Origin of the sequence: Streptomyces sp. NPDC050548, assembly GCF_044457385.1 — a bacterium.
GTDB lineage: Bacteria > Actinomycetota > Actinomycetes > Streptomycetales > Streptomycetaceae > Streptomyces.
The window spans coordinates 186,810-299,240 of sequence record NZ_JBITGV010000003.1 but is presented as its reverse complement, the minus strand read 5'-3'; the positions used below and the strand labels follow the sequence as shown (position 1 = coordinate 299,240).

Genomic DNA, 112,431 nt, shown 5'->3' with positions numbered 1-112,431 from the left:
CCTGGTCGCCGAGCACGAAGTAGTTGACGGCGACGTGGTGACCCTCGTACTGGAAGCCCCAGGGCTTGGTGGTCGACGGGGTACCCATGAAGGTGAAGAAGTAGTGGCCCTCGGTCAGGGTCTTCTGGTTGCCGCCGTTGGAGTCGCCCAGGAACTGGTTGAGCTTCATGATGTTGCGGGTCTGGGTGAGACCGTCGGCGGAGAGCGCGACGCCGAGCAGCGCGAACCCGAGGTTGCGCTTCTTCTCGGTCAGGTCGCCCATGCGGACGCCCTTGCGGGCGTAGCCGTCGACGTTGCTCCAGGCCGTCCACTCGTCGGCGTCGATGTCGAACGTGCAGGACTTGCGCTCCTTCGCGGAGAGCCCGTCGAGGAACGCCTGCGCCGCCTTGACCAGTCCGTCCGTGGAGACGCCGGTCGAGTGGATGGTGAACAGGTCGTCGACGACCGTGCCGTCGGTGGTGACGCCCTTGACGTCCTTGTACTTGACCTGGGAAACCCCGGGCCCCATGCCACCGCCGCCCCCTCCCCCACCGGCTCCGGGCCCGCCCGAGGGCATACCGCTCGGGGCGCCGGACTGTGCGGCGGAGGACGAACTCGCCGTGTCCGACGAGTCGTTGGAGCATCCGGTCATGGTCGCCATGGCGGCGACGCCTCCGGCGAGCAGCGCCTTGTTCATGAACCAGCGGCGGCTGCGCTCGGATGCGGGGGTGTGGGGTCGGTGTCCATGCATGGGGATCAGAGTCCCCGCCGAACCTGAAGTGTTCTTGTCCGGAACCTGTGAGGAGAACGCTACTCGGTGGCGCCGGGCCCGATGGGGAGCGACGGCGTCCCCCGGCCGACCCGCTGGGCGAACATCATCATCCCGAGGCCGCCGAGAGCCGTCGCCGTGGTGACGGCTGTCAGCACCATTGCGACCGCCGGGTCGACAGGCACCAGCGCGACCACCGCGTGGTACAGGACGACGACGCCGAACAAGATGTATCCGGCACCCCACAGCCGAGGCCTGATCACCTTGCCGACCAACCAGGGAAGCACCCGCAGCGACGTGACGGCCGTGATGCCCACGGCGAGGCAGAAGAAGGCGGCGACGAAAAGCAGCACGTTCAGGGCTATGAGCACTGGCCAATTATCGCACCGGTGGGGCTACTTGGAAACGGGACAACCAGGGCGGCACGTCGACCTCCGCGCGGACGGTCTTCCCCAGCGGCGCCCGGTCCAGCACCTCCCAACGGTCGGCGAGCGTGTCCACGAGCACGAGCCCGCGCCCGGAATCGGCGAGCGCCTCGGGTTGTCGTACGGCCCCGGGTCCCGGCGGACGCGGTCCGCTGCGGGTGTCGGTGACCTCGATCCGGACACTCCCCGTGACGAGGGAGAGCCGCAGTTCGAAGTCCCGTCCCGGTACGCGTCCGTGGGTCACGGCGTTGGCGGCGAGTTCGGCGACGATCACGGCGACGGCGTCGGAGGCGTCGCTGCCGTGCGGGATGCCCCAGGCGTGCAGCTGGTTCAGGGCGAGGTGACGGGCGAGACGGGCACCGCGGGGAGTGGGGCTGAGGCGCTGACTGAACGTGTGTACGGTGACGGTTGGCTGGGTGGTCATGTGCCCAATGTGACGTTCGGGAAGGGCACTTCACCAGGCTCCGGGCCCGTACGCTGCGCGAGCGTACGGGGTCACCCGCTGGACAGTACGCGCTACGTTCCGTGACCATGTGCGCGGGAGGTGGGTGACCATGGTCGAGGGCAGCGGCGAGCCGGAGGCGTCCGACAGCCTGCGGACGTTCGGGGCGATGTTGCAGGCGTTGCGGGAGCATGCGGGGCTTAGTCGGGAGGAGTTCGGACGGCGGATTCAATACTCCAAACACACCGTGGAGTCGGTGGAGTTGGGGAGGCGAATGCCGGACACGTTGTTCGTGGAACGGTCGGAGCCGGTGTTGGGCGACACCGGGGCGGTACGGCGAGGTGCGGAACACCTTGAGCGGCGGCCGGGGTTGGCGTCCTGGTTCCGCAAGTGGGCGCACAAGGAGAAGACCGCAATCACGCTGTACACGTACGAATGCCGGATGATTCCGGGGTTGTTGCAGACCGAAGCGTACGGGCGACAGCTGTTCGCGGATGAACTGCCGCCGCTGGACGACAAGCAGGTCGAAGCCCAGTGGGTGGAAAGGGCGAAGCGGCAACGGCTGCTGCGAGAACGACCAAACACTGCGTTCAGCTTCATCCTCGAAGAGCAGCTGTTCTTACGGCAGACGGGCGGGGTGGCGGTCACTCGGGAGCTCATCGACCACATCCTTGAGGTCGCACGGCTGCGGAACGTCGAGATCCAGATCATGCCGCTGCTGCGCGAGTCACATGCCGGATTGCACGGTGCCGTCCAGTTGCTGGAAACCCCGGAGAACAAGTGGTTCGCCTACACCGAGGCTCCGGAGAGCGGGCAGTTGATCTCCGAAGCGAAAGTGGTCAGCGTGCTCCAACAGCGGTATGCCAGGATGCGTTCACAGGCTCTCACTCCCGAAGACTCCGTGAGCCTGTTGCAGCGGATACGAGGAGCGCTATGAGCAGCAGCGAACTCACCTGGTTCAAGTCGAGCTACAGCAGCAGCGGTTCCGGCGACTGCGTAGAAGTCGCCCTCTCCTGGCACAAGTCGAGCTACAGCAGCAGCGCTTCTGGCGACTGCGTAGAGATCGCCGCCTGCCCCTCCACCATCCACATCCGCGACTCCAAGAACAACCAGAACCCCCAGGGCCCCCAACTCGCCCTCGCCCCCGCCACCTGGACGGAATTCATCCGCACCGTCTGATCAAACGCCGCATATGATCTCCGCACCATGGTCCGGGGGGAGATCACATGCAGCACGTTTCCACGCCACTCGCCAGAACTCTCGGCGCGGCGGCCCTGTTGTCGGCGGCCGTCGCCTGGGGTGCGGCGGCGTTCCAGTACGACCCGCACCACGTGCGCCTGGACATCCTCGTGCCGTTGGCCCTCGCGGGGGCGTTCGTCGTGGGGTGGCTGGTTGCCTGCCGGGCCGCGCCGCTCGTGAAACAGCTGCCGACAACCGGTCCTCCTCCGGAGGCGATACCCGGCAAGTTGGGTACGGTACGGCGGGACTGGGGGCTCGTCGCCACGGCCTACCTCGTCGTCTGGGCACCCTTCGCCGCCGCCAACAGCGCCTACGGCGGCCGGGGTTCGACTCTCGGTGCGGTGTACTGCCTGCTCACCTCCATCGTCGCCGTCATAACGTCCCTGTGTCTTCTCTCCCTGCTGCAGAGCTACCTCGGCCCCATGCAGCGGATGCTCAAGGAGGACGCCGCCAAGGGTGGTGTGCACGCGGTCCGTGTCCGGTTCGGGACCCCGGTGCGGGAGACGTACCGGTATCCGACAGGGCAGGGCGTCGGCAAGATCGCCGCCAGGACCAACTACGGCGTCGAGCTGATCGGTGAGCAGCCGACCGTGCGGCTCCGGGCCATGCGGGCCGGTCACAGCAGCGCCGTCGGCGACAAGCACCTCGCCAACGCCGTGGCCCAACTCGGCGGCCACGGCGGGTGGTTGTGCTGGCCCACCCGGTGGCGGGACATCGCCGGGACCAACAAGGAACGCCTGGTCCCCGCCGCGTTCGTCTCCGACTCAGGTCATGTGGTCTGGGGGCAGACCACGGAGGAGGACTACGCGCCCTTCCTGCGCGACGGTGCCGCGCCGCTGCGGGAGACGGAGCCCGCGCTCGCCGTCGCGCCGCTGCCCCGGCCCACCCGGTACCTCCCGGGCGTGCACGCCTCGCATCTGCGTATCGCGGCGGTCGGCGCCCTCTTCGCGCTGCCGTTTCTGCTCGATGTCGTCCCCGGCTGGGCCGCCCTGCTGCTCGGCGTGGTCTCGGGGGCACTGGGTCTCCTCGCGGGGATGACACTGGACTCGGTACGCATGGACCCGGAACCGTGGACCGTGCGCACGACCTCACACCCGTCGCTCCAGTGAGTACGCCGTCACCCCGGGAATCCTGACCGTCTGCCCACCCTCGCCACGGGCTGCGGCTGCTTGCGCAGGGGGCAGTCGGTGCCGACGCGAGCCGTCAACTCGGCGCGGAGGGCGGCCAGTTCGGCCATGCGAGCGTCGATGAGGCTGATCTTGTCGGCGAACAGGGCGGACAGGGCCGCCGCTTGGTCAGGGGCCTCGGTCAACTGCTCACCCTGCTCGGCGATTTCGGCCAGGGTGAAGCCGAGGGCCTGTGCCGTGCGGACGTATTCGAGCCAGGGCACGGCTTCGGGCGAGTAGTCGCGATACCCGTTCGCCAGCCGCTCGCTCGTCAGGATGCCCACCTGTTCGTAGAACCGGAGGGCATCCTTGCTCAGGCCCACCCGTGTCGCCAACTCCCCAATTCGCATGCCCTCATGATGGCTTGATGGCTTGATGGCTCGATGGCTCGATGGCTTGACCTTGGACCCCACTCCACTGTTTAGCGTCGGCGGCATGACGATCACCCCCTATCTCCGGGTCGTGCGGGCCAGTGCCTGGTACGACCTCGTCGTGACCGCCGGCTTCGCGACCCCGTGGACGTACGCGCTGGTGCACAACGCACTGTCGTCGCTGGGCGCGCTGCCCGAACTCGACCCGATACAGACCCTGTACGCGAATCTGATGGGGTCGGTGGTCGTGGTCTGGGCCGTATTGCGGCTCGTCCGGCCACTTGCTCTGCACGGTCTGCTCGACGGGGTGGCCCGTGTGCTGTTCACCGCCTGGCAGGGGTACGCCCTCGCGCAGGGCGCCCCGCGGTTCCTGTGGCTGTTCCTGGGGGTGGAGGCGTTGTTCGGCGTGCTCCAACTGGCGCCGTGGTGGCGGCGGGGAACGGAGTTGCGGGAGCCGCTGGTGCGATGATGCGGGCATGGCTCAGTCATCGCAGGACTCCTCGGTCACCAAGGACGGCATGACCGCGGCACAGGCCGTCGACCGCATCGAGGCCGCGGCGCCACCCCGCCCGCACGACCGCCGCCTGCACGCGCGCGGCGCCGTCTACGACGCGCGCTTCGTGCCCAGCGGACAGGTCTCCCGGTGGACGACCGCCGCCTGTCTCACCGCCGAGTCCGAGGCGGTCGTACGGTTCTCCAACGGGTCGGGCCGCTACGACGCCGACGACCGGGCGCGCGGCGTACGCGGGATGGCCGTGAAGTTCCTCGACGATGCGCACAAGGGCGTCATGGATCTGGTGGCGGCCACCTTCCGGGTCTTTCCGAGTCACAATCCCGAGGGGTTCATCGACCTCGTCGAGGCGCTGGGCAAGGCCGGTACGGAGGGCGGGCTCGCCGACCGGGCGAAGGGGAAGCTGGCGGCGGCCGGGAAGTTCGCCACCGTGCTGGCCCAACACCCGGAGAGCCGGGGGGCGTTGAAGTCCTTCGCGGGTCAGCAGGCGCCCGCCAGTTTCGCCACCGCCCGCTACGACGGGCTGCACGCCTTCGTGCTGGTGGACGAGGCGGGTGAGCGCAGGCCGTTCCGCTACCGTCTCGTGCCCCAACTCGGCGAAGTGGAACTGGACTCGGCGTACGGCGAGACGCTGCCCCCGGACTTCCTCATCGGCGACCTCGACTCCCGCCTCACGACCGGCCCCCTCTCCTTCACCCTGGTCTTCCAGCTAGCGGACCCGACCGACCCGACCCACGACCCCTCACAGGCCTGGCCCGAACACCGCCCGCTGATCCCGGCCGGGCAGTTGCACGTGACGGCCCGCTCGGCCCGCGAGGACCACTGGCAGCAGCAGGTCTTCGACCCCACCCGCCTCGCCCCCGGCGTGGAACTCTCCGACGACGAGATGGTGACCTTCCGCCGCCACGCCTACTCCGTCTCGGCCGACCGCCGCCTGGCTCCCTGACGTGGGGTGAAGCGGGGCCGCGGCATCATCCGGCCCTGCCCCGCTTCCGCTCCCTGCGCCGCGCCTCCCGCCGCTGCTTGCCCGGCAGGGCACCGGCCAGTTCGCCCACCGACGCGAGGTCGTGGCAGTCGCCGCCGTGATAACCCCGGCACCACCACACCACCCCCGGGCCCCAGCTCTCCCCGTACTCCCAGTCGGCCGTCGTCCCCTCGGGACGCGGATGCGTGCCGAGCTTGTGGAACGGGCACACCGGCCAGGCCTGCCAGAGCAGTTCGACCACGGTCTCCTGCGCCGCGTCCGCGACATGGACGAGAGGATCGGCGTCGGCATCCTCGGGTTCGGACAGACCGTTGCCCTGCGAGGTGCCGTCGGCCAGGGCGACGTAGACCTGCGTGCCAAGGTCCTCGTCCCCGCCCCAGACCATCAGGACCAGCGGCTCCCGGTCGGGGAAGATCGCCGCGAAGTCACGGTTGACGGCGACCAGTGCGGCGCTCAGGCGCGGGAACTCGCCGGGTTCGGCGCGGCGGGAGTCGAAGTCGTTCACCCTGCGATCCTCTCCCGAGCCATCGAGCCGGCAGGAGGCAGGTATCGGCAAAGACCATGTCCCCTGTCTTGCAAGGAACTTGACGAAGTATCACTTTACCAACCCCACAGCTGACCAACAGGATCCTTACCTAAGGTGCCGTGTCCATGACAGACACTTCAGGAGCAGGAACCAACCCGATCGGGCGCCGCACCGTACTGATCGCCACCGGCACCACGGCCGCCGTACTGGCCGTCGGCGCCGCCGCGCCCGAGGCCCCCACAACCGCCGCGACGGGCACAACTCCCGCCGCCGCGGCGGCAGTCTGCACCCTCACGAAGGAGATGACCGAAGGCCCCTACTACCTCGACGGCGCCCTGGTCCGCGCCAACGTGACCGAGGGCAAGGCCGGCATCCCGCTCAAGCTGGCCCTCACCGTCGTGAACGACAGCACCTGCGCCGTGATCCCCAACGCCCTCGTCGAGATCTGGCACTGCGACGCGCTCGGCGAGTACTCCGGCTACGTCGGCAACAACGGCCACAGCGAACCGGACGACGGCACCTTCCTGCGCGGCGGCGTCCTCACGAACTCCGCCGGACTCGCCAACATCACCACGATCTACCCGGGTTGGTACCGGGGCCGCTGCGTGCACATCCACGTCAAGGTGCACACCGGCGTCACCCTCACCTCGAACGGCTCGTTCACCGGCGGCAGCGAACTCCACACGGGCCAGCTGTTCATCGACGAGACGATCACCACCGCCGTCGCCAAGATCTCGCCGTACTCGACCAACACGGTCACCCGCACCACCCTCGCCCAGGACTCGATCTACGACGACGGAGGCGCGGCGTCCGGCCTCATGACCCTTACCGCGCTGGGGAGTTCGACCTCGTCCGGCTACACGGGCACCCTCACCCTCGGCGTCCAGCAGAGCTGAGCCCGAGGGCCCAAGAGCCCAAGAGCCCAAGAGCCCAAGGGGGGTGGCCCGCGGTGCGACACGGGCCACCCCCACCTCATCTCAGGAGGCCGGGCACTCCTTCCACGCCATGTGGTAGATCGTGCTGATGTCGCCGTCCGTCGAGTCCATGGTCATGAAGCTGACCGCGCTGGACGACGAGGTGCCGGCGGCGACCCGCAGCTCCGTGTTGATGTTGAAGTTGCGCTGAACTCCACAGGGTGCCCAGACCAGTTGGGCCCAGTCGGTGCTGTCGGTCGCCTGCCAGTTGTCGTCGTAGGGGCCGCTGAACGGGTGGTTCTTGGCCACGGTGCTCGACGAGCCCTGGAAGTAGTACGAGGCCTTCTGCGCGCCGCTCGCACCGCGCTGGAGCGAGGCGAAGCCGCGGTAGTCCACGCTCGCGATGGCGTAGGTGAAGCCCTGGGGGACGTGGACGACCAGGTTGAGCTGGCAGTTCTTGCGGAACGCCGTGGGGTCGGAGTTGCCGCCGACCTGGGCGAGATACGCGCTGTAGGTCACCGTGAAGGCGGTGTTGTCCTCGGAGACGGCGACCGCCGTCGTGCCCTGCGGGCAGCCCGAACCGTTCACGGTGGCGACGTTGATGACGATCTTGTCCGGCGGCGGGTCGTCGAAGACCGGCGACGACGAGTGCTGCGCGGTCGGCAGCGCGGTGGCGAGCAGTGCGGCGACCGCACCACTCAGGAGGAGCCCACCAGGCATGGTTTCTCCTTGGGTTGGGGGGTGGCTGTGCCCCAGGTCTTCGAAGAATCAATCTTTGAAGAACCAATGAAGTTCCTGTGAAGACCGACGGGGCGCTCGCATCGTAGGAAGCCGCACAGCGAACGGTCAGGGCGAACTCAGGCCATTCACAGTTGCGTCTTTCACACGTCCTCCACAGTGTGTGAACTCTGTGGAAATAAGCAGGCGTTGACCGATCCGTCCCCAGCCCCTTCACAGCCGCACATTAAGGAATCCTTCAGGTACGGCCGTAACTTCGCTGTCCACGAGGTCGGCACTAGGTGACCGGGAGGCGGTTGATCGGAGCGCACGGACCGGCCATCGCCGGTCACCCTGACGGGCTGCCGCCCTTCGGCGGACTCGGACTCGGTCCGCCCCCTCGCCTCGTCCCGGCGACGGGCACGGACCGAGTACGCCAGAGCGGCAGCCCGCACAGCACGATGGGCGACCCGCCGCTACGGGTTCTCCCACGCCGCCGGTTCCGCCGCCAGCGCCCGTACCGGCTCCGGCAGCGCGTCCGCCGCGATGTCCGCGAGCGTGACGCCCTCCAGGATCTTGCGGACGTTGGCCCGCAGCGCGATCCACAGCGGCAGCAGAGGTTCGGCGGAGCCCGTGTAGGCCAGGCCGGTGGGGCGCTCGCCGCGCACCGACACGATCGGGCCGTCCACCGCGCGGATGACGTCCGCGACGGTGATCGCGGTCGCGTCGCGCGCCAGCCGGTAGCCGCCGCCCCCGCCACGCCGGCTGTCGACGATCCCGGCGCGCCGGAGATCGCCGAGAATCCCCTCCAGAAACTTGTGCGGGATGCCCTGCGTGGTGGCGATGGTCTCGGCCTTCAGCGGGCCGTCGTCACCCCGTACGGCGAGCTCCAGTACCGCCCGTACCGCGTAATCCGCCCGTGCCGAGATCCTCATGCGTCCATTGTGGGCCGTTCTGGCGTACAGAATGACCCCGCACGACGGCCTCCCGGGATCACCACGGAAAATGGCTTCGCACGTGCCGCCGACGGTCCGGACCCGAAAGGAGCTTCCAGTGGAGCTGAGCAGGCGTACCTTCAGCACCCTCGCGGGTACGGCCGCGCTCGGACTCGCGCTGGGCGGTGGCAGCGCCGCTTCCCCGGACGCCTACGCCGCGCACGTCGTACCGACCGGCCCGCCCCCCGCCCCGCCGCGCGCGGACGGGCTGCCGCACACGATCGGCTACGACCGCTACTCCCTGCTCGTCGACGGCAGACGCCTGGTCCTGTGGTCGGGCGAGATGCACCCCTTCCGGCTGCCGAGCCCGTCCCTGTGGCGGGACGTCCTGCAGAAGATGCGCGCCTTCGGCTACAACGCGGTCAGCATCTACGTCTCGTGGAACTACCACTCCCCCGCCCAGGGCCGCTACGACTTCACGGGCGTCCGCGACCTCGACCTGTTCCTGCGCACGGCCGCCGAGACCGGCCTCTACGTCATCCTGCGCCCGGGCCCGTACATCAACGCGGAGATCGACGCGGGCGGCTTCCCCGGCTGGCTGACCGCCACCAAGGGCACCGCCAGGACGGCCGATCCGACGTATCTCGCGCACGTCGACGCGTGGCTGACCCAGGTCAACTCCATCGTCGCCAAGCACCTGTTCACCCAGGGCACGGGCACGGTGCTGCTCTACCAGATCGAGAACGAGTACGACGGCCAGGTGACCCACCCGGACGGCGCCGCCTACATGTCCCACCTGTACAAGAAGGTGCGCGCCGACGGCATCGACGTCCCCCTGTTCCACAACGACAAGGGCCGCAACGGCTATTGGACCCCCGGCTCCTTCGACACCGGCGGCGACACGGGCGGTTGGCTGTACGGCTTCGACGGCTATCCGACGCCGACCCAACCGCCGCCGGACTGGGGCCACTTCGGGATCGGCGGGGCGAAGGGCGGGGCGACCGCCAGCCCCAAGACCCCTGGTTTCGTACCGGAGTTCGGGGGCGGCTGGTTCGATCCGTGGGGCGGGTCCTGGTTCGAGGGGAAGGGGTACGCGGAGTCGCGCCGGACGCGTGACGCGGCGTACGAGCGGCGCTTCTACCTCACCAACCTCGCCAACGGACTCACCCTGCACAACGTCTACATGACCTTCGGCGGCACCTCGTGGGGCTGGCTGCCGGCGCCGGTCGTCTACACGTCGTACGACTACGGCGCCGCCTTCGACGAGGGCCGCAACCCGACCCCGAAACTCGTCCCGATGCACCAACTGGGCCATCTGCTGCGGACGGTGCCCGACTTCGCCAAGCTGGACCGGGCGGCGGACGTCACGGTGGCCGGCCTGAAGGCGTACCACCTCACCAACGCCGACACCGGATCCCACGTCTACGTCCTGCGCAACGACACGGCGGCGGAGGTGACTTCGACGCTGTCGACCGCCGACGACGACATCGAGGTCACCGTCCCGGCCCAGGACGCCCGCCTCCTCGTGACGCAACTCGCCCTGGGTGGGCGCAAGTTGAGGTATTCGACCGCCACCCCGATGATGGTCCTCACCGCCGGACGGCAGGACATCGCCGTGTTCGCCGGGAAGCGCGGCGAGATGGCGCACGCCGTGGTGGAGTGCCCGGAGGAGCCGGTGGTGACCCGGCTCGACGCGCAGGCCGCGTGGGTGTGGGACCGCGGCATCCTGCACGTCACCGTCCCGCTCGGCATCGGCGGCCTGACCCGGGTCCTCGTCCAGGGCGGCGGCGTCGACAACTCCCTCCTGCTGGTCTTCGCCGACGAGGCCGGCTCCGTACGCCTGTGGCCCTACGAGACCGGTTCGGGCACCGCGCTGGTCTACGGCCCGGCGCTGCTGCGCGAGGCCACCGTCAGTGGTACGACCGCCCACCTGACCGGCGACACCATCGCGGAGACCGGCCTGGAGGTGTGGGGGCCGCGCGGGATCACCGAGGTCACCTGGAACGGCAAGCCCGTGCCCGCGACCGTCACCAACGCGTTCAGCCTGCGCTCGAACCCTGACGCGCTGCTGCCGGGAGTGCCCGCGGTACCGCTCCCCGTGCTCGACGGCTGGCGGCGGAAGGTGGAGAACCAGGAGGCCGCGGTCGCCTTCGACGACTCCAAGTGGACTGTGGCGAACAGGACTTCGACCTTCAGCACGACGGCCGTCCCGTCCGGACAGCCCGTGCTCTTCGCGGACGACTACGGCTTCCACTACGGCGACGTCTGGTACCGGGGCCGCTTCACCACGGCCGCCGCCGACGCCCTGGAGTCGGTGACCCTCGCCTACAGCACCGGCACGCAGGGGCTGCTGATGGCCTGGCTCGACGGCGAACCGCTCGGCACCCACCGGATGCCGGTGCCGACCACCAGCAGCGTGCGGCAAGGGAGTTGGACCGCCAAGCCGACGCTCGCGGTCCCGGAGAAGCTCCGCACGACCGGTCCGCACGTCCTGTCCGTCCTGGTCCGGCGGATGCAGCACGACCAGGACGGCAAGGCCCTCGACACCCACAAGGTCGCCCGCGGCCTCACCGCCGTGACCTTCAAGGGCGCCTCCCCGAAGGTGAGTTGGCGCCTCCAGGGCGAGACGGCGCCCGACCCGGTGCGCGGCCCGCAGAACAACGGCGGCCTGTACGGCGAACGCGAGGGCTGGCATCTGCCGGACTTCCCGGACTCCGGCTGGGACCCCGTCACCCTCCCCCGCGCCGACAAACGGCAGGGCGTGGCCTGGTACCGGACCACCTTCAAACTCGCCGTGGACACCGGCATCGACGCCTCGATCGGCCTCGTCCTCGACGACGACCCGGCCCGCGCCTACCGCGTCCAGATCTTCCTGAACGGCTGGAACATGGGCCAGTACATCAACGACGTCGGCCCGCAGCACACCTTCGCCCTGCCGAACGGGATCCTCCGCACACGGGGCACCAACACCCTCGCGCTGGCGGTCCTGTCCGACGGCACCACACCGGCGGGCCCGAAGGACGTACGCCTGACCCTGCTGGGCAGCGCGGCCGGAGGAGTACCGGTGACCCCGGTGGCCTCCCCCGGCCGCTAGATTTTTTGAAAGCTACGCCAGCCGGATCACGTTCCAGGACAGCGGCTCCAGTACGGCGGTCAGGGTGCCGCCCTGGAGGGCGGTGCCCTCGACCCGGTGCGGGGCCACGCGCTCGGGGTCGTCGAGGGTGTTGCGGGCGTCCGGGTCGGCGTCCGCGAGGGCGCTGTGCTCGACCACCGACGTCAAGTCGAGCCCGTTCAGGCCGACTTGGAGCGGGAGCGACTCGGTGCGGCTGCGGTTCACGGCGAACACCGTGACCGAACCGTCCTCGCCGCGCACCGCCGTGGCGTGCAGCAGGTCGGCCTCGCCGTACTGCTTCGTCTCGTGGGTCGGGGAGTCGACGCGGACGTCCAGGACCTGGCCCCGGCCGTACTTCGAGGCCTGCGCGAACGGGAAGAACGTCGTCTGCCGCCAGGCCGGGCCGCCGGGCTCGGTCATGATCGGCGCGATCACGTTGACGAGCTGGGCGAGGCAGGCGACGGTGACGCGGTCCGCGTGCCGCAGCAGGGCGATCATGAGCGAGCCGAAGACGACGGCGTCCATGACGCTGTAGTTGTCCTCCAGCAGTCGCGGCGCCTCCGGCCAGTCGGCCGGGTCCGCGTTCTTCGTGTGCTCCTCCCAGTCCGCCGTGTACCAGACGTTCCACTCGTCGAAGGAGAGGTTGATCTTCTTCTTCGACTTCAGGCGGGCGCCCACGTGGTCGGCGGTGGCGACCACGTTCTCGATGAAGGACTCCATGTCGACGGCGGAGGCGATGAAGGAGTCGAGGTCACCGTCGAGCGGCTGGTAGTAGGCGTGCAGCGAGATGTAGTCGACCAGGTCGTACGTCTCCTGGAGGACCGTCGACTCCCAGGCGGCGAAGGTCGGCATCGCCTGGGAGGAGGAGCCGCACGCGACGAGTTCGACACCGGAGTCGATCTGGCGCATCGCGCGGGCCGTCTCGGCGGCGATCCTGCCGTACTCCTCGGCGGTCTTGTGGCCGGTCTGCCAGGGGCCGTCCATCTCGTTGCCGAGGCACCAGACCTTGATGCCGAAGGGCTCCTTGTCGCCGTCGGCGACGCGCTGCTCGGAGAGGGCGGTGCCGGAGGGGTGGTTGGCGTACTCCTGGAGTTGCAGGGCCTCGGCGACGCCCCGGGTGCCGAGGTTGATGGCCATCATCGGCTCCGCCTGGGGGCCGATCTTCTTGAGGAACGCGATGTACTCGGAGAGGCCGAAGCGGTTCGTCTCCGTGGAGCGCCAGGCGAGGTCGAGGCGGCGGGGGCGGGATTCGGCGGGGCCGACCGAGTCCTCCCAGCGGTAGCCGGAGACGAAGTTGCCGCCGGGGTAGCGGATGGCGGTCACGCCGAGTTCGCGGACCAGGTCGAGGACGTCCCGGCGGATGCCGTCCGCGTCCGCGGTGGGGTGGTCCGGTTCGAAGATGCCGGTGTAGACGCAGCGGCCGAGGTGTTCCACGAAGGAGCCGAAGAGGCGGGGGTTGACTTCGCCGACGGTGAAGGCGGGGTCGAGGGTGAAGCGGGCGGTGCGCGTGCTCATGGGGTCCTTTCGAAGGGGTGCCTACTTGAGAAGAAGCCAGCCGTCTCTTGTCCAGCTCAGGGTGTTGAGCCCCAGCTTCGGAATGCCTGAATCCTCTCCGTCGTAGTAGTGGTATGCCAAGACATACTGACTTTTGTCTTGGAAGACGGACTCTCCGCCCGGGCCGATGTAGCGGCCGTGGGTCGCGAGGAGCAGGTCGCCGCCGCCCGACAGCATCGGCTTGCCCGCGCTGTCCGCGTACGGGCCCGTGACCGACGTCGAGCGGCCGACGCGGATCTTGTAGGTCGAGTTCACGCCGGCGCAGCAGGCGTCGTAGGACGCGAAGAGGTAGTAGTACGCGCCGTGCTTCAGGACATACGCGCCCTCCACGGCGTACGGGGCGTCGGGGCGGGTGGCCAGTTGGGCGACCGGCTCGCCCGGGATCGCCTTGCCCGTGGCGGGGTCGAGCCGGACCATGCGGATGCCCGTCCAGTACGAGCCGAAGGCCATCCACAGTTTTCCGTCGGCCCGGACGATCGCCGGGTCGATGGCGTTCCACTCGTCCGTGGTCTCCGAGGTGAAGGCCTTGCCGTGGTCGGTCCAGGTGCCGGGGAGGCCGGTCGGGGAGGTGGCGACGCCGATCGCGGAGTGGTTGGTGCCCCAGGAGGAGACGGCGTAGTAGAGCCAGTATCGGCCCGCGCGGTAGGAGAGGTCGGGGGCCCAGGGGTCGCCGGTGGAGTTGTAGTCGTACCACCAACTCGGGGGCGTGGCGAAGGCGTTGCCCGCGTCGTCCCACTGGACGCGGTCCTTCGAGGTGCGGGCGCCGATGACGCCGCCGGTCGAATAGGCCACGTAGCCACCGGACTTGAGGCGGATGACCGTGGGGTCGTGGATGATCTGCTGACCGGTGACCGGCTGTGGGTCGGGGTAGGCGGTGTCGGCCTCGGCCGTGGCGGGGAGGAGTGCGATCACCGCGGCGGCGAGCAGGGTCGTCGGTCTCGGGTGCTTCAACTCGGTGCCTCCGTCGGTGAGTCGTCGGCCCGCCGCGCGTCCGCTTCTTTCACGCCGTAGTTGGCGAGCGGTTCCGGGCCCCGGGGATCCGGGAGACGGCCGGGCGCGCGGCCGGGGCCGGCCGCGGCCGGGTGGTGCCCGGGGTTCAGGTCGGCTGGTCCCATGTCCCTGCCCTTGCCGGTAGGAGTCCCATCCTGTTCGAAATACCGTATAACGCCCGTAACTTCGAACGGGACGGTAAATTCGAAGCGCGTCCACGTCAATGGGTTGAGCACAGTGCAACGTTCATTCACGGCGTCGATTTCCGGACACAGCGGTCGTTCCCGGTCCCACAACGGCCACCGGACGACATGACGACGGCAGTTGTGGACGCGTAACCTCGGACCGGCTGTGCGGCGGACGGCGAGACGAGGGAGCGTTCGACGTGGTGACGGTTTCCCGCTGCCGCGGCGACAGTGAGGTGGCTGAGTCGACGTATGTCCTGGCATATTGCAGCGGTGCGCACGAAGAAGGAGATGAGGCGGCTCGCCGGCGCCCTCATCGACCCCATGCGCGTCCCCGTCCCCGCCGATCCCGAGGCCCTGTTCGACGCGCTGGTCGACTCCGTCATCCGCTGGCGGGGACGTGAAGTCGTGGTGCGCCGCGAGGTGTTCCCGCCGCACACCGCCAGCGGACTGTGGCTGGAGGGCGACACCTACGACGTCATCGTCATCGACAAACGGGCCGCCGCCTGGCACCAGATCGTGATCTTCTGCCACGAGGTGTGGCACATGCACCGGCGCACCACCGAGCGCCCTCCCCAGCTGACCGCCGAACGCGGCCCCCGGCCCGTCGCCGCCCGCACCGACTTCAGCGTCGCCGACGAACAAGAGGCGGACCGGTTCGGCATGTTGATGAGCGGGCGGCTGCGCCCCTGGCTGGAGACCGCGGCCGGCGCCGACTCCCCGTTCGGCCCCGCCGAGCCCGACGACGGTACGCAGCAGGGCGTCGCCGGACGCATCGGCGCCGCCCTCAACTACCGCGGGACCAGAAAATGAGCGGCCTCATCAACTACCTCAGCTGCGGCCTGCTGTGGCTGGGCATGCTGGTCAAGGCCCCCGATCTCGTACGCCACTGGCGCGACCCCTATCTCCGGGTCATCTGCGTGCTGCTCGCCCTGGCCGGGGCCTGCTTCTTCCTCGGGGCGCCGCCCACCGTCGGCGCGATCAACCACCTCAGCGGCGTCCCCAACCTCGCCGCGCCGCTGACCTACGCGTCGATCACCGCGTACAGCGCGTCCTCCCAGGTCCTGATCGTCTACTGGCGGGGCGGACCGCACGTCCACCGCACCGCCCGCCGCTGGATCGTGACCTACACGATCGTCCTGGTCGGCATCGCCGTGATGTTCGCGCTCGGCCACACCCCCGTGGAGCGCCGCACCGACTTCGACACCTACTACGCGACGACACCGTTCACCGCCGAGATGATCGTGCTGTATCTCGCCGGGCACCTCGCCGCCGTCAGCGTCACCACGGTCTCGTCGCTGCGCTGGGCCCGGCAGGTGCACGGCTGGCTGCGCGCCGGCCTGGTCACGCTGGGCGTCGGCTCGCTGTGCGGCGCCGGGTACAGCCTGACCAAGTTCGCGGCGGTGACGGCCCGTTGGTTCGGACGGGACTGGACGAAGCTCGGTACGACCGTCTCGCCGGCCGCCGCCGGGCTTGGCGCGGTCCTGATCGTCGTCGGCGTGCTGATCCCGCTGGCCGGCCCCCGGCTGACCCAGCGCCGGCAGGCCCGGCGGACGTACGCCCGCCTCGAACCGCTCGAACACGAACTGGCCGAACTCCTCACCCGCCGTGCGCTACGGCTGCCCCGGCCGCGCTTCTCCTCCCCCGCGACCCGGCTGGTGTGGCGGCAGACCAGCATCCACAACGCGCTCGGCCACCTCGACGCGTTCTTCGACCGGGCCCTGTACGAGCGGACGCTGGAGACCGCGGCGCGCACGACCGGAGAGGCGGAGCGGGCCGAGGCGACCGCGTGGGCGGCGGTCGTCGCCGCGGCCGTGGCCGAGGAACGCGGCGGCGACCCGGACCGCCCACCCACCGACGCACCGGACCGGGCGCCCAGCACCGCCCTCCTCGTACCCATCGCCGACGCGCTGGCCCGGTCCCCGCTCGTCGCCGCCGCCCGGGTCCGCGCCGGTACGACGGAAGGGAGCACGCGGGCATGAGCCTCATGGTGTATCTCGCCGCCGCCGTCTTCCTGCTCTCCTGCACCGCCCTGCTGGCCCGGCCCTCGAACGCGCCGCGCGACTCGCTGACCGTGTCCACCTGCGCGGCGATCGTCCTCGGCTCCCTGGGCCTCATCTGCGCGGCGCCGACGACCCTGAGCGCGGTCAACAGCCTCACCGGCATCCCGAACTTCGGCGCCCCCCTCACCTACGGCATGATCTCCGCGTACAGCTGCTCCCTGCTGATCCTGCTGTTCCAGTGGCGCGGCGGCTCCCCCGCCCGCGTCCGCCGCATGATGCTGCGCGGCATGGCCGCCTACGGCGCGCTGATCGTCGCCATCGTCGTGCTGTTCGCGCTGGGCGACGCGAGCACCGAGCGGCTCACCGACCTCGACACGTACTACGCCAACACGCCCTACATGCGCGAGATGATCGTGCTCTACCTGCTCGGGCACAGCGCGGCCACCCTCGCCATGTGCGCCGTGTGCGTCTCCTGGGCCCGGGAGGTCACCGGTCTGCTGCGGACGGGGCTGCGGCTGATCCTCGTCGGCACCCTGCTGGACGTGGTCGGCTTCCAGCTCACCAAGTACACGGCGGTGGTGGCCCGTTGGACCGGTCACGACCTCGACTTCCTCTCCACCGCGGTGGCCCCGCCGATGGCCTCGCTGGCCGCCCTGACCTGCTCCGCGGGCTTCGCCCTGCCGAGGCTGCTGCCGACGTTACGCGCGCACCGGCGCGACCTGGGCGCGCTGCGCGGGCTGGGCCCGCTGTGGTCGGAGGTGCGGTTCGCGTCCCTCGCGCCGAAGCCGCCGAGCGCGCTCTGGCAGCTGCCCCGGATGCGGCTGCACTGGCGTGAAGTGTCCATCCACGACGGCCTGTTGGCGCTCGCCCCGTACTTCGACGACCGGGTCCGCGAACGCACCCGCGACGCCGCCCTGCACGAGGGCCGCTCCGCGCACGAGGCCCGGGTGGCGGCCGAGGCGGCGATGGTGGCCGACGCCGCCCGCCGCGCCGCCGCCCGCGAGGAGCCCTTCGGCACGCCGAGCACCTACCGCCTCTACGCCACCGAGGTCTCCGACACCTGCGGCCTTGTCGAGCTGGCCCGGGCACTCGCCCGGTCGCGGCTCGCCAAGGCCGTACCGGAGAGTACGGTGAAGGCCACCCCGCGCTGACCCATGGTTGCGCGAACACCCCTGTTTCCAGGCTGATTTGAGGAGCCCCATGCCGCGGAGAGCTGTCGTCGTCGGTGCCGGTCTGGCCGGCCTGCTGGCCGCCGCCGCCCTGTCCGTCCACACGGACGAGGTGATCGTCCTGGACCGGGACGAGCTGCCCGACGGACCGGAGCACCGCAAGGGCCTCCCGCAGGGGCGCCACGCCCATCTGCTGATGTCCGGCGGCCTGGCCGCGATCGACGACCTCGTGCCCGGCCCGAGCGTGCGCGACCAGCTGCTCGCCGCCGGCGCCCACGAGATCTCCCTCAACTCGGGCATGCTCGCCCTGACCTCCGAGGGCTGGCTGCGCCGCTGGAAACACGAGGGCCCCCGGATGCTCACCTGCACCCGCGCGCTGCTGGACTGGGTGGTGCGCTCGGCGGTCCTGGCCAACACGAAGACCGAGATCCGTACGGCCCGGGGCCTGGACCTCCTCGGCGACGCCCGGCGCGTGACCGGCGTACGTATCTCGACGGACGCCGGGATCACGGAACTCGACGCCGACTTCGTGGTCGAGGCCAGTGGCCGCGGCTCACGGATCGTGCGCTGGCTGGAAGCGCTCGGGGTGACCGGGATCGACGAGAAGACCGTCGACTCCGGCCTGGTCAACGCGACCCGGATCTACCGCCGCCCCGAGGGCGCCGAGCACTTCCCCCTGACGATCATCCAGGCGAACCCGTACGAGTCCCGGCCCGGCCGCGCCGGAATGGTCCTGCCCATCGAGGGCGACCGCTGGATGGTCAGCCTCGCCGGCACCCGCGGCGGCGAACCGCCCGCCGACCCGGACGGCTTCCTCCAGTACATCCGCGACCTGCCGCACCCCATCCTCGGCAGCCTCGTCTCCGGCGCCGAACCCCTGACGGACATCCACACCAGCCACAGCAGCAAAAACGTCCGCCGCCACCTGGAGAAGGTCCAGGACTGGCCCGACGGCCTGGTCGTCCTCGGCGACGCCCTCGCCACCTTCAACCCGGCCTACGGACAAGGCATGTCGGTGGCCGCGCTCGGCGCACAGATACTCTCCCGCGAACTGGACCACGAGGGCTTCACCGCCCCCGGCCTGGCCGCCAAGGTCCAGCGCGGAGTCGCCGCCCCCGTGGAGGGCGCCTGGTCGATGGCGGTGGGCCAGGACATCTGGTACCCCGGGACGAAGGGCCCCGAGCCGACCAGGGCGGACCGCCTGATCACCGGCTACTCCCGCCGTCTCCTGAAGTCGGCGACGGGTTCGTACAAGGCGGCGGCAGCACTGGCAGCGGTCACAAGCATGGAGGCGGACGCATCCACGCTGATGCGCCCCGGCACCCTGCTGGCGGCCCTCAACGGCCCACTCCTGCCACCGCTTTCGGGCCCACCGATGACTCCGTCGGAACGAAGGACACTGGCCGACCTGGCGGGCCTTTAGCCTTCGCTTCCCCGGTCCCGGTCCGCCGCCAGGAGGGCGTTCTCGATGAGGACAGCGGCAATGGCGGCGGCCGAAACGCGGACCGCCTGATCACCCGCTCATCCCGCGGCAGTGACGAGCATGGAGCTGGCCGCCCTCAACGGCCCACTCCTGCCGCCGCTTCCCAGCCCGCCGATGACCCGGTCGGGACGAAAGACGCTGGCCGACCTGGCGGGCTCCTAGCCTTCGCTCACCCGGTCCCGGTCCTTCGCGGGGAGGGCCCTGTCGATGAGGACGGCGGCGATCGCGGCGGCGGTGGGGAAGGACTCGGCGTTGAGGACCCGGGTGCGGGCCGAGGCGCCGTCGAGGAGCAACGCCAGCTGTTCGCCGAGCTGTTCGGGGTCGGCGGCGCCGCCCTCGCGGGCCGTCGCCGCGAGCCGCGCGGCGAGGGCGAGCTTGTAGTCGCGGGCGTACTGGGACGCGGGGTGCCGGGGGTCGTGGATCTCGACGGCCGCCTCGATGTACGGGCACAGGGGCGTGAGCTCGTCCGAGCCGGACGCGGGCAACTCGAAGGCGGCGAGGAGCCGTTCGCGGGGCGTGAGGTCGGTGCGGTCGAACACTCCGGCCATGACGTCGGGGTCGAATCGGCGCAGGTACTCGGCGACCAGGTCGTCCTTGCCGGCGAAGTGCTGGTAGGCCGTGCGCTTCGAGACCTGGGCCTCCGCGCAGAGCTGGTCCATGCCGGTGCGGTTGATGCCCTGAGTGCGGAACAGCCGCTGTGACGCGCCGAGGATGCGCTCACGCGCGCCCCTCCCGCGACGCACGCCCTGGGGGCCCTTCTCCAACTTCGTCATGCCTTCATCATAGCCGCGTTCGGTACCGATCGGTGTACTTAGCTTGCGCTCCCGATCGATCGCACCTACGTTAAGTACACAACTCGGTGTACTAAGGAGGGATCGTGGGAAAGCTCGACGGCAAGGTAGCGGTGATCACGGGCGGGTCGACCGGCATGGCGCTGGCCAGCGCGAAGCTGTTCGCAGAGGAAGGGGCCCATGTCTTCATCACGGGCCGACGGCAGGAAGCGCTGGACGACGCCGTCAAGGTGATCGGCCGGAACGTGACCGCCGTACAGGGTGACGCGGCCGACCTGGACGACCTGGACCGCCTGTACGAGACGGTCAGGCGGGAGAAGGGCTCGATCGACGTGCTGTGGGCGAGTGCCGGCACGGGCGAGCAGGGCAAGCTCGGCGAGATCACCGAGGAGCAGTTCGACCGCGCGTTCTCGCTGAACGCGCGCGGCACGCTGTTCACGGTGCAGAAGGCGCTGCCGCTGTTCAACGACGGCGGCTCGATCTTCATGACCGGGTCGAACGCCTCGCTCAAGGGCTTCCCGGGATGGAGCGTGTACGCGGGGAGCAAGGCCGTGCAGCAGGCCTGGGCCCGGGTGTGGCTGAACGAGCTGAGGGACCGGCGGATCCGGGTGAACGTACTGACCCCCGGTCAGGTCGCCACGGCCAAGCAGGCAGAGCTGTTCGACGAGGAGACGAAGCGGCAGTTCGAGTCCCTTATCCCGCGGGGCGCGATGGGCAGCCCCGAGGAGATCGCGACGGTCGCGCTGTTCCTCGCCTCGGACGACTCAAGTTATGTGAACGGGCTGGAACTGACCACCGACGGCGGCACCACGGTGATCTGAACCGACACACCGGACGACCACAGGAAGAGAGCACATCCCATGGGCAGCATCAGCATCATCGGCACCGGGAACATGGCCCGCACCATCGGCGCGCTGGCAATGGCGGGCGGCAACACCGTCGAGGTCATGGGCCGCGATCACGCCAAGTCCACCGCCCTGGCCAAGACACTCGGCGGCGACACCACGACGGGAGAGTGGGGCGCCGTCCCGGCCGGGGACATCGTCATCATGGCCCTGTTGGCCGACGGTGTCGTTCCGGCCGTCGCCCACTACGGAGACGCCCTCGCGGGCAAGGTCGTCGTCGACATCAGCAACACTTTCAATGCCGCGCTCGACGGTCTGACCCACCGCGAGGCCACCTCGATCGCGCAGGAAGCCGCCAAGGTGGCCCCGCCCGGTGCCAGTGTGGTGAAGGGGTTCAACACCGTCTTCCGCCACGTCCTGGAGAACGGCCGCCCCGACATCTTCATCGCCGGCGACGACGCGCGGGCCAAGGCGGCCGTGGAGGAGTTCATCAAGAGCCTCGGGATGCGCCCGATGGACACCGGCGGCCTGAAGATGGCGCACTGGCTGGAAGGAGCGGGACTGCTCACCATGGGTCTCGCCCGCAACGGGGTCGGGGGCTGGGACTTCTCCCTCGGCGTCACGGAACTTCCCGCCTGAGCCGACGGTGGCATGCACGCGGCGCCCGCCGGCGGGCGGTCGTCAGCGCCCCCAACTCTCAGCCCGCGAAGGCAGGTTGAGCCAACCCCTTCCCCGCCCCCGGCACCACCAACAGCGAACCGGCGACAGGATGCGGGGAGTTGAGCCCCACTCGCGCCGTGGTGACATACAGGTCGGTCAAGTCCGCGCCGCCGAACGCGCACGCGGTGATCAGCGGAACAGGCAGCCGGACCTCACGGTCCAACTCCCCGTCCGGCGCATACCGTCGCACCGCACCCCCGTCCCACAACGCCACCCACACACACCCGTCCGCATCGACGGTCAGCCCGTCCGGGAACCCGGCACCGTCCTCGATCTCGGCGAACCGCCGCCGCTTCGAAACCCGCCCGTCCGCGTACTCGAACACATCGATCCGCCGCGTGGGCGAGTCGATGTAGTACATGAGCCGCCCGTCCGGACTCCACCCCGTGCCGTTGCTGACGGCCACGTCGTCGAGGACCAGCTGGACCGACCCGTCCCCGGTGATCCGGGACAACGTGCCGCCGCACGCGGCCTCGTCGTAGCGCATGGTGCCCACCCACAGCGCCCCGTCCGGGGCCACGGCCGCGTCGTTGGCGCGCCGCCCGGGGACCGGGTCCCGGTGCAGCCACCGGAACGAACCGGCGGGGTCGACGAGCCCGACCCCGTCCCGGAGATTGAGGACCAGCCCCCCGCCGACCCGGGGCTTCGCCGCGCCGACGTGCTGTTCGGTCACCCTGACCGTGCGCGCGCCGGTCGCGGGGTCGTACGTGTGGACCCTGGAGCCGAGGATGTCGATCCAGATCAGCCGCCCGGCCGCCGCGTCCCACGTCGGCCCCTCGCCGAGGGTGGCCTCGGCCCGTACCGCCACTTCGTACGTCATGCCACGCTCCGGTGTCCGAGTCGCTCCGACAGTTCGGCCGCACCCTTCACGGCGAGCTGCTCCAGCTCGTCCCGCCGCTCGTCGCTCCAGCGGATCATGGGCACGGAGATGGAGAGCGCGGCGACGACCTGCCCGGTGCGGTCCCGGACCGGTGCGGCCACGCAGGACACGTCCGGATTCGACTCGCGGCTCTCGACCGCGACCCCGCGCTGCCGGATCTCGGCGAGGGCCGCGCGCAGGGCGTCCGGCTCGACGATGCTGTTGGGCGTCATCGCGACCAGCGACGCGCCCGCGGGGATGCGGGCGGTCAGCTCCGGCTCGGGGAGGGAGGCCAGCAGCATCTTGCCCACGGAGGTGCAGTGGGCGGGCAGCCGGCGGCCGGCCGCCGACACCATGCGCACCGCGTGCGTGGAGTCGACCTTGGCGATGTAGATGACATCGGTGCCTTCGAGGATGGCCACATGCACGGTCTCGTCGCAGGTCTCGGCGACGGATCGGGCGACCTGCTGGCCCTCGGCGGCGAGGTCGAGCTGCTCGGCGTACCGGCTCCCGAGCTGGTACGGACGGACTCCGAGCCGGTAGCGTCCGGGTTGTCCGGGCACGGGCACGATGTAGGACCGGGCGGAGAGAGTGGTGACGAGTTCGTGCACGGTGGTGCGCGGCAGTTGCAGCTTGCGCACGATGTCGGGGGCGGAGAGCGTGCCGTCCCCGTCGAGGAAGAGCTCAAGGATGTCGAGAGCCCGGGTCACGGCAGGTACGAGGCGTCCCACAGCCGGCCCCCTTCTTAGAGTCGTAACGACTGGCGTGTTCGAAATTTCAACTGACGATCGGGATAACGAACACAGGCTAGCCATAGAGGGTTGCACGGGCAATGGTCGCGTGATCGCCTGATTACCGCCGGGCCCGCGGATCGCCCAGCGCACCCCTCAACCGCTGGGCCCGCAGGACGAGTTCCAGCTCGAAGCGCCGGTCGGGATCGTCGATCTCGCCGCCCCACAGTTCGCGGATCTGCCGCAGCCGGTAGCGCACGGTCTGCGGGTGCACACCGAGCCGCGCGGCCACCTCCGGCGCCCCGCCCCGCGTCTCCAGCCAGGCCAGCAGGGTCTCCGCGAGCCGCCGCCCGTGCGTCGGCCCGCAGTGCGCGAGCGGCGCGAGACACCGCAGCGCGAGATCGTCGATCAGCTCCTCGGGCTGCAGCAGGACCAGCGCCTCGGTGTGCTCGGTGCAGTACAGAACACCCCCGGCCGGCAACAGCCCCCGCTCCATCAGCCCTACGGCGGCCTCGGCCCAGCGCGCCGACTTCACCGCGTCGGCCAGCGGCACCGGGGGCCCGATCGCGCCGGCCCAGCCGGTCAGCGCGCGGTGCAGCAGCTCGGGGCGGCCGGCCGCGTCCGGTTCCGGGACGACCATGCGGGGCTGCTCGTACTCCATGTCGAGCAGGACCTCCTGGCCCACGGCGGGAGCGACCGCCTCGCGGGCCGGGCGCAGCAGCACGCCGACGGAGACCTTGTCGGGCAGCGGCCAGCCGATGCGGGCGGCGCGTTCGGAGAGGGCCTCGGCCGGGTCGCCGCGGTGGTGCTCGGCGAGGAGGAGTTCCATCAGCCGCCGCTGGAGGCGCAGCCGCTCCCCCGCCTGTCTCGCGGCGGCCTCCGCGTAGCCGCGCACGGACTGGTCGACGAGCCCGTCCAGATACTCGTAGCCCGCGTCGACGAGTTCGTACATCGCGGGCGGCGGGATCTCGACGCGCTGGCCGATCTCGGCGAAGCGCCGCCAGGCGAGCCGTACGCCCATGCGGTAGATCGCCTGGAGCGAGTCGAGGCTGCGGCCGTGCAGGCCCTCGCCGCGCCCGAACTCCTGGAAGACGCCCGGCGGTACGGTCGGCCGGCCCTCGGCGGTCTCCAGGTGCTGGACGAAGACCTCGATGGCGCGGCGGATGCCGATCAGCGCCATGGGTTCGCCCGACTCGTCGAGAACCAGGGGCAGTTGGGGGTGCTCTCGGCGGATCTCGCGCAGGATCTCCTCGGCGAGCGCGGGCGCCTCGGCCATGGCGATCGCGGCGAACTCGCGCACCTGGTGGCGCGGCACGTCGAGCCACGCCGAGCGTGCCGTCACGGTCGCCGGTCGAGCGGCCATGGGGTCAACTCCCTTGACCCGCTTGCTCGTAGGTGATCAGGGGCGTGTTCGGCTGGTCGGGCCTGGCATCGAGCAGCGCGACGATGCCGAGGGCGGCGCCGACGGCGAGGGCGGCGGCAAGCGCCATGGTGAGTACGGCGGCGAGCAGTCTGGACATCGCAGGGTCGGCCTCTCTGTCCTGAGGTTCTGTCCCGGGGTGCTGTCCCGAGGTCGTCCGCCCCTGCCCGTCGGCCCAGTGTCGGCAGACATTGACACTCCGTCAAGGGGCGCCTACGGTTCCCGGCCCAAGGGCCGGCCCGAACTCCTCACCACCTTCCACTGGAGTGTCCGGATGCGCCGTAAAGCCTCTCCACTTTCCTTGATTCTCCTGGGACTTGGCACGTTTCTGCTGGTCCTGGCGCCGCTGCTGGCGTGGTACGTCGAACCGCGGGCCGCCGTGACGCCGATCGACATCGACACGACCGCCGTCTACCGGGGCACCGGAAGCTACTTCGACACCAGCGAGTTGCGGACCGTCGACGACAAGCGGATCACCGTCACCCAGCAGGTGCGCGGCGATGTCGCGGACAGCGAGAAGAGCGGCGACGCGGTGTGGGACGTCACCACGACCGTCGACACCGACAAGTCCCTGCCGGCCGCCGATCCGCACGACGCGCTGGAGTTCTTCCCCAACCGCTGGGTCACGGACCGTAAGACGAACAAGCCGGTGCACTGCTGCCACGAGAACCCGTACTTCGAGGGCGACGCCTATCTGAAGTTCCCGTTCGACGTGCGGAAACAGCCGTACCAGTGGTGGGACAACTCCCTTGGCGGCACGGTCACTCTGCGTTACGCGGGGACCAAGAAGGTGCAGGGCTACTCGGGTTACGTCTTCAAGGGCACGGTCCCGCCCACGAAGATCGGCACCCGGCTGGTCCCGGGCAGCCTGGTCGATCAACCCAACTCCCCCCAGATCCTGGCCGAGGAGTGGTACTCCAACCACGGCATCGAGCTGGTCGTCGACCAGCGCACCGGCCGGGTGATCTACGCCCAGACCGGCCCCCGCCGCACCCTGCGCGCCCCCGGCCACGCCTACGACTCGCTGCTCCTCCTGGACGCCGACAAGCTCGCGTTCACCACGGCCACACAGCAGGAACAGGTGAAACTCGCGAAGAAGGAGAGCGGTCAACTGCGCCTGGTGGGACAGTCGTTACCGATCGGTGCCGCTGTGGCCGGATTCGTCCTGGCCGTGATCGGTGGCGTTTTGGTGCTACGAGGGCGTCGGCGCCCCGAATCACCCGCTTCACCCGAGTATCCGCCCACGATGTGACGTGACGTCAGTTCTGATAACCCCGGAAATTGTCACGCGGGTGAGTAGCCGTCAGGAACGCCGAAGCGAAAACTGTCCACCCATCCGAGCACAGCCCACCCACAGAACTCCCGCACCGCGCCCGCCTTTTGCCCGCCCTTGCCAGCCCTTGTCCCCCTGTGTTCCCGCAGAGTTCCGCACCCCGAGACGAGTTGGAGCACCCATGCCCCAGCACGTGCCCCACCACCCGCTGCGTACCGCGTCTCCGCCGGCCGCGCAGCACTCCCCGGCGCCGGTGCCGCAACCGCGCCGCATCGTGTTCCTCGCCCACCGGGACCTCGACAACCCCTCGGCGGGCGGCTCCGAACTCCTCGTGGACAGACTCGCCGACGGCCTGACCCGGCTCGGCCACCAGGTGACCCTGCTGTGCGGTGGCCCCGCTGCCTACCGCGACTACCGCGTCGTGTCGGCGGGCGGCACCTACGGCCACTTCCTGCGCGCCCGTGCGGCGTTCACCCGGTCGATCGGTGACTGCGATCTGCTGGTCGAGGTGTGCAACGGCATGCCCTACTTCGCTCCCGTCTGGCATCACGGGCCCACCATCCGCCTGGTCAACCACGTCCACACGGACGTGTGGAGGATGCGGTTCGACGGCCCGATGGCCCCGGCGGCGCGGATCGGCCGACGGCTCGAACAGTGGGCGCTGACCGGGGCGCAGCATCGCGGCCTGCTGGTCGCGGTCTCTCCCTCCACCGCACACGCGCTGCGCGGCATCGGGATCGAGCGGGACCGGATCCGGGTCGTCCACAACGGAGTCGAGGAACCCGGCCCTTGTGCCGAGCGCTCGCCGGAGCCGTTGTTCGTGGCGGTGGGGCGGCTGGTCGAGTACAAGCGGATCGATCTGCTGCTACGGCTTTGGGAACGGGTGCGGCCGGTCACCGGTGGGCGGTTGTTGATCGTCGGCGACGGGCCCGAGCGGGAGCGGCTGGAGCAACTCGCGGGGCCTGGTGTGGAGTTCACGGGCCATGTCTCGGAGGCGCGGAAGCATGAACTCCTTTGTGCTGCCTGGCTGTTGCTGCATCCCTCCGCGCTGGAGGGGTGGGGGCTGGTGGTGACGGAGGCGGCCGCCCGGGAGACGCCGGCGATCGCGTTCGACGTGCCTGGGCTTCGGGACTCCGTCGTGGATGGGGAGACGGGGGTACTGGCGCGGGGGGAGTCGTCCTTCGCGGCCGCCTGGTGCACGCTCGCGCTGTCCGCGCACCGCCGAGAGGTCATGGGCAAGGCGGCTTGTGATCTTGCGGCTCGTTATCGCTGGGATCGGACGGTGAGACAGTTTCGGGCTGTTGCCGCTGAGGCGGTGAGGGGCTGGGGGTCGTGACGCGGGTGCGGGTGCGTCGTGGCTGGGCGCGCAGTTCCCCGCGCCCCTCAAGGGGCGCGACACCGCGCCGGAGATTCAAGGACCCCTCCTTCCGTCGTTCCCTGGCTCTCTTTCGCGCCTTTCTGCATGAGCAGGATGAACCGGAGTTCTGCTACTCGCTCCTCGCCCTCGACGCCGCCGATCAAGTCGAGGCCTACGACGGCCCCGTCGCCGGTCGTACCGTCGTCGATGTCGGGGGCGGCAGTGGTTACTTCACCGAGGAGTTCCGGCGGCGCGGCGCCCACGCCTACCTCTTCGAGCCCGACGTACGGGAGTTGGGGGAGAAGCCGCCGGACGGGACGGTCATCGCGGACGGGTATCTGCTGCCCCTGTCCGACGGGGTCGCCGATGTGACCTTCTCGTCCAACGTCCTTGAGCACGTGGCCGATCCGCAGACGTTTCTCAGTGAGCTGACGCGGGTGACCCGGCCCGGTGGGCTGATCTATGTGTCGTTCACCAACTGGCTGTCCCCGTGGGGCGGTCACGAGTGGGCGCCCTGGCACTACCTCGGGGCCGAACGGGCCCGCGCCCGCTACCGGCGCCGTACCGGAAAGCCCGCCAAGCACACCCTCGGCGAGAACCTGTTCGCCGTGCACATCGGTGCCACCCTGCGGCAGGTCCGCGCCCGCGACGACGTGACAGTCGTCGCGGCGCGCTCCCGCTACTGGCCCTTCCTCGACCGAGCCGTCGTCAAGGCGCCCGGGATAAGGGAGTTGGCCACCTGGAACCTCCTCCTCATCCTCCGGCGGTGTCCACGATGACGGCGACCACGGTCCAGACACCGCCCCCGGCGGCCGACCCCACCACCACGACTCTGGCGGGGCCCCCGGAGGGCCCGAGGTCGTGGCGCCGGCTGCTGGGGTTCTGGGCCGTGGTGTTCGTGCTGTTCCTGGCCGTGCACCCGGGTCGGCAGACCTTCGACACCAAGCTCGGTGTCACCGTCGACCCGGGCCAATTCCTTTCCGACCTGGGGCAGTTGTGGCACGACCGGGGGTCCTTCGGCGGTATCCAGGACCAGTACGCGGGCTACCTCTGGCCGATGCTGCCGTTCTACTGGCTGGCCCACGCCGTGCACCTGCCGGTGTGGCTGGCGGAGCGCCTTTGGCTGTCACTGGTCGTCTCGGTCGCCTTCTGGGGCGCACTGCGGCTGGCCGAACGGCTGCGGGTCGGCAGCCCCGCGTCCCGGCTGCTCGCCGCCATCACCTACGCGCTGTGGCCGGTGTTCACGATCGTCGTCGGCTCGACCTCGGCCGCCGCGCTCCCCGGCGCCTTCCTCCCCTGGGTCCTGCTGCCGCTGACGAACGCGCGCTACACGGCCCGTGTGGCCGCCCTGCGCTCGGCGCTGATCGTCCCGTTCATGGGCGGGGTCAACGCGGCGGCGACCCTCGCGTCCCTGTTCCCGGTGGGCCTGTATCTGCTCTCCCGCCCGGCCGGACCACGGCGGCGCAAGCTGATCGCCTGGTGGGTGCCGGGGGTCATTTTGGCTACGGCCTGGTGGTGGATCCCGCTCCTCATGCTCGGTGTCTACGGCGAGAACTTCCTTCCCTACGTGGAGACTTCGCAGACCACGACGGACACCATGTCGGCGACGGAGGGTCTGCGCGGAGCCGGTGACTGGGTCGCCTATCTGCACCTCGGCGAGGCCTGGATACCGGCCGGCTGGACGGTCGCCTCCTCGGTGATCGTGATCGTCTGCTCGGCACTCGCGGCCGGGCTCGGTCTCGCCGGGCTGGCCCGCCGGGACATGCCGGAGCGGCGCTGGCTGGTGCTGATCGCGGTGTCGGTCGCGCTGATCCTGTTCGCCGGGTACGGCGGCTCGTTCGGGGCGCCCTTCCACGGGCTGGTCCAGGACTGGCTGAACGGCCCGCTCGTGCCCTTCCGCAACATCTACAAGTTCCAGGCGGGGCTCGCTCTCGCGCTCGTCCTCGGTCTGGCCCACCTGGTGGGTGTGGCGGCCGAGACACGCGGCGCCCGCCCGGTCCGGGGGCGCCGGCTCGCCCCGCTGATCGCGGTGGTCCTCGTCCTCCCCGGCCTTGCGTGGCCGTATCTCAACGGGTCGATCCTGAACCCGGGTTCGTTCCAGCAGCTCCCCAAGTACTGGCAGTCCACGGCCGATTGGCTGCACAAGTACTCCCCCGACTCCCGCGCCCTGGTCGTCCCGGCGACCGCGCACGGCATCTACACCTGGGGCTCCCCCATCGACGAGCCCCTCGACGTCCTCGCCAACTCCCGCTGGGCGGAACGGGATTACGTACCGATGGGCACCCCCGGCAACCGGCGCGCGATGGACGCGGTCGAGCAGGCGCTGGACTCCGGCGGCGAAGTCCCGGGCCTGGCCGCCTACTTGAGCCGGGCCGGCATCTACTACGTCGTCGTCCGCAACGACCTCGACCCCGACCAGATCGGCTATGTCCCGACGACCACCGTGAAACGCGCCCTGGAACAGTCCGGCTACCAGCGGGTGACCGGCCTGGGCCCCGTCATGACCGGCGGCCGGATAGCCAACGACACCCCGCTCCAGGTCGAGGGCCTCTATCCGCGCCAGCGGGCGGTGGAGATCTACGAGCCGACGAGCAAGGACGTGGTCCGGCCGGGCCAGGCGGGCCTGACGCCGGTGGCCGACACGGCGGTGGTCTCCGGCGGACCGGAGTCCCTGCTGCCCCTCGCGAGCGAACTCCGTGGCCGGGCGACGGTGTTGACGGGAGACAACCACCCGGGGCTGGGCTCCCCCACCCTCCAGATCCTCGGTGACGGACTGCGCCGCGCGGACACCCGGTTCGGCCTTGTCGACGCCAACACGTCGTACACGTACACCCCCGACGAACGCAACGCGCCGGACGCCGTCCAGGACGCGGGCAAGAAGCCGAAGCAGATCCTGCCGACCAAGGGCATCGCCCACCAGACGGTGGCCGAGCTGCGCGGCGCGCGCTCGGTGACGGCGTCCTCCAGCGGCAACTGGCTGTTCCAGCTGCCCCAGTTCGACCCGGTGAACGCCTTCGACGGCAACCCCGACACCGCGTGGGCGGAGGGCGCGGCGGGCTCGCCGAACGGGCAGTGGCTGCGCATCGGCTTCACCGGCGGGGCGTACGACATGCCGGGTTCGTTCAAGGTGGCCCCGCTCCCGCAGGAGAGCGTGCGGGCGGCGGCCACGGAGGTGAAGGTGGAGACGGCGAAGGGCTCGGTGACCAGCTACCTCCGGCCGAACGGCATGACGCAGACGGTCAAATCCCCCTCAGGCGCGACGAGTTGGATGAAGCTGACGATCGTCGACTCGGTGGCCCGCCGCACCGGACTCACCGGCGCGGGCTTCTCCGAGATCGCCCTGCCGCACGTCCAGGTCACCCGGCTCCTGAAACTCCCCACCGACGCGAACGGCTCCGACTCGGCCGCCGAGATCATCTCCCTGCACCGCACGGCCGACCCGACCGGACTCTCCCCGACAGGCACGGAAGCGGGCCTGCACCGCACGTTCTCGACGCCGACGGCGGGAACGTACGAGATGAAGGCGAGCGCGGTGGCCATCCCCGGCGAGGAGTTGGACAGACTCCTCTACGAGGTGGCCCCCGCCCAGCAGCACCGCATCACGGCCACGGCGGACTCCACGGCGGCGCTCGGGGCAGGCCTCTCGGCCCGCAACCTGACGGACGGCGACCTGACGACGGGCTGGGTGGCGGGCGACCGTCCGACCATCCATCTGTCCTGGACCGGTAAACAGGCAGTGGGCGAAATGGTGTTGGCCCCTGCGGGCGGTCTCTCGACCCGTGCGACCGAGGTCGACATCAGCTCGCCCGACGGCGCGACGATCGCCGGCGTCGACGAGAACGGCGTGATCCGCTTCGACCCGATCACCACGGACCGGCTCGACATCACGATCACGAAGACGGCCCCGCTCACGCTCCACAACCCGGTGGCCGACGAGAACCTCCAACTCCCCGTCGGCCTGTCCGAGGCGTACATCCCGGCCCTGGACCAGTACCGCACCCCCCAGCCCGACCCCACCCGCACCTTCACGCTGGCCTGCGGAAAAGGCCCGGTGGTGGCGGTCGACGGCGAGCTGTACCAGACGAGCGTGACGGGGGCGGTACGGGACCTGACCGAACGCCGGGCCGTGAACGTGACGCTCTGTCAGGAGAGCCGGGACGACCCGGCGTTGGAGCTGGCCTCGGGCTCGCACCGGGTCGAGGCGGGCGACGCGGGACCCCTCTCCCTGACGGACGTGACACTCACCCGGGGAACTGTCACACCGGCGACGGAGACCGGTCGGGACCTACGGGTCGTGGACTGGCTCGGCGACCGCCGCGAGGTGACGGTCGGCTCGGGCACGGCCTCCTACCTCACCACGTACGAGAACTACAACGACGGCTGGAAAGCCACCCTGAACGGCAAGGAGTTGTCCCCGGTCCGCCTCGACGGCTGGCAACAGGGCTGGCGCGTCCCCGCAGGCGCGGGCGGCACGATCAAGCTGTCCTACACCCCGGCGACAACGTACGAGGCGGGCCTCATCGGCAGCGGGGCGGCCGTGGCCGTCCTCCTGGCCCTGGTGATCTGGCGCCGCCGAGAGCCCAACCCCGACGAACTCCAACCGCCCCCGCCCTTGCCCGGGTTGTGGCTGGGCACGGTGGCACTGACGCTGGTGGGAGTGGTGATCGCGGGCTGGTTCGCGCTGCTGGTCCCGGCGTTGGCGTTGCTGGCATACCGCCGCCACTCGCTGCTGGTCCCGATCGCTTTCGTGGCCCTGGCGGGCGCGGGAATCATGGCGGCGACGGGCGCCGGCGACCCAGTGGGCGCGGGCGAGGGCGCGTTCAGCCGCGCGGCCCAACTCCTGGCGCTGATCGGGTTGTGCGCGGGGCTGGTGAGCGTACGGGAGTGGCGGGACCCGGAGACCCCGGACTCGACACTGGTCCTGCCGGCGTCACCGGCGCCGCTGCCGCAACGGGAGCGGGGGGCGAGCGCGATGGGCGAGCCGTCGGGAGGCGAAGGCAGGCCAAGTACCTGGGAGGAGCTGCACGCTGGCGAGGGCCCGGGGGCGATCGAGTCCGGCCCCACGATCTCGGCACGCGGCCCGGGCCACCAGGAGTCTCAGCCGACGTCACCACAAAGCGCCCCGAAAGGGGCGCGGGGCCGTGACATCAGCGGCTCCGCCGCGCGGGCGCGCCCAGCCCCCACGCACCCGCGCCAAAAGGACGACCCCCAATGACCACACTCGACCACCCCCGCTCCCCAACCCGCATCCCTTTCCCCACAGTCGACGAAATAGCCCGCCACTGCCACCAGTCCACCGAACCGGAAACCGTCCACATAGAGGTCCACCTCCCAGGCCCCGTAGACCCCGAACGGCTCCGCACCGCCTTCACCCAGGCCCTGCACCACCACCCCCGCATCCTCATGCGCGAGGCCCCGGGCCCCTGGTACCGCCGCCGCTACGAATGGGAGTTGACCGCCGACCCGGACGTGGAGGTGCTGACCTTCACGCCCGCCACCCCCGACGCCCTCAAACACGCCCGCACCCGCTCCCTCGACCACACCCCACCCCTGACCGCATCCCCACCCATCCGCCTGGAAGCCGTCGAACTCCCCCACGGCACCGCCCTCCTGCTCACCGTCAACCACACCGCCCTCGACGGCCCCGCCTGCCTCCGCATCCTCGCCACCGCAGCGGAGTTGTACGGCGGTCGCTCCAACGCCCCGACCGCCCCACCGACCCGCCCCCCGGACACCCCCGAACCCCCCACGGCCACCCCCTCCGTTTGGACCCCGCCCGCCCGTGTCGCCCCCGGCACCCCCGACCTCTCCCCCGGCGGCAACGGCCTCCTCCTCACCGAACTCTCCGTCCCGCACCGCCCCAAGGGCTCCCCGTACACCGTGAACGACCAACTCATGGTCACGACGGCCCTGATGATCGCCCACTGGAACCGCGAGCACGGCGCACACCCCCGGCCCCTGCGCATCACGATGCCCGTCGACGACCGCCCCCGGGGCACGGACATGCCCATCGGCAACGGCACCCGACTCGTCGAAGTCACCTTCGCCCCGCACGAGTTGACCACCGACCCCACCAAGATGGGCGAACTGCTCCACCGCACGGCGACCCGCACCCGCGCGCTCAAAGCCCTCCCACGCCCTCAACTGGGCCACGGCGCCGCCCTGTTGACGGCCCCCGTCGTCCCCGTCGCCTGGCGGGCCACCCTCACCCGGGGCCTGCGCAGAGCCGCCGCGCCCTGGACCTCGACCACCCTCCTGAGCAACATCGGCCGTATCCCGTACGCCCTGGACTTCGGCGACACCGCCGGCCGCGCGCACGCCGTGTGGTTCTCGGCCCCGGCCCGCATGCCCCGCGGCTTCACCGTGACCACCGCCTCCACCGCAGGAAAGCTGCACATCGCCCTGCGCTGGTCCCGCACCCTCCTCGGCCCCGGCGACGGCGCCCACCTCCGCGACCTGTTCGAGCGCTACCTGCACACGACGGAGGAGCACGAGGCATGACGACCACCGCCCCGCACCACCCCGGCCTCCGCGACTTCTACGAGAACCCCGCCGTCCCGGTCGCCTCCGGCCCCTCCCGTACCCTCCGCCAGGCCCGCGTCCTGGCCACCGCCCTCGGCCCGGCCGCGGAGCAGCCCCGCACGATCCTCGACATCGGCTGCGGCGACGGCACCGCCGCCGCAACCGCCGCACCCCTCCTCCCCGGCCACCGCGTCATCGGCGTCGACTGGTCCCAGGACGCCCTGTCCCGCGCCCGAACTCACCTGCCGTACACGGTCCGTGGGGAGCTCACCGCGCTGCCGCTACGGACGGCCGTCGCCGACGCCGTGCTGTTCAGCGAGGTGATCGAGCATCTCGTCGACCCGGACACGGCGCTCACCGAGATCCGCCGGGTACTGCGTCCAGGAGGCCATCTCATGCTGTCCACACCGAACTTGGCGGCCTGGTACAACCGCGCCCTGCTGCTCGCCGGCGTCCAGCCCGTGTTCTCGGAGGTGAGCCTGCGCGCGATCCACGGCCGCCCGGGCAAGGAGGTCGTAGGACATCTGCGGCTCTACACCCCGCGCGCGCTACGGGAGTTCGTGACGGCGGCCGGCTTCACGGTCGTAGGCCTCAAGGGCGCCCCCTTCCACGGCGTACCGCGGCCGTTGCGCCCCCTCGACCGACTGGCCTGTGCCAGACCGCAGTTGGCGTCGATCCTGCTGCTGCACGCGCGGAAGACGTAGGGGGCGCGGCCGTGTGGTGGGGAGTGGCCGCGGCCCTGTTGGCGAACGTGCTGTACAGCACCGGTTTCGTGCTGGAGAAACGGGCGCTCACGGCCCTGCCCGAGGTGACGGTCCGTCAACCGGCCAGGCTGCTGCGGCTGGTGCTGGGCAGCCCGCTGTGGATCGGCGGGTCCCTGGCCCTCGCCGCCGGGTTCGGCGCGCAGCTCGCCGTGTACCGGACGCTGCCGATCGCCGCCGCGCAGGGCATCTTCGTGTCCGGTCTGGTGCTGCTGGTGCTGCTGTCCGCGCGCCTGCTCGGCGAGCGGACCAGCGGCCGGGAACGGTACGCGCTCGGCGCGATCCTCGCCGCCCTGCTGATGGTCGTACTGTCGCTGAAGGAGGGCTCGGACCACGTCAGCCGTGCCGCGCCCTATCCGCTGATCCTGCTGGTGTGCGTGCCCTCGCTGGCGGCCGGCGTCTGGCTGTACCGGTCCACCGAGCGCCGCGCGGCCCACCGGCACCGGCTGCCCACCACGGGCGTCGAATACGGCGTGGCGGTGGGCCTGTTGTACGGGGTCAGCTCGCTCGCCATCAAGGGGGTGTCGAGCTTCCTGACCACAAGTGACCTGTCCGGGGCGGTGGTTGACCTGCTGCGGTCGCCGTATCCGTATCTCCTGCTCTGCACGGGCGCGTTCGGCCTGGTGATGTCCCAGGCGGCGCTGCAACGGTGCCGGGCCTCGCTGATCGTGCCGGTCAGCACGACGGTGACGAGCCTGTTCACGGCGGTGCTCGGCACCCTCGCGTTCGGCGAGGCGCTGCCGCACGATCCGCTGCGCCTGGCCCTGCGCATCGGAGGCACGACCCTGGCGGTCACCGTCCTGCTGACCATGCCGAAGCACGACAACGCGCCTCAACCACCGGTCGAGGCCAAGGAGTTGACTCCCCCATGAACCCGGACGACCCCCTGCTGAAGATCCTGGCCTGCCCGCTCGACAAGGGCCCACTGCACCTGCTCCCGACAGACGCCCTCTACAACCCGCGTCTGCGCCGCCGTTACCCCATCGTCGACGGCATCCCCCAGCTCCTCCCCTCGTCCGGAGAACAAGTGACGGACGACGAAGAGCACTTGGAACTCCTCAAGCGGATGACCCGATGACAACGACTCTCACCGCCCGCCTCGCGCCCTTCCTCCCCACCCGCCTGGTCGCCGCCACCGCCCGCGCCGTCTACCCCCGCTTCGAACCCGAACTGGCCCGCCTGGACGACCTGTTGCCGCCCGACTGCGGCACGGCGGTCGACGTCGGCGGCTGGTACGGCCCCTGGACGCACCGCCTGTGGAGACGCGCGCGCCAGGTCGTGACCGTCGAACCGGTCCCCCACCTGGCACGACTGCTCGCCGCTGCCGCCCCCGCGCACGCCCGGGTGATCACGGCCGCCGCCTCCGACCGCCCCGGCACCGCCCGCCTGTGGCTGCCGCCGGACGACGAGGGCGACCGGGGTGTGTCCTCGCTGGTCCGCCGGGACATCCACGCCCGTGCCGTGCACGTCCCCTGCGTCACGCTCGACGGCCTGGGCCTCAAGGACGTCGGCTTCATCAAGATCGACGTGGACGGCAACGAACTGGCCGTCCTCCACGGCGCGACCGGCCTCCTGACCCGCGACCGCCCCGCACTCTTCGTCGAACTGGAGTCACGCATCCAGCCGATCGCGCCGGTGGTGACGTACCTGTCCCTGCTGGGCTACGAGGGCTGGGTCCTGCCGGACACCACCTGGACAAGACTGTCGGCCTTCCCCCTGGAGGAACACCAGGCCCGGACCTCGTACGTCGTCTCGCAGGGCCTGCTGCGCCGAGTCCTGCCCTTCGCCCGCGGCCCCCGCTACGTCAACTCGGTCCTGTTCCTCCCCGACGGCCGCAGCCCTGGCGTCGATGTCGATGCCGATGTCAGTGCCGTGCGCGACGATGGATCGCATGCCCGACGCGAAACGCCCCGCGAGCCCCTTCGGCCCCCTCGACTTCCAACTCGTCCTGCTGCGCCGCATGGCGGACCACAACCCGGACCTGGTCGAGGACGCCCGTCATGAGCTGGGCGTCTCGATCGCCGACATGCGCGAGGCCAACAAGCGCTGGCAGGCGATGCTGCACGCCCCGAGAGGCCGGGCCGCCGCCTCGCGCTACCGCTCGATCCTCGGCACCCCGGAATCCACCGTGAACAGGAAGATCGGCGACCTGGAGTGCGAGGCCCGGCAGTGGCCGGTCCCCCTCTGGCCCGACCTCCGCTTCGAGGTGCTCACGGCCCCGAACGGCGCCGTATGGAACGAATGGCTGGTCCGCGCCCCCGGCGCCACACCCCCACCCCTCCACACCCTCGACGACCTGACCCCCTGGTCCTGCACGGTCGACGAGACGGCCCGCGCCTTCGCCCCCGCCCGCCCCCTGGAGGGCACGGCCCCCACCCGCTGGGGGCTCGCCTTCACCGCGCCGGACGGACAGGGCGTACGACATCGGTGCGCGGCCGAGTTCACCTGGGGGCTGCTCCAGAGAACGGCGATCAGCGACTAGTGGCAGCCGCGAGCACCGCCCCCACCACCACCCCCACCGACCCCGGATGCAGATCCAGAAAGAGATTCGGCTCGACCAGCTCCAGTTCCATCACACACGGCTGTCCATCAGGCCCGTCGACGAGATCCACCCGCGCGTACAGCAGCTCCGGCGCGTCCGGTACGGCGGCCAACGCCCGCTCCGCGACGGTGAGTTCGGCCTCCGTGGCGGTCCACGGTTCCAGGTCCGGGTGGGACACCTTGTCGTCGTCGTAGGCCGTGCCCCGCGACAGCACGGCACCCTTGCGGGAGGCGTGGACGTACCGCCCGCCGAAGAACAGCAGCGCCCGCTCCCCGCTGACGTCCACGTTCGTGAGGTACGGCTGCACCATCGCGGTGAAGCCCTCCGCGTGCATGCGCTCCAGTTGTCGTACGGCCGTCTCGTGCTCGTCGGGTGTGTAGCGGGCGGCGAAGCGGGCGCCCGCGCCGGAGGTCGGCTTGACGACGTACTCGTGGTCGTCGGGGAGGTCGACCGGGTCGCCGGCGGCGACATAGCGGGTCGGTACGACGGGTACGCCGGCCGCCGCGAGGGCGCCGAGGTAGCGCTTGTCGGTGTTCCAGCGCACGACCTGCGCCGGGTTGGCGAGCCGTGTCGCCTTGCCGACCCGCTCGGCCCAGGCCACGAACTCGGCCGCCCGCCAGCTGTAGTCCCAGGTCGAGCGGATGAGGACGAGGTCGTAGCCGGCCCAGTCGGTCTCCTCGTCGTCCCACGGCACGGCTACGGCCTCGGCCCCGGCCGCCCGCAGCGCCTCGACCAGTACCGGGAGGTCGCGGTCCTTGCTGGGTTCCGGTCCGGGGTCGTAGGTGGCGAGCGCGATTCGGGGCACGGGAGTCTCCAGCTTCGTACGGCGGTAGATCGTTTCGGCAGGGTAACCACAGCCCGCGCAACCGGGGCAACCGGATTGACCTTCCCCATTGGTGAAGCCCCAGCATCGGTGGCGGAACCGGAGAGACCCGGAGAGACAGGGGGCGTGCATGAGCATGCTGACGATCGGGGCCTTCGCGCGGGCGTGCAGGCTGTCGCCGAAGGCGCTGCGGCTGTACGACGAGCTGGAGCTGCTGCGGCCGGCGCGGGTGGATCCCGACACCGGATACCGCTACTACGCGGTCGAGCAGCTGGAGCGGGCCCGGCTGGTCGCGTGGCTGCGGCGGCTGGGCATGCCGCTGGCCTCGATCCGTGAGGTGTGCGCCCTCGAACCGGCCGCCGCCGCCCGTGAGATCCGTGCCTTCTGGGCCCGGGTCGAGGCGGAGACGGCGGTGCGGCGGGATCTCGCCGGGTTCCTCGTCGACCATCTCGCGGCCACAGCGGCCGTACCCGGAAAGGACACCACCATGCTCGAACTTCGTTACTCCGCCCACTCGGACCGCGGGCAGGTCCGCCCCTCCAATCAGGACACCGCCTACGCGGGCGCGCGGCTGCTCGCGGTCGCGGACGGCTTCGGCCCGGCGGGCGGGCCCGCGAGCAGCGCGGCCGTGGAGGCGCTGCGTTTCCTGGACACCGAGGAGGTGTCGGCCGGCAATGTGCTCAATCTGCTGGAGGAGGCGGTACGGGGCGCCACCGACGCGGTCCGTGACGCGGCCGATCCCGCCGAGAACGGCACGACCCTGACCGCGCTGCTGTGGACGGGCTCGAAGCTGGCGCTCGTGCACATCGGGGACTCGCGCGCGTATCTGCTGCGCGAGGGCGGGCTGTTCCGGATCACCCACGACCACTCGGTGGTCCAGTCGCTGATCGACGAGGGCCGGCTGACCGCCGAGGAGGCCGGGTCCCACCCGCAGCGCTCCCTGCTCCTGAAGGCCCTCACCATCGGCGACCCCGACCTGAAACTCCACGACGCCCGCCGCGGCGACCGCTATCTGCTGTGCTCGGACGGCCTGACCGGGGTCGTCCCCGAGCACCGGATCCGTGAACTCCTCACGGCGGGCCTGGACCCGGAGGAGACGGTACGGTCCCTGGTCGACGCGGCGAACGCGGCCGGGGGTCCGGACAACATCAGTTGTGTGGTGGCGGACGTGGTGTAGGAACGGGGGTGTCCCCGACGTCCGGGGACCCATGCCCCCGACGACCAAGGAGCGCGCCGCGTGTCCACCCTCTTTCCGGCCCTGACGAACCCGGGCGGGCAGCCCGCTCTCAGGTTCGGTGACCGGTCCCTGACGTACGCGGAGCTGGGCGCGGCGGCGGACGCGCTCGCGGTCCGGTGCACGGGCAGCGACCGGGTCGCCGTGTGGGCCACCAACTCACTGGAGACGGCGGTCGCCGTGGTGGCGGCACTGCGGGCCGGGGTGGCCGCGGTGCCGCTCAACCCGAAGTCGGGCGACAAGGAGCTGGGGCACATCCTGACGGACAGCGCGCCCGCTCTGGTACTGGCCGCGCCCGGCGACGAACTCCCTCCCGCGCTACGGCAGTTGGAGCGCGTCGATGTCGATGTGCGGGGTGTCGGGGGCGGGGGTCCGGCCGTCTCGCCGGACGACGAGGACCCCGCCCTCGTCGTCTACACCTCCGGCACCACCGGCCCGCCCAAGGGTGCCGTGCTCCCGCGCCGGGCGATCGCCACGACGCTGGACGCGCTCGCCGACGCCTGGCAGTGGACCGGCGAGGACATCCTCGTGCAGGGACTGCCGCTGTTCCATGTGCACGGTCTTGTGCTGGGGATCCTGGGCCCGCTGCGGCGCGGCGGCTCGGTGCGGCACCTGGGCAGGTTCAGCACGGAGGGCGTGGCGCGGGAGCTGAACGACGGCGCGACCATGCTGTTCGGCGTCCCGACGATGTACCACCGCATCGCGGAGACCCTCCCCGACGACCCCGGACTCGCCAAGTCCCTTGCCCGGGCACGGCTGTTGGTCTCCGGTTCGGCCGCGCTGCCGGTCCACGACCACGAGCGGATCGCGTCGGCGACCGGGCGCCGGGTGATCGAGCGCTACGGCATGACGGAGACCCTGATGAACACGAGTGTCCGGGCGGACGGCGAGCCGCGTGCCGGGACGGTGGGGGTCCCGCTGCCGGGCGTGGAGCTGCGGCTGGTCGAGGAGGACGGCACACCGCTTCCGGTGCCCGACGGCGAGAGCGTGGGCGAGATCCAGGTGCGCGGGCCGAACCTGTTCACGGAGTACCTCAACCGGCCCGACGCCACGGCCGCCGCGTTCACCGCCGACGGCTGGTTCCGCACCGGGGACATGGCGGTGCGCGACCCCGACGGCTATGTCCGGATCGTCGGCCGCAAGGCCACCGACCTGATCAAGAGCGGGGGTTACAAGATCGGCGCGGGCGAGATCGAGAACGCGCTGCTCGAACACCCGGGGGTGCGCGAGGCCGCCGTCACCGGTGAACCGGACCCCGACCTGGGCGAGCGGATCGTGGCCTGGATCGTGCCGGTGGACCCTCAATCCCCGCCGGAACTGGCCGAGTTGGCCGACCACGTGGCGAGCCGTCTGGCCCCGCACAAGCGCCCGCGTGTCGTCCACCACCTCGCCGCGCTCCCCCGCAACGACATGGGGAAGATCCTCAAGCGCGCCCTGGCCGATGGCTGACCGCCGGTCCGCCCGCGAGATCCTCGCCCTCGTGACGGACGACCGGACCTTCACCGAACTCACCCACCCCGTACGGGAGTCCGGGCCCGACGGCCCCCTCGCCTGGCAGGGCTACGACGCCTCGCGGGCCCGTGCCGCCGACCGCACCGGCGAGTCGGAGTCGGTGGTGTGCGGTACGGCGACGGTCGGGGGCACGCGGGCGGTGCTGATCGCCTTCGAGTTCGGTTTCCTGGGCGGTTCGCTGGGCGAGCGCACCGGGGACCGGCTGGAGTCGGCGTACACGTACGCCCGTGAACACCGGTTGCCGGTCGTGCCGTTGGTGGCCACCGGGGGCAGCCGGATGCAGGAGGGCATGATCGCTCTCACTCAACTCCAGCGCGTGGCACGGCAGTCGGTGCTCACCAGGGAGGCCGGGCTGGCGCAGATCGCGGTGCTGCGGGACCCGACCACGGGCGGCGGCTGGGCCACGCTGGGCGCGGGCGCCGACGTGGTCCTGGCGCTGCCCGGCGCCCAGGTCGGCTTCGCGGGCTCCCGGGTCCGCCCGCCGGACGCGGACCCCACGGCGTACACGGCCGAGGCCCAGGTGGCGGCGGGCGCGGCCGACGCGATCGTGGGACCGGAGGAACTGCGGGAGACCCTGGGGCGGTGGCTGCGGCTGCTGACCACGCCGTGGGCCGGGCAGGCACCGGTACCGGCGCCTCTGGGGTCCACCGGCCTCCCGGCCACCGGCTGGGAGGCCGTACGGCGGGCCCGTGCACCTCAACGCCCGCGTGCCGAGCGCTACTTGGACGACTACTTCACCCACCGGCTGGCGATCAGCGGGGACCGGTGCGGTGGTACCGACGCGGGCATGCTGTGCGGGTTCGGGGAGCGGGCGGGGCGGACGATCGCGTTCGCCGCGCAGGCCGGGACGGCGACGCGGCCTGCCGGGTATCGGACCGCGGCGCGGCTGCTCCGGCTCGCGGACCGGCTCGGGGTGCCGGTGCTGACGCTGGTGGACACCCCGGGCGCGGCGAACGACGCCGAGGCGGAGCGGCAGGGCGCGGGGGCGGCCATCGCGGACCTGTTCGGTGCGGTGGCGTCCGTGCGGGTCCCGGTCACCACGCTGCTGATCGGCGAGGGCGGTTCCGGGGGTGCGCTGGCGCTGGCCGCGCCGGGCAACACCTGGGCCACGCCGGACAGTTACTTCTCGGTGATCGCCCCGGAGCCGGCCACCGCGATCCTGAAGCGGGCGCCGGCGGAGACGGAGCGGACGGCGGACCAACTCCGGGTCCGTCCCGAGGACTTGGCGGAGCTGGGGGTGACCAGGACCGGGCCCGTGTGAGCGACGGGCAGTCATGAGAACACCCTCCGGCACTCTTTACGTGTTACTTACTTAGGACATAACAGACAAATAACCCATTCAGCGGCACCCCGCCCGGCCCACCACAAGACGCGCCGACCGCCCCGCCCCCGCACGATGCGAAAGAGGCCCGCCGCCCGGCGACGCCCCGGTCCGCTCTCGGGAGAACCTTCCATGACCGTCAGTCTGGAGCAGTTGCGACGCTGCCATTTCGCCGTCGACCTGGGAGCCGCCCGCACCCGTGTCTACGTCAAGGGCGCCGGGCTCGTCGTCGACCAGCCGTCCGCCGCCGCCGTGAACACGCGGACCGGCGCGCTGATCGCCGTAGGAGAGTTCGCGGAGAAGATGACGGGCCGTACGCCCGACTACATCCGGGTCGTCCGGCCGGTCTCCGGCGGCACGGTCGTCGACATCGAGATGGCGCAGCGCATGCTCCGGCACCTGATCGGCGACAAGGTCCGCCGCGCGCTGCGCCGCAAGCCCCGGCTGCGGGCCGCCGCCTGCACCCCGCACGACGCCGATCCGCTGGCGCAGCGGGCCGCGATCGAGACGCTGGTCGGGCTCGGGGCGCGCCGGGTGGAGCTGGTCGACACGCTGATCGCCGCCGCCGTGGGCTGCGGGCTCCCGGTGGAGCGGCCCGAGGCCACCATGATCATGGTGTGCGGGGCCGCCGCGACCCAGGTCGCCGTGCTCTCCCTCGGCTCGATCGTCACCGCCGAACGCATCCCGGTGGGCGGCGAGGCCGTCGACCACGCGATCGTCCAACACCTGCGCCACGAACACGAGTTGATGCTCCCGAGCCAGTCCGTACGACCGCTGCAGCTGGCCCTGTCCGGCAACGGCCTCACCCCGCACGGCCCGACCACCACCGAGATCCACGGGCGGGACGTGGCGAGCGGCCTCGCGCGTTCCGTACGGGTCGACACCGCGGCCGTACGGGACGCCATCGAGACCCCGCTGACCGCCGTGCTCGACGGGATCGGCCGGGTGCTGCGCAACTGCCCGCCCGACCTGGTGGCCGACCTCGCGGACCGCGGGATCATGATGGTCGGCGGCAGCGCGCTGCTCCCCGGCTTCGACCAGATGCTGCGCGCGGCGACCGGGATGCCGGTGCACATCGCCGAGCGGCCGGACGTGTGTGCCGTACAGGGCCTGGGCTACATGCTGGAGGGCAAGATCGAGCCGCTGGTCCTGGACCCGCTGGCGAGCACCTGAGCCCGGAACCGGCCGACCCCGGCACCGGCGTCCCCGACCTCTCCCGCCTCCTCGAAGCCGTCCTGAGCGTCGGTTCCGAGCTCGAACTGCGCACCACCCTTCAGCACATCGTGGACGGCGCGGCCGAGCTGACCGGCGCGCGGTACGCGGCGCTCGGCACGACGGACCCCGGGCAGGACGGCCTCACCGAGATCCGCACCGGCGGGGCACAGGCGCCGCCCGAGGGCGTGCTCAGCGTGCCGATCCACGTCCGCGACGAGGTCTTCGGCCACCTCCACCTGGCCGGCAAGCGGCCCGCCGCCCCCTTCACCGCCGAGGACGAACAGCTGCTGCACGTCCTCGCCGCGCAGGCCGGCATCGCCATCGGCAACGCCCGCCTGTACGAGACGGCCCGGCAGCGCGAGCGCTGGATCGAGGGCGCGGCGGCCGTCACCACCGCGCTGCTCACCGGGGAGCGGGCGGCCGACGCGCTGCTGACCGTCGCCGAGAGCGCCCGGGCCCTCGCCGACGCCGACGCGGGGGTGATCCTGCAGCCCACCGAGGCGGGCGGCATGGAGATCGTCACCGCCTCCACCTTCGAGGACCCGGGCGACATCGTCGGCACGACCATCGCGCCCGGCAGCCCCGTCCTGGTCCAACTCCTGGGCGGCGAACCGGTGTTCATCGACGACTCGGCGACCGACCCGCGCATGACGACGCATGTACGGCACCGGTTCGGCCCCAGCATGATGCTGCCGCTCCAGACCGAGGGCCGTCTCATCGGCACGCTCGCCCTCCCCCGCCGCCCGGGCGACCGCCCCTACACGGCCGTGGAACGGTCGCTGGCAACGCAGTTCGCGTCCCAGGCCGCCCTCGCGCTCGTCCTGGCCGACGCCCGGCACGGCCGGGAACGCCTCGCCGTCTACGAGGACCGCGACCGCATCGCCCGCGACCTGCACGACCTGGTAGTCCAACGGCTGTTCGCCACCGGCATGTTGCTGGAGTCCGCCCAGCGCAGGGGCGGACCGACCGATCCGGCCCACGGGGCCCTCGGCCGCGCCGTCGACGAACTCCAGTCGACGGTCCAGGAGGTGCGCACGGCGATCTTCGCCCTGCAGCAGCCGCCGGCGGAGGCACCGACCGGCCTGCGCGGCAAGGTACTTCGGGAGACGGCGGCCACCCTCGCGGTCCAGCCCTCGACCCGCTTCAAGGGCCCGGTGGACACCCTCGTCCCCGACGGGGTGGCGACCCGGCTCCTCGCCGCGCTGCGCCGCGCCCTGGCCACCGCGTCCCGTGACCCCGGCGCCGCCCGCCTGGAGATCACGGTCGACGTGACGACACCCCTGCCGGACGGCCGGGACGCCGTACGGCTGAGGGTGTACAACGGCGAAGGCACGACGGTGAGTTGGCGGTCGCCCCTGTGAGACGGGGCCGCTCGCGTCAGTAGGGCAGGATCCGCCCCGACGGCGTCCTGCGGTCGATGGTGTCGTCGCGGGGCGCGGCGGGCCGGCGAATCACGCGAACACGGATCTGTCGGTTCATGGCGCCCTCCCGAGGCTCATATCTCCTATGCCCCTCTCCTATGCCCCACACTCTTCCTCTCGACTCCCAAGAACATCGCCCTTGCGGAGGCACTTGGTCTGCCTCCCTGGAAGGAGTGACGAGGGGCCGGCTACTCCCGGAGGAGGAGACCGGCCCCTGAGGCGGGCGAGGGGTTCAGCTCAGGCCCAGGTCGGACAGCGCGGTCGTCCAGTCCGTGAGGATCGCGTTCCGGGCTTGAGAGAGCGTGACGGTGCCGGCACAGACGGCCTTCTTGAGCTTGTTCTCGACGGTGTCCTTGTTGGCGGCGGTCTTGGTGCCGTACTCCGGCTCGGGCCAGAGGTTGAGCGCACTCTTGGGGGAGCCGCCGAGTTCGAGGGGGACGAAGTGGTCCTCCTCGTAGTCCGAGGTGCTGGTGTCGGTGTAGCCGTACTCGACGATCTGCGTCTTCTTCAGCGCGGTGGTGTAGGAGCTGGACGGCCGGACGGTCGCGGTCCACCCGGAGACGCAGATGGTGGTGTCGATGGTGGACTGGGTGACGTCCGGGTTGAAAGCACCGGGCTGGCAACTGGGGTCGGGGAGCGGGAGGTAGGCCTGGCTGCAGCTCTGTGCGTGCGCGGTGCCCGCGGCGACCGTGAGGCCGGCGGCGGCGAGGGCGAGGGAGGAGAGGGCGGTGACCACGGAGCGGGATATTCGGGGCATGGGGGGGATCTCCCGTAGTGGTGCCCGGCAGGGATTCCGGGCGGTCGTGAGCATGACAGCACCGGGATCATCTATGCGGGTAGAGCCTTTGCCGGTCCCGAAGATCAATTTGTTGAATGTTTCAGTAAGTCGGGGCCGACGGAGGGCAACTCATGGCCCGCGCTTGGTTGTCGGCACCGCACACCGACCCGTTCGCAGGCCCCGCCTAACGTGGGGCCCATGACCACGTTGACGCTTCTGCACCCCGGCGCCATGGGCGCGAGAGTCGGCGGCCAGGCGGCCCTCGCGGGTGCCCGGGTGCTGTACGTCCCCGCCGGCCGCAGCTCCGCCAGTCTCCAACGGGCCCTGGACGCGGGCCTGGAGGCGGCCGGGTCCCTTCAATCCGCCCTGGCGGCAAGCGACTTCGTACTGTCGGTGTGCCCGCCGCACGCGGCGGAGGACGTGGCGCACGAGGTCCTCACGCACCCCTTCCGGGGCGTGTACGTCGAGGCCAACGCGATCAGCCCGGACCGTACGAGGCGGATCGCGGCGGCGTGCGCGGAGCGCGACGTGCCGATGCTCGACGGCTCGATCGTCGGGGGCCCGCCGGGGCCGGGCAGCGCCCCGCGCCTCTATCTGAGCGGCGACGGGAAGGAGGTGGCCGGGGTGGCGGCGGTGTTCGAGGGCACCCAGGTGCTGGCCCGTCCCCTCGACGCCGGGATCGGTGCCGCGTCGGCGCTGAAGATGTCGTACGCCTCGTACCAGAAGTCGGCCCGGGTGCTGGCCGCCGTCTCGCACGCGCTCGCCGCGAGCCACGGCGTGGCAGCCGAACTCGCCCTGGAGGCAGCCTCGTTGACGTCCAACATCCTCGCCGAGACCGATCAGCTGCCGAGCGTCGCCGCCCGGGCCTGGCGCTGGGCACCGGAGTTGGAGGAGATCGCGGCGACACTGCGCACGGCGGGACTGCCGCCGGAACTGGCGGAGGGCGCGGCGAGCGTGCTGCGCCGGTGGGACGGCGACAAGGACCGCGTCGACCTGCCGTTGGCGGAGGTGCTCGGTCACCTCCGCACGGAGAGGTGACTCAGGGGGCCGACACCGTGGGCCCGAAGGAGGCCGACGCCGCGGGCCCGGCACCGCGCAACTCCTGTACGGTGCCGCCGAGTCGGGCCCGGAACCCCTCCAGCAGCTCCGGCCGCGCACTGACCACCCAGCGGGTGCCGACGAGGTACTTGCCGCCGTAGACGGCCGCGGTGTCGAGCCAGGTCACCTTGAACCGCTCCTCCGGGAACGTGGTGATCCGGTACTCGCCCTGCTTCGTACGGCACTGCCCCTCACGCAGTTCCTCCGCCTCGACCCGGATCTCGGCGGTGCACCCGGTCAGCCCGGCGATCACCTCGACCTTCGCCGGAGCGACGACACCGGCCTCGGGAGCGGCGGTCACGGCGGCCACCCGCTTGCGCTCCTCCGCACCCTCGCCCTCACCGCCACCGCACGCCACGGCGAGCGGGAGCAGGGCGAGCGCGGCGCCACGACGGAGGCGGGCGGTGTGTCCTCGGGTGGGCTGTGGCATCTGTGTCTCGGGGGTCATGTCAGGGGGTACGGAGGTGTCGCGGCGGCTGTTCAAGCGGATGGAGTCCTCGGCGTACGGGTCACCCCATGCCGTAGAGCGTCTCCAGGTCGACCAGTTGGACACCGGGGTCCGACCGCGCGGACGCATGCGCCTTGTCGTTGAAGCCGGCGCCGCTGAGGCACAGGAGGCGGGTGCCGGTGGTGTCGTAGCGTCCCGCTTGGGTGATGAGATCGCGGATGTGCTGGAGACGCTCGATGTGGGCGATGCCCATGGTGTCGTTCCACTTGGCCTCGCCGATGGCCAGGAGCGGCGGCTTGGAGCCGTCGGCGATGCCGATGACCGCCACGTCCACTTCGTGTCCGACACGAGCCTTGGGATCGTGCACCACTCCGTGGCCGACCCGGGCGGGCAGACCGCCGATCAGTTCCGGGTCGGCGTGACGCAACGCCCAGTCGCGGCAGACCTGTTCGAAATGCGGGCCGAGGACGTTGCTGGTGAAACGGTGGCGGCTGGCCTGCCAGACCCGGGCCGCACTGCCGGGGCGCTCCAACTGGTCCCAGACCGGTCGCATGATGGCGTGGTAGAAGCCGATCAGCGGTTCGGCGATGCGGTAGGTCGGGCGGTTGTCGCGGAAGGCGTCGGCGTCCCGGTGCAGCAGGCCGGCGTCCTCAAGGACGTTGATGGGGTGCGCGATGTCAGTGGCCTTGCGTTCCAGGTATCCGGCCATACCCCCACGGGTCGCGTTCCCGTCGGCGACCGCGGCCAGCACGGACAGGTACAGGGCCGTGTCCCGCAGGTCGGGCTCTTCCGCGAGCAGATAGCGGGCCTCGCGGAACAAGGGGGTCTCCGGGTTGAGGACGGTCCGGACGACCCAGTCGTCGAAGTCCCCGGCCCCGTTCGGGGTGTCGCCGCGGGCGAATTCACGTCGATACGCGGGTGTACCGCCGACGATCGCGTTGACCTGCAGGGCCAGGCGCGGGTCCGTGATGTTCCAGAATTCGGCCGCGAGGCGGTGGTCGAGAGGGCGGACCACCAACTCCAGCCCCGCCCGGCCTCGTAGAGGAGCGTTGCCGGCCAGCAGTCTGCCCATGAAGGACAGCGCCGAGCCGCACAGCAGCAGCCGGGTGCGGGAGGCGCCACGCTGGTCGCGCAGAGTCCGCAGGGCTTCCTGAACGATCGAGGGAAGCTCCGGGTTCGCCTTGGCGAGGTACGGGAACTCGTCGATCACGACGGGCACGGGCCGTTCGGCGCCCAGCGCGAGGAGCGCGTCGACGGCCTCGGCCCAGTCGGCGAAGTGGTACGGGCTGCTGGGTCGCGCATGTGCGGTCAGCGCGGCGCTGATGCGCCGCAGGGACTCGGCATCGGCGGCCTCGGTCGCCCCGAAGTAGAACCCGCCCGCGGCCCGGCAGGCCGCGTCGAGCAGGAACGTCTTACCCTGCCGGCGCCGTCCGGAGACGATGCCGAGCGTCGCTCCGGGCGTTTCGTCCTCGATGAACCGGGTCAGCGCCGACCACTCGTGGTCACGGTCGAACATCTCGACGGGCTTGTCCACGCTCCTCCGATCCCCGGATATAGAACCACACAACTATAAACTGTACCCCTATATTCATAACGAGCCGTGTCGGCATGTCGGCCAATGCGCACAGGCCGGCCTCCGGGAAGGAACTCATGACGCACCGCACCTCGGACACCGCGCCGGACACCGCCGCCGCCTCCCTCCTGGAGACCGACCCGCCCCGGCACACCCGGCTCAGGTCCCTGGTGTCCTCGTTCTTCGCGGGCCGCAGGATCCCTTCGTTCGAACCGCTGATCGCGGCGGAGGTGGATGCCCTGCTCGACGGGCCACTCCCCCGCCCCCGGCCGCTCCGCGCGCCGAGGTGATCGCGGGCGGCGATCGAACAGCCGCCGTTCGTCCCGGCGAGCACCTGGAACCGCTTCTTCCTGCCCCTCGCGAACCAGCCGACGCGAACGGTCCACGATCCGGGGGCAGTTCTGGAAACGGCGGTACGGCACTGGGCCTCGCGCAAGCCGCGACTGGCTCCGGCTCGGCCGAATCCCTGGACTCTGCTCACGACGTGAGGCCACTCTCCGGGACCGTGTCGTCGGCCCCGAGTTCCAGATGGAGTTCGTAGCCGCCGTCGGTCGTCGGCCCTGAGGTGATGGTGCCGCCGAGGAGTGCGGCGCGCTGGCGCAGGCCGACGAGACCGTGGTGGGCTCCGGGGAGCGGGAGTGCGGGGCGGGTGGCGGCGGTGTTGGTGACGGTGGTGCGCAGGGTGCCGTCGCGGTGGTGGATGCGGACGGTCGCGGTGGCGCCGGGGGCGTGTTTGCGGACGTTGGTGAGTGCCTCCTGGACCGTGCGGTAGACGGCGCGTTGGAGCGTGGGCGGGAGTCCGTGGGGCAGATCGGTCTCCAGCCGGGTCTCGATGCCGCTGGCGTCGATCAGCTGGCGCAGATCGGCGAGGGACGGCTGGGGTGTGAGTTCGGTGGGGCGGCTGCCCGAGGCGCGCAGGACGCCGACCATGTGCCGCAGCTCCTCCAGGGTCTGCACGCTGAGCCGGCGGATCGTGGCCCCGGCCGCTCTCGCCTCGGCGTCCGGGCTGCCGACCTGGAGTGCGCCGGCGGTGACGGCGATGAGACTGACCTGGTGCGAGACCACATCGTGCATCTCGCGGGCGAGTTGGGCGCGCTCCTTCGCCAACACGGCCTGGGCGCTGAGGAGTTCCTCCTGCTCGCGGGCCGCCGTGATCTCGGCGAGCCGGAGCGTCAACTCGCGCCGGGCCTGCACGAGTTGGCCGAGGAAGACCGGGGCGGCGGCCGTGGCGAGGGTGTAGGTGAGGTGGACCAGGCTGTAGGTCTCGTCGAGTTCGTCGACATCGAGGGACGTCCACGGCCAGGGCATGAAGTCCACGGTGGCGAAGGCCAGCGCGCAGCCCGCGAGCAGTGCGCGGTGACGGCAGAGCGAGGAGAGGGTGTACAGCGCGGCCATCGTGGCGAACGCCGCGTCGCCGATCAGGGCGGAGGGCAGCGTGAGGGCGAAGGCAAGCAGCGGGCGGTGGCGGCGCAGCGTGAGAGCCAGGGCGGCGAGGAGGCCGTAGGCGGTGGCCGGGTGGTTGTCGCTGTCGAAGTTCACCCACAGGTCCAGCAGCGCGACACCGACCAGCAGCGCGTCCAGCAACAGGGCGGGCGGACGTGGGGAGTTCATCGGGCGGCTCCGTCCTCGGGCGGCTTGAGCAGCCCGGCCCGTTCGGCGATCAGCGCGGCCTGCACCCGGTTGTCGACCCGCAACTTCTCGAAGACGACGCTGACATGGCCTTTGACGGTGCCGTTGCTCAGATGGAGCCGTTCGCCGATGTCGGTGTTGGAGAGGCCCTCCGCCAGCAGCACGAGGACGGCACGTTCGCGCCCGCTCAGCAGGTCGACGAGCCGGACGGCGTAGGGCTCACGCCCGCCCTGGTCGAGGAAGCTGTCCACCACCGTGCGTATGACCTGCGACGACAGTACGGTTCCGCCCTCGGCCAACGTGCGGATCAGATACGGCAGTTGCTCGGGGTCGGTGTCCTTGAGGAGGAAACCGGCCGCGCCGGAACGCAACGCCGCCTCGACGTACTCGTCGGTGTCGAACGTCGTCAGCATGGCCACCACGGGAGGGTCGGGCAGCCGGCGCAGCTCGGCCAGGACGGTCAGTCCGTCCACATCGGGCATCCGGATGTCGAGCAGGACGACATCGGGACTCAACTCCCTTACGGCCTTGAGGGCTTGGCCACCGGGAACCGCCGCCACCGCTCCGATGTCGTCCGAGGCGTTGAGGATGTGGGTGAAGCCGGTGCGGACGAGAGCCTCGTCGTCGACCACCAGGACACGGATCATGGGCGGTGTGCTCCTCAACTGCCTGTCGTACGAGGGTCGTTCGAGGGGTGGCGGGTTCGGGTGGTCGGGTGTGCTTCGGCGGGAGTCGGTTCGAGGGGTAGCACGCCTAACGGCGGCCGTCCGCAGGGATCGGTTCCGCTCCGGCCGGTCGTCGGCTGGGACCGTCCGGTCGGCCGGTACGGTTCCGGCCGGTCGGCGGGCCGGGTCCGGAAGGCTGCCGGGTGTGCCGTTCCCCGCGGTCGGCGAATCCTGAGGGCATGACACACGACGCATCGCCGACCGCACCGGCAGCCGCGTTACCCGAGCGGCAGCCGGTCCCCTCCGACGCTCCAACGACCGGACGCCTGATCGGTGTCGACCTGGCGCGCGGACTCGCCGTGCTCGGCATGTACTCCGCGCACGTCGGCCCCGACGTCACGGTCGGCGGACCCGTCGGCTTCCTGCTGGAGACCGCCCGAGGCCGCTCCTCCGCCCTGTTCGCCGTACTCGCCGGGTTCTCGCTGATCATCATCACCGGCCGCCCCCACCCCCGGACCGGCCGCGCCGGACGCCAGGCGACGGCGCGGGTCGCGATCCGCGCCGTGGTCCTCCTCGCCCTGGGCTACGCGCTGACCGCCCTGGACACCGAGGTCGAAGTGATCCTCAGCTGCTACGGCCTCCTCTTCCTGACCGTCCTCCCGCTGCACCGGCTGCGCGCCGCCACCCTCGCGCTCATCGCCGCCGTAGGGGCACTGGCCCTGCCCCAACTCCTCTACGCCGTACGGAAGTCCATCGAGGAAGGCGGGTGGGCGGACGCCGTGATCCAGGCGGACCCACTGGCCCGGATCAGCGGCACGGACGGCGTCGTAGAGCTGCTGTTCACCGGCGACTACCCGGCCCTGACCTGGGCGCCGTTCCTGATCGCGGGCATGGCGGTGGCCCGGCTCGACCTCACCCGGCCCGGGATCAGGACCCGGCTCGCCCTGACCGGCGGTGCGCTCGCCGTCCTCGGCTACGGAGGTTCGTGGCTGGCCCTGCACCTCGTCCCGCACGCGCTCACCACCATCGCCTCGGCCACGGACGGCGGTTCGGCGTCGTCGGCCTGGTGGTCCGACACGGTCGGCGAACCCCGGAACGGCACCCCGCTCACCTGGCTCCTGGTCGCCGCACCGCACAGCCAGACGACCTTCTCGATCCTCGGCAACACGGGCGTGGCCCTCGCGGTGCTGGCCGTCTGCCTCACCGTCGCCGACCGGATGCCCCGCCTCACCCGGTCGCTGACACCCGTCTCCGCGGTCGGCACGATGGCCCTGACCGTCTACGTCCTGCACATCGTCGCCCTCTGGCTCCTCACCGATGTCCGGTACGTGGCCGTCGTCGAGGACGAGACGATGGCCGGGCTGCCGGTACTGCTCGCCTTCATCGCGGCCGCCCTGCTGCTGGCCACCGTGTGGACCCGCCGCTTCAGGCGCGGGCCCCTGGAGTACGCGCTGCACGCGGCGACGCGGCCCGCGCGCCACGTCAGGTAGCTTCCACAAGGTGCGGATGGTCAGCGGCCTTCCTCACCGAGTGTGGCCGTGGCTCGCCCATCCCCTTCGTGGAGAAGGCACCATCCGCCGACGCCGACGCGCCGCTCAGGACACCGGCCACCCGGCGAGCACCACGATCACTCCCAGTACGCCCGCTCCCAGGAGCGCGCTGACGACGCCCCGGCGGGCGGCCGGCAACCACAGCGCGGCCGCGGCCAGGACCCCGTACTGCCAGGCGTGTTGCAGCGCCAGGGCGAGGGGGATCGCGGATCCGGCGATGGCACCGACGACCGCCGGTCCGGCGCCGGTGAAGAACGCCTGCACCCGGTCGTCGGCCCGCAGCCGGTCGAACCGGGGCCCGCCGACGATCACGAACAGGAACGACGGCGCGAAGGCCACCGCCGCCGCCAGCAGCCCGCCGCCCACCCCCGCGGCGGCATATCCGACCACGGCGACGGTCTGCACGACCGGCCCCGGCGTGATCTGTCCCAGCGCGACGGCGTTGAGGAACTGTCCGTCCGTCATCCAGTGGTAGTGGCCGACCGCGTCCGCCTGCATCAGCGGGATGATCACGAACCCGCCGCCGTACGACAGCGCACCGACCTTGAGGGCGACCCACGCCAGCGCCAACAGGCCCCCGCCCGCCACCGGGGCGGCGGCCAGCAACGGCCAGGAGCCCGCCCGCCGTTGCCTACGTCCCGACGCGCGCGCCCGCACCGCCACCTCGACGAGGCCGGCGCCGATCAGCACCAGGACCAGCCACGGCCCGGTCAGGGCGGCTGCCACCCCGCCGGCCAGGCCGTATCCGATCCACCGGGCGCGTGCCGCCCGCGCCTTCCCGGCCCGCTTCCAGCTCGCCGGCACCAGACTGACGGCCGCCTGCACAGCCACCGCCGCGACCGCCGCCCCGGAACCCGCCGCGGCGCCCCGCACCCACAGGGGCGGGTGCCCGGCCAGGAAAAGCGCGGCCAGGGCCAGGATCAGTGCCAGGCCCGGCACGATGAAACACACCCCGCCGACCAGCGCCCCGGCCGGGCCACGCAGCCGCCACGCGGTGAAGATCGCCAGCTGGGTCGAGGCCGGGCCGGGCAGCAGATTGGTGGCCGCGACGCCGTCCTCGAACTCGGCGGCGGGGATCCAGCGTCGCCGCTCCACGCACAACTGGCGCAGCAGCGCGATATGCGTCGGCGGCCCGCCGAACCCGATACAGCCGATGCGACCCCACTCCCGGGCGATCGTCCCCAGCCCCACCCGGGCCGCTCCGCCCCGGTCCTCACCCGTCGCCACCTCCACGTCGCTTTCCTCTCCCGCACGCCCGACCCGCACCGCGGCGCGACCCTACCGGGCCCGGGTGACGCGAAGTCGACGCCACCGGAACGCACGGACCGATCCATGAACCGGCTTGACGGAGGATCAACGGCAGTTGGGATCGGACCGGGCCTCGGGCACCGCAATGCACACAAGCCTGAGCCGTTCTCCAGGAAGGTTCTCCGTCCACATGGACCATGTAACCGCTGGCCAGACAGGGTTCCATCTCAACGAGGCGGGCCCTCGCGGGATTCACCCTTGGCATGTTTCGGGATCACGAACGAGGGCTGCCCAAAAAATATGAGAGAGATTTGAGCAAGGAGTCCGACGAGAAAAACAATCAGCCCTGCGGACGAAATTCCCGATGCGACCGGGTTCGCCGCAGCCGAACTCCCCGCGGGCGGCAGCCAGGCGCCTCCGAGGAAAAGGATCATCAACCCGCTCAAGCACACGGCGTGGAGCACGGAACCAGATTCGAGCCTTTGGCGCGCTTTCGGTCCGAGAATTCGTGAAAAAACCGTCGGCGACGGCCGCACCGCAGGGTCGTGCCAGTACTTGACTGCTCGCACCCAGGAACGGGCGGAAAGAGCGGCGAAAGCGGCGGCACCCGCGAGAACAGCCCAGGACGTCACAGCTGGAACCATTTTCCGATACTTGATCCGAGATGATGCCATTCGTCACTTTGCCGGTGGCGAACCCAGCAGCCAGACCCACAACCGCTCCGACCACTCCCCGACGACTGTATCTTCCGAGCCGACGGTCAGGGCGGCGCACCCAACGGCGCACCCAACAGATTTCCCTTGCCGCCCACCCTGCATGCATTTGCACCCAGGTGCGCCGATACGCCCTGCTGCGGCTGTCGCCCCTCCGCCAGGCTCCCGGAAAGCCCCCGGGACGGCTGTGAAATCCAGCGGCCTTCGTAAGACTTGAGGCGGATTTGAGGTCGGCGGCAAAGCGAGTCGATCTCGCCGGTAAAGCGATCACCAAGCTTATTGACCTTTCAAGTTTCGCCCGGCTAGCTTCCAGTCACGCCGCGAACGACCAGATCAGCGCGGTGCAAGGCGGGGGGCGCGTCAACGGCGATCAGCCATGTCCCCGCCGGGTTTCACAGCCGCACTTCGTGGGGCTTCATTTGACCCGCCGAGCGACCCGCAAAAGCGGGGTACGCCGGTGAAATCGGGGAATCGGGGAATCGGGGAATCGGGGAATTTCCTTCATGACCAGAATATCTGGCAGACGTCTGTCTCTGGCCACCGCCTTGAGCGTCGTCGCCGCATCGGCGGTGATCGGCCTGGGACTGTCGTCGCCGGCCAATGCCGTCTGCACACAGAGCACCAGCGACGCATCGGGCTGCGGCAGCACCAGCAGCCCGTCCCCCAGCACTTCGCCCTCGCCGTCGGACACCGACGTCAAACCCACGGACTCCGCGGCGCCGCCCTCCAGCGGGCCGACGATCACCGCGGCGCCCAGCCCGAGCACCCTGGCCCCCGTGTCCGGCGCCGCCACGGTCAAGGGCGTCTTCACCCTGGGCAACAGCTCACCGCTGGCCGGCGCCACGGTGACCCTGACCCCGGTGGACGAGGCGCTGCCGGCGGACGGCAGCACCATCACGCCGACGACCGTGGGCACGGCGACCACAGCCTCGGACGGCAGCTGGTCGTTCACCCTGCCCTCGACCCTCCCCAGCAGCCTGCAGACCTACGCCGACGACAACGGAGGCGTGCTCTCCCTGGAAGCGTCCTTCTACGGTCAGGCCCCGGACGGCACTGTGCTGACCGGTACCGACTACGTGGACGCGGGTGTGGCCACCGGTTCCGCGACCACGGAGGGCTCGGCCGCGGCCCGTGCCGAGGCGTCGGACACCGTGGCGATCCACCCCGACACGGACGAGACGCAGGTGACGCCGGCGGACTCGACCCTGGCCGACACCGCCGACGCCCCCTCCGACACGGCCATGAACACCTGGCAGTCGGTGGACGGCACGTCGGCCGCCACCTTCGATCCGAACGTGGCCGACGGCGTGGACTACAGCGCCGTGACGCCGAAGATCGGCGTGCCGGTCTGCGTGCCGAGCAAGCACGTGATCAAGCAGCACGACTACTACACCTCCGTCGGCGAGGCGCACGCGTACTACGACACCACCGCCGCCTTCGAGTACAACAACACCCTGTCCAGCACCTGGGGCGTGGCAACCAGCGTCGACGGCGAGCACTGGTCCATCACCGGAAAGGTCTCGCGCAAGAGCAGCACCGGCCACGCCGTGGGCTTCGCGAACCAGGGTCCGTACTGGGCCAAGCGATTCCAGATCCCGGTCGAATACCAGGATGTCGACCATCAGGTCGCCTGCCCCAACCACAAGGTCACGCACTCGTACTCCATCCTCCCGGTCAAGTACGACATTCCTGCCGGAGGCGCGGTGTCGAGGTACGGCGGCGATGTGAGCGGCAAGGACGGAGCGAGCGCGTACCGGAACTCCAATCCGTCCTACCGTGCGGTCCTCGGCAAGAAGCAGTACGTGACGATCACCTCCGGAACGTCCATCACCATCGGCTACGCCGCCAAGGTGTTCGGAGTGACGATCAGCCTCGACACCGAGTACGGCAACGCGCACTTCCAGAAGATCACCGCGGGGTCGGGCAGCTCGGAGCACGACATCTGGGGCGCCAAGGGCAAGATTTCGGGGAACCCCGGTGTCATCTACTCGTTCTAGCGGCCGGGGCCGCGCCCGGGCGCTCGCCGTGACAGCGCTGTTGGCCCTCGCGACAGGTTGCGCGGGCTCCACGGGCGGCGGGGTCACGGCGGGGACGGCGCTGCGGGCGGAGGGGCCGGGAACATCCGGTTCCCTCGGCTTCTCGGACGTGAAGGTCGGCGACGTCTACCGGATGGCCTTCCCCCTCACGAGAAACACGTCCAAGCAAACCGTCTCCGTCACGGGGGTCAAGCTCCTCAACATCCCGGCGGGTATCAAGGTCCTTGGCTACGCGGTCTACTCGGTGAAGGACACACCCGGCTACCGGCTGGGCTACCAGGAGACCGCCCACCCCACCGCCGGCGACGTGGACCTCGACAAGTACCCGAACTACGCCGGGCACCCGTACACCATCAAGCCGGGGGCGCTCAGCGACAAGTACGCGGTGGTACGGCTCAAGGTCACCGCGAAGGTGAAAGCACCCATCTCGGGCTGCGAGGCGGACTACACCCAGGCCGGTCAGACCCATCACCAGACCCTGGCCTGCAAGTTCGGGCTCGACATGGCCTGAACGCTTCCTCCCGCGCAACCCACCGGTGACGCCCTGCCCCGACCGCCGGGGCAGGGCGTCACCGCGCCCACCGACGGCCTGTTCGACCACAGCCACCCTGAACACTCAAGGCAGGACCGACAGTGGAGAACGGTGTGCCCATGGTGTACAGCCGTCGCACCGCTGGGTCAGTTTGTACTGGGCACGTGTCGGCTCGCAGAGGTGGAACACCCCGGCGGCAATGCGCCCCTCCCAGGGCCGCAACGCGCCTGGGGTGCGAAACAGGTGCCACAGAGCCGAGCTGTCGACCGGATACGTGATCACTCGAAGGCCTCGCGTCGCGCACGCTTCTCCGCGCCACGTAGTCCCGAAGGGCCGCGTTGACGGTCTCCTTCTTCGTCGTGGCGCCCATGAGCCGCGTGGCTCGGCCAGCGCCTCGTCGTCGAGACGGAAATGCGCTGGATGTCGGGGCGTTCCCATGGGCCGCTTCCGGCCACGGGGCGAGACGGCCCAGGCCTGCTCGACGGCGACACGACCCTCAACTCGCCCGAACCTCCAGCCAAGTTGCTGGTCAGATCGATTCTGCTCGCGTAGCGAGTGGTGGGGCGGGTGGGACTCGAACCCACGGCCGACGGATTATGAGTCCGCTGCTCTAACCGGCTGAGCTACCGCCCCATTACGGCGCGTCGCGCACATTTGTGCGCGCCGTCTGCCGCAGCATAGCCGCTCATACGATCTCCTGCTTCGGATGGTCGACTTCGCACGACCATGAGGACTGCGGCCTGCGCCGGGCGGTTCCGGGGGACATGAAAAAGGACCCCAACGGGGTCCTCGTCCACTCGCCAAGCACCTGCTCTCCCGACTGGACTCGAACCAGTAACCTGCCGGTTAACAGCCGGCTGCTCTGCCAATTGAGCTACGGAAGATCGAAGCTCCCCCGACTGGACTCGAACCAGTAACCTGCCGGTTAACAGCCGGCTGCTCTGCCAATTGAGCTACAGGGGAATGCCTCGTTGCATCGATCGTACCTACCCGGGTATTCGCCAGGGGGCGTGCGCTCGCTGCGACACATACATTAGCGCAAGCAGGGGGGTGCTCCGCCAATCGGTTCCCCCGGCACCGATGCCGCGCCGGAGACCCGCGAGGGACGGACCCGCGAGGGACTACGCAAGGGAAGGGTGGCCGTCATGCGCTACAAGCTCACGTTCGTCGTCGGACTGGCTCTGGGTTACGTGCTGGGCACGCGGGCCGGACGCGAGCGCTACGAGCAGTTGAAGAAGTCGGCACGCCAGGTCGCGCAGAACCCGGCCGTCCGCAACACCGCCGAGTCGGCGGCGCAGCAGGGCCGCCAGTTCGCGGGCAAGGCGTACCACGCGGTCGGCGAGAAGGTGGGCGATCGGGTCCCCGACTCGGTCGCCCAGCGCGTACGGTCCCTGCGTGAGCGCAACGCGAACGGCACGGGCGAGGACGACTGGGGCACCAGCAACACCTAGGGAGCCCCGACCCGGCACGGCCACCTCCCGCCGTACGGCAGAATTTCTGCCATGGGGATAGTCGCCGGGTTGGACAGTTCGCCCGATTTCACTCGCATCGTTGTCTGTGACACGGACACGGGGTCCGTGCTCAGGCAGGGATACGCGCCGCATCCGGTCGAAACCGAGACCGAGGGCGGCGGGCGGCCCTCCGATGTCGATCCACAGGCCTGGCTGTTGTCGCTGGGCGAGGCGGCCGGTGGGGGGCTGCTCGAAGGTGTGCAGGCCATCGGTGTGTCCGCGCAGCAGAACGCGCTGGTGCCGCTGGACGCGCAGGGCAACACCGTGCGGCCCGCGATGGTCGGCGGTGACAAGCGGGCGCAGGTGGCCGCCGCCGATCTGATCGACGCGCTCGGCGGGCGCGAGGCGTGGGCGCAGGCGGTGGGCTGTGTCCCGCAGGCCGCGCAGCCGGTGACCAAGCTGCGCTGGCTGAACCGGACCGAGCCCGACAACGCCCGCCGTACGGCAGCCCTGTTGCAGGCCCACGACTGGCTGGTGTGGCAGCTCCTCGGGCGGCCGGTCAGACGGACCACCGATCGGGGTGGAGCCTCCGGGACCGGGTACTGGTCCGCGGCCGGCGGCGGTTACCGGCCCGACCTCGTCGAGCTGGCCCTCGGTCACCAGGCCATGCTGCCCGAGGTGATCGGCCCGTCCGACGCGGCCGGTACGACTCCGGAGGGACTGCTGATCTCCGCCGGGACCGGCGAGACCATGGCCGCGGCCTTCGGGCTCGGGATCGGGTTCGGGGACGCGGTCGTGTCGCTCGGGGCTTCCGGGTCCGTGATGGCCGTCCATCACGAGGCGCTCGTCGATCAGAGCGGGATGATCACCTCGCTGGCCGACGCGACCGGGATGCATCTGCCGGTCGTCACCACGCTCAACGCCGTACGGACCCTGCGCGGGGCCGCCGAGCTGCTGGGACTGCCCGATCTGGAGAGTCTGTCCGAGCTGGCGATGAAGTCGACGCCGGGTGCGCACGGGCTGGTGTTCCTGCCGTATCTGGAGGGCGAGCGGACGCCGAATCTGCCGCACACCGCCGGGACGCTGGCGGGGCTGCGGCGGGAGTCGATGAAGGCGGAGCATCTGGCGCGGGCCGCGTTCGAGGGCATGCTGTGCGGGCTCGCGGACGCGCTGGACGTGCTGCGCGGGCGTGGGGTCGCCGTACGGCGGCTCTTCCTGCTGGGTCCGGCCGCCGAACTGCCCGCCGTACAGGCCGCGGCGCCCGCGCTGTTCGGGACCCAGGTCGTCGTACCGCAGCCCGCGGACTACGCGGCGATCGGTGCCGCCCGGCAGGCCGCGTGGGCGCTCGGGGTCTCGCAGGGGACGCTGGACCCGCGGACCCCGCCGCCCTGGCAGGGTCCGGTCGCGCAGGTGCTGGAGCCGGGTGACGAGCTGGCCGTAGGGCAGGCGGTGCGCCAGCAGTACGTGTCCGTACGGGAACAGACCCATCCGGGCGCGTTCCGCTCGTAGGAGGTCGCGCGTTCCGCTCTTAAGGGTTCATAAGGGCGCATGTGGCACTGCTCTTGGCTTAATCAGTTGAGGTAACGCGGGTGGAGTGTCGGACGATGGGGGCGAGGGGCAGACCCGCCCACCCCCCACCCGCCGACTCCGAGAGACCCAGCGTGCTCATACGACTTCTGCGGACCTATCTCAGGCCCTACCGGAAACCCATCGCCCTGCTGGTGCTGCTGCAGTTCCTGCAGACCTGCGCCACCCTCTACCTGCCCACCCTGAACGCGCACATCATCGACAACGGTGTCGTGAAGGGTGACACCGGTTACATCCTGTCGTTCGGTGCGCTGATGATCGGGATCTCGCTGGTCCAGGTCGTCTGCAACACCGGTGCCGTCTACTTCGGCGCGCGCACCGCCTCGGCGGTCGGCCGGGACATCCGGGGCGCCATCTTCGACCGGGTGCAGTCGTTCTCGGCCCGTGAGGTCGGGGAGTTCGGCGCGCCCTCGCTGATCACCCGTACGACCAATGACGTGCAGCAGGTCCAGATGCTGGCCCTGATGACGTTCACCCTGCTCGTGTCGGCGCCGATCATGTGCGTCGGCGGGATCATCCTGGCGCTCGGTCTGGACGTGCCGCTGTCCGCGGTGCTGATCGCGGTGGTGCCGACGCTGACGATCTGCGTGACGATCATCGTGCGGCGGCTGCGCCCGCTGTTCCGGGCCATGCAGGTGCGCCTGGACGCGGTGAACCGGGTGCTGCGCGAGCAGATCACCGGCAACCGGGTGATCCGCGCGTTCGTCCGGGACGAGTACGAGAAGGACCGGTTCCGGAAGGCCAACGGCGATCTCACCGAGATGCAGTTGAAGACCGGCAACCTGCTCGCGCTGATGTTCCCGGTGGTCATGACGACGGTGAACCTGTCATCGATCGCCGTCGTGTGGTTCGGCGCCCATCGGATCGACAGCGGCGGGATGCAGATCGGCGATCTGACCGCGTTCCTCGCCTACCTCATGCAGATCGTGATGTCCGTGATGATGGCCACCTTCATGTTCATGATGGTGCCGCGCGCGGAGGTCTGTGCCGAGCGCATCGAGGAGGTCCTCGACACCGAGAGCAGTGTCGTGCCGCCGGTGGCTCCCGTCTTCGAGCTGCGCCGGCACGGGCATCTGGAGGTCCGCGGGGTCGGCTTCTGTTACCCGGGCGCCGAGGAACCCGTACTGAAGTCCATCGATCTGGTGGCCCGCCCGGGCGAGACGACGGCCGTGATCGGCTCGACCGGCAGCGGAAAGTCCACCCTTCTGAGTCTGGTCCCGCGCCTGGTTGACACGACCGACGGCGAGGTCCTCGTCGACGGAGTCGACGTGTCGACCATCGACCCGGTGCTGCTCGCCAAGACGGTCGGCCTGGTCCCGCAGAAGCCGTATCTGTTCGCGGGGACGGTGGCGACCAACCTTCGCTACGGCAACCCGGACGCGACGGACGAGGAGTTGTGGCACGCGCTGGAGGTGGCGCAGGCCAAGGGCTTCGTCGAGGGGCTGGAAAACGGGCTCGACTCCCCCATCGCACAGGGCGGTACGAATGTCTCCGGCGGTCAGCGGCAGCGGCTCGCGATCGCGCGAACGCTCGTACAACGCCCGGAGATCTACCTCTTCGACGACTCCTTCTCCGCCCTCGACTACGCGACCGACGCGGCGCTGCGGGCGGCCCTCGCGCACGAGACCGCCGAGGCGACCGTGGTGATCGTGGCGCAGCGGGTGGCGACCATCAGGGACGCCGACCGGATCGTCGTACTCGACGAGGGGCGGGTCGTGGGGACGGGCCGGCATCACGAACTGATGGCGGACAACGAGACGTACCGAGAGATCGTGCTCTCCCAGTTGACGGAAGCGGAGGCTGCCTGATGGCCGGGCCCATGGGGCGGATGATGGCCGGGACGGGCCCCGACGCCCGTTCGATGGACTTCAAGGTGTCCGGCAAGCGGCTGATCGGTCAGTTCAAGCCGGAGCGGCTGACCATCGGCATCCTGCTGGTGTGCGTGGTGATCAGCGTCGGGCTGAACGTGGTGGGACCGAAGATCCTCGGCAACGCCACCGACCTGGTCTTCGCGGGCATCATCGGGCGGCAGATGCCGGCCGGGACGACCAAGGCGCAGGCCCTCCAGGCGATGCGCGACCGCGGCCAGGGCTCGATCGCGGACATGCTGCAGAGCACGGACTTCACACCGGGCAAGGGCATCGACTTCACCTCGGTGGGGCATGTGCTGCTGCTCGCGCTGGGCACGTTCCTGGTGGCCGGGCTGCTGATGGCGGTGGCGACCCGGATGGTCAACCGGGCGGTCAACCGGACCATGTTCCGGCTGCGCGAGAGCGTGCAGACGAAGATGTCGCGGCTCCCGCTGTCGTACTTCGACAAGCGGCAGCGCGGTGAGGTGCTCTCGCGCGCGACCAACGACATCGACAACATCGGGCAGACCCTCCAGCAGTCGATGGGCCAGCTCATCAACTCGGTGCTCACCATCATCGGCGTCCTCGCGATGATGTTCTGGGTGTCCTGGCTGCTGGCGCTGGTCGCGCTGGTGACCGTGCCGCTGTCGTTCCTCGTCGCCACCCGCATCGGCAAGCGCTCGCAGCCGCACTTCGTGCAGCAGTGGCGCTCGACGGGCAAGCTCAACGCGCACGTCGAGGAGATGTACACCGGGCACAACCTGGTGAAGGTGTTCGGACGGCAGGACGAGTCGGCGAAGCTGTTCGCCGAGCAGAACGACGCGCTCTACGAGGCGGGCTTCAAGGCGCAGTTCAACAGCGGGATCATGCAGCCGCTGATGATGTTCGTGTCGAACCTCAACTACGTGCTGGTCGCGGTCGTGGGCGGCCTGCGGGTCGCGTCCGGCGCGCTCTCCATCGGCGACGTGCAGGCCTTCGTCCAGTACTCGCGCCAGTTCTCGATGCCGCTCACCCAGGTCGCGTCGATGGCGAACCTGGTCCAGTCCGGCGTCGCCTCGGCCGAGCGGATCTTCGAACTCCTCGACGCCGAGGAGCAGTCGGCCGACCCGATCCCGAGCGAACGCCCCGAAGAACTGCGCGGGTTGGTCGCCCTGGAGCACGTCTCCTTCCGCTACGACCCCGACAAGCCGCTCATCGAGGACCTCTCGCTGACGGTGGAACCGGGCCACACGGTCGCGATCGTCGGCCCGACCGGCGCCGGCAAGACCACCCTAGTCAACCTCCTCATGCGGTTCTACGAGGTCTCCGGCGGCCGGATCACCCTCGACGGCGTCGACATCGCGCGGATGTCCCGCGACGAACTCCGCGCCACCATCGGCATGGTGCTCCAGGACACCTGGCTGTTCGGCGGCTCGATCGCCGACAACATCGCGTACGGCGCGTCCCGGGAGGTCACCCGGGGCGAGATCGAGGAGGCGGCGCGGGCGGCGCACGCCGACCGGTTCGTCCGTACGCTGCCCGACGGCTACGACACGGTCATCGACGACGAGGGCACCGGCGTCAGCGCCGGTGAGAAACAGCTCATCACCATCGCGCGGGCGTTCCTGTCCGACCCGACGATCCTCGTCCTCGACGAGGCGACGTCGTCCGTCGACACGCGTACCGAGGTCCTGATCCAGAAGGCGATGGCCAAACTCGCCCATGGGCGTACGTCGTTCGTGATCGCGCACCGGCTCTCCACGATCCGGGACGCGGACACGATCCTCGTCATGGAGAACGGCGCGATCGTCGAACAGGGCGCGCACGCGGACCTGTTGGCGGCGGACGGGGCGTATGCGCGGCTGTACAAGGCGCAGTTCGCGCAGGCGGTGGCCGAAGTGGACTAGCGGTTCGTTGTTCGGCTGCGGGTCCGGTGGGGGCTGGTCGCGCAGTTCCCCGCGCCCCTAAAAAACGCCGCTCACTCAGTGTTTTTAGGGGCGCGGGGAACTGCGCGGCCCGCCCCCACCGGACCCGCACCCGGCATCAGTCCAGATAACCCCTGAGCTGATCCGCAAAAGCGTGATCCCGCAGCTTGTTCAGGGTCTTCGACTCGATCTGCCTGATCCGCTCCCGGGTCACCCCGAAGATCCGCCCGATCTCCTCCAACGTGCGCGGACGTCCATCCGCCAGCCCATACCTGAGCTGTACGACCTTCCGCTCCCGCTCGCCGAGCGTCGACAGCACCGCTTCCAAGTGCTGCCGCAGCAGCAAGAACGCGGCGGACTCCACCGGACTCGTCGCGTCGCCGTCCTCGATCAGGTCGCCGAGGGCGACGTCGTCCTCCTCCCCCACCGGCGCGTGCAACGACACCGGCTCCTGGGCCAGCCGCAGGACCTCGCTGACGCGCTCCGGCGCGAGGTCGAGGTGGTCGGCCACCTCCTCCGGCGTCGGCTCGTAGCCGCGCTCCTGGAGCATCCGGCGCTGGACGCGGACGACCCGGTTGATCAACTCGACGACGTGCACCGGGACGCGGATCGTGCGGGCCTGGTCGGCGAGGGCGCGGGACATGGCCTGGCGGATCCACCAGGTGGCGTAGGTGGAGAACTTGTAGCCGCGGGCGTAGTCGAACTTCTCGACTGCCCTGATCAGGCCGAGGTTTCCCTCCTGGACGAGGTCGAGCATGGTCAGCCCGCGGCCGACGTACCTCTTCGCCACCGACACGACGAGCCTCAGATTCGCCTCGATCAGGCGGCGCTTGGCCATCCGGCCCATGACGACCAACTTGTCCAGATCGAGGGCGAGTTGGCTGTCCAGGTCGGGCGCGCTGCCGAGCCGCTCCTCGGCGAACAGGCCGGCCTCGACGCGGCGGGCGAGTTCGACCTCCTCGGCCGCGGTGAGGAGGGGGATGCGGCCGATCTCGCGCAGGTACTGGCGGAACAGGTCCGAGGAGGGGGCGCCGGTGTCGGCGACCCGGCTCCGGGTCCGTTCGACGGGCTCGGGGGCCTCGGGGGCCTCGGCGGTCTCCACCGCTTCGGCCGTCGGTTCTTCGAGCTCGGGCGGGCTCTCCGAGTCCGCGTTCTCCGGGTGGTGCGCGGCACGGCTCTGCGGGGGGACGGTCGCGAGGACATCGGTCTCCGCGTCCGGTTCCGCGCCGTCCGTCGTGCTGGTCTCGGTCTGGTCGAGGGTCTGGGTCTGCACGGGGGCGACCTCCAGGATGATCGCTGCCAGGGGGTACGGCAGCGGTACTTCAGGGGCGGAGTGGGCGGCCTCGCCGCAATCCGTCCCGTACTCGATGAGCGGAACCGCGGGGGTGAAGGACCCGCCGGGGACGGATCGGCCGCGCTCCGAGGACTCAGGCACCGGAACCCAGTGTGGAGTACGACACATCGCCGCCACGAGGGGCGTGCGGTGACTTTTTGAGTCCGTTCCGTAACTACGCGCTCAGAGCGCTGTGGCGCCGTGCACCTGGAGTGCCTGGTCGTACTGCTGGAGAACCCACAACTCGTTCTGTACGGCGGCCAGTTCCGCCGAGTCGCCGTGGCTGCCGAGGCGGGTGAGCGCGCCCTGGATGTCGTGGATCCGGCGTACTACGGCTCTTCGGCGGACGGTGACGAGCTGCTCGCCCGCGTAGTTCTCGTCGACCGTGCGGCGCATGATCGCCTCCACGGCCAGCTCGGTGACCATCGCGCGGACCGCGTCGTCCGGTGCCGCCTCGCGGACCCGGACGAGATAGTCCTGGGCGTCCTGGAGGCCGTACTCGGCGCCGCCCGCCTCGATGATCGCCTCGCGTACGGCCGCGTAGGGCGCGGCGGTGAACTCGTCGACGCCGTACGCGTCGAAGGCCGGGGAGACCAACTCGGGGCGCTGGAGGGCGAGTTTGAGGAGTTCGCGTTCGGTGGCGAAGACCGGGTTGCGGAGGGTGAGGGCGGGGCCGCCGGTGGGGGTGCGCGGGGCGGTGTCGTACTGCTGCTGGGCGCCGCCCCCGGTCGGTGCCGGGCCCTTGCCGCCGCGGTCGCGGGCCCAACGGGCCAGCTGCGCAACCCTCTTGACCACGAACTGGGTGTCGAGGATGCCGAGCATGCCGGCGAGCTGGACGGCGACCTCGTGCTGGGCGCCGCTGTTCTTGATGCGGGCGACGATCGGGGCCGCCTCGTCCAGGGCGGAGGCGCGGCCGGCGGGGGTGTCGAGGTCGTAGCGGACGACGATCTGGCGGAGCGCGAACTCGAAGAGCGGGGTGCGGGGTTGGACCAGGTCGGCGACCGCCTCGTCGCCCTTGGCGAGGCGGAGTTCGCAGGGGTCCATGTTGTCGGGCGCGATGGCGATGTAGGTCTCGGCGGCGAACTTCTGGTCGTCCTCGAAGGCGCGCAGGGCCGCCTTCTGGCCGGCCGCGTCGCCGTCGAAGGTGAAGATCACGCGCGCCGAGCCGTTGTCCATCAGGAGCCTGCGGAGGATCTTGATGTGGTCGGTGCCGAAGGCCGTGCCGCAGGTCGCGATGGCGGTGGTGACTCCGGCGAGGTGGCAGGCCATGACGTCCGTGTAGCCCTCGACGACGACCGCGCGGGAGGACTTGGCGATGTCCTTCTTCGCGAGGTCGATGCCGTAGAGGACCTGGGACTTCTTGTAGATCGCGGTGTCGGGCGTGTTGAGGTACTTCGGGCCGTTGTCCGACTCGTAGAGCTTCCTCGCGCCGAAGCCGACGACCTCGCCGCCGATGTCGCGGATCGGCCACATCAGGCGGCCACGGAAGCGGTCGATGGGGCCGCGGCGGCCCTCCTGGGCGAGGCCGGAGAGGAGGATCTCCTTGTCGCTGAAGCCCTTGCCGCGGAGGTATTTGGTGAGGTGGTCCCAGCCCTGGGGGCTGTAGCCGACGGAGAAGTGCTCGGCGGCGGACTGGTCGAAGCCGCGCTCGGCGAGGAACTTGCGGCCGGTGTCCGCCTCGGGGCTGACGGCGAGCTGCTCGACGTAGAAGTCGGCGGCCACCTTGTGGGCCTCGACCAGGCGGATGCGCTCGCCGCGCTGGTGGGAGGGGTTGTAGCCGCCCTCCTCGTACCGCAGCGTGATGCCGGCCTGGGCGGCCAGGCGCTCGACCGACTCCGAGAAGGTGAGGTGGTCGACCTTCATCACGAACGTGATGGTGTCGCCGCCCTCCTGGCAGCCGAAGCAGTGGAAGAGACCCTTGCTCGGGCTGACCTGGAAGGACGGCGACTTCTCGTCGTGGAACGGGCAGAGACCCTTGAGGTTGCCGCCGCCCGCGTTCCGCAGCTGGAGGTACTCGGACACCACGGCGTCGATCGGGACCGCGTCCCGAACCGCCTTCACGTCCTCGTCGTTGATCCGTCCAGCCACGCGTGAATTCTACGGGGCCGGACTGACACCAGTGACGACGAGGACGTCTAGGACCCCAGGCTGTCCAGCGGAACGTGTGGGTCCGCGAGGGCCTCGGTGTTCACCTGTGCCCTGGAGCGGATGAGCTGCTGGATGGGCTCTGTGACGTCCCACACATTCACATTCATCCCGGCCAGCACGCGTCCCTCCTTCAGCCAGAAGGCGATGAACTCCCGCTTGCCCGCGTCTCCCCGGATCACCACTTCGTCGTAGGAGCCCGGGGGCGCCCAGCCGGAGTACTCCATACCCAAGTCGTACTGGTCGGAGAAGAAATAGGGCACGCGGTCGTAGGTGACGTCCTTGCCGAGCATCGCGCGGGCCGCCGCCGGGCCGCCGTTGAGGGCGTTGGCCCAGTGCTCCACCCGCAGCCGGGTGTCGAAGAGGGCGTGGTGGAAGGCGGCCACGTCACCGGCCGCGTAGATGTCGGGGTCGGAGGTGCGCAGCCGTTCGTCGACGGCGATGCCGCCGCCGTGCGCGCGGTCGGCCAGCTCCAGGCCCGCCGCCTCGGCGAGCGCGGTGCGGGGGGCCGCGCCGATGGCCGCGAGGACGTCGTGCGCGGGGTGCTCCTCGCCGTCGTCCGTGCGGGCCGCCAGGACCATGCCGTCCTGGCCGACGATCTCGGTGAGCCTGGCGCCGAAGTGGAAGCGGACGCCGTGCTCGGCGTGCAGGTCTGCGAAGAGCTGGCCGAGTTCGGGGCCGAGGACGCCGTGCAGCGGGGTCTGCGAGGGTTCTACGACGGTGACCTCGGCGCCGTACTCGCGGGCCGCCGCCGCGACCTCCAGGCCGATCCAGCCGCCGCCGGCGATCACCAGATGGCCGTTGTCCCGGCCAAGGGTGGCGAGGACGCCCTTGAGGCGCTCGGCGTGCGAGAGGCGGCGCAGGTGGTGGACGCCCGCGAGGTCCGTGCCCGGGATGTCGAGGCGGCGGGGCTCGGAGCCGGTGGCGATGAGCAACTTGTCGTAGTGGACAAGGGTTCCGTCGTCTCCGAAGCGGACCGTCTTCGCCGTACGGTCGACGGCGTCCACGGTCTGGCCGAGATGCAGCTCGATGTCGTTGCGCGCGTACCAGGCGGGTTCGTGGACGAAGACGCTGTCGCGCTCCTCTTTACCGAGGAGGTAGCCCTTGGACAGCGGCGGGCGCTCGTACGGGTGGTCGCGTTCGTCGCAGATCAGTATCACGCGGCCGGTGAAGCCCTCCGCTCGGAGCGCCTCGGCCGCCTTGGCGCCGGCCAGGCCTCCTCCGACGATGACGAATGTCTGATCCGCGTCGACCACTTGATGCCTCCTCGTAAAGGTGCCGCCATATGCGAGCGTCCCGCACGCAGCGTGATGCGGGAAGGGGGTGTGGCCCGATCAGGCCACGGAGGGTCACATTCGGGCTTGTTCCGCGTCACTGTGCCCCAGTGATGTGAGATGTGCGTGAAGAGACCGCGCCGACGCGTCGGTCAATGACGCGATCTGATCGACGATCACCCGCTTGCGGGCGCGGTCGTCGGGCGCCTCGTCGAACTGGGCGCGGAACTGCGGCTCCAGGCCGTCGGGGGCGCGGGCCGTGAGCACCTGCGCCAGTTCGGCGACCACGATCCGCTCGTCCGCGCGGATGCGCTCCTGCTCGGCGCGCTGCATGACGTACCGGTCGGCGACCGCCTTGAGGACCGCGCATTCCAGCCGTGCCTCGTGCGGTACGACGAGTTCGGCGTCGTAGCGGGTGAGGCGGCCGGTGCCGTACCTCGCGCGCGTGGCGGCCTCGGCGGCCAGGCAGAAGCGGCCGATGAGCTGGCTGGTGGCGTCCTTGAGGCGGGCCTGCGCGACCGCCGAGCCGTCGTAGCCGTGCGGCCACCACGGCTCGTTCTGGAGGCGGTCCAGCGCCTCGGCGAGTTCTTCGGGGGCCGTGTCCGCGGGGACGTAGCGGCCGACGGCCACCTTGAAGATCTCTTTGCGTTCTGGTTCCGCGTGCAGGCAGTTGGGGTCGATGTGGCCCGCGTGCAGGCCGTCCTCGACGTCGTGCACGGAGTACGCCACGTCGTCCGACCAGTCCATGACCTGGGCCTCGAAGCACGTGCGGGTGCCGGGGGCGCCCTTGCGGACCCAGTCGAAGACCGGTCTGTCGTCCTCGTAGACGCCGAACTTGGGGGACGCGGGGGTGGTGGGGTGCCCTCCTCGCGGCCAGGGGTACTTGGTGGCGGCGTCGAGGGTGGCCCGGGTGAGGTTGAGGCCCACGGAGCCTCCGGCGGTGAAGCGTTTGGGCTCGATGCGGGTGAGGAGTCTCAGGGACTGGGCGTTGCCCTCGAAACCGCCGCAGTCGTCCGCGAATTCGTTCAGTGCCTGTTCGCCGTTGTGACCGAAGGGCGGGTGACCGAGGTCGTGGGAGAGGCAGGCGGCTTCCACGAGGTCGGGGTCGCACCCCAGGGCTGCGCCCAGCTCTCGGCCCACCTGGGCGCATTCCAGGGAGTGGGTGAGGCGGGTGCGGGGGCTGGCGTCCCAGGCCTGGCTGCGGGTTCCCGGTGTGACCACCTGGGTTTTGCCGGCGAGCCTTCTGAGAGCGGCGGAGTGCAGTACGCGCGCGCGGTCACGCTGGAAGGCGGTGCGGCCGGGGCGTTTGTCGGGTTCGGGGGCCCAGCGTTCGGTTGCGTGCGCGTCGTAGGACATGTCTCGACAGTAAGCGGCGGTAGTGACAATTCGGGAGTTGCGGGGCGCCTATGCGTCTGCCGGGTGTGGATTCGTTTGCGGGTGCGGGTCGCGTGTGGCTGGGCGCGCAGTTCCCCGCGCCCCTAAGAACCACACCTCCCGTAGGGACTAAGCCGACGCCAATTCCGGGGCCGTAATTTCCGTCGTCGCCAGCGCCTGGTCGTAGCGGTGCAGGACCAAGCGGGCCATCGCGGGGTGCGCTCCCAGAGGGGCCGACGCGATCCACGGGGCCTGCTCCGCGCACTGAGTTGCGAAGCGGCCGGGAGCTGTGAAGCAGGATGCGACAGCCACCCGGTGTCGGCCCCTCGCCGCGAGGGCGCGGATCGCCGCTGCGACCGTGGGGGTCGCCGCCGAGGCGTATGCGGGGACGACGGGGACTCCCAGGCGGTCGGCGAGGAGTTGGGCCGTGTGGTTGGTGTCGAGCTTGGAGTCCGGGTCCCTGGAGCCCGCTGCGGCCAGGACCACCGCGCTGCCACGGCGGGACTGCTCGTCGGTCCTCGCGCGCCAACCCGCCTCGACCAGGCGGTCGTAGAGGGTCTCCACGAGGAGGGGGTGCGGGCCCAGAGGGGGTGCCACGCGCGCGCGTGCCTGTGTTTCCGCGGCCAGTTCGGGGATGTCGCGCTTGACGTGGTAGCCGCGGGCCAGGAGGAGCGGGACGAGGACGGCGTCCGTGGGGCCGAGTGCGGTGAGGGTGTCCGTCAGGCGGGGCTCGTTGAGTTCGATGTGGCCCAGGTGGACGGGGAGGCCGGGGCGCAGTTCGCGGACGCGTTCCATGAGGGCTCGTACGGTGCTCAGGGCGCGCGGGTCGCGGCTGCCGTGGGCGACCAGGACGAGCGCGGGCGGAGCGGGGCGGCGGCTGCCGTTCAGGGAGACGGCGCTGAGCTGGCTGGCGAGCTGACTGCTGATCCGGTTCATGAGATGCGCCGTACTGTCGAGGGGCGTGGACTCGTCGTGGGGATGATGCGACGCCGTCATGGAGTGATGGTGGCGGTGGGAGGTTGCCTCCCCGTTGCGCGGGAATGACGGGTCTTTTCCGGGGGTTCACGGTGGGGTGCCGGGGGTGTGTGAGGCGAGGTGACCTGCGGATTCGGCGTTCACAGTGAAGCCGGTCACACTGCCGGCGGCGAACCGGACGGGGTTACGGCGCGTCTGTGACTGTCGAAACCGAACGGTGAGGGGCCCCCGTTGATACGTCTGATGCGTCTGGTGCGTCGCCTGAGACTTCGCCGACCCCGGCTGCCGCGCACGCGTGCCGGGTGGCGGCAGCTTGTGCAGGGGGTGGCCCTCGGGTGTGTCCTCGCGCTGCTTCCGGCGACCTGGCTGTGGGTGTCGACGGCGGACCGGCTGCGGACCCTTCAGGACGCGCCGCGCACCGATGTGGCCGTGGTCTTCGGGGCCGGGCTGTGGGACGGCGAGCCGTCGCCGTATCTCGCGCACCGGCTGGACGCGGCGGCCACGCTGTACCGGGAGGGCCGGGTGAAGGTCGTCCTGGTGACCGGTGACAACAGCCGCAAGGACTACGACGAGCCGGACGCGATGCGCGTCTACCTGGCCAGGCACGGGGTGCCCCGCGCGCGCGTGGTGACCGATTACGCCGGTTTCGACACCTGGGACTCCTGTGTCCGCGCCAAGAAGATCTTCGGCGTCGACAAGGCCGTGCTCATCAGTCAGAACTTCCACATCCGGCGGGCGGTCGCGCTGTGCGAGGCGGCGGGGGTCGACTCGTACGGCGTCGGGGTCGACGAGGCGCACAACGCGACCTGGTACTACGGCGGCACCCGCGAGGTGTTCGCGGCGGGCAAGGCGGCGCTGGACGTGGCGATCCATCCCGATCCGCAGTTCCTCGGGCCGCAGGAGAAGGGGGTCGCGCGGGCGCTGGCCTCCGGCGGCAACTGAGCGCTGTTCAGCGGCAGTTGTACCAGTCGCCGCCCTCGATCAGTGTGCCGTGGGCGCGCAGGGCGGCGGTGACGGCGGGGGCCGCGAGGTACACCCAGGCGCGTACGGCCGTGCCGTCGGCGTCGCGGGTCACCGGGCGTTCGACGCGCTCGTAGAGGTTGCGCGGGTCGCCTGGGGCGTAGTCCTCAAGTCGGTCCAGGGCGAGGAGGAGCCGGGGGTAGGACGCGGGGCGCGCGGTGACGAGTTCGCCGACGACCACCGAGCCGGGTTCCTCGACGGCGTACGGGTAGCCGGGGCCTTCGTAGAGGACGGCGCCGTGCAGGCGCCCCGGCTCCTCCGACTCCGTGCGGCCGCGCAGGAAGAGGTCGTGGTTCGGCTCGCCGGGGCGGAGGGTGCCGTAGACGAAGAACGGGAGGGATGTCACTCGGCCTCCTGGGGTCCGGAAGTCTTTGCACGCGCTATGGACATGACATGTCATGACCCTTTAAATCTCATTCAACATCAACGCGGCCCCCACGCCCCCCACTTGCGTTCTTGAGGAGACCGATGAGTCGGACACGGCACGTTCATGGTTCCCGTCTCGCCACGGCCGGTATCGCGGCCGGCGCCGCGACCCTGCTGGCCGCCACCCTCTCCCCCACCGCCCAGGCCGTCGACCGGCCGACCCGGTCCGCCGCGATCGCGAACGCCGCGTCCGCGCTGCTGGCCCACGCCACGAGTCTGGGGCTGACCGCCTCGGAGGGCACGTCGGTCCGGGACGTGATCGTCGACCCGGACGGCACGCAGCACGTCCGCTACGACCGGACGTACCGTCAGCTCCCGGTGCTCGGTGGTGACTTCGTGGTGCATCTGGCTCCGAACGGGAGCTATCGGAGCGCCGACCGCGCGACCCGCGCCTCCATATCCCTGGCGTCCGTGACGCCGAAGGTGGCCGCTCCGAAGGCGGCGGACCTGGCCGTCAACGCGCTGCGGGCCGCGCATCTCGGCGAGGCGCTCAAAGGCGTGACCGCCAAGCCCCAGCTCATAGTCGACGCCCTCCACGGCACCCCGAAGCTCGCCTGGCGGACCAACGTCGTCGCCAAGGACTCGCTCGGCAACCCGGTCGCCCGCACGGTGCTGACCGACGCCCGCACCGGCGCCCGGATCGACGCCTGGGACAGCGTGGAGACGGCGACCGGCGACGGGCAGTCGCTGTACAGCGGGACGGTGCCGCTGGAGACCACGCTTTCGGGATCGACGTACCAGCTCAAGGACGCCTCGCGCGGCGGGACTTACACCGGTGACGCGGCGAACAAGACCGACCTGTGCATCCTCGGCATCTGCATCAGCCGGGCGCCGTCCACGGTGTTCACGGACACCGACAACCACTGGGGCACGGGGGCGACTTCGGACCGTTCGTCGGCCGCCGTGGACGCGCAGTACGGCACGAACGAGACCTGGGACTACTACAAGAACGTCCACAGCCGGAACGGCATCGCGGGCGACGGGAAGGGCTCGTACAACCGGGTCCACTACGGCAACAGCTACAACAACGCCTTCTGGGACGACAGTTGCTTCTGCATGACGTACGGCGACGGTGACGGGACGCAGCTCGGTCCGCTGGTGGCGCTGGATGTCGCCGGGCACGAGATGACGCACGGGGTCACCTCGAAGACGGCGGCGCTGACGTACTCGGGCGAGTCCGGCGGGCTCAACGAGGCGACCTCCGACATCATGGGCACGCTGGTGGAGTGGTACGCCAACAACGCCTCCGACCAGGGGGATTACCTCATCGGCGAGAAGATCGTGCGGTCCGGCTTCGGGCGGTCGGCGCTGCGGTACATGGACAAGCCGTCCAAGGACGGGAACTCCGCGGACTGCTGGAGTTCGACGGTCGGGAATCTGGACGTCCACTACTCGTCGGGCGTCGCGAACCACTTCGCGTATCTCCTCGCGGAGGGCAGCGGCGCGAAGACGATCAACGGGGTCGACTACAACTCCCCCACCTGCAACGGCTCTTCGGTCGGCGGCATCGGCCGGGACAAGCTGGGAGCCATCTGGTACCGGGCCCTGACGGTCTACATGACGTCCTCGACGAACTACGCCGGGGCCCGCACGGCGACGCTGAACGCGGCCAAGGACCTCTACGGGGTGGGGAGTTCGGAGTACAACGCGGTGGCCGCGGCCTGGAGCGCGGTCAACGTGGGGTGAGACCCGGGTCACATGCGTCCATGTCACAGAGGAACGGGCCGTCTCGTCTCGTGGGTGTAGCCACTGACGACGACGGCCCACGGAGGGCACCATGGACGCACGACTGAACTTCTTCGCCAGCCCGACCGCCGGCAAGGCCGCCAAGCAGTTCATGGCGGTCGGCAGGTCGCTCAAGAATTCCGAACTGCCCGCTCTCACGCAGGAATTGGTGGCACTGCGGGTCAGCCAGATCAACGGCTGCGCCGTGTGCATCGACATGCACACCAAAGAGGCCGTCGAGGCCGGCGAGACCTCGGTGCGGCTGAACCTGGTCGCGGCCTGGCGCGAGGCCACGGTCTTCACCGAGGCCGAACGGGCCGCGCTGGCACTGGCGGAGGAGGGGACCCGGGTCGCGGACGCGGCCGGCGGGGTGAGCGACGAGGTGTGGGCGCACGCGGCCAAGCACTACGACGAAGAGCAGCTCACCTCACTGGTCATCCTGGTCTCCTTCATGAACTCGGTGAACCGGCTGAACATCATCACGCGGCAGCCGTGCGCGGGCGACTACAAGCCCGGCATCTTCGGCTGAACCGCACCCGCACCCCACCCGCACCGGCCAGGACAAGGAGATCCCCGCGTGAGCGAAACCGACCGGAAGGCCCAGGAGTTCGAGGAGCTGCGACCGCTGCTGTTCTCGATCGCCTATCGGATCCTGGGCAGTGTGGGCGAGGCCGAGGACGCGGTGCAGGAGACCTGGCTGCGCTACGACGGCTCGGCGACCCGGCCCACCTCGACCAAGTCCTTCCTGTCGGCCACGGTCACGCGGATCTCCATCGACGTACTGCGTTCGGCACGGGTGCGGCGGGAGGAGTACGTCGGGCCGTGGTTCCCGGAGCCGCTGCTGAGCGACCCGTACCAGGACCCGGCGCGGTCGGTGGAGCTGGCCGACTCGGTGTCGATGGCGGCGCTTCTGCTGCTGGAGCAACTCAGCCCGCTGGAGCGGGCGGTGTTCGTGCTGCGGGAGGTGTTCGCCTTCGGCTTCGACGAGATCGCCACGACCGTGGGACGTTCGGAGTCGGCGTGCCGGCAACTGCTGGTGCGGGCCCGGCGCCACATGGCGGACAGGCGGCCCCGGTTCGCCGCGGACCGGCAGGAGCGGCAGGAGCTGGCGACCCGGTTCTTCGACGCGCTGAAGGACGGTGACGTGGGCGGGCTGCGTGAACTGCTCGCCGCCGACGTGCAGTTCGTCGGCGACGGCGGCGGCAAGGCCCCGCAGCTGGCCAGGGCCGTCATGGGCGCGGACAACGTGGCCCGGGTGCTCGGCACGGTCTTCCCCTGGCTGATCCGGATCGACGTGTCGTTCGAACCGCACGAGGTCAACGGCCAGCCCGGCGCGCTCTTCCGCGACCGCGATGGCAAGGTGCTCCACACCCTCGCCCTCGACGTGCTCGACGGCCAGATCCAGACCATCCGCGCGGTGATCAACCCCGACAAGCTCACCCACCTCGGCCCGGTCGCCGACGCCTGGGCCGTGGACCGCGAACTGAGGCACGCCAGGCGGCGGACGGCCGGACCGACGGTCTGACGGGCCGACGGGCCGACGGGCCGACGGGCCGACAGACCGGGCGGACCGGGCGGGTCTACAGCGCTACGCGGAGTACGGTCGCGACTCCCGTCCCTCCTTCAACACCCGTCCCCACCACACCAGTTGGTCGAGCATCGCCTTCGCCGCCGCGTCCGGGGCGGCGGGGTCCTTGAGGAGGCCGCGGTCGTCGAAGCTCGCACCCGCGTTGTGGAAGGAGACGGTGTCGCGGACCGTGACGGCGTGGAGTTCGGCGAAGACCTGGCGGAGGTGTTCCACCGCGCGCAGACCGCCCGCGAGGCCGCCGTAGGAGACGAGGGCGACGGGCTTGGCGCGCCACTCCGTGTAGTGCCAGTCGATGAGGTTCTTGAGGCCGGCCGGGAAGGAGTGGTTGTACTCGGGGGTGAGGACGACGAAGGCGTCGGCCGAGGCGAGTTTCGGGGTGATGGCGGACAGGGCGGTGGTCGCCTCCGGGGACGGGGCGAGGGTCGTGGGCAGGTGGGCGGTGTCGGCGACGTCGACGACCTGGAGGGTGAGGTCGGCGCGGTCGTCGACGTGGGTCAGGAGCCAGTCGGCGACGACCGGGCCGAAGCGGCCGTGGCGGTTGCTGCCGATGACGACGGTCAGGGTCAGAGGAGCGGTCTCGGTGTCCATGCCGAGCAGCCTGGTACCTCAACCTTTCTTGAGGTCAAGTCCCGGGCCTGACCGGCCGTCACCCGTTCACACGCTCGGCGTGCGCTCTTCGGGTACTCCTTCGGGACGGGGTCGTCGTACCCCTATGACCTGCTGAAACAGCGGCGGAACGGGCTGCCGCGACCGCTCCCTGACACCCATTCACCACACTTCTGACGCGCGCTCAGGAAGCGGGCTCGGCCCGGTGCCACTTACCTCGGAAGGGCAGCCCACCACAGCTCGGAGGAGCACCGATGCGTCGTACGGCCCGTCTGTTGACCGGTACCGCGCTCGCCGTCGCCGCCGCGGGTCTCGCGACCGCACCGGCGTACGGCGGCGAGACCGGCCGCCTGGAGGTGTTCCCGTCGAGCGCCGTACCGGGCGGCGACGTCACCGTGAACACGGCCGCGTGCGGCGACGGCGGTACGGCGGCCGGGGACGCCAGCGCGGTGGGCGCCGGCACGTTCACGCTGGCGCCGAGCACGCACGAGGGCGACGCGATCGGACAGTTCAAGGTGCCGCCGAGCGCGCAGCCGGGGACGTACGAGATCGTCGCGAAGTGCACCGACGGCCGGGAGGTCTCCGGCGATCTGATGGTGACGCTGGCCTCGACGCGGCAGCAGGTGCAGCCGCGCGGCAGTGTGAAGACGGGGGTCGGTGGCGCCCTTGGCCCCGACCCCGTGCAGACCGCGGCCGGTGTGGCGGCTCTCGCCGTCGCCGCCGCGGGCGGTACCTGGCTCCTGCATCGCCGGGCGAGAGGCGACGGGATCTGACGGACACCCTCCGCTGTCCGTCCGCCGGTACCGCAAGCCCCTCCCCCTCCGGGTCCGACGCCCCTCGTGACCCGGAGGGGGCGCGGGGCAGGCCCTGGTCACTGGAGAGGGGTGCGTGATGCGTCGTCGTAGATGTCGTCGTAGATGTCGTCGTGGATTCGGCAATACCGCGATAGGGGCCGTCACCTTGGGCGCCCTGTGCACGGGCGCGTGGCTGCTGACCAGTGGCGGGGAGTCGAACGCGCCGCCGCAGCCGTCCGCCGCCGAGGCCCGCCCCGACCCGGCCGGCGAACGCGCCGCGGCCCGAGCGCTGCCGCCGTCGCCGCCGGACCGCATCCGGATCCCGGCCATCCATGTGGACGCCCCGCTGATGGGCCTCAAGCTGACGGGCAACGGGAGCCTGGACGTGCCCCCGGCCGCGAAGAAGAACCTCGCCGGCTGGTACGAGTCCGGCACCACCCCCGGTGAGACCGGAACGTCGATCGTCGCGGGCCATGTCGACAACGCCGACGGGCCCGCCGTCTTCTACGACCTCGGCGCCCTGAAGAAGGGCAACACCATCGAACTGGACCGGCTGGACGGCACCGTCGCGCTGTTCACGGTCGACGCGGTCGAGGTGTACCAGGCCAGCCGCTTCCCCGACCAGAAGGTGTACGGGGCAGCGCGGCGGCCCGAGTTGCGGGTGATCACGTGCGGGGGCGGTTACTCGCGGTCGACGGGTTATCAGGGCAATGTCGTCGTGTTCGCGCATCTGACGGGCAGTCGCTAGCCGTCAAGTCCGGTTACGGGACGCCGAGTTCGAAGAGGGCGTAGCCCGCGTACGAGCCCGAGGCCAGGGCCGCCGTCCCCAGCAGCATGAACAGGTGGGCGAGGCTGAGGCGGCGCAGTGCGGCGGCGAGTGGGAGGAAGAGGGGGAAGAGCGGGAGCAGATAGCGGGAGACGTTGCTGAAGATCTGCTGGCTGCCCAGGACGAGCGCGACGGTGAGGACCGTGTAGACGATCAGGACGGCGGGCGGGCGCAGCCGGAGCAGGAGCGGGAGCAGGGCGAAGCCGAGCAGGACCACACAGGCGCTGATCAGGTCCGCGAAGGGCCAGGCGAAGAGGTAACTCGTCTTGCCGACCGGGATGGACGTGAGGACGTCGAGGGTCTGCTTGCCGTAGTCCCACTTGTGGGCCCAGGCACCGGACTGGAGCTTGAAGTAGCCGCCGTAGTCGCCCATTCGATGGCCCACCCAGCCGAGATAGGCGAGCAGGCCGAGTGGTGCCATGACCATCGCGGCCAGCGGGCGGACGATGCCGTCGCGGCGGTCGCGCAGTGCGAACAGGGCCGCTACGGCGACCGCGGCGATCAGTGCCGCCGCCGTGGGGCGGTTGAGGCCGGCGGCGCAGGTGAGGAGGCCGGCGGTGAGCCAGCGGCGGGTGAGGACGGCGTGGCAGGCCCAGGCGGCCAGCGCGACGAAGAGGGAGTCGGAGTAGACCGCCCACTCGACGCCGGATCCGGGCCATACGGCCCACAGCCCCGCCGCGGCCAACCCGGCCCGGCTGTCGAGGAGTTGTGCGGCGACGGCGTATATCCCGAGGGCGGCGGCGAAGGAGGCGAGCACGGAGACCAGGAGGCCGGCGCCGTAGGAACCGAGACCGGTGAGTTCGGAGGTCAGGCGGATCAGTGCGGGGTAGAGGGGGAAGAAGGCCGCCGAGTTCCCTTCGAGAGTGATCATGCCGGTGGCGCCGGGGATCCGGATCAGCTCGGGGTGGTAGCCGTGGACGGCGATCTGCTGGTACCACCAGCCGTCCCAGGTGGCCAGTACGTCCCAGGGGTGGGCGCCGCCGCCGAAGCGCGGGTTCTTGGTGCGGTAGTTCCCGGCGGAGTCCAGCAGCCACATGAAGGAGACGAAGCCGATGAGCTTCAGCGCGCCGTAGAAGGCGAGTACGGGGGTGTGGCGCTCGACGGTCCGGCGCAGTCGTTGCCACTGACCGTCCGTGGGGGCGGGCCGCTCCTCCGGCAGTCCCACGTTCCAGCCGCTTACCGGGGTGATGGTCTCGTTCACGCGCTGAACACCCACGCCCGGAGCAACAGGAACCGCAACACGGTCGCGGTCAGGTTGGCGGCGAGCAGCACGGCGAGATCGGTGGCGTGGCCGGCCGCGGGCGCCGCGTGGTGCAGCGCCGCGAGGGAGCCGCTGGTGAGCGCCAGACCGATCAGGAAGACCACGAGTCCCTTCCCGTGGTGGCGCAACGCGCCGCCGCGTCCGCGGTGCCCGAAGGTGAGGCGTCGGTTCGCCGCCGTGTTGGCGAGGGCACAGAGCAGGAGCGCGAACGCGTTGGCGACCTGGGCACCGAGCGCCGGGCTCAGTGCCGCATACAGCAGCAGGTGTCCGACGGTGCTCATCGCCCCGATGGCGGCGAAGCGGGCGAGTTGAGCGGCGGGACCGGCGGGCGGGCGGGTGAGTCGGGGGGTCTGTGCCGCCTGCGCGGCCTGCGCGGTCTGCGCGTGGGTGAGGCGGGCGGCTTGTCCGGCTTGCGTCTGCGTGGGGTGGGCGGGCGGTCTGGGCTGGGCGGGCGTGGGGTGGGCGGCTGGTTCGGGCTGGGCGGGCGCGGGATGGGTGGCTGGTTCGGGCTGGGCGTGCGCGGGATGGGTGGTTTGTCCCCCCTGCGTCCGCGCGAGCTGTACGCCCGCTCCCGCCTGCGCCCGCGTGGCCCTGGTGGTCGGTTCAGTCGGCGGGCCGGCGTCGGGGGCGTCCAGGTTCGGGGCGAGTCGCGGTGCGGCGGGTGACAGCGTGCCGCGGGCCAGTGTTCTGGCGATTCTGGCGATGCCGCGTAGGTCGGCCAGGGCCGTGGTGAGGATGTCGACCCGGCTGTCGGGGTCGTCGACCCAGTCGACCGGGACCTCGTGGATGCGGAGGCCCGCGCGCTCGGCTATCACCAGGAGTTCGGTGTCGAAGAACCATCCGGTGTCCTCGACCAGGGGCAGCAGCACCTCGGCGACATCGCGTCGTACGGCCTTGAATCCGCACTGCGCGTCGGAGAAGCCGACGGCGAGGGTGGAGCGGAGCAGGGCGTTGTAGCAGCGGGAGGTGACCTCGCGTTTGGGGCCGCGCACGACCCGGGAGGCGGGGGCGAGGCGGGTGCCGATGGCCAGGTCGGAGTGGCCGGAGATCAGCGGGGCGACCAGGGGCAGTAGCGCGGCCAGTTCGGTGGAGAGGTCGACGTCCACGTACGCGAGCACCGGCGCGGGTGACTGCGACCAGGCGGCGCGCAGTGCCCGGCCCCGGCCCTTCTCGGGCAGCCGTAGCCACTCCGTTCCGGGGAGTTCAGCGGCCAGGCCGGCGGCGATCCGCGGGGTGCGGTCCGTGCTGGCGTTGTCGGCGACGGTGATCCGGAACGGGTACGGGAACGCCTCGGAGAGGTGCGCGTGGAGGCGGCGTACGTTCGGCTCCAGGTCCGTCTCCTCGTTGAACACCGGGACGACGACGTCCAGGACGGGGCCGGGGTGATGGGTCGGTACCGGTGTGCGTCGCGGTAGCAGGTCGATCACGTCCGTCGGCCTGAGTGACTCGTCATTCGTCATGATTTGCCCTTTCTGTGCACTGATTTGGGGCATGCCGAAGGCACCAGTGGCGGGGGTGGGTTCAGGATCCGGAGCCGGGCGAGACGGTGAGCATCGTGGTGACGGACGACGGTGTGCTCCGGCTCAGGTTCTGCGCGGTCGCCGTCTCCGTAGGTGTGGAGGTGGTGGCGGGCGGTGTCGTAACTACCCCGTTCCCGCTGGTGGTTGCCGTGGCCGTGGCCGGACTTCCGGTCGTGGCGGGTGCCGTGGGAGTGTCCGAGGTCGTGCTGCCGGGGTCGGCCAAGGATGTCGTGGCGGACGAGGTGGGCGGAGTGGTCGGGGTCGCCCCGGGTGTCGGGGCCGAGCCGGTGGACGTCGGGCTCGTCGCGGGCCTCGGGTGGGGCTCGGCGGGCTGGACCTTCGTCGGACCGACGGGCAACAGGAGCAGCCCGATGCCGACGCAGGCGACGGCCAGGGCGGAGCCGACGGTCCTGCGCACCATCCTGGTCCGGCGACGGGCACGTACTCCTTCATGGAGACGTTCGCGGTGTCGCGGCGCGAAGGAGTCGGGCTCGTGCGCGTCGCGCATCATCCGCGCCAACTGCCGTTCGAACGGGTCCATTTGATCCATGGGGTCCTCCTTCACCGCGTCGGCTCGATGGCGTCGGTCAGGATCTGCCGCAGCCGCGCCACACCACGCGAGGCGTGGGAGCGCGCAGTGCCCACCGGGCATCCGAGCGCCTCCGCGACCTGGCCCTCGGGCAGGTCCTGGTAGTAGCGCAGCACCACGGCCGCACGCTGGTTCGGCGACAGCTGGGCGAGCGCGGCCTCCAGCCGGGACCGCTCCGCCACGTCGGCGGACACGTCCCCGGTCATCGCCCCCTCGGGCAGCCGCTCGACGGGGCGTTCACCCCACCAGCGCCGTCGGCCCGAGCGCGCCGCCGCACGGACCATCACCTTGCGGACGTATGCCTCCGGCGCGTCCTGGGAGACCTTCGGCCAGACGAACCAGAGCTTGACCAAGGACTCCTGCGCCAGATCCTCGGCCCGATGCCGGTCACCGCCGACGAGCAGACGCGCGAGATGGAGGAGTACCGACCAGCGGGCCGCCACGAACTCCTCGAACTCACCCGCCTGACCCTGCTCGATGCGCACTGTCTCTGCTCCCACTGGTTGCCTACACCGGGTAAAAGGCTGTGGGGCACCTGCTGCGATGCACTTGGGTGCCGTGATCTGGATCACGGCGTGCGCGGCAGCGGTCAGGCCGGACCGACCACCCGCACGAAGCCGCTGCCCTGCTTGAGTGCCGGGTGCGAGCCGAGCGTTCCGCCCGCGAGGTTGAACACCGCCATCAGTGCGGCGAGTTGCCACAGCACCGCGCCCTGCCAGGCGAACATCGCGAGGGCGCCCGCGATGGGGGTCCCCCCGGTCGAGCGAAGCCGAGAGTGGGGGGAACCGCAGTTGACGATCTTGGCGGTGGCCGAGGCGGTCACCAGGTCGAGGTGGAGCACGGCGGTGAGGGCGAGGACCAGGAACGTGCCGGTGCCGGGGCCGACGAGCCCGTCGTAGAAGCCGATACCCAGGCCGGCGAGGACGACGTTCACCGGTGCCTTGCGGGCGTACGTCACCGCGGCGCCGGAGGTGCCGACGATGGCCACGGCGTCGATCCAGCCGGCCGCGAGGGCGGTGAGGCACAGGACGGCGACCACGGTCAGCGATATAGCGATATATCGGGCATGCTCGCGACCCTATGGACGGGGTACGTGTGCCGCCCAACGACTTGAGGGGGTGCCGAGCTTCAGCGGCCGTTCTCCAGATACCGGAGTACGGCGAGCACCCGTCGGTTCCCCGTCTCCGACGGCGGCAGGTCGAGCTTCGTGAAGATGTTGGCGACATGCTTCTCGACCGCGCGCTCGGAGACGGTGAACGCGGTGGCGATCGCGTGGTTGGTGCGGCCCTCCGCCATCAGGGCGAGGACCTCGCGTTCGCGCGGGGTGAGGGCGTCGAGGGCGGTGGACCGGCGGGCGGCGCCGAAGAGTTGGGCGACGACCTCGGGGTCGAGCGCGGTGCCGCCGGCCGCGACGCGTTCCAGCGCGCCGACGAACTCGCCGATGTCGACGACCCGTTCCTTGAGGAGGTACCCGAACCCGGCCGGGTTGCCGAGGAGTTGGGCCGCGTGGGTCGTCTCGACGTACTGCGAGAACAGCAGGACGCCCATCGCGGGGTACTGCTCCCGCAGTCGTACGGCCGCCCGTACGCCCTCGTCGGTCTGGGTGGGCGGGAGGCGGATGTCGACGACGGCGACGTCCGGGGCGTGGGCCGCGACCGCGACCAGCAGGGCCTCCGCGTCGCCGACCGCCGCGGCCACCTCCACGTCCCGCAGCTGGAGCAGCTGGACCAGGCCGTCGCGCAGGAGGGCCGAGTCCTCGGCGATGACGACGCGCATGCCACTCCGTTCAGATGGGGGTCATGTGTGGGGCAGTTCGACCGTGACCACGGTAGGGCCTCCGCGCGGGCTGTCGCAGGTCAGTGTGCCGTCGACGGTACGGACCCGGGCGAGGAGGCCGGTGAGTCCGGAGCCCGCGCCGATCGCCGCGCCGCCCCGTCCGTCGTCGGTGACGCGCAGCCGCAGGACTCCGTCGCGGGCGGTGACGTCGACGGCGGCGGCCGTGGCCCGGGCGTGTTTCGTCGCGTTGGCGAGGAGCTCGGCGGCGCAGAAGTAGGCGATGGTCTCGACGGCCGGGGTGGGGCGGCTGCCGATGTCGGTGGTGAGGGTGACGGGGAGCGCGCTGTCGGCGGCGAGGGTGGTGAGCGCGGCGTGCAGGCCCTCGTCGAGTACGGGCGGATGGATGCCCTTGACCAGGTGGCGCAAGTCGGTGATGGCCTGGGTGGCGTTGCCCCGGGCGGTGTCGACGACGGCCAGAACGCGGTCGGGCGCGGCCTCGGTGGTGACCAGTTCGCGGATCATGGTGAGCTGCATGGCGAGGGAGACCAGCCGGGCCTGGGTGCCGTCGTGCAGATCGCGTTCGATACGGCGGAGGGTGGCGGCGGCGTCGTCGACGGCCCGGGCGCGGGTCTCCTCCAGGGTGCGGATCCGGCGGGTCGCGGCGTCGGGGCCGAGCAGCACGGTCAGCAGGGCGCGCTGCGGGCCGAGCGCGTACCGGAGGAGTACGGGCGCGAGGGCCAGCAACAGCAGTCCGGCCGCGAACGGGATCAACCACCGTGGCCAGGAGTCGAGTGGGAAGCCGAAGAACTCCAGTGACACATGGTGCGTGGAGCCGTCGGTGCCGCTGTGCACGGTGTTGTAGTTCCAGCGTTTGAGCAGCGGGTGCAGGGTGAGCAGGACGCCGTAGACGTATCCGATGACGACGGCGGCGTACGCGAAGACGGCGGTGAACGGGGTCAGCAGCGCGCACCCGACGGCCCGCCAGCCCGTCCGGTCCAGCAGGACGCCCCGCCGCCAGCCGAGGAGCCCGCTGCCACCGGGTGTGCCCGGCGGTTCGATCTCCAGCCCGAGCAGCCGCCGTGCGAGCCCCCGCTGCAGCGCGCCCAGCGCCAGCGCGCCCCGGACGGTGACGGCCAGCAGCCACAGCCCGAGCGTGGTCACCGACAGCGCCCCGCCGAACACCAGCCCGACAAGCGTGAGGAAGAAGCCGGCCAGGGCGAGCGGGAGGGCGATCACGCCGTAGAGGACGGCGGCCAGCGCGCGGCGGCCGAAGGTGGCGACGGCGAGCGTGCGGAGGCGGGAGCGGAGGCTCGGCATGGGATCAACCTAGGAGAGGAGCGACCTGGCGACACGGACCTGTACTGCGGTGAGGCCCCGCACCAGCCACGGCATCAGCAGCAGGAAGCCGATGCCACCCAGGATCGCGTGGAAGGCCCAGGCCCCGGCGAAGGTCGGGCCTCCCCAGGCACCGGCGTAGTCGCCGCCCGCGCGCAGGGGCCAGCCGAGGTTCATGGGGACGATCGCCCAGCCGTAGACCGTGATGAACAGGGAGAGGAGGTTGAGGGGGGAGGCGAGGAGCGCGTGCCGCAGGCCGCCGCGGCGTGTGGTGCCGGGAAGGTCCGTGTCCAGGAAGCGGCGGACCAGGCCCCGCTGCCAGCGGGCCGTGGGGGCGCCGAGCAGGGAGAGCGGGACGCACACCAGGCCCACGGGGAGCGCGAGTACCGCGTAGGCGGTGCGGCGCCAGGTCGCGGCGGTGAAGGGCTCGCGGGCGATCCGCCACATCCGCAGCGCCCCGGTGTCGTGGACCTGCACATCTCGAACGCTGCCCATGGTGCTTCCTCCCGGCCGTGAACTGCGGAAAACCGATGTCTCCAGCGTTCCGCCGCCGCCCGCCGTACACGATGGTGCCTGCACGGAAGTACGGGGTTCGGTTAACCGAACCGGCGCGGACCGGCCCGTCCTCACACCCCGCCCCCGGCGCGCGCCCGGAACCCTCACACCCCCCGCGCGCTCCCGCTGAGGGCAGCGTTCCTCACGGGAAACAGATGTGATGCGGTCGGGTAACACCGAAGTCGCAGGCTCCTGGACATGACCTCGAATCCGCGTGTGGTGCCCACCATCGTGCTCGTCGGCCACGGCATGGTCGGTCAGCGCTTCCTCGAAGCGCTCGCCGAGCGCGGCCTGACCGCGACACACCGCGTGGTCGTGCTGTGCGAGGAGCCGCGCCCGGCCTACGACCGCGTCCAGCTCACCTCGTACTTCTCGGGCCGCACCCCCGAGGAACTGTCGCTCACGGACGCGGAGTTCATCAAGGACCACGACATCGAGCTGTACGTCGGCGACCCGGCCGAGACCATCGACCGGGCGGCGAAGACGGTAACGGCCCGCTCCGGGCTGACAGTTGAGTACGACGCCCTCGTGCTCGCCACCGGCTCGTATCCGTTCGTGCCTCCCGTCCCGGGCAAGGACTCCGACGGCTGTTTCGTCTACCGCACGATCGAGGACCTCCTGGCGATCGAGGCGTACGCCAAGTCGCGGGCCACGACCGGTGCCGTGGTCGGTGGCGGGCTGCTCGGTCTTGAGGCCGCCGGTGCGCTCAAGGGGCTCGGACTGGCCACGCACATCGTGGAGTTCGCGCCCCGGCTGATGCCGGTGCAGGTCGACGAGGGCGGTGGCGCGGCCCTGCTGCGCACCATCGAGGACATGGGACTTACGGTCCACACGGGGACCGGTACGCAGGAGATCGTGGCGGACGCGGACGGCGCCGTCGTCGGCATGAAGCTGTCGGACGGTTCCGAACTCACCACGGACATGGTGGTGTTCAGCGCCGGTGTCCGCCCCCGCGACCAACTCGCCCGTTCCTGCGGCCTGTCGGTGGGCGAGCGCGGCGGCATCACGGTCGACGAGCAGTGCCGTACGGTCACCGACCCGCACGTCTTCGCGATCGGCGAGTGCGCGCTGGCGGCGGACGGCCGGGTCTATGGCCTGGTGGCGCCCGGCTACGAGCAGGCGGAGACGGTCGCGGCGACCATCGCGCAGGACGAATCGGCGTTCACCGGCGCCGACTTGTCCACCAAACTGAAGCTGCTCGGCGTGGACGTGGCGTCCTTCGGCGACGCGCACGGCGCCACCGCGGACTGCCTCGACGTCGTCTACTCCGACGCGCGGGCCGGGACGTACAAGAAGCTAGTGATCGGCCGGGGCGGCGAGCTGCTGGGCGGCATCCTGGTCGGCGACGCGGAGGCGTACGGCACACTGCGCGCGTTCACGGGGTCCGTACCGCCGGTCTCCCCCGAGCAGTTGGTGCTGCCGGCCGGTTCCGGAGGCGCCGTCCAGCTCGGCCCCTCGGCGCTGCCCGACGAGGCGGTGATCTGCTCCTGCCACAACGTCACCAAGGGCGCGATCCGCGGGGCGGTCACCGAGCACTCCTGCACCAGCGTGCCGGAGGTGAAGAAGTGCACCAAGGCCGGTACCGGCTGCGGGAGTTGCGTCAAGGTCCTCGGCCAGCTGGTCACCGCCGAGCTGGAGGCGAACGGCGTCGAGGTCGACAAGGGCCTGTGCGGCTGCTTCGCACAGACCCGCGAGGAGCTGTACGAGATCGCCCTCGCGCTGCGGATCAACTCCTACCAGGATCTGCTGGACCGCTACGGCCGTGAGGGCGCCCGGGGCGGCGACGGCTGCGAGATCTGCAAGCCGACGGTCGCCTCGATCATCGCGTCCCTCGCCCCGACGATCGGCGCGAGCGGCTATGTCCTGGACGGCGAGCAGGCTGCGTTGCAGGACAGCAACGACCACTTCCTCGCCAACTTGCAGAAGAACGGCTCCTATTCGATCGTGCCGCGCATCCCCGGCGGCGAGATCACCCCCGAGAAGCTCATCGTGATCGGCGAGGTGGCCCGCGACTTCGGCCTCTACACGAAGATCACCGGCGGCCAGCGCATCGACCTCTTCGGCGCCCGGGTGGAGCAACTCCCGCTGATCTGGGCGAGGTTGGTGGACGCGGGCTTCGAGTCCGGCCACGCGTACGGAAAGGCCCTGCGCACGGTGAAGTCCTGCGTCGGCCAGACCTGGTGCCGCTACGGCGTCCAGGACTCGGTGCGGATGGCGATCGACCTGGAGCTGCGCTACCGGGGCCTGCGCTCCCCGCACAAGCTCAAGTCGGCGGTCTCCGGCTGCGCCCGCGAGTGCGCCGAGGCCCAGTCGAAGGACTTCGGCGTCATCGCCACCGCCAACGGCTGGAACCTGTACGTCGGCGGCAACGGCGGCGCCACCCCGCGCCACGCGGACCTCCTCGCACAGGACCTGTCCGACGCCGAACTGGTGCGCCTGATCGACCGGTTCCTGATGTTCTACATCCGTACGGCCGACCGCCTGGAGCGCACGAGCGTGTGGCTGGAGCGGATCCCGGGCGGCCTGGACCACATCCGGGACGTGGTCGTGGAGGACTCGCTCGGTATCTGCGAGGAGCTGGAGTCGCTGATGGCCGCGCATGTCGCCGGGTACCGCGACGAGTGGGCCGAGACCATCAACGACCCCGAGAAGCTGGACCGGTTCGTGTCCTTCGTGAACGCGCCGGACACCCCGGACCCGGTCGTCGGCTTCGTCCCCGAGCGCGACCAGATCAAGCCCGACCTGCCACTGCTGACCATCGGCATGCGGCCCCAGCAGACCGCAGACGTCCTGGAAGGAAGCGCCCAGCGATGACCCTGGCTCCCGAGACGACCGACCTCAAGGTCCAACTCCAGCTCACCGAGGGCTGGTTCACGGTCTGCGACCTCAACCGGCTCACCCCCGGCCGCGGAGTGGCGGCCCTGCTGCCCGACGGCCGCCAGGTCGCCCTGTTCCGCGACCGCTCCGGCACCCTCTACGGCATCGACAACCGCGACCCCTTCAACGGCGCGGCCGTCCTCTCCCGCGGCCTGACCGGCACCCACCAGGGCCGCCCGTTCGTCGCCTCGCCGCTGCTGAAGCAGCGCTTCGACCTGATCTCCGGGGAGTGCCTGGACGACGCGTCGGTGCGGGTGGAGACGTACGAGGTGCGGGCGCACTGACCTGAGCGCCCGGCACTCCCCGTCAGCGGACCCGGCCGGTGCGCAGCGCGGTCGTCAGGGCCGCGGTGCTCAACACGGCCGTGGCCAGCAGGTAGTAGCCCGGTGACACCGGCGAACCGGTCGTCTCTATGAGGGCCGCGGCGATCGTCGGTGTGAAGCCGCCGAAGAGCGCGACCGTGGTGTTGTAGCTGAAGGACAGGCCCGTCGCGCGGGCCCGGGCCGGGAAGATGTCGGCCATCACCGACGGCAGCGTGCCGAAGTACACCGCCTTGAGCAGGGCGAGCACGGTGGTGCACGCCGCGAAAGTGAGGAAGGACGGCGAGGCGTTCAGCCACAGGAAGAGCGGCACCACGCTCACGCCGATCAGCAGCGCGGCCGGGATCATGATGCCCAGCCTGCCGTGCCGGTCGCCCAGCAGCCCCACGAGCGGAGTGACAAAGGTCAGGACGGCCCCGGCGATGAGCAGCGCCGTGAACGACAGCGAGGCGTCCAGGCCCAGTTGACCGATGCCGTACGTCGGCAGGTACTGGAGCATGAAGTTCAGCGCCGTCGACACGATCAGCGCACCGCCGGCGATCAGCAGCCCGCCCCAGTGGTGCCGGAAGACCGACACGATCGGGGAGGGCGTCGGGGCGGCCGACTCCGACTCCGGGGCCAGTACCGGGGATTCGTCCATGTAGCGGCGTACGAAATACCCGACCGGGCCGATCAGCAGGCCGAACGCGAACGGCACCCGCCAGCCCCACGACGTCATCTGGGCATCGGACAGCAGAGCCGTGAGAGCCGCCGCGAAGCCCGCCGCCATGAGCGTGGACAGGCCCTGGCTGGCGAACTGGAAGCTGCCGAGGAAACTCTTGCGCCGCTCGTCGTGCTCGACCAGGAAGGACGTGGCCGCCCCGAACTCGCCCCCGGCGGCGAACCCTTGGATCAGCCGCGCGAGCACGATCCCCAGGGTCGACGCGATCCCGAGGGTCGCGTAGCCGGGCATGACCGCCAGCAGCAGCGTGCCGAGCACCATAAGCCGGATCGACAACACCAGTGCTTTCTTACGGCCGTTGCGGTCCGCGTACGCGCCGAGCAGCAGCCCGCCGAGCGGCCGGATCAGATAGGTCACGCCGAACACGGCGTAGGCCTGCACCAGTTGGACGCCGGGGTTGCCGCCGGGGAAGAACGTGCGGCCGATGTAGGACGCCATCAGCGCGTACAGGGCGAGGTCGAAGAACTCAAGGGCGTTGCCGATGGTGGCCGCCGCGATGGCACGGCGTGCGGTGGGGCGGCCGGGGCTTCGGGTGTCGTCGGGACGAGTGGACTGGGTGGGCTGGGGCGACGGAGCGGTCATCGGGGGTCCTTCCGGCGGGTGTTGGGGAGGGGGGCCGGACGGGGTGCGGGTGCCGAGACTCGGGGACGCTCAGGTGTTGTGCGTGCGTGGCGGTGTTATGCGTGCGTGGGCAGCGGCCGGTCCGTGGGTGGATGGCCGAGGGTGTGGAACAGACCGGTCGCCAGGACCAGGCCCTCACGGGCTATCGACGCCAACAGGTGTTCGTCGGGGGCGTGTTGGAGGCAGCCGGGGTAGGAGTGGGGCAGCCAGAGGGTCGGCAGGCCGAGGACGTCGGTGAAGACGGCGTTGGGCAGCGAGCCGCCGATGTTGGGCAGTACGGCGACCGGGCGGCCCGCGACCTCTTCCAGCGTGGTCCGGGTCCAGCTCACCCACGGGTCGTCGAGCGGGGTGCGGCTCGCGGCGAAGCGGCCGAGGACGCGGACGTCGACCATCGGGTACCCGTGCGCGGCCAGGTGCCGGGCGACGGTCTCGGCGGCCGTGTCGACGTCGGTGCCCACGACGTACCGGAGTTGGAGGACCGCGCGGGCGGTGCCGGGGATCGCGTTGACCGGCCGTTCGACGTCGGCCGCGCCCAGGGCGAGGACTTCGAGGGTGTTCCAGGCGTAGAGCCGTTCGGCGCCGGACAGTCCGGGCTCGCCCCAGCCCTCGTCCGGCACCGGGTCGCCGGGCGAGGCGGCGACCTCGACACCGGCGAGCGCTTGGCGGACCGCCGCCGGGATCGCGGGCGGCAGCAACTCCGGTACGCGGATACGGCCGTGGCCGTCGACCAGGGTCGCGACGGCGCCGGCGAGGGTGGTCGCGGGGTTGCGCAGCAGGCCGCCCCAGTTGCCGGAGTGGTAGGCGTCCGGCCGTAGATCGGTGGTGAGTTGGAGTTGCAGGCCGCCGCGCGCGCCGAGGAACAGGGTCGGTGTGGTGGCGTCCAGACGTGGTCCGTCCGAGGCGACGAGCACGTCGGCGCGCAGCAACTCCCGGTGTGCTGCGGCGAATTCGTCGAGTCCGGGTGAACCGATCTCCTCGCCGGACTCCAGCAGGAAGGTCAGGTTGAAGCCCAACTCGCCCTGGTCGGCGAGGAGTAGCCGCAGGGCGGTGAGGTTGACCAGGTGCTGGCCCTTGTTGTCGGCGGCGCCGCGTCCGTACCAGCGTTCACCCTCCGCGGTCAGCGTCCACGGGTCGCGGCCCTCGCTCCACCGGCCCGCCTGGCCCTCGACGACATCGGCGTGGCCGTAGACGAGCACGGTCGGCAGGTCGGGTGACTCGACGCGGGTGCCGACCAGGAAGGGGCCGCCCGCCCGGTCGGGGTTGTCGTACCGGACGGCCGCGCAGCCGAGGGCGGTCAGGGCCGGGGTCAGCACCTCGTCGAGGTATGCCTCAATGGCAAGGCGGCCTTCCGGCCGGGAACTCTCCGTGGCGTACGCGACCATGGTGGCCAGCTCGGTGAAGAAGGCGCCCGAGTCGACGAACTCCTCGGCTTTACGGGCCAGTTTCTCAGGGATCACGGGAAGATCTCTCCAGGGAGGGCGGGGTCGGCCGGGGTGGCGCCGTCTCGTGGTTCCAGCAGCGTAGGACGGATTCCGGCGTGCGACCATTGCCGTTTGTGACGCGATGCGTTCTGATTTCGGCAACGCACTACGTGACCACAAGGAATCCCCATGCAGCTCCTGCCGGTGAACCTCGCCTACTTCCTGGAAGTCGCCCGCACCGGCTCGGTGACCGAGGCGGCCAACGCGCTCAACGTGGCGCCCTCGGCGATCAGCCGACAGATCGCCAAGCTGGAGTCCGGCATCGGGGTCCCGCTGTTCGCCCGGCATCCGCGCGGGATGACGTTGACCGAGGCGGGCTCCCGGCTGCTGGCCCACGCCCGCCGCACGGAGACCGAATCGACCGCGCTCCTCGAGGAGTTGAGGACGGGGCGGGGAGCGCAGGCGCGCAGTGTCGCCGTCGCCTGCTCGGAGGGGTTCGCGCGGCGGCTGGTGCCACGGACGGTCGCCGACTTCCGCCGCGAGCACCCCGGGATGACGTTCCGCGTGGACGTAGTCGACCGCCAGGAGGCGACGCGTCGCGTGGTCGAGGGGCTCGCCGATGTCGCCGTCACGTACACGATGGGCCCGCAGCACGACGTCCGTGTCGAGTGCGCGGTAGTGGTCCCGGTCGCCGCGATCGTCCCGCTCGGCCATGAACTCGCCGGCCGCGACCGCATCGGCCTCGCCGACCTCTGCGCCTACCCGCTCGCCCTGGCCTCGCCGGGCACCAGTCAGCGTGAACTCTTCGACATCGGCGCCCAGTTGGAGGGGATCACGGTCCGCCCCGCGCTGGTCTGCGACAGCCTCGGCCCGCAGTACGAGTTCGTGCGAGCGGGAGGGGGCCTCGCGCTCGTCGGCGATCTCGGCGATCTCGGCGGCATCGGGCAGGACACCTCGGCCGAGGGCGTGGCGTACGTCCCCGTCGACCACCCGGTGTTCCGGCAGCGTGAGGCGCAGGTGCAGACGGCGACGGGACGCCGACCGTCATGGCCCGCGGCACAGTTCACCGAACTGCTGGTGGGGGCGCTGCGGCGGGACCGGTCCCCCTGATCCACGGCATGCATGACCTGCATGACCTGCATGACCTGCATGACCTGCACATAAGCCTCACGCCGACGACGATGACAGCTGAGTGCTTCCCAGCGGTCAGGTCGTTCTGGTTGCTACTCGGCCTGCAGGACGAAGAACAGGAAGCACAGGAAGCGCGGCATGGCCGCGATGGCCTCGGGGAACAGTTCGCGGGCGGCGGGATCGGGCTCCGGCTCGCTGATGACCGATATCCGGAAACCGGCCCCGATGAAAGCCTCGATCATCGCGTGCAGCGGCCTGTGCCATCTGCTCACCAGGGCGGTCTGGCCGCCCACGGTCCACTCCACGGTCCATTTGGTGGTGTCGAAGTAGTTGCACTCGGCCTCGCGACCGGCCTCGCGGTGTATGAGGTTGATGGCAAAGGGATGGTCGACAGACGCGATCAGCCGACCGCCGGGCCTGAGTACGCGTCGCAGCTCGGCCAGCGCCGGCCCCCAGTCCTCCAGGTAGTGCAGCACCAGGGACGCCGCTACATCGTCGAACGTGTCATCAGCGTAAGGAAGCGGGCTGCCCAGGTCCGCCACCCGCAGGTCCGCACCGTCGCCGAGCCGCTGCCGAGCCAGTTCCAGCATCCCGGCACTCGTGTCGAAGCCACTCACCATGGCGCCACGGTCGCGCAGCGCGGCAAACAGGGCCCCCGAGCCGCAGCCCGCGTCGAGGATCCGCCGACCGGCCACGTCTCCGGCGAGGGCCAGCATCGCGGGCCGCTCGTAGTAGGCATTGACCAGGTTGGTTTCGTTTGAGGCCGTGTACGCCTCGGCGAAGTTGTTGTAGTCGTTGGTCTTCGACGGATTCACACTCACTGCGGACGGCGAGACCAGCTTGGTGGAAATCGCGTGCTCTTGGCGCTCGCTTGAGATCATGGTGCGGGAGACGTGCGCTGCAGCAGTTCGGTTCCTGGATGCGGCCATAGCCGCGGCCCGCCCGCGGCGGTCAGCAGTAAGGGGGCTGGTTGGTCAGGGACGCTGCCACTCGCATCCACACGCCAGGCCTCGGCTCTGCCAGTCGTTGCGGGCCACGTACGGGACCTTGAGACCACGAGCAGCCCATGGCAGGCTCATGCCGCATGATCGATGAATTCGCGAAGGACAACCTGCACGAAAGACTGCGGCGGGACCGCAAGGCGCTGCTGTGGAAACTCGACGGCTTGTGCGAATACGACGCCCGCCGGCCTTTGACAGCAACCGGGACCAACCTCCTAGGCCTGGTCAAACACATGGCCACCGTCGAGGCCATGTACTTCGGCGAGGTCTTCGACCGTCCTTCCCCGGAACCGCTGTCCCGGTGGCAGGACTACAACGGCAACGACCTGTGGGCCACCGAGCACGAGACCCGCGATCAGATCATCGAGTTCTACCGGCGCACGTGGGAACACTCGGACGCGACGATCAACGAGCTTCCCCTCGACGCGCCCGGCCACGCGCCGTGGTGGCCGGAGCCGTATTCCAACACGAACCTGTTCGCCATCCTGGTCCATGTCCTCGGCGAGACCATCCGGCACACCGGCCACGCCGACATCCTGCGCGAGGGCCTCGACGGCCGGACGGGGATGCGCCCCGAACACGAGCAGCAGATCGACGAGGAAGCCCGTGCGGCCTCCTGCGCGAAGATCGAGCAGGCCGCCAGGTCGGCCGCAGCAATCAAGGCTTAGTCAGGCTTACCACGGACCACATCCGCGAGGGCGTCCGTATCATCGTGGTCAGCCCCGGCGCCACCGACACCCCCATGCCCCTGCGCCCCGGCGAGACGGAGGCCGACCGCGCCGAACGCGTACGTGCCACGCTCCCAGCCTGAACACACGCTCCTACGCCTTGAGTTGGTCGTAAACGACTCCCGTCAGCTCCTCCGAGGCCTCCCAAAGTCGTTGCCCCATCGCGTCGTTGAGGGTCCAGGGTGCGCGCCAAGAGCGTGCCGGGGCCCCGCGCCACATCGCAACTCGCGGACCGTAGAAGGAATCGGGGCGTACGTCGGGCGCGGTCGCGGCGTAGAGGGAGGGCAGCGCACCGGCCTCCGCCGACTGGGCGAAGACGCGATTGCCGAGTTCCATGACCCGTTCCGCACCCCTGCGCCCTTCCGCCTGCGGCCCGGCGGTCTGGAGGTTGGTGGCGGCGTACCCGGGGTGGGCGGCGGTCGCGACCACTCCCGAACCGGCCGCCGCGAACCGCCGCGCCAGTTCGTGCGTGAAGAGCAGATTGGCGGTCTTGGAACGGGAGTAGGCGGTCCAACGACCGTACCGGCGCCCGCTGTTGAGGTCGTCGATGTCGATGTTGGCGAGCGTGTGCATGAAGCTGGAGACCGTGACGATCCGGGCGCCCGGCGCGTCGAGCAGCGCCGGCAGCAACAGCCCGGTCAGCGCGAAGTGCCCGAGGTGGTTGACACCGAACTGCGTCTCGAAGCCGTCCACCGTCGTGCCGTACGGCATCGCCATGACCCCGGCGTTGTTGACGAGCAGATCCAGCCGCTCGTACGGAAACGTGGCCGCGAACTCCCTTACGGAGCCCAGGTCCCCGAGATCCAACTGCCCGAACTGCGCCTCGGCGCCCGGCACTTCGGCGACGATCCGGTCGGCGGCCTCGATCCCCCGCGCCTCGCTCCGACAGGCGAGCACCACCCGGGCGCCCTTCCGCGCCAACTCCCGAGCGGTGACGTAGCCGAGCCCACTGTTGGCCCCGGTGACGACGGCGACCCGGCCGCGCTGATCGGGCACGGCCTTCTCGTTCCAACCGGACATGGGCGGCTCCTTCCGTCGACGCGTGCATCCCGGTGCACGAAGAGCGTACGAGAGCCGGACCGGCCCCGCTCCCCCCACGCCGAGTGACCCGACGATCACGGACCATCACGGGTTGGTCACTCCCCCTTCGCGCGCCCCGTCCCTGCGTTACGTTCCAGGCCACACCGGACACAGGGGGACGAGATGACCCATCCATACGCGATGCCACCCGTACCACCGGCTCCCCAGCCGGACCGGCCCGCACCCCGCTGGGCCCGCAAGCGGTACGTACTCCCGGCCCTCGCCCTGACCTTCCTCATAGGCCTGGGCGCCGGCGGCTCCGGCCAGGACACGAAGAAGAACACGACGGCCGACGCGAAGCCGGCGGCGGCGAAGCCCCAACCGACGATGACGGTCACGGCGACCGCGACGGAGACGGCGACTCCGTCGCCCGGGCCCACGGTGACCGCGACGAAGACCGTCAAGGTCACCAAGACGGTGACGGCAGACGCGGCGGCGGGCAGCGGCTCCGGCGACACCGGCTCCGATTCCGGCGGAGGCGGCAGCACCTACTACACGAACTGCACCGCCGCCCGCGCCGCTGGCGTGACACCCCTCTACCGGGGCGACCCCGGCTACGACTCCCACCTCGACCGGGACGGGGACGGGGTCGCTTGCGAGTGACGGGGAAGGAGGCGGCGGTGTGCGCTCACTGCCCTGTCACCCCCAACCGGCCTCGGAGCCTCGCTACGGTGAACCGCATGAAGCTCTCGCCACTCGTCGCCCGGGAACGTTTTGCCGCGTCACCCGTCGCCCGGCTGGCGACAGCCGACGCCGACGGGGTACCTCACGCGGTCCCCGTCACCTTCGTCGTCCTGAATGACGCCGTGTACTTCGCTGTCGACCACAAGCCCAAGAGCACATGGAATCTGCGGCGGTTGCGCAACATCAGGGAGAACCCGTCGGTGACGGTGCTCGTGGACCACTACGCCGACGACTGGTCGATGTTGTGGTGGGCTCGCGCCGACGGTCTCGGCGAAGTGCTGGAGGACGGAGAGGAACAGCACCGCGCGGTGGAGCTGCTGTGCGGCAAGTACGACCAGTACGGGAACTCCCCTCCTGAAGGCCCCGTGGTCGCCATTCGGGTCGAGCGGTGGAGCGGTTGGGCCTTCACATAGCCTTGCCGTGACAGCCGAATCCGAGGTGGCGTACATGCCGGACCAAGATCTTCCTCCGTACCGCCGGATCGCGGACGACCTGCGGGCAGCGATCGCGGCGGGCAGGCTGACGCCGGGCGAGAAGCTGAAGTCGGAGAACGAACTCAAGGACGAGTACGGCACGACCCGGGTCACCGTACGCAAGGCGTTGTCCCTGCTCAAGGCCGACGGACTGTTGATCAGCGAACAAGGCAGAGGTGTGTTCGTACGGCAGCCACCCCGAGTGCGATTGCAGACGACCGGGGCCAACTTCCGTGAGCGGCGCGCCACCGGCATGAGCGACTTCACCGCCGAGGCCGCGGCACAGGGGCAGCGGGCACGGCAGCAGATCCTGTCCGTGGAGAGGGTTCCCGCCCCGGCCGAAGTCGCGGAGCGGCTCGGATTGTCGGCGGATGCCTCGGTGATCGTCCGGCGGCGCGCGTTCTTCATCGACGACGAGCCCATGCAGTTGGTGGACGGTTACTACCCGGAGGAACTGTTCGCCGACAGCCCTGTGGACAGGCCCGGCCGCATTCCCGGTGGCGTGAGTGCCCTCATCGAGGATCCCGCCGGGCCCGTAGGCCGGCGGATCGTCCGCTTCGTCGAGGACCTGGAAATTCGCATGCCCTCCCCGCCGGAGGTCGGCGCACTGCGCATCCCGCCCGGCGTTCCCCTGGCTCGCGTACTGCGTAGCGCTTACGTCGACGACGGGCAAGTTGTCGAAGTACTGGACTCACGCGTACCCGGCGACCGCCACCTCTTCCAGTACGTCATCGACGTGCCCTGATCTCGGGCTCTGTCAGCCTCATACGCCGACCCTCGACAGCAACTTGTATATCCAAGCTCACCTCGCTACGCTTGCCGCAGCTTGGATATACAAGTGGGGGCGGTGCCTCGACACACCGCTCGGGGTGCCGCCGACTGCGAAGGAGTCGATATGCGCCTTTTATCGCGAACCCTCGAACTGGTCGGAGCAGTCCTGTCGGGGGAGGTGACACGATGACGGACACACCGCATGTCGGCGACATCATGAAGGACACGGCCACCCACCGAGTCGGCAAGGTCATGGGTTTCGTGGGCCCGTACGTACAACTCAGGCCGCTCGGCGGCGGTATGGAGTGGGATGCTCAGCCGGAACAGCTCATGTCCACCGGCTCGGCGGAGGCACTGAGCGCGGGCGTCGCCGAAGCCAACTCCCGCTCCAGGTATGGGGTGTCCGTAGCGGCAGACTCCGTTCTCCCGACTGCTGTCAAGAGCCCGCGCACCACCGCTGAGGCTCCCCCGTCCTCAGACGAGTGCGCGCTGGCGAAGCGCCCCGGCTACCTGGACCTGCACACCGAATGCCGCCAAACGCAGGACGTATTCCTACCGGGATCCGCAGGCATCCTGCTGGCACCTCGCTGCGGCTGTGACTGCCACACCATCGCCGGCTGCCGGTAACTCGCGGACCTGGCGCGACCAGCACAAGAGGGCGGCACCCCCCGCACAGGGGTGCCGCCCTCTCTCGTGATCCGGAACCGCCGTCGTGTCGGTGAGGGTCAGGATGACCGACGGTTGTCCCGGGGTCCTTTACCGGTGATCGCTCCCCTGCGCCACCGAAGCCGCCCGCCCCGCCTCCAGCCGCGCCACCGGGATCCGGAACGGCGAGCAGGAGACATAGTCCAGCCCCACCTCATGGAAGAAGTGGACCGACTCGGGGTCGCCGCCGTGTTCGCCGCAGACGCCGAGCTTGAGGTCCGGGCGGGTCTCGCGGCCCGCCTTCGCCGCGAGCTTCACCAGCGAGCCGACGCCGTCCCTGTCGATCGTCTCGAAGGGGCTGACTCCGAAGATGCCCTTCTCCAGGTAGGCCGTGAAGAACGACGCCTCCACGTCGTCGCGGCTGAAGCCCCACACCGTCTGGGTGAGGTCGTTCGTGCCGAAGGAGAAGAACTCCGCCGCCTCCGCGATCTGGCCCGCCGTCAGTGCCGCGCGCGGGAGTTCGATCATCGTGCCGATGGACAGCTTCAGGGACGTTCCCGTCGCCGCCTCCACCTCCGCGATGACCTGGTCGGCCTCCTCGCGGACGATCTCCAGTTCCTGGACCGTGCCGACGAGCGGGATCATGATCTCGGCGCGCGGGTCGCCCTTCGCCGCCTTGCGTTCGGCGGCGGCCTCGGCGATCGCCCTCACCTGCATCGTGAACAGGCCCGGGATCACCAGGCCCAACCGGACACCCCTCAACCCCAGCATCGGGTTCTGCTCGTGCAGGCGGTGGACGGCCTGGAGGAGTCGCAGGTCGTTCTCGTGGGACTCCTGGCGGGACTCCGCGAGCGCTACTCGGACCGACAACTCCGTGATGTCCGGGAGGAATTCGTGCAGCGGCGGGTCCAACAGGCGGACCGTCACCGGGAGTCCGTCCATCGCCTTGAACAGTTCTACGAAGTCCGCCTTCTGGAGCGGGAGCAGCGCCTTGAGGGACTCCTCGCGTTCGGTGTCCGTGTCGGCCAGGATCAGGCGTTCCACCAACTCGCGGCGGTCGCCGAGGAACATGTGCTCCGTACGGCACAGGCCGATGCCCTGGGCGCCGAAGCGGCGGGCGCGCAGCGCGTCCTCGGCGTTGTCCGCGTTGGCGCGGACCCTCAACCGGCGTACGCGGTCCGCGTATCCGATGATCCGGTGGACGGCCTCGACCAGTTCGTCGGCGTCGTCCGCGCCCGCGTGCATCCGGCCCTCGAAGTACTCCACGACCGGGGACGGGACGACCGGGACCTCACCGAGGTACACCTTGCCGCTCGAACCGTCGATGGAGATCACATCGCCCTCCTCGACCACGTGACCACCGGGCACCGTCATCCGGCGGCGCTTCGTGTCGACCTCAAGTTCCTCCGCGCCGCAGACACACGTCTTGCCCATGCCGCGCGCCACGACGGCCGCGTGCGAGGTCTTCCCTCCCCGGCTGGTCAGGATGCCCTCCGCCGCGATCATGCCGTCGAGGTCGTCGGGGTTGGTCTCGCGGCGGACCAGGATGACCTTCTCGCCCGAACGCGACCACTTCACCGCCGTGTACGAGTCGAAGACCGCCTTGCCGACCGCCGCGCCCGGTGAGGCCGCGATGCCCCGGCCGACCTGCTGGACCTTGGCCTCGTCGTCGAAGCGCGGGAACATCAGCTGCGCCAACTGGGCGCCGGTGACCCGCTGGAGGGCCTCCGCCTCGTCGATCAGGCCCTGGTCGACGAGTTGGGTCGCGATACGGAACGCCGCGCCCGCCGTCCGCTTGCCCACCCGCGTCTGCAGCATCCACAACTGGCCGCGCTCGATGGTGAATTCGATGTCGCAGAGATCCTTGTAGTGGTTCTCCAGGGTCTTCATGATCTGCATGAGCTGGTCGTACGACTTCTTGTCGATCTGCTCAAGTTCCGCGAGGGGCACGGTGTTTCGGATGCCGGCGACGACGTCCTCGCCCTGCGCGTTCTGCAAGTAGTCGCCGTAGACGCCCTGGTGGCCGCTGGCCGGGTCGCGGGTGAAGGCGACGCCGGTGCCGGAGTCGGGGCCCAGGTTGCCGAAGACCATCGAGCAGACGTTGACGGCGGTGCCGAGGTCGTGCGGGATGCGTTCCTGGCGGCGGTAGAGCTTGGCGCGGTCGGTGTTCCAGGAGTCGAAGACCGCGTGGATGGCGAGGTCCATCTGCTCGCGCGGGTCCTGCGGGAAGTCGCGGCCCGCCTCGGTCTTGACGATCCGCTTGAAGCGGGTGACCAGCTTCTTCAGGTCGGCCGCGTCCAGCTCGGTGTCGACGGTGACCTTCTTGGTCTCCTTGGCCTTGTCGAGGGCCTCCTCGAAGAGGTCGCCGTCGACGCCGAGGACGGTCTTGCCGAACATCTGGATGAGGCGGCGGTAGGAGTCCCACGCGAAGCGCTCGTCGCCGGCCTGCTTCGCCAGGCCCTGCACGGACTTGTCGGAGAGGCCGATGTTCAGGACGGTGTCCATCATGCCGGGCATGGAGAACTTCGCCCCGGAACGGACCGATACGAGGAGGGGGTTGTCGGCCTGCCCGAGCTGCTTGCCCATGGTCGCTTCGAGGGCGTCGAGGTGTGCACTCACCTCGTCACGCAGTGCCGCCGGCTCCTCGCCACTGTCGAGGTAGGTCTTGCACGCCTCGGTGGTGATGGTGAAGCCGGGGGGCACGGGAAGGCCCAGGTTCGTCATCTCGGCGAGGTTGGCACCCTTGCCGCCGAGAAGGTCCTTGAGGTCCTTGTTTCCCTCGGTGAAGTCGTAGACGAACTTCGCTACGTGGGGTTCTTTGTTTTCCGACACGGGTCTCGACTCCTCGGGACGCGGGTGGCTGCCCTGACGGCCAGGAACATACCCAGATCGAAGGCGCCTGGGTACGTCCACTTGCATGTCATGCGTCCGTAACCAGTCGTCCGCCAGCGGATCTAAAGTCAAGGCTCGGCAAGCGAATGCCGTCGAGTGTTTTCACTTCTTGAACGCGGACAGGCCCATCTGCGGCATTTTCCGCTCACCTGAGCGGGCTACACGCTCGCCTGATTTCGATCGATGAACGATCAAGGGGTGGCACGGAGTGCCACCCCTTGGAGAAGTGCAGCCGCCCAAGATCCGCTCACCTGAGCGCCACCCCTATCAAAGGTGGTGAGAATCACGCTTCCACACCCGACGGGATTTCACCATGCGGACGCCCGCCGGACAGGCCTCCCGACCGAAATGTGAACGTCACATGCCCAGCGCGAGCAGCCGCTCCTCGACCCGCTCCGGCGCGTACAGGTACTCCACGACCAGCGCACCCGCCCCCACCAGACCGGCCCGCTCCCCGAGCCGTGAGGTCAGTACGTGCAGATGAGCGGTGGAGCGCGGCAGCGCCCGCTGGTACAGCAGCTCCCGTACGCCCGTGAGGAAGGAGGTTCCGGCCAGGTCTCCCGCGATCATCAGCACCCCGGGGTTGAGCAGGGTCACCACGGTCGCCAGGACGTCGCCGACCTGCCGTCCCGCCTCGCGGGCGAACGCCGCCGCCCCCGGGTGCCCCGAGGCCAGCAGGTCCCGTACGTCCGAGCCGGACGCGGCCGGCACCCCGGTCTCGGCCAGCCGTCGCGCGACGGCGCCACCGCTGGCCACGGCGGCGAGACAGCCGTAGGACCCGCAGCGGCACAGGGCCTGCGCGCCCGCCGGGATCCGGATGTGGCCGATGTCGCCGGCACCCCCGTCGATCCCCCGGAAGATGGAACCGCCCACGACGACTCCGGCGCCGATACCGGTCGAGACCTTGACCAGGACGAAGGCCTGGCAGTCGGGGTGGCCGGTGCGCTGTTCGCCGTAGGCCATGAGGTTGGCGTCGTTGTCGACGAGGACCGGTACCCGGGGGGCGCCGGTGTGGTCCGTGAAGGCGCGGGCCAGGCGGCCTCTTATGTCGTAGCCGTCCCAGCCGGGCATCATCGGCGGCTGGACGACCCGGCCGGTGTCGGAGTCGACCGGGCCGGGGACCGCGAGACCGATCCCGCAGACCTCGGACGCCCGGTGTCCGGCCTTCTCCAGCAACTCGGCGAACCAGCGGCCGAGTTCGCCGAGCACGGCGTCCGGGCCGTCCTCGATCACCAGCGTGCCGCCGTGCTCGGCGAGGATCTCGCCGGTGAGCGAGAGGACGCACGCGCGCGCGTGGCGGGTGTCCAGGTCCGCCGCGAGGACTACGGCATGGGCGTCGTCGAATTCGAGGGTGATCGAGGGGCGACCGCCCAGCGGGGAGTCCACCGGACCGCCCGCGCCCTCGCGCAGCCAGCCCGCGCGGAAGAGCCGGTCCAGGCGCTGGCCGACGGTCGCGCGTGAGAGGCCCGTCACTTGCTGGAGGGCGCCGCGGGTCGTGGCGCGCCCGGTGCGCACCAGTTCGAGCAGATCGCCGGCGCTCGCTTGACCTCGTCCAGTCATGCGCACCCCCTTGTGTTTCTCAACCCTGCATTACATATTGAGTTTTGCGTGTTAAATAGACGTAACCCTACGGTAGCCATGACCGAACCGGTCGGCACGACGTGTTTCGTGGAGTCCCGAGTGGATCGCACTGCCCAGCTCACAGCCCTCCCGATGGAGCACCACCTCGTATACGATCCGCCGTCCTTGTCAGGTTCCCTGCACCTCAGGGCGGCTGCCGTACTCGAAGGGAACTGGACGGGAACCTCAACGGTCCCCTCCCGTGGTCTGTATCCGCACCAGTGGTCCTGGGACTCCGCCTTCATCGCGATCGGCCTGCGGCACCTCTCGCCGCTGCGGGCCCAGACGGAGCTGGAGACGCTGCTCGCCGCCCAGTGGGGCGACGGCCGTATCCCGCACATCGTCTTCAACCCCTCCGTACCGCTCGACGCGTACTTCCCGAGCCCCGACTTCTGGCGCTCCTCGACCGCGGGCCACACCGCGGGCGCCCCGCGCACCGTACAGACCTCGGGCATCGTGCAGCCACCGGTGCACGCGCTGGCAGCGTGGCTGGTGCACTGCGCGGACCCTGGTCTCTCCCGCGCACGCGGCTTCCTGGCAGGCGTCTACCCCCGGCTGGCCGCCTGGCACCGCTATCTGCTGCACCGGCGCGACCTGGGCGGGGGCGGGCTCGCGTCCGTCGTGCACCCCTGGGAACAGGGTATGGACAACAGCCCTTGCTGGGACGCCCCGTTGAGTCGCATCACCCCCGCCCCGGCCCGCTCCTTCCGCCGCGCCGACCTCGACCACGGGGCCGCCGAGGACCGGCCCACGGACCTCGACTACGGCCGTTACGTGCGGCTCGCGACGGAGTACCGGGACGGCGAATACGCCGACGGGGCAAGCGAGTTCGCGGTGGAGGACCCGTCTTTCAACGCCCTGCTCATCGCCTCCGAGCACGCACTCGCCCGTATCGCACGGGAGTTGGGCGCGACCGGCACCGCCCGGCACGCCCGCGCGGAGCGCCTGACCGGCGTCCTGATCGAGCGGCTCTGGGACCCGGCGGAGGGCATGTTCTTCTGCCGTGACGTAAGGGATGGGGGTCTCATTCCCGAGCGGAGCGTCTCCGGCCTGATCCCCCTCCTCCTCCCCGACCTGCCCCGGGACATCACCTCGGCCCTCGTCCGTACGGCGTCCGGCCCGCACTTCGGGCTCGGTGACACCACCCAACTGCCGCCCAGCTACGACCTGTTGGGCGAGGCCTTCGATCCGCACCGGTACTGGCGCGGCCCGGCCTGGTTCAACACGAGCTGGCTGCTGGAGCGCGGTCTGCGGCTGCACGGCGAGCGGCCGAGGGCGGACGCGCTGCGCGACGCCGTCCTGGCGACGGCCGCCGCCACCGACTTCGCCGAGTACGTCGACCCGTACGACGGCGAGGCGTGCGGCGCGACCGGCTTCAGCTGGACCGCCGCACTGACCCTCGATCTGCTTCACGAGCCCCCCGGGCACGGCGTGTCCGGCACGGGTCTCGGCACGTTCGACATGAGTGGCACAGAAGTGAACGGCAAGGCAGTCATGGGCGCCAAGAGAGTCAAGGGAGGGGACCGGGGATGACGGACCGGCATCATCTGCTCGTGCACGGCGGGACGTTCGCAGCCGTGGGCGACGGCGGGGACATCAGCGGCGTACGGGGCGGCAGTTCCCCGGACGGGTTATTCGTACGGGACGCCCGGCACCTGAGCCGTTGGCAGTTGACGGTCGACGGCGCGGTGCCGGAGGCACTGACACCGGTGGCCGACGGGGACATGGCGCGCTGTGTCCTGGTCCCGCGCGGTGGCCGCCAGGAGCCGCCCGCGCACACGCTCTTCCGTGAACAGGCCGTCGGCGACGGCTCGTTCGTCGAGTCGCTGAAAGTGACCAGCAACCGGCCGGTGCCGACCACGGTCCGGCTCGCGGTCACCGCGGACGCCGACTTCACCGACCAGTTCGAACTCCGCTCCGACTACCGCACGTACGCGAAGACCGGAGCCACCCGCTCCCGCCAAGTCCTCGACGACGGCGTGGAGTTCGCCTACCAGCGCGGCGAATGGCGTTCTTGTACGACGGTCACGGCCGAGCCCGCCCCCGACGGCGTCGAGGAGACCGGCACCGGCGCCCGCCGCATGGTGTGGACCCTGGACCTGGAACCGCACGGCACCGCCGAGTTGGCGCTGCGGGTGATGGCCCGCCCGCACGGCGACAAGCGGGCCCTGCGGGTACCGCGCTCACCGGCCGCGCTGAACGAGCAACTCCTCGCGCTGGAGGGCGAGTACGTCCAGGGCGTCTCCTTCCCCACCGGCTGGCCGGAGTTGGCCGCCGCCTGCGCCCGGGGCCTGTCGGACCTGGCCTCGCTCCAGGTCCCGGCGACGGGCCTCGACGGCGAGGAGTTGCGGGTACCGGCGGCGGGCGCGCCCTGGTTCCTGACCCTGCTGGGCAGGGACGCGCTACTGACGTCGTTGTTCGCCCTCCCCTACCGCCCCCAACTCGCCGCCGCTACGCTCCCGGCGCTCGCCGCGACCCAGGCGACAGCGGTCGGCCCCGAGTCGGTCTCCCAGCCCGGCAAGATCGTGCACGAGGTGCGGCACGGCGAGCTGGCGCACTTCGGGCAGGTGCCGTACGGGCGTTACTACGGCTCGGTCGACGCCACCCCGCTGTTCCTCGTACTGCTCGGCGCGTACGTCGAGCAGACCGGCGACACGGCACTCGCCCGGCGCCTGGAGTCCAACGCCCGCGCGGCGGTGGGCTGGATGCTCGACCACGGCGGCCTGACCTCGCGCGGTTATCTGGTCTACCGCGCGGACCAGGGCGGCCTGGCCAACCAGAACTGGAAGGACTCCCCCGGCGCCATCTGCGGAGCCGACGGCACCCGCGCAAGCGGTCCCGTGATGGCGGCGGGGGCCCAGGGGTACGCGTACGACGCGCTGCGCCGCACCGCGTGGGTGGCGCGGACGGTGTGGGAGGACGAGACGTACGCGGCCCTCCTGGAGCAGGCGGCGTCCGACCTGCGGGACCGTTTCCAGCAGGACTTCTGGATGCGGGACCACTCCTTCCCGGCGCTGGCGCTGGACGGGGAGGGCCGCCAGGTGGACGCGCTGGCGTCGGACGCGGGCCATCTGCTCTGGTCGGGCCTCCTCGACAAGGAGTACGGCGAACTGGTCGGCCGCAGGCTCCTGGAACCGGACTTCTTCTCCGGCTGGGGCGTCCGCACACTCGCCTCCGGACAGGCTGCGTACCACCCGCTCTCCTACCACCGGGGTTCGGTGTGGCCGCACGACAACGCGCTGATCACGCTGGGCCTCTCGCGCTACGGCCTGCACGACGAGGCCCGTACGGTCGCCCACGCGCTGGTCGACGCGGCGACGGCGGCCGGCCACCGCCTCCCGGAGGTCCTCGCGGGCTACGGCCGCGACACCCACCCGGAGCCGGTCCCGTACCCGCACGCGTGCGTACGGGAGTCCAGGTCGGCGGCGGCTCCGCTGGCGCTGCTCACGGCGGTAGGGGGCGCGTGACGCAACGGTGATAAGCCGTTTGCCGGGTGTTTGCCCAGTTCCGTGAACAGGGGCATGAGGCAACTCGTACGGAAGAGCGGCGGTCCTGCCTGCCCAGTTCGGACCGCCACTCCGACTACGGGCTCCTCATGGAAGGACCTTCGGGTTGCCTCAGCACACGAGCACGCGCAAGTCACCGAACACGGCCGGGGCAGCCGATGGCCAGGTTCCGCCGCCGGACATCGACACCGCCGTGGACACGGAGCCGACTCCGGGCGACGCGATAGCGACACCGGCCGGGGACGAGACCGTCGCCGAGCCCGTCGTAGAGACTCCGGCCAAGACCGGGAAGGCCGTAGAAACTCCTGCCGAGGCCTCGGCCGAGGCTCCGGCGGAGGCGGGGCCCCACACCGGGTCCGCGGCGGCAGAGCCCGAGTCGGCCAAGAACACCGACGCCGACGACTCCGAGGAGCCCGACTCCGAGGCCCCGGACTCCGAAGCCGCCGAGAAGGCCGCCGAGGCTGACCCGGCCACCGCCGACCCCGGCGCCGAAACCGACCGCGAGGTCACCGCGCGCGAAGCCGATCCCGAGATCGCCGCCCCTGACGCTGAAGTCGCCGACTCACCCGAGGCCGAAGCCGAAGCCGAAGCAGAGGTCGAAGCAGAGGTCGAAGCCTCCGAGGACACCCCCGCCCCCGAAGCCGCCGCAGACATCGCCCCCGGCGACCCCGCCCCGGCAGCCCCCGCCGACCAGTCCCCCACCACCCCCCGCCCCACCCGCCCCGGCCCCCGCAACTGGAGCAGTCGGCTGGGCCTGCGGCGGCGGATGCGGAGCTGGCGGGAGAAGCACCCCGTCGCCGCTCGCGTCGTGTCCTGGACCGTCACCGTGCTTGCCGCCGGCGTCGTCTACGTGTGTCTGCTGATGCCGACGACGCTGAACAGCCTGAAGCCGGCCGAGTTCATGCGGCTCCCGGCGGAGGCGATCATGGGGGCCGTCGTCCTGATGAGCCTGCCGCGGCGGCCGCGGATCGTGCTGGCGGCGTTCTCCGGTGCGCTGACCGCCGTCGTGGCGATCCTGAACATGCTCGACATGGGCTTCAACGAATACCTGGGCCGGGGCTTCAACGTCGTCCTGGACTGGAGCCTGTTCGCCGACGCCCGCGGCTACCTCGTGGACACGCTCGGCGGGACGGTCACCTCCGCCGTCACGGTCGGTGTCATCCTCTTCGTCCTGCTGCTGATCGTGCTGGTCGCACTGGCCACGGTCCGGCTCAGCAACCTGCTGGCCGCCCACAAGCCGCAGGCGTCCCGGGGCGCGCTGATCGCGGGCACCGCCTGGATCACCTGCACGGCCTTCGGCCTCCAGGTCTCCGACGTGCCGCTCGCCGCCGACCACACCGCCGCGATCCTCAAGCTCCGCACCGTGGCGATCCGCAACACCCTGCGCGACGAGGCGGAGTTCGAGAAGGTCGCCAAGGTCGACGCCTTCGGCAACACCCCGGGCAGCCAGCTCGTCCCGGACCTGCGCGGCAAGGACATGATCTTCACCTTCATCGAGAGCTACGGCCGCAGCGCGATCGAGGACCCGATCATGGCGCCCGGTGTCGACGAGACGCTCGCCGCCGACACCCAGGCCCTGTCGAAGGCCGGCTTCGCCGCGAAGAGCGGCTGGCTGACCTCGGCGACCTACGGCGGCAGCAGCTGGCTGGGCCACTCGACGACCATGTCGGGGCTGTGGGTCAACAACCAGCAGCGCTACCGCACGGTGATGGCCAGCGACCACCTGAGCCTGACCGACGCCTTCAAGAAGACCGGCGACTACGACACCGTCGGCGTGATGCCGGGCATCCAGAAGGGCTGGCCGGAGCAGAGCTTCTACGGCCTCGACAAGGTCTACAACGCCTTCCAACTGGGCTACAAGGGACCGAAGTTCAGCTGGTCGACGATGCCCGACCAGTACGCCCTCGAACAGTTCCAGAAGCAGGTGCACAGCAAGCCGCGGACCGACGGCAAGTCGCTGATGTCGATGATCATCCTGACGTCGAGCCACCAGCCGTGGGCGCCGATCCCGAAGCTCGTCCCGTGGGACCAGCTGGGCGACGGTTCGATCTTCGACGCGATCCAGAAGGCCGGCAACAAGGCCTCCGACGTCATCGCCGACACCACCAAGTCCCGCCAGGAGTACGGCAAGTCGATCCAGTACTCGGTGAACTCCCTCACCCAGTGGCTGGAGCGCTACGGCAACGACAACACCGTGCTGGTCTTCCTCGGCGACCACCAGCCGATCGCCCGGGTCAGCGGCAACCACGCCAGCCGTGACGTGCCGATCTCGATCGTCGCCAAGGATCCCAAGGTCCTTGCGAAGATCGACAGTTGGAACTGGACGGACGGTCTGCGCCCCGCGCACGACGCCCCGGTGTGGAAGATGAGCGCCTTCCGCGACAAGTTCCTCACTGCGTACGGCTCGACGCCCCACCCGAAGACCAACTAGCCGCCCGAGGAGTCGAGTTCGGCATCCTCACCGATCCCCGCGCAGTCGTACGGGTCCTTCAGCCAACCGTCGGGCAGCACCACCCTGTTGTTGCCCGAGGTACGGCCGCGGGGCCCGTCCGCGCCTGTGGGCCAGGGCTGGTCGAGGTCCAACTCGTCGAGGCCGGAGCGGAGTTCATCCAGCGAGGACGTGATGGCGAGGCGCTTGCGCATCTCGCTGCCGACCGCGAAGCCCTTCAGGTACCAGGCGACGTGCTTGCGGAAGTCGATGACCCCGCGCGCCTCGTCGCCGATCCACTCGCCGAGCAGGGTCGCGTGCCGCACCATGATGTCCGCGACCTCGCGCAACGACGGCTTCAAGACGTCCTGTTCACGTCCTTCGAAGGCGGCCACGAGGTCGGCGAACAGCCACGGGCGCCCCAGGCAGCCGCGCCCGACCACGACCCCGTCGCACCCGGTCTCGCGCACCATCCGCACCGCGTCCTGCGCGGACCAGATGTCGCCGTTGCCGAGCACGGGGATCTCCGGCACATGCTCCTTCAGCCGGGCGATCGCGTCCCAGTCGGCGGTGCCGCCGTAGTGCTGGGCGGCGGTGCGGCCGTGCAGCGCGATGGAGGTGACGCCCTCCTCGACGGCGATACGGCCGGCGTCGAGGAAGGTGATGTGGTCGTCGTCGATGCCCTTGCGCATCTTCATGGTGACCGGCAGGTCCCCGGCGCCGCTGACGGCCTCGCGCAGGATCGCCCGCAGCAGGTTCCGCTTGTACGGCAGCGCGGAGCCGCCGCCCTTGCGGGTGACCTTCGGGACCGGGCAGCCGAAGTTGAGGTCGATGTGGTCGGCGAGGTTCTCGTCCGCGATCATGCGGACGGCCTTGCCGACGGTCGCCGGGTCCACGCCGTACAGCTGGATCGAGCGCGGCTTCTCGGTCGCGTCGAAGTGGACCAGCTGCATGGTCTTCTCGTTGCGTTCGACCAGCGCCCGGGTCGTGATCATCTCGCTGACGAACAGGCCCTTGCCGCCGCTGAACTCCCGGCACAGGGTGCGGAAGGGCGCGTTGGTGATCCCGGCCATGGGGGCCAGGACGACGGGCGGCGAGACGGTGTGCGGGCCGATCCGCAAGGGCGACACGGCCGGGGGCGCGGGCAGGGACACGGGCGTGGACATTGCTCCATTGTGGCGCACGGCTTCCGGTGCCCGCGGACGGAGCGGTGGCCGGAGATCATGTAGCGGTCATTAGTTAGACGCACTATCGAGTTTCGCGTACGATGGTTCGCATGCCCGAGCTCAGCCACCGTCGCCGCATGCTGGTGCTCGCGATCTGCTGCATGAGTCTGCTGATCGTGAGCCTGGACGTCACCATCCTGAACGTCGCTCTGCCCGCCATGCAGACCGATCTGCACGCGAGCACGTCCGGTCTGCAGTGGACGATCGACGCGTACACCCTGGTCCTCGCCTCTCTGTTGATGCTGGCGGGCTCCACCGCCGACCGGATCGGCCGCAAGCGGGTCTTCATCGTCGGCCTGGTGGTCTTCAGCGTGGGCTCGCTGCTCTGCTCGCTCGCGCCCGACCTGAACGCGCTGATCTGGTTCCGCATGATCCAGGCGGTCGGCGGCTCGATGCTCAACCCGGTCGCCATGTCGATCATCACCAACACCTTCACCGAGCCGCGCGAGCGCGCCCGGGCGATCGGGGTGTGGGGTGCGGTCGTCGGCATATCGATGGCCGCCGGACCGCTGATCGGCGGGCTGCTCGTGGACTCGGTCGGCTGGCGCTCGATCTTCTGGATCAACCTGCCGGTGGGTGTGGCCGCGCTGCTGCTCACCCTGAAGTTCATCCCCGAGTCCCGCGCACCCAAGGCCCGCCGTGCCGACCCGGTCGGCCAGCTCCTGGTGATCGCCCTGTTCGGCTCGCTGACGTACGCGATCATCGAGGCGCCGGACTCCGGGTTCACCGCGATCCTGCCCTTCGCGGCGCTCGCGCTCGTCGCCCTGGTCGGCCTCGTCTGGTACGAGCCGCGGCGCGACGAACCCCTCATCGACCTGCGCTTCTTCCGCTCCGCGCCGTTCAGCGGGGCCACGGTGATCGCGATCAGCGCGTTCTCGGCGCTGGGCGGCTTCCTGTTCCTGTCCACGCTGTATCTGCAGAACGTGGTCGGTCTGGACGCGCTGCACGCCGGACTGTGGATGCTGCCGATGGCGGTGCCGACGTTCCTGTGCGCGCCGATCTCCGGCCGACTGGTCGGCAGTCGCGGACCCCGGATACCCCTCCTGATCGCGGGCTCCGCGATGACCGTGAGCGCGCTGCTGTTCGCCGGCTTCGAGGCGGAGACGTCCAACGTCTCGCGCTTCATCGGGTACTTGCTGTTCGGCATCGGCTTCGGGTTCGTGAACGCGCCGATCACCAATACGGCGGTCTCCGGGATGCCGCGCGCCCAGGCGGGAGTCGCGGCGGCCGTCGCCTCCACGAGCCGTCAGCTGGGCCAGACCCTCGGCGTCGCGGTGGTCGGCGCGGTGCTGGCCTCCGGAGTCGGATCGTCGTCGTACAAGGACACGTTCGTGTCGGCGGCACGCCCCGGCTGGTGGATTCTCGTGGCGTGCGGCCTGGCCGTACTGGTACTGGGCGCGGTGACCAGCGGCACCTGGGCCCGCCGAACCGCCGAGCGCACGGCGGAGAAGCTGTCGTCCGTCGAGGTACGCGAGGCGGCGGGGATCACCGCGTAACCCTCCGGGACGACCGAACGCCCCCCACACACCACCGAGTTGACCGGACAGATCCGCCAGGTCGCCGCCGCGCAAGTCGAAGGCGTCAGCGGCGGTAGGCGCGTCGCCGACGGAGCGGGCGACGTAGACGGCGCGCAAGCCGAACCGACCCCGCCCACCGCCGAACGCACAACGCAGCAGCTGCCGTCCGCCGAAGTCCGCGAGGCGGCGGGGATCACCGCGTAACCCTCCGGGACGACCGAACGCCCCCCAGACACCACCGAGTTGACCGGACAGGACAGGTCCGTCAGGTCGTCGCGTAGGACGCGTAGGAGCCGCCCGGTCGCGTGATCCTTCCGTTGTCAGCCGTTGGCGGTTTCAGTAAATTGAACAGATGTCCGACGCGATGGTCATGCGGCGCTCAGGGTGGACGTTCTCGTTCGACGGTCGGTCGTTGACCATCACCCGGCGGGGGACGCCCTGGCGCCGCAAACGGGTCGAGCGGTTGCCGCTCGGCCGGCTGCGCGCCTGCTACCTCCGGCATTCGGAGAGCCACGGCCTCGAAAGTCACGACTTCTGGCTGGTGTACGACACCGACGCGGTGCTGCTCGGCGTCGGCCGGCAGTACTTCGAAGGCTACGCCTTCTGGTTCACCAAGTTCCTCAGCGAGGCGATCCGCGAGCGGCTGCGCCGGATCTTCGAGCACACCATCGGGCTCGGTCCGCATCCCGAGGCGGAACTGCTCCGCGTCATCCGGCCGGCGCTGAACCTCCATCCGCACAGCTTCAGCTCGGGCGACATTCCCTACCGTCTGGCCGCGCTGCGCAGGGACGACGGCCTGGAGCGGGGCAGCCGGATGCCCGGTCCGACCCGGCCCTCCGACCTCCAGACCGATCACGCCTACGCGTTGCGCCACGAGGCACCGAGCTTCGAGAACTGGTGGACCTTCGTCGAGTACGTCCGCGAGGGCTACGAGCCGGTGGACGAACCGGGCTGGGAAGAGGTCGTGGAGGATCTGGGGCGGGGCCGGGAGTTCATGACCCTGAGCAATCCGGGGTACAACCGGTCGGGATATCCGAGGACTTGACGCGGCGGAGGCAGCCCGGGCTCACTTCTCCAGCGCGATCGCGTGCAGCCGCTCCAGCCGCTGCCTCGACTCCTCGTCCGCCGGTGCGTACGTCACCATCCGCGGGCCTCGCGAAGGGCCGAGCCACAGGTCGGTGTGGTCGACGGTGAGGCGGCCGACGTGGGCGTTGCGGAACTCCTTGCGGCGGGGGCTGGCGCCCATCACCTCGTGGCGGTCCCAGACCTCGCAGAACTCGGGGGACGTGTGCAGCCGCTTGAGCAGGGTCTTCCAGGTGGGGTCGGCGAGATGGTCGGCCATCGAGCCCCGGAAGCGGGCGGCCATGAGCCGCTGGGTCTTCTCCAGGTGCACGATCGAGGACCGCCACTCCTGGTGCGTGTAGGAGAGGATCATGCAGTTGCGGTCCTCGGGCGGCACCGCGTCCAGGTCGCAGAGCAGCATTCCGTAGGTGCGGTTGTAGGCGAGGATGTCGTACCGGGCGTTCTGGAGGCAGGCCGGGATGGGGTCGAGCTGGTCCAGCATCGCCTGGAGGGCGGGCGTGACGACCGGGCAGACGGTGGCCGGCTGCGGATCGGTCGCGTCGGCCAGCTGGAACAGGTGGCTGCGCTCGCTGCGGTCGAGCAGCAGGGTGCGGGCCAGCGCGTCGAGGACCTGGACGGAGACCTGGATGTCCCGGGCCTGTTCGAGCCACGTGTACCAGGTGACGCCGACCGCGGCGAGC

General features: G+C 70.5%; 104 protein-coding genes, 3 tRNA genes and 1 pseudogene (2 of these 108 running past the window's edge). 58 read left to right on the top strand and 50 right to left on the bottom strand.

The window, feature by feature from the left end; translation table 11 throughout:
• The 3 genes in view from ACIBJH_RS11480 to ACIBJH_RS11470 are tightly spaced (at most 59 nt apart) and all read right to left on the bottom strand, a layout consistent with a single transcriptional unit that may run on beyond the window.
• Positions 1–730, bottom strand: partial view of a DUF3500 domain-containing protein gene (locus ACIBJH_RS11480; protein WP_399116625.1) — the 5' portion only. 665 nt of this gene lie to the left of the window's left edge; only the first 730 of its 1,395 coding nucleotides appear in the window; it begins with the start codon at positions 728–730; the stop codon falls past the left edge of the window.
• A 59-nt stretch (positions 731–789) separates the two neighbouring features.
• Positions 790–1,119 carry a hypothetical protein gene (locus ACIBJH_RS11475; RefSeq protein WP_399116624.1) on the bottom strand — a complete coding sequence of 110 codons (330 nt, stop codon included), beginning with the start codon at positions 1,117–1,119 and terminating at the stop codon, positions 790–792.
• 7 nt (positions 1,120–1,126) lie between these two features.
• Complete coding sequence (locus tag ACIBJH_RS11470; protein WP_399116623.1) at positions 1,127–1,597, bottom strand: ATP-binding protein; 471 nt, start codon at positions 1,595–1,597, stop codon at positions 1,127–1,129.
• A gap of 130 nt (positions 1,598–1,727) precedes the next feature.
• Between ACIBJH_RS11470 and ACIBJH_RS11465 the strand changes: the two genes are divergently transcribed.
• From ACIBJH_RS11465 to ACIBJH_RS11455, 3 genes are read left to right on the top strand one after another with little or no spacing between them, the layout of a single operon-like run.
• Complete coding sequence (locus ACIBJH_RS11465; protein ID WP_399116622.1) at positions 1,728–2,552, top strand: helix-turn-helix domain-containing protein; 825 nt, start codon at positions 1,728–1,730, stop codon at positions 2,550–2,552.
• Positions 2,549–2,794, top strand: coding sequence for a DUF397 domain-containing protein (locus ACIBJH_RS11460; protein WP_399116621.1), 246 nt, complete (start codon positions 2,549–2,551; stop codon positions 2,792–2,794). Before ACIBJH_RS11465 ends, ACIBJH_RS11460 begins: the two co-directional genes overlap by 4 nt.
• 47 nt (positions 2,795–2,841) lie before the next feature.
• Entirely contained in the window at positions 2,842–3,963 is a 1,122-nt protein-coding gene (locus ACIBJH_RS11455; RefSeq protein ID WP_399116620.1) for a hypothetical protein, read from the top strand.
• Positions 3,964–3,971: 8 nt separating this feature from the next.
• Here the strand turns inward: ACIBJH_RS11455 and ACIBJH_RS11450 are convergent, their stop codons facing one another.
• Entirely contained in the window at positions 3,972–4,370 is a 399-nt protein-coding gene (locus ACIBJH_RS11450) for a MerR family transcriptional regulator (protein WP_399116619.1), read from the bottom strand.
• 85 nt (positions 4,371–4,455) lie between these two features.
• Between ACIBJH_RS11450 and ACIBJH_RS11445 the strand changes: the two genes are divergently transcribed.
• Positions 4,456–4,860 (top strand): hypothetical protein, encoded by a 405-nt coding sequence (locus ACIBJH_RS11445; protein ID WP_399116618.1) that lies wholly within the window; start codon positions 4,456–4,458, stop codon positions 4,858–4,860.
• Positions 4,861–4,867: 7 nt separating this feature from the next.
• A complete protein-coding gene (locus ACIBJH_RS11440) occupies positions 4,868–5,848 on the top strand; it encodes a catalase (protein WP_399116617.1) in 981 nt (326 codons plus the stop codon).
• Positions 5,849–5,873: 25 nt separating this feature from the next.
• Here ACIBJH_RS11440 and ACIBJH_RS11435 read toward each other — a convergent pair whose 3' ends face one another.
• Positions 5,874–6,392 carry a hypothetical protein gene (locus ACIBJH_RS11435; protein WP_399116616.1) on the bottom strand — a complete coding sequence of 173 codons (519 nt, stop codon included), beginning with the start codon at positions 6,390–6,392 and terminating at the stop codon, positions 5,874–5,876.
• A gap of 146 nt (positions 6,393–6,538) precedes the next feature.
• Between ACIBJH_RS11435 and ACIBJH_RS11430 the strand changes: the two genes are divergently transcribed.
• Positions 6,539–7,309 (top strand): intradiol ring-cleavage dioxygenase, encoded by a 771-nt coding sequence (locus ACIBJH_RS11430; protein WP_399116615.1) that lies wholly within the window; start codon positions 6,539–6,541, stop codon positions 7,307–7,309.
• Positions 7,310–7,390: 81 nt separating this feature from the next.
• Here the strand turns inward: ACIBJH_RS11430 and ACIBJH_RS11425 are convergent, their stop codons facing one another.
• Positions 7,391–8,047 carry a DUF4360 domain-containing protein gene (locus tag ACIBJH_RS11425; protein WP_399116614.1) on the bottom strand — a complete coding sequence of 219 codons (657 nt, stop codon included), beginning with the start codon at positions 8,045–8,047 and terminating at the stop codon, positions 7,391–7,393.
• Between the two features lie 473 nt (positions 8,048–8,520).
• On the bottom strand, positions 8,521–8,979 hold the full coding sequence (locus tag ACIBJH_RS11420; protein ID WP_019067053.1) for an Rrf2 family transcriptional regulator: 459 nt from the start codon (positions 8,977–8,979) through the stop codon (positions 8,521–8,523).
• A 118-nt stretch (positions 8,980–9,097) separates the two neighbouring features.
• On the opposite strand from ACIBJH_RS11420, the gene ACIBJH_RS11415 reads away from it, so the two are divergent.
• Complete coding sequence (locus ACIBJH_RS11415; RefSeq protein WP_399116613.1) at positions 9,098–12,073, top strand: beta-galactosidase; 2,976 nt, start codon at positions 9,098–9,100, stop codon at positions 12,071–12,073.
• A 12-nt stretch (positions 12,074–12,085) separates the two neighbouring features.
• Here the strand turns inward: ACIBJH_RS11415 and ACIBJH_RS11410 are convergent, their stop codons facing one another.
• From ACIBJH_RS11410 to ACIBJH_RS11400, 3 genes are read right to left on the bottom strand one after another with little or no spacing between them, the layout of a single operon-like run.
• A complete protein-coding gene (locus ACIBJH_RS11410; RefSeq protein WP_399116612.1) occupies positions 12,086–13,606 on the bottom strand; it encodes an alpha-N-arabinofuranosidase in 1,521 nt (506 codons plus the stop codon).
• A gap of 21 nt (positions 13,607–13,627) precedes the next feature.
• Complete coding sequence (locus ACIBJH_RS11405; protein WP_399116611.1) at positions 13,628–14,596, bottom strand: arabinan endo-1,5-alpha-L-arabinosidase; 969 nt, start codon at positions 14,594–14,596, stop codon at positions 13,628–13,630.
• Positions 14,593–14,760 carry a hypothetical protein gene (locus ACIBJH_RS11400; protein WP_399116610.1) on the bottom strand — a complete coding sequence of 56 codons (168 nt, stop codon included), beginning with the start codon at positions 14,758–14,760 and terminating at the stop codon, positions 14,593–14,595. The genes ACIBJH_RS11405 and ACIBJH_RS11400 overlap by 4 nt, the downstream gene beginning before the upstream one ends.
• Before the next feature lie 333 nt (positions 14,761–15,093).
• On the opposite strand from ACIBJH_RS11400, the gene ACIBJH_RS11395 reads away from it, so the two are divergent.
• Genes ACIBJH_RS11395 through ACIBJH_RS11380 form a run of 4 tightly spaced genes read left to right on the top strand, consistent with a single transcriptional unit; the run spans position 15,094 to position 19,415 of the window.
• Positions 15,094–15,633, top strand: coding sequence for a toxin (locus tag ACIBJH_RS11395; RefSeq protein WP_399116609.1), 540 nt, complete (start codon positions 15,094–15,096; stop codon positions 15,631–15,633).
• Positions 15,630–16,802, top strand: coding sequence for an MAB_1171c family putative transporter (locus ACIBJH_RS11390; RefSeq protein ID WP_399116608.1), 1,173 nt, complete (start codon positions 15,630–15,632; stop codon positions 16,800–16,802). Before ACIBJH_RS11395 ends, ACIBJH_RS11390 begins: the two co-directional genes overlap by 4 nt.
• Positions 16,799–17,974, top strand: coding sequence for an MAB_1171c family putative transporter (locus ACIBJH_RS11385; RefSeq protein WP_399116607.1), 1,176 nt, complete (start codon positions 16,799–16,801; stop codon positions 17,972–17,974). Before ACIBJH_RS11390 ends, ACIBJH_RS11385 begins: the two co-directional genes overlap by 4 nt.
• A 49-nt stretch (positions 17,975–18,023) precedes the next feature.
• Entirely contained in the window at positions 18,024–19,415 is a 1,392-nt protein-coding gene (locus ACIBJH_RS11380; RefSeq protein ID WP_399116606.1) for an NAD(P)/FAD-dependent oxidoreductase, read from the top strand.
• 218 nt (positions 19,416–19,633) lie between these two features.
• On the opposite strand, the gene ACIBJH_RS11375 is transcribed toward ACIBJH_RS11380, so the two are convergent.
• Positions 19,634–20,248, bottom strand: a complete 615-nt coding sequence (locus ACIBJH_RS11375) for a TetR/AcrR family transcriptional regulator (protein ID WP_399116605.1) — start codon at positions 20,246–20,248, stop codon at positions 19,634–19,636.
• A 104-nt stretch (positions 20,249–20,352) separates the two neighbouring features.
• Between ACIBJH_RS11375 and ACIBJH_RS11370 the strand changes: the two genes are divergently transcribed.
• Positions 20,353–21,087, top strand: a complete 735-nt coding sequence (locus ACIBJH_RS11370) for an SDR family NAD(P)-dependent oxidoreductase (RefSeq protein WP_399116604.1) — start codon at positions 20,353–20,355, stop codon at positions 21,085–21,087.
• A 39-nt stretch (positions 21,088–21,126) separates the two neighbouring features.
• Entirely contained in the window at positions 21,127–21,750 is a 624-nt protein-coding gene (locus tag ACIBJH_RS11365; protein ID WP_399116603.1) for an NADPH-dependent F420 reductase, read from the top strand.
• Positions 21,751–21,808: 58 nt separating this feature from the next.
• On the opposite strand, the gene ACIBJH_RS11360 is transcribed toward ACIBJH_RS11365, so the two are convergent.
• The 4 genes from ACIBJH_RS11360 to ACIBJH_RS11345 form a co-directional block, all read right to left on the bottom strand.
• Positions 21,809–22,651, bottom strand: a complete 843-nt coding sequence (locus ACIBJH_RS11360; RefSeq protein WP_399116602.1) for an SMP-30/gluconolactonase/LRE family protein — start codon at positions 22,649–22,651, stop codon at positions 21,809–21,811.
• Entirely contained in the window at positions 22,648–23,421 is a 774-nt protein-coding gene (locus tag ACIBJH_RS11355) for an IclR family transcriptional regulator (protein WP_399116601.1), read from the bottom strand. The genes ACIBJH_RS11360 and ACIBJH_RS11355 overlap by 4 nt, the downstream gene beginning before the upstream one ends.
• A gap of 121 nt (positions 23,422–23,542) precedes the next feature.
• The gene (locus ACIBJH_RS11350) at positions 23,543–24,784 is read right to left on the bottom strand and encodes a helix-turn-helix domain-containing protein (RefSeq protein ID WP_399116600.1); all 1,242 of its coding nucleotides are present in this window, start codon (positions 24,782–24,784) and stop codon (positions 23,543–23,545) included.
• A 4-nt stretch (positions 24,785–24,788) separates the two neighbouring features.
• Positions 24,789–24,941 (bottom strand): hypothetical protein, encoded by a 153-nt coding sequence (locus ACIBJH_RS11345; protein ID WP_362970637.1) that lies wholly within the window; start codon positions 24,939–24,941, stop codon positions 24,789–24,791.
• 174 nt (positions 24,942–25,115) lie between these two features.
• On the opposite strand from ACIBJH_RS11345, the gene ACIBJH_RS11340 reads away from it, so the two are divergent.
• The 10 genes from ACIBJH_RS11340 to ACIBJH_RS11295 all read left to right on the top strand — a co-directional run bounded on the left by ACIBJH_RS11340 (position 25,116) and on the right by ACIBJH_RS11295 (position 37,236).
• Positions 25,116–26,093, top strand: a complete 978-nt coding sequence (locus tag ACIBJH_RS11340) for a DUF3068 domain-containing protein (RefSeq protein WP_399116599.1) — start codon at positions 25,116–25,118, stop codon at positions 26,091–26,093.
• Positions 26,094–26,295: 202 nt separating this feature from the next.
• Positions 26,296–27,450 (top strand): glycosyltransferase family 4 protein, encoded by a 1,155-nt coding sequence (locus tag ACIBJH_RS11335; RefSeq protein WP_399116598.1) that lies wholly within the window; start codon positions 26,296–26,298, stop codon positions 27,448–27,450.
• Positions 27,451–27,455: 5 nt separating this feature from the next.
• Positions 27,456–28,250 (top strand): class I SAM-dependent methyltransferase, encoded by a 795-nt coding sequence (locus tag ACIBJH_RS11330; RefSeq protein WP_399116928.1) that lies wholly within the window; start codon positions 27,456–27,458, stop codon positions 28,248–28,250.
• On the top strand, positions 28,247–32,686 hold the full coding sequence (locus ACIBJH_RS11325; protein WP_399116927.1) for an alpha-(1->3)-arabinofuranosyltransferase family protein: 4,440 nt from the start codon (positions 28,247–28,249) through the stop codon (positions 32,684–32,686). The genes ACIBJH_RS11330 and ACIBJH_RS11325 overlap by 4 nt, the downstream gene beginning before the upstream one ends.
• Complete coding sequence (locus ACIBJH_RS11320) at positions 32,683–33,972, top strand: condensation protein (protein WP_399116597.1); 1,290 nt, start codon at positions 32,683–32,685, stop codon at positions 33,970–33,972. The genes ACIBJH_RS11325 and ACIBJH_RS11320 overlap by 4 nt, the downstream gene beginning before the upstream one ends.
• Complete coding sequence (locus tag ACIBJH_RS11315) at positions 33,969–34,697, top strand: methyltransferase domain-containing protein (protein WP_399116596.1); 729 nt, start codon at positions 33,969–33,971, stop codon at positions 34,695–34,697. The genes ACIBJH_RS11320 and ACIBJH_RS11315 overlap by 4 nt, the downstream gene beginning before the upstream one ends.
• Positions 34,698–34,720: 23 nt before the next feature.
• The gene (locus ACIBJH_RS11310; protein ID WP_399116926.1) at positions 34,721–35,626 is read left to right on the top strand and encodes a hypothetical protein; all 906 of its coding nucleotides are present in this window, start codon (positions 34,721–34,723) and stop codon (positions 35,624–35,626) included.
• Positions 35,623–35,832 carry a Trm112 family protein gene (locus ACIBJH_RS11305; RefSeq protein WP_399116595.1) on the top strand — a complete coding sequence of 70 codons (210 nt, stop codon included), beginning with the start codon at positions 35,623–35,625 and terminating at the stop codon, positions 35,830–35,832. Before ACIBJH_RS11310 ends, ACIBJH_RS11305 begins: the two co-directional genes overlap by 4 nt.
• On the top strand, positions 35,829–36,758 hold the full coding sequence (locus tag ACIBJH_RS11300) for an FkbM family methyltransferase (RefSeq protein ID WP_399116594.1): 930 nt from the start codon (positions 35,829–35,831) through the stop codon (positions 36,756–36,758). Before ACIBJH_RS11305 ends, ACIBJH_RS11300 begins: the two co-directional genes overlap by 4 nt.
• A complete protein-coding gene (locus tag ACIBJH_RS11295) occupies positions 36,646–37,236 on the top strand; it encodes a hypothetical protein (RefSeq protein ID WP_399116593.1) in 591 nt (196 codons plus the stop codon). Before ACIBJH_RS11300 ends, ACIBJH_RS11295 begins: the two co-directional genes overlap by 113 nt.
• On the opposite strand, the gene ACIBJH_RS11290 is transcribed toward ACIBJH_RS11295, so the two are convergent.
• Positions 37,226–38,101 carry a RimK family alpha-L-glutamate ligase gene (locus ACIBJH_RS11290; RefSeq protein ID WP_399116592.1) on the bottom strand — a complete coding sequence of 292 codons (876 nt, stop codon included), beginning with the start codon at positions 38,099–38,101 and terminating at the stop codon, positions 37,226–37,228. The genes ACIBJH_RS11295 and ACIBJH_RS11290 overlap by 11 nt on opposite strands.
• A gap of 148 nt (positions 38,102–38,249) precedes the next feature.
• On the opposite strand from ACIBJH_RS11290, the gene ACIBJH_RS11285 reads away from it, so the two are divergent.
• The 5 genes from ACIBJH_RS11285 (at position 38,250) to ACIBJH_RS11265 (ending at position 44,762) form a co-directional block, all read left to right on the top strand.
• On the top strand, positions 38,250–39,296 hold the full coding sequence (locus ACIBJH_RS11285) for a MerR family transcriptional regulator (protein ID WP_399116591.1): 1,047 nt from the start codon (positions 38,250–38,252) through the stop codon (positions 39,294–39,296).
• Positions 39,297–39,356: 60 nt separating this feature from the next.
• Positions 39,357–40,802: an acyl-CoA synthetase gene (locus ACIBJH_RS11280; protein ID WP_399116590.1), complete on the top strand. Its 1,446-nt coding sequence runs from the start codon at positions 39,357–39,359 to the stop codon at positions 40,800–40,802.
• Entirely contained in the window at positions 40,795–42,126 is a 1,332-nt protein-coding gene (locus ACIBJH_RS11275; protein ID WP_399116589.1) for a carboxyl transferase domain-containing protein, read from the top strand. The genes ACIBJH_RS11280 and ACIBJH_RS11275 overlap by 8 nt, the downstream gene beginning before the upstream one ends.
• Before the next feature lie 192 nt (positions 42,127–42,318).
• A complete protein-coding gene (locus tag ACIBJH_RS11270) occupies positions 42,319–43,359 on the top strand; it encodes a rod shape-determining protein (RefSeq protein WP_399116588.1) in 1,041 nt (346 codons plus the stop codon).
• The gene (locus tag ACIBJH_RS11265) at positions 43,356–44,762 is read left to right on the top strand and encodes a GAF domain-containing protein (protein ID WP_399116925.1); all 1,407 of its coding nucleotides are present in this window, start codon (positions 43,356–43,358) and stop codon (positions 44,760–44,762) included. The genes ACIBJH_RS11270 and ACIBJH_RS11265 overlap by 4 nt, the downstream gene beginning before the upstream one ends.
• A gap of 292 nt (positions 44,763–45,054) precedes the next feature.
• Here ACIBJH_RS11265 and ACIBJH_RS11260 read toward each other — a convergent pair whose 3' ends face one another.
• Positions 45,055–45,579 (bottom strand): hypothetical protein, encoded by a 525-nt coding sequence (locus tag ACIBJH_RS11260; protein ID WP_200710016.1) that lies wholly within the window; start codon positions 45,577–45,579, stop codon positions 45,055–45,057.
• A gap of 219 nt (positions 45,580–45,798) precedes the next feature.
• Between ACIBJH_RS11260 and ACIBJH_RS11255 the strand changes: the two genes are divergently transcribed.
• On the top strand, positions 45,799–46,638 hold the full coding sequence (locus ACIBJH_RS11255; RefSeq protein ID WP_399116587.1) for a DUF1932 domain-containing protein: 840 nt from the start codon (positions 45,799–45,801) through the stop codon (positions 46,636–46,638).
• A 1-nt stretch (position 46,639) separates the two neighbouring features.
• Here ACIBJH_RS11255 and ACIBJH_RS11250 read toward each other — a convergent pair whose 3' ends face one another.
• Both ACIBJH_RS11250 and ACIBJH_RS11245 read right to left on the bottom strand, forming a co-directional pair.
• Positions 46,640–47,146, bottom strand: a complete 507-nt coding sequence (locus ACIBJH_RS11250; RefSeq protein ID WP_399116586.1) for a hypothetical protein — start codon at positions 47,144–47,146, stop codon at positions 46,640–46,642.
• 61 nt (positions 47,147–47,207) lie between these two features.
• The gene (locus ACIBJH_RS11245) at positions 47,208–48,680 is read right to left on the bottom strand and encodes an ATP-binding protein (RefSeq protein WP_399116585.1); all 1,473 of its coding nucleotides are present in this window, start codon (positions 48,678–48,680) and stop codon (positions 47,208–47,210) included.
• A gap of 116 nt (positions 48,681–48,796) precedes the next feature.
• On the opposite strand from ACIBJH_RS11245, the gene ACIBJH_RS11240 reads away from it, so the two are divergent.
• Positions 48,797–49,009, top strand: coding sequence for a hypothetical protein (locus tag ACIBJH_RS11240; RefSeq protein ID WP_399116584.1), 213 nt, complete (start codon positions 48,797–48,799; stop codon positions 49,007–49,009).
• A gap of 187 nt (positions 49,010–49,196) precedes the next feature.
• On the opposite strand, the gene ACIBJH_RS11235 is transcribed toward ACIBJH_RS11240, so the two are convergent.
• Together ACIBJH_RS11235 and ACIBJH_RS11230 are read right to left on the bottom strand one after the other, a co-directional pair.
• Positions 49,197–50,330, bottom strand: a complete 1,134-nt coding sequence (locus ACIBJH_RS11235; protein WP_399116583.1) for a sensor histidine kinase — start codon at positions 50,328–50,330, stop codon at positions 49,197–49,199.
• Entirely contained in the window at positions 50,327–50,995 is a 669-nt protein-coding gene (locus ACIBJH_RS11230) for a response regulator (protein WP_399116582.1), read from the bottom strand. Before ACIBJH_RS11230 ends, ACIBJH_RS11235 begins: the two co-directional genes overlap by 4 nt.
• Positions 50,996–51,252: 257 nt before the next feature.
• Here ACIBJH_RS11230 and ACIBJH_RS11225 point away from each other — a divergent pair, with 257 nt between their 5' ends.
• Positions 51,253–52,503 (top strand): DUF418 domain-containing protein, encoded by a 1,251-nt coding sequence (locus ACIBJH_RS11225; RefSeq protein WP_399116581.1) that lies wholly within the window; start codon positions 51,253–51,255, stop codon positions 52,501–52,503.
• 105 nt (positions 52,504–52,608) lie between these two features.
• Here the strand turns inward: ACIBJH_RS11225 and chrA are convergent, their stop codons facing one another.
• Together chrA and ACIBJH_RS11215 are read right to left on the bottom strand one after the other, a co-directional pair.
• The gene (gene chrA, locus ACIBJH_RS11220) at positions 52,609–53,796 is read right to left on the bottom strand and encodes a chromate efflux transporter (RefSeq protein WP_399116580.1); all 1,188 of its coding nucleotides are present in this window, start codon (positions 53,794–53,796) and stop codon (positions 52,609–52,611) included.
• A gap of 1,143 nt (positions 53,797–54,939) precedes the next feature.
• Positions 54,940–55,323 carry a hypothetical protein gene (locus ACIBJH_RS11215; RefSeq protein WP_399116579.1) on the bottom strand — a complete coding sequence of 128 codons (384 nt, stop codon included), beginning with the start codon at positions 55,321–55,323 and terminating at the stop codon, positions 54,940–54,942.
• On the opposite strand from ACIBJH_RS11215, the gene ACIBJH_RS11210 reads away from it, so the two are divergent.
• Positions 55,301–56,521 carry a hypothetical protein gene (locus tag ACIBJH_RS11210; protein WP_399116578.1) on the top strand — a complete coding sequence of 407 codons (1,221 nt, stop codon included), beginning with the start codon at positions 55,301–55,303 and terminating at the stop codon, positions 56,519–56,521. The two genes, ACIBJH_RS11215 and ACIBJH_RS11210, sit on opposite strands and share 23 nt — an antisense overlap.
• Before the next feature lie 28 nt (positions 56,522–56,549).
• Entirely contained in the window at positions 56,550–57,071 is a 522-nt protein-coding gene (locus ACIBJH_RS11205; RefSeq protein ID WP_399116577.1) for a hypothetical protein, read from the top strand.
• Between the two features lie 58 nt (positions 57,072–57,129).
• Here ACIBJH_RS11205 and ACIBJH_RS11200 read toward each other — a convergent pair whose 3' ends face one another.
• From ACIBJH_RS11200 to ACIBJH_RS11185, 4 genes are all read right to left on the bottom strand, one after another.
• Complete coding sequence (locus ACIBJH_RS11200; protein ID WP_399116576.1) at positions 57,130–57,462, bottom strand: type II toxin-antitoxin system VapB family antitoxin; 333 nt, start codon at positions 57,460–57,462, stop codon at positions 57,130–57,132.
• A gap of 186 nt (positions 57,463–57,648) precedes the next feature.
• Positions 57,649–57,725 (bottom strand) — tRNA-Ile (locus ACIBJH_RS11195).
• 178 nt (positions 57,726–57,903) lie between these two features.
• Positions 57,904–57,976: transfer RNA gene (locus ACIBJH_RS11190), tRNA-Asn, on the bottom strand.
• A gap of 6 nt (positions 57,977–57,982) precedes the next feature.
• Positions 57,983–58,055: transfer RNA gene (locus ACIBJH_RS11185), tRNA-Asn, on the bottom strand.
• Positions 58,056–58,237: 182 nt separating this feature from the next.
• On the opposite strand from ACIBJH_RS11185, the gene ACIBJH_RS11180 reads away from it, so the two are divergent.
• From ACIBJH_RS11180 to ACIBJH_RS11165, 4 genes are all read left to right on the top strand, one after another.
• Positions 58,238–58,543 (top strand): YtxH domain-containing protein, encoded by a 306-nt coding sequence (locus tag ACIBJH_RS11180; RefSeq protein ID WP_200710043.1) that lies wholly within the window; start codon positions 58,238–58,240, stop codon positions 58,541–58,543.
• 51 nt (positions 58,544–58,594) lie between these two features.
• Positions 58,595–60,052, top strand: a complete 1,458-nt coding sequence (locus tag ACIBJH_RS11175; RefSeq protein WP_399116575.1) for an FGGY-family carbohydrate kinase — start codon at positions 58,595–58,597, stop codon at positions 60,050–60,052.
• A 152-nt stretch (positions 60,053–60,204) separates the two neighbouring features.
• Positions 60,205–61,938, top strand: coding sequence for an ABC transporter ATP-binding protein (locus ACIBJH_RS11170; protein ID WP_399116574.1), 1,734 nt, complete (start codon positions 60,205–60,207; stop codon positions 61,936–61,938).
• Complete coding sequence (locus tag ACIBJH_RS11165) at positions 61,938–63,866, top strand: ABC transporter ATP-binding protein (protein WP_399116573.1); 1,929 nt, start codon at positions 61,938–61,940, stop codon at positions 63,864–63,866. Before ACIBJH_RS11170 ends, ACIBJH_RS11165 begins: the two co-directional genes overlap by 1 nt.
• A gap of 136 nt (positions 63,867–64,002) precedes the next feature.
• Here the strand turns inward: ACIBJH_RS11165 and ACIBJH_RS11160 are convergent, their stop codons facing one another.
• The 5 genes from ACIBJH_RS11160 to ACIBJH_RS11140 all read right to left on the bottom strand — a co-directional run bounded on the left by ACIBJH_RS11160 (position 64,003) and on the right by ACIBJH_RS11140 (position 71,006).
• Entirely contained in the window at positions 64,003–65,319 is a 1,317-nt protein-coding gene (locus ACIBJH_RS11160; RefSeq protein ID WP_399116572.1) for an RNA polymerase sigma factor, read from the bottom strand.
• 81 nt (positions 65,320–65,400) lie between these two features.
• The gene (dnaG, locus tag ACIBJH_RS11155; protein WP_399116571.1) at positions 65,401–67,305 is read right to left on the bottom strand and encodes a DNA primase; all 1,905 of its coding nucleotides are present in this window, start codon (positions 67,303–67,305) and stop codon (positions 65,401–65,403) included.
• 47 nt (positions 67,306–67,352) lie between these two features.
• Entirely contained in the window at positions 67,353–68,618 is a 1,266-nt protein-coding gene (locus tag ACIBJH_RS11150; protein WP_399116570.1) for an NAD(P)/FAD-dependent oxidoreductase, read from the bottom strand.
• Between the two features lie 93 nt (positions 68,619–68,711).
• Complete coding sequence (locus ACIBJH_RS11145) at positions 68,712–69,992, bottom strand: deoxyguanosinetriphosphate triphosphohydrolase (RefSeq protein ID WP_399116569.1); 1,281 nt, start codon at positions 69,990–69,992, stop codon at positions 68,712–68,714.
• Between the two features lie 147 nt (positions 69,993–70,139).
• Complete coding sequence (locus tag ACIBJH_RS11140; RefSeq protein ID WP_399116568.1) at positions 70,140–71,006, bottom strand: sirohydrochlorin chelatase; 867 nt, start codon at positions 71,004–71,006, stop codon at positions 70,140–70,142.
• Positions 71,007–71,237: 231 nt separating this feature from the next.
• Between ACIBJH_RS11140 and ACIBJH_RS11135 the strand changes: the two genes are divergently transcribed.
• Positions 71,238–71,927 carry a vancomycin high temperature exclusion protein gene (locus tag ACIBJH_RS11135; RefSeq protein ID WP_399116567.1) on the top strand — a complete coding sequence of 230 codons (690 nt, stop codon included), beginning with the start codon at positions 71,238–71,240 and terminating at the stop codon, positions 71,925–71,927.
• 7 nt (positions 71,928–71,934) lie between these two features.
• Here the strand turns inward: ACIBJH_RS11135 and ACIBJH_RS11130 are convergent, their stop codons facing one another.
• Positions 71,935–72,405, bottom strand: a complete 471-nt coding sequence (locus tag ACIBJH_RS11130; RefSeq protein WP_399116566.1) for a gamma-glutamylcyclotransferase family protein — start codon at positions 72,403–72,405, stop codon at positions 71,935–71,937.
• A gap of 68 nt (positions 72,406–72,473) precedes the next feature.
• Here ACIBJH_RS11130 and ACIBJH_RS11125 point away from each other — a divergent pair, with 68 nt between their 5' ends.
• The 3 genes from ACIBJH_RS11125 to ACIBJH_RS11115 all read left to right on the top strand — a co-directional run bounded on the left by ACIBJH_RS11125 (position 72,474) and on the right by ACIBJH_RS11115 (position 75,681).
• Positions 72,474–74,117, top strand: coding sequence for a M4 family metallopeptidase (locus ACIBJH_RS11125; RefSeq protein ID WP_399116565.1), 1,644 nt, complete (start codon positions 72,474–72,476; stop codon positions 74,115–74,117).
• Between the two features lie 91 nt (positions 74,118–74,208).
• Complete coding sequence (locus tag ACIBJH_RS11120) at positions 74,209–74,685, top strand: carboxymuconolactone decarboxylase family protein (protein WP_399116564.1); 477 nt, start codon at positions 74,209–74,211, stop codon at positions 74,683–74,685.
• Between the two features lie 48 nt (positions 74,686–74,733).
• Entirely contained in the window at positions 74,734–75,681 is a 948-nt protein-coding gene (locus ACIBJH_RS11115; protein ID WP_399116563.1) for an RNA polymerase sigma-70 factor, read from the top strand.
• 63 nt (positions 75,682–75,744) lie between these two features.
• On the opposite strand, the gene ACIBJH_RS11110 is transcribed toward ACIBJH_RS11115, so the two are convergent.
• Positions 75,745–76,332: an NADPH-dependent FMN reductase gene (locus tag ACIBJH_RS11110; RefSeq protein ID WP_399116562.1), complete on the bottom strand. Its 588-nt coding sequence runs from the start codon at positions 76,330–76,332 to the stop codon at positions 75,745–75,747.
• A gap of 272 nt (positions 76,333–76,604) precedes the next feature.
• Here ACIBJH_RS11110 and ACIBJH_RS11105 point away from each other — a divergent pair, with 272 nt between their 5' ends.
• Entirely contained in the window at positions 76,605–77,123 is a 519-nt protein-coding gene (locus tag ACIBJH_RS11105; protein WP_399116561.1) for a hypothetical protein, read from the top strand.
• Between the two features lie 118 nt (positions 77,124–77,241).
• On the top strand, positions 77,242–77,892 hold the full coding sequence (locus ACIBJH_RS11100; protein ID WP_399116559.1) for a class F sortase: 651 nt from the start codon (positions 77,242–77,244) through the stop codon (positions 77,890–77,892).
• Between the two features lie 13 nt (positions 77,893–77,905).
• Here the strand turns inward: ACIBJH_RS11100 and ACIBJH_RS11095 are convergent, their stop codons facing one another.
• The 8 genes from ACIBJH_RS11095 to ACIBJH_RS11060 form a co-directional block, all read right to left on the bottom strand.
• Positions 77,906–79,171: a glycosyltransferase family 39 protein gene (locus ACIBJH_RS11095; protein WP_399116558.1), complete on the bottom strand. Its 1,266-nt coding sequence runs from the start codon at positions 79,169–79,171 to the stop codon at positions 77,906–77,908.
• The gene (locus tag ACIBJH_RS11090; RefSeq protein WP_399116557.1) at positions 79,168–80,691 is read right to left on the bottom strand and encodes a glycosyltransferase; all 1,524 of its coding nucleotides are present in this window, start codon (positions 80,689–80,691) and stop codon (positions 79,168–79,170) included. The genes ACIBJH_RS11095 and ACIBJH_RS11090 overlap by 4 nt, the downstream gene beginning before the upstream one ends.
• A 61-nt stretch (positions 80,692–80,752) precedes the next feature.
• Complete coding sequence (locus tag ACIBJH_RS11085; RefSeq protein ID WP_399116556.1) at positions 80,753–81,301, bottom strand: hypothetical protein; 549 nt, start codon at positions 81,299–81,301, stop codon at positions 80,753–80,755.
• Between the two features lie 11 nt (positions 81,302–81,312).
• Entirely contained in the window at positions 81,313–81,819 is a 507-nt protein-coding gene (locus tag ACIBJH_RS11080; protein ID WP_359612136.1) for a SigE family RNA polymerase sigma factor, read from the bottom strand.
• 110 nt (positions 81,820–81,929) lie between these two features.
• Positions 81,930–82,397 carry a TSUP family transporter gene (locus ACIBJH_RS11075; protein ID WP_399116924.1) on the bottom strand — a complete coding sequence of 156 codons (468 nt, stop codon included), beginning with the start codon at positions 82,395–82,397 and terminating at the stop codon, positions 81,930–81,932.
• A gap of 71 nt (positions 82,398–82,468) precedes the next feature.
• On the bottom strand, positions 82,469–83,116 hold the full coding sequence (locus tag ACIBJH_RS11070; protein WP_399116555.1) for a LuxR C-terminal-related transcriptional regulator: 648 nt from the start codon (positions 83,114–83,116) through the stop codon (positions 82,469–82,471).
• A 21-nt stretch (positions 83,117–83,137) separates the two neighbouring features.
• Complete coding sequence (locus tag ACIBJH_RS11065) at positions 83,138–84,433, bottom strand: sensor histidine kinase (RefSeq protein ID WP_399116554.1); 1,296 nt, start codon at positions 84,431–84,433, stop codon at positions 83,138–83,140.
• A 9-nt stretch (positions 84,434–84,442) separates the two neighbouring features.
• Positions 84,443–84,946 carry a hypothetical protein gene (locus ACIBJH_RS11060; protein ID WP_399116553.1) on the bottom strand — a complete coding sequence of 168 codons (504 nt, stop codon included), beginning with the start codon at positions 84,944–84,946 and terminating at the stop codon, positions 84,443–84,445.
• Positions 84,947–85,204: 258 nt separating this feature from the next.
• Here ACIBJH_RS11060 and nirB point away from each other — a divergent pair, with 258 nt between their 5' ends.
• Together nirB and nirD are read left to right on the top strand one after the other, a co-directional pair.
• A complete protein-coding gene (gene nirB / locus ACIBJH_RS11055) occupies positions 85,205–87,820 on the top strand; it encodes a nitrite reductase large subunit NirB (protein WP_399116552.1) in 2,616 nt (871 codons plus the stop codon).
• Positions 87,817–88,167: a nitrite reductase small subunit NirD gene (gene nirD / locus ACIBJH_RS11050; RefSeq protein ID WP_399116551.1), complete on the top strand. Its 351-nt coding sequence runs from the start codon at positions 87,817–87,819 to the stop codon at positions 88,165–88,167. The genes nirB and nirD overlap by 4 nt, the downstream gene beginning before the upstream one ends.
• 22 nt (positions 88,168–88,189) lie before the next feature.
• Here nirD and ACIBJH_RS11045 read toward each other — a convergent pair whose 3' ends face one another.
• The gene (locus tag ACIBJH_RS11045) at positions 88,190–89,506 is read right to left on the bottom strand and encodes an MFS transporter (protein WP_399116550.1); all 1,317 of its coding nucleotides are present in this window, start codon (positions 89,504–89,506) and stop codon (positions 88,190–88,192) included.
• A 95-nt stretch (positions 89,507–89,601) separates the two neighbouring features.
• The gene (locus ACIBJH_RS11040; protein WP_399116549.1) at positions 89,602–91,002 is read right to left on the bottom strand and encodes a M20 family metallopeptidase; all 1,401 of its coding nucleotides are present in this window, start codon (positions 91,000–91,002) and stop codon (positions 89,602–89,604) included.
• Positions 91,003–91,155: 153 nt separating this feature from the next.
• Between ACIBJH_RS11040 and ACIBJH_RS11035 the strand changes: the two genes are divergently transcribed.
• On the top strand, positions 91,156–92,076 hold the full coding sequence (locus ACIBJH_RS11035) for a LysR family transcriptional regulator (RefSeq protein ID WP_399116548.1): 921 nt from the start codon (positions 91,156–91,158) through the stop codon (positions 92,074–92,076).
• Positions 92,077–92,189: 113 nt separating this feature from the next.
• On the opposite strand, the gene ACIBJH_RS11030 is transcribed toward ACIBJH_RS11035, so the two are convergent.
• Complete coding sequence (locus ACIBJH_RS11030; protein WP_399116547.1) at positions 92,190–92,978, bottom strand: class I SAM-dependent methyltransferase; 789 nt, start codon at positions 92,976–92,978, stop codon at positions 92,190–92,192.
• A gap of 203 nt (positions 92,979–93,181) precedes the next feature.
• Between ACIBJH_RS11030 and ACIBJH_RS11025 the strand changes: the two genes are divergently transcribed.
• Positions 93,182–93,766 carry a DinB family protein gene (locus ACIBJH_RS11025; RefSeq protein ID WP_399116546.1) on the top strand — a complete coding sequence of 195 codons (585 nt, stop codon included), beginning with the start codon at positions 93,182–93,184 and terminating at the stop codon, positions 93,764–93,766.
• Between the two features lie 14 nt (positions 93,767–93,780).
• Positions 93,781–93,903, top strand: a pseudogene (locus ACIBJH_RS11020) (short-chain dehydrogenase); the annotation flags it as partial.
• A 16-nt stretch (positions 93,904–93,919) separates the two neighbouring features.
• On the opposite strand, the gene ACIBJH_RS11015 reads toward ACIBJH_RS11020, so the two are convergent.
• The gene (locus tag ACIBJH_RS11015) at positions 93,920–94,846 is read right to left on the bottom strand and encodes an oxidoreductase (protein WP_399116545.1); all 927 of its coding nucleotides are present in this window, start codon (positions 94,844–94,846) and stop codon (positions 93,920–93,922) included.
• A 183-nt stretch (positions 94,847–95,029) separates the two neighbouring features.
• Between ACIBJH_RS11015 and ACIBJH_RS11010 the strand changes: the two genes are divergently transcribed.
• The 4 genes from ACIBJH_RS11010 to ACIBJH_RS10995 all read left to right on the top strand — a co-directional run bounded on the left by ACIBJH_RS11010 (position 95,030) and on the right by ACIBJH_RS10995 (position 97,461).
• Positions 95,030–95,509, top strand: a complete 480-nt coding sequence (locus ACIBJH_RS11010; protein ID WP_399116544.1) for an excalibur calcium-binding domain-containing protein — start codon at positions 95,030–95,032, stop codon at positions 95,507–95,509.
• A 77-nt stretch (positions 95,510–95,586) separates the two neighbouring features.
• Positions 95,587–96,003, top strand: a complete 417-nt coding sequence (locus ACIBJH_RS11005; protein WP_399116543.1) for a TIGR03668 family PPOX class F420-dependent oxidoreductase — start codon at positions 95,587–95,589, stop codon at positions 96,001–96,003.
• Between the two features lie 7 nt (positions 96,004–96,010).
• Positions 96,011–96,808, top strand: coding sequence for a GntR family transcriptional regulator (locus ACIBJH_RS11000; RefSeq protein ID WP_399116542.1), 798 nt, complete (start codon positions 96,011–96,013; stop codon positions 96,806–96,808).
• Between the two features lie 212 nt (positions 96,809–97,020).
• Complete coding sequence (locus ACIBJH_RS10995; RefSeq protein WP_399116541.1) at positions 97,021–97,461, top strand: hypothetical protein; 441 nt, start codon at positions 97,021–97,023, stop codon at positions 97,459–97,461.
• A 129-nt stretch (positions 97,462–97,590) separates the two neighbouring features.
• Here the strand turns inward: ACIBJH_RS10995 and ppdK are convergent, their stop codons facing one another.
• Together ppdK and ACIBJH_RS10985 are read right to left on the bottom strand one after the other, a co-directional pair.
• Positions 97,591–100,311 carry a pyruvate, phosphate dikinase gene (gene ppdK / locus ACIBJH_RS10990; protein WP_399116540.1) on the bottom strand — a complete coding sequence of 907 codons (2,721 nt, stop codon included), beginning with the start codon at positions 100,309–100,311 and terminating at the stop codon, positions 97,591–97,593.
• A gap of 417 nt (positions 100,312–100,728) precedes the next feature.
• The gene (locus ACIBJH_RS10985) at positions 100,729–101,931 is read right to left on the bottom strand and encodes an ROK family protein (protein ID WP_399116539.1); all 1,203 of its coding nucleotides are present in this window, start codon (positions 101,929–101,931) and stop codon (positions 100,729–100,731) included.
• 120 nt (positions 101,932–102,051) lie between these two features.
• Between ACIBJH_RS10985 and ACIBJH_RS10980 the strand changes: the two genes are divergently transcribed.
• The 3 genes from ACIBJH_RS10980 (at position 102,052) to ACIBJH_RS10970 (ending at position 107,928) form a co-directional block, all read left to right on the top strand.
• Positions 102,052–103,524 carry an MGH1-like glycoside hydrolase domain-containing protein gene (locus ACIBJH_RS10980; protein ID WP_399116538.1) on the top strand — a complete coding sequence of 491 codons (1,473 nt, stop codon included), beginning with the start codon at positions 102,052–102,054 and terminating at the stop codon, positions 103,522–103,524.
• Entirely contained in the window at positions 103,521–105,458 is a 1,938-nt protein-coding gene (locus ACIBJH_RS10975) for a glycogen debranching N-terminal domain-containing protein (RefSeq protein WP_399116537.1), read from the top strand. The genes ACIBJH_RS10980 and ACIBJH_RS10975 overlap by 4 nt, the downstream gene beginning before the upstream one ends.
• Before the next feature lie 805 nt (positions 105,459–106,263).
• On the top strand, positions 106,264–107,928 hold the full coding sequence (locus ACIBJH_RS10970) for a sulfatase-like hydrolase/transferase (protein WP_399116923.1): 1,665 nt from the start codon (positions 106,264–106,266) through the stop codon (positions 107,926–107,928).
• On the opposite strand, the gene dusB is transcribed toward ACIBJH_RS10970, so the two are convergent.
• Entirely contained in the window at positions 107,925–109,091 is a 1,167-nt protein-coding gene (dusB, locus tag ACIBJH_RS10965; protein ID WP_399116536.1) for a tRNA dihydrouridine synthase DusB, read from the bottom strand. The genes ACIBJH_RS10970 and dusB overlap by 4 nt on opposite strands.
• Positions 109,092–109,201: 110 nt before the next feature.
• Here dusB and ACIBJH_RS10960 point away from each other — a divergent pair, with 110 nt between their 5' ends.
• From ACIBJH_RS10960 to ACIBJH_RS10950, 3 genes are all read left to right on the top strand, one after another.
• Positions 109,202–110,647: an MFS transporter gene (locus ACIBJH_RS10960; protein WP_399116535.1), complete on the top strand. Its 1,446-nt coding sequence runs from the start codon at positions 109,202–109,204 to the stop codon at positions 110,645–110,647.
• A gap of 39 nt (positions 110,648–110,686) precedes the next feature.
• Positions 110,687–110,872, top strand: coding sequence for a hypothetical protein (locus tag ACIBJH_RS10955; RefSeq protein ID WP_399116533.1), 186 nt, complete (start codon positions 110,687–110,689; stop codon positions 110,870–110,872).
• A gap of 148 nt (positions 110,873–111,020) precedes the next feature.
• Positions 111,021–111,713: a hypothetical protein gene (locus tag ACIBJH_RS10950; protein ID WP_399116532.1), complete on the top strand. Its 693-nt coding sequence runs from the start codon at positions 111,021–111,023 to the stop codon at positions 111,711–111,713.
• A gap of 21 nt (positions 111,714–111,734) precedes the next feature.
• Here ACIBJH_RS10950 and ACIBJH_RS10945 read toward each other — a convergent pair whose 3' ends face one another.
• Positions 111,735–112,431, bottom strand: partial view of a helix-turn-helix transcriptional regulator gene (locus tag ACIBJH_RS10945; protein WP_399116531.1) — the 3' portion only. Its footprint extends 206 nt past the window's final position; the window shows 697 of its 903 coding nt (coding positions 207–903); its start codon lies off the right edge, out of view; its stop codon occupies positions 111,735–111,737.

Excerpts from the sequence above, each read along its gene's own strand:
- ACIBJH_RS11470 (WP_399116623.1), bottom strand. The coding sequence starts at position 1,597 with ATGACCACCCAGCCAACCGTCACCGTACACACGTTCAGTCAGCGCCTC.
- ACIBJH_RS11465 (WP_399116622.1), top strand. The coding sequence starts at position 1,728 with ATGGTCGAGGGCAGCGGCGAGCCGGAGGCGTCCGACAGCCTGCGGACG.
- ACIBJH_RS11460 (WP_399116621.1), top strand. The coding sequence starts at position 2,549 with ATGAGCAGCAGCGAACTCACCTGGTTCAAGTCGAGCTACAGCAGCAGC.
- ACIBJH_RS11455 (WP_399116620.1), top strand. The coding sequence starts at position 2,842 with ATGCAGCACGTTTCCACGCCACTCGCCAGAACTCTCGGCGCGGCGGCC.
- ACIBJH_RS11450 (WP_399116619.1), bottom strand. The coding sequence starts at position 4,370 with ATGCGAATTGGGGAGTTGGCGACACGGGTGGGCCTGAGCAAGGATGCC.
- ACIBJH_RS11445 (WP_399116618.1), top strand. The coding sequence starts at position 4,456 with ATGACGATCACCCCCTATCTCCGGGTCGTGCGGGCCAGTGCCTGGTAC.
- ACIBJH_RS11440 (WP_399116617.1), top strand. The coding sequence starts at position 4,868 with ATGGCTCAGTCATCGCAGGACTCCTCGGTCACCAAGGACGGCATGACC.
- ACIBJH_RS11430 (WP_399116615.1), top strand. The coding sequence starts at position 6,539 with ATGACAGACACTTCAGGAGCAGGAACCAACCCGATCGGGCGCCGCACC.
- ACIBJH_RS11425 (WP_399116614.1), bottom strand. The coding sequence starts at position 8,047 with ATGCCTGGTGGGCTCCTCCTGAGTGGTGCGGTCGCCGCACTGCTCGCC.
- ACIBJH_RS11420 (WP_019067053.1), bottom strand. The coding sequence starts at position 8,979 with ATGAGGATCTCGGCACGGGCGGATTACGCGGTACGGGCGGTACTGGAG.
- ACIBJH_RS11410 (WP_399116612.1), bottom strand. The coding sequence starts at position 13,606 with ATGAGCACGCGCACCGCCCGCTTCACCCTCGACCCCGCCTTCACCGTC.
- ACIBJH_RS11400 (WP_399116610.1), bottom strand. The coding sequence starts at position 14,760 with ATGGGACCAGCCGACCTGAACCCCGGGCACCACCCGGCCGCGGCCGGC.
- ACIBJH_RS11390 (WP_399116608.1), top strand. The coding sequence starts at position 15,630 with ATGAGCGGCCTCATCAACTACCTCAGCTGCGGCCTGCTGTGGCTGGGC.
- ACIBJH_RS11385 (WP_399116607.1), top strand. The coding sequence starts at position 16,799 with ATGAGCCTCATGGTGTATCTCGCCGCCGCCGTCTTCCTGCTCTCCTGC.
- ACIBJH_RS11380 (WP_399116606.1), top strand. The coding sequence starts at position 18,024 with ATGCCGCGGAGAGCTGTCGTCGTCGGTGCCGGTCTGGCCGGCCTGCTG.
- ACIBJH_RS11375 (WP_399116605.1), bottom strand. The coding sequence starts at position 20,248 with ATGACGAAGTTGGAGAAGGGCCCCCAGGGCGTGCGTCGCGGGAGGGGC.
- ACIBJH_RS11365 (WP_399116603.1), top strand. The coding sequence starts at position 21,127 with ATGGGCAGCATCAGCATCATCGGCACCGGGAACATGGCCCGCACCATC.
- ACIBJH_RS11360 (WP_399116602.1), bottom strand. The coding sequence starts at position 22,651 with ATGACGTACGAAGTGGCGGTACGGGCCGAGGCCACCCTCGGCGAGGGG.
- ACIBJH_RS11350 (WP_399116600.1), bottom strand. The coding sequence starts at position 24,784 with ATGGCCGCTCGACCGGCGACCGTGACGGCACGCTCGGCGTGGCTCGAC.
- ACIBJH_RS11345 (WP_362970637.1), bottom strand. The coding sequence starts at position 24,941 with ATGTCCAGACTGCTCGCCGCCGTACTCACCATGGCGCTTGCCGCCGCC.
- ACIBJH_RS11340 (WP_399116599.1), top strand. The coding sequence starts at position 25,116 with ATGCGCCGTAAAGCCTCTCCACTTTCCTTGATTCTCCTGGGACTTGGC.
- ACIBJH_RS11335 (WP_399116598.1), top strand. The coding sequence starts at position 26,296 with ATGCCCCAGCACGTGCCCCACCACCCGCTGCGTACCGCGTCTCCGCCG.
- ACIBJH_RS11325 (WP_399116927.1), top strand. The coding sequence starts at position 28,247 with ATGACGGCGACCACGGTCCAGACACCGCCCCCGGCGGCCGACCCCACC.
- ACIBJH_RS11320 (WP_399116597.1), top strand. The coding sequence starts at position 32,683 with ATGACCACACTCGACCACCCCCGCTCCCCAACCCGCATCCCTTTCCCC.
- ACIBJH_RS11315 (WP_399116596.1), top strand. The coding sequence starts at position 33,969 with ATGACGACCACCGCCCCGCACCACCCCGGCCTCCGCGACTTCTACGAG.
- ACIBJH_RS11305 (WP_399116595.1), top strand. The coding sequence starts at position 35,623 with ATGAACCCGGACGACCCCCTGCTGAAGATCCTGGCCTGCCCGCTCGAC.
- ACIBJH_RS11300 (WP_399116594.1), top strand. The coding sequence starts at position 35,829 with ATGACAACGACTCTCACCGCCCGCCTCGCGCCCTTCCTCCCCACCCGC.
- ACIBJH_RS11295 (WP_399116593.1), top strand. The coding sequence starts at position 36,646 with ATGCCCGACGCGAAACGCCCCGCGAGCCCCTTCGGCCCCCTCGACTTC.
- ACIBJH_RS11285 (WP_399116591.1), top strand. The coding sequence starts at position 38,250 with ATGAGCATGCTGACGATCGGGGCCTTCGCGCGGGCGTGCAGGCTGTCG.
- ACIBJH_RS11275 (WP_399116589.1), top strand. The coding sequence starts at position 40,795 with ATGGCTGACCGCCGGTCCGCCCGCGAGATCCTCGCCCTCGTGACGGAC.
- ACIBJH_RS11270 (WP_399116588.1), top strand. The coding sequence starts at position 42,319 with ATGACCGTCAGTCTGGAGCAGTTGCGACGCTGCCATTTCGCCGTCGAC.
- ACIBJH_RS11260 (WP_200710016.1), bottom strand. The coding sequence starts at position 45,579 with ATGCCCCGAATATCCCGCTCCGTGGTCACCGCCCTCTCCTCCCTCGCC.
- ACIBJH_RS11255 (WP_399116587.1), top strand. The coding sequence starts at position 45,799 with ATGACCACGTTGACGCTTCTGCACCCCGGCGCCATGGGCGCGAGAGTC.
- ACIBJH_RS11250 (WP_399116586.1), bottom strand. The coding sequence starts at position 47,146 with ATGACCCCCGAGACACAGATGCCACAGCCCACCCGAGGACACACCGCC.
- ACIBJH_RS11240 (WP_399116584.1), top strand. The coding sequence starts at position 48,797 with ATGACGCACCGCACCTCGGACACCGCGCCGGACACCGCCGCCGCCTCC.
- ACIBJH_RS11235 (WP_399116583.1), bottom strand. The coding sequence starts at position 50,330 with ATGAACTCCCCACGTCCGCCCGCCCTGTTGCTGGACGCGCTGCTGGTC.
- ACIBJH_RS11230 (WP_399116582.1), bottom strand. The coding sequence starts at position 50,995 with ATGATCCGTGTCCTGGTGGTCGACGACGAGGCTCTCGTCCGCACCGGC.
- ACIBJH_RS11225 (WP_399116581.1), top strand. The coding sequence starts at position 51,253 with ATGACACACGACGCATCGCCGACCGCACCGGCAGCCGCGTTACCCGAG.
- ACIBJH_RS11200 (WP_399116576.1), bottom strand. The coding sequence starts at position 57,462 with ATGGGCGCCACGACGAAGAAGGAGACCGTCAACGCGGCCCTTCGGGAC.
- ACIBJH_RS11180 (WP_200710043.1), top strand. The coding sequence starts at position 58,238 with ATGCGCTACAAGCTCACGTTCGTCGTCGGACTGGCTCTGGGTTACGTG.
- ACIBJH_RS11175 (WP_399116575.1), top strand. The coding sequence starts at position 58,595 with ATGGGGATAGTCGCCGGGTTGGACAGTTCGCCCGATTTCACTCGCATC.
- ACIBJH_RS11165 (WP_399116573.1), top strand. The coding sequence starts at position 61,938 with ATGGCCGGGCCCATGGGGCGGATGATGGCCGGGACGGGCCCCGACGCC.
- ACIBJH_RS11145 (WP_399116569.1), bottom strand. The coding sequence starts at position 69,992 with ATGTCCTACGACGCGCACGCAACCGAACGCTGGGCCCCCGAACCCGAC.
- ACIBJH_RS11140 (WP_399116568.1), bottom strand. The coding sequence starts at position 71,006 with ATGACGGCGTCGCATCATCCCCACGACGAGTCCACGCCCCTCGACAGT.
- ACIBJH_RS11130 (WP_399116566.1), bottom strand. The coding sequence starts at position 72,405 with ATGACATGTCATGTCCATAGCGCGTGCAAAGACTTCCGGACCCCAGGA.
- ACIBJH_RS11125 (WP_399116565.1), top strand. The coding sequence starts at position 72,474 with ATGAGTCGGACACGGCACGTTCATGGTTCCCGTCTCGCCACGGCCGGT.
- ACIBJH_RS11120 (WP_399116564.1), top strand. The coding sequence starts at position 74,209 with ATGGACGCACGACTGAACTTCTTCGCCAGCCCGACCGCCGGCAAGGCC.
- ACIBJH_RS11110 (WP_399116562.1), bottom strand. The coding sequence starts at position 76,332 with ATGGACACCGAGACCGCTCCTCTGACCCTGACCGTCGTCATCGGCAGC.
- ACIBJH_RS11105 (WP_399116561.1), top strand. The coding sequence starts at position 76,605 with ATGCGTCGTACGGCCCGTCTGTTGACCGGTACCGCGCTCGCCGTCGCC.
- ACIBJH_RS11100 (WP_399116559.1), top strand. The coding sequence starts at position 77,242 with ATGCGTCGTCGTAGATGTCGTCGTAGATGTCGTCGTGGATTCGGCAAT.
- ACIBJH_RS11090 (WP_399116557.1), bottom strand. The coding sequence starts at position 80,691 with ATGACGAATGACGAGTCACTCAGGCCGACGGACGTGATCGACCTGCTA.
- ACIBJH_RS11085 (WP_399116556.1), bottom strand. The coding sequence starts at position 81,301 with ATGGATCAAATGGACCCGTTCGAACGGCAGTTGGCGCGGATGATGCGC.
- ACIBJH_RS11070 (WP_399116555.1), bottom strand. The coding sequence starts at position 83,116 with ATGCGCGTCGTCATCGCCGAGGACTCGGCCCTCCTGCGCGACGGCCTG.
- ACIBJH_RS11065 (WP_399116554.1), bottom strand. The coding sequence starts at position 84,433 with ATGCCGAGCCTCCGCTCCCGCCTCCGCACGCTCGCCGTCGCCACCTTC.
- ACIBJH_RS11060 (WP_399116553.1), bottom strand. The coding sequence starts at position 84,946 with ATGGGCAGCGTTCGAGATGTGCAGGTCCACGACACCGGGGCGCTGCGG.
- nirB (WP_399116552.1), top strand. The coding sequence starts at position 85,205 with ATGACCTCGAATCCGCGTGTGGTGCCCACCATCGTGCTCGTCGGCCAC.
- nirD (WP_399116551.1), top strand. The coding sequence starts at position 87,817 with ATGACCCTGGCTCCCGAGACGACCGACCTCAAGGTCCAACTCCAGCTC.
- ACIBJH_RS11045 (WP_399116550.1), bottom strand. The coding sequence starts at position 89,506 with ATGACCGCTCCGTCGCCCCAGCCCACCCAGTCCACTCGTCCCGACGAC.
- ACIBJH_RS11035 (WP_399116548.1), top strand. The coding sequence starts at position 91,156 with ATGCAGCTCCTGCCGGTGAACCTCGCCTACTTCCTGGAAGTCGCCCGC.
- ACIBJH_RS11030 (WP_399116547.1), bottom strand. The coding sequence starts at position 92,978 with ATGATCTCAAGCGAGCGCCAAGAGCACGCGATTTCCACCAAGCTGGTC.
- ACIBJH_RS11025 (WP_399116546.1), top strand. The coding sequence starts at position 93,182 with ATGATCGATGAATTCGCGAAGGACAACCTGCACGAAAGACTGCGGCGG.
- ACIBJH_RS11015 (WP_399116545.1), bottom strand. The coding sequence starts at position 94,846 with ATGTCCGGTTGGAACGAGAAGGCCGTGCCCGATCAGCGCGGCCGGGTC.
- ACIBJH_RS11010 (WP_399116544.1), top strand. The coding sequence starts at position 95,030 with ATGACCCATCCATACGCGATGCCACCCGTACCACCGGCTCCCCAGCCG.
- ACIBJH_RS11005 (WP_399116543.1), top strand. The coding sequence starts at position 95,587 with ATGAAGCTCTCGCCACTCGTCGCCCGGGAACGTTTTGCCGCGTCACCC.
- ACIBJH_RS10995 (WP_399116541.1), top strand. The coding sequence starts at position 97,021 with ATGACGGACACACCGCATGTCGGCGACATCATGAAGGACACGGCCACC.
- ACIBJH_RS10985 (WP_399116539.1), bottom strand. The coding sequence starts at position 101,931 with ATGACTGGACGAGGTCAAGCGAGCGCCGGCGATCTGCTCGAACTGGTG.
- ACIBJH_RS10975 (WP_399116537.1), top strand. The coding sequence starts at position 103,521 with ATGACGGACCGGCATCATCTGCTCGTGCACGGCGGGACGTTCGCAGCC.
- ACIBJH_RS10970 (WP_399116923.1), top strand. The coding sequence starts at position 106,264 with ATGCGGAGCTGGCGGGAGAAGCACCCCGTCGCCGCTCGCGTCGTGTCC.
- dusB (WP_399116536.1), bottom strand. The coding sequence starts at position 109,091 with ATGTCCACGCCCGTGTCCCTGCCCGCGCCCCCGGCCGTGTCGCCCTTG.
- ACIBJH_RS10960 (WP_399116535.1), top strand. The coding sequence starts at position 109,202 with ATGCCCGAGCTCAGCCACCGTCGCCGCATGCTGGTGCTCGCGATCTGC.
- ACIBJH_RS10950 (WP_399116532.1), top strand. The coding sequence starts at position 111,021 with ATGTCCGACGCGATGGTCATGCGGCGCTCAGGGTGGACGTTCTCGTTC.